The sequence below is a fragment of the Streptomyces sp. NPDC014623 genome (genome assembly GCF_043088245.1).
GTDB lineage: Bacteria > Actinomycetota > Actinomycetes > Streptomycetales > Streptomycetaceae > Streptomyces.
In genome coordinates, this window is sequence record NZ_JBIBZU010000011.1 from 171,902 (window position 1) to 262,947 (window position 91,046).

Below are 91,046 nucleotides of genomic sequence, written 5' to 3' on the forward strand. Positions count from 1 at the left end.
TGGGAGTGGCGATGATGTTGACGAAGGACTTGAGGTTGGTGTCGTAGCCGGTGCCCCAGCGCAGGGCGATGTCGACTCCCAGCTCACGGGTGACCTCGGTGGCCGTCATGTGCCCCCGGTCGTCCAGGACCGGCACGGTCTCCTTGAAACTTCCCGTTCCGGTCAGGCGCTGAACGTCGCAGACGGCCTTGTCCTGCGCCAGGTACTCGCAGAACTCGCTGATCCCGCCGTCGAAACGGAAGGTCTCCTCCGTCTTGCCCTCACCGTCGATGCCCCGCTCGTCGCGTACGACGATGGTCAGGCCGGGCACGAGGAACGCTGTCTGGCGCGCCCGCTGGTACAGCGTCTCCAGGTCGAGCCTGGCGTCCTTGAGGAAGATCTGGCGGTCCGCCCAGTACCGCACCCGGGTACCCGTACGCGTCTTCGGGACGCGCTTGCCCTTGCGGAGGCCGTTGGCCGGGTCGAAGGTGCTGTCCGGTCCCTGGCCGGTGAACATGCCCGGGACACCACGCCGGAAGCTGATGGAGTGGGTCGCGCTGTTGCGGTCGACCTCGACGTCCAGCCGGGCGGAGAGCGCGTTCACGACCGAGGCGCCGACACCGTGCAGGCCGCCCGAGGCCGCGTAGGACCCGCCGCCGAACTTTCCGCCGGCGTGCAGCTTGGTCATGACGACCTCGATGCCGGAGAGCCCTGTCTTGGGCTCCACGTCGACCGGGATGCCCCGGCCGTTGTCACGGACCTCCACGGAGGCGTCGTCGTGGAGGATGACCTCGATGCTGTCGCAGTAACCCCCGAGAGCCTCGTCGACCGAGTTGTCGATGATCTCCCAGAGGCAGTGCATGAGTCCGCGGCTGTCCGTGGACCCGATGTACATCCCGGGACGCTTGCGGACCGCTTCGAGTCCCTCGAGAACGAGCAGGTGCCGCGCGGTGTAGTTGGAGCTGTCCCTGTCTGCGCCGCCTGCTCCGGTCAGCAGCGCAGTGGACGGCACGGAATCGGCGCTCACGCGGTTCGCTCCTCGCTGAATTTCATGTGGGGCCCAGTGGGTAACGGGCTCGGCCTCGGTAGCCGCTGAGAGCCTACCGAGGCCTGGTAGAGCGGTTGTGACGCCACCCGGTGGGGAATCCTTATGCTAGTCCAGCCTCGCATACGCGTTCGATCATTCGTTAGGGTGACATGCACATCACGTTCCCTTCGAGGCATGAACCATTTAGGCTCCGGGCACGTCCTCATGAACAACCGGCAAGCCAGCCGGCGGACCTGCCCCCGCAAGCAACGCGAAACCGTAGCGCTACGCAATACGGCACATTCGCCGCCAACCGGCAACAGACAGCCATCCTGAGAAGAAGTTTCGAAGAAATGCCACGAGCGGGAACGTTTTCGGCCTGGTTGGATGTTGACCCTGGTACGACAGCTCGTCGAGCTAGAGAAGAGGCGACGTGACTACTGTTCTGACCCCCGCGAGCCCGCTGACCGCAGCAGACCGCTGTGACCGTTGCGGCGCCCAGGCTTATCTGCGCGTCGTCCTGATCAGCGGCGGTGAACTGCTCTTCTGTGCCCACCACGGGCGCAAGTTCGAGCCGGAACTCAAGAAGATCGCCGCGGAAATACAGGATGAGACAGATCGGCTCACTGCCGTGCAGGCCAGTGCCGCCGACGAGGAACAACACTGACACCTCGCATCCACGACGAGCCATGGGCACGGTCCAGGACCGGCCGACGGGCGGCCTCCCTTCGGGGAAAGCCGCCCGTTCTCGCATCGTTCGGGCGCGAGGTGGCTCCGGCGGTCAGTCCTGGCCGGCCATCCACCGGATCGCTGCGGACACTCGGGTGTACACCCCTGGGCTGCCCGGGCTCCCGCAGCCGCTCCCCCAGGAGACGATCCCGATGAGGCGCCCACGGGCCACCAGCGGGCCTCCGCTGTCCCCCTGGCACGCATCCCGCCCACCCGTGCTGTCACCGGCGCAGAGCATCGACGAGGCGTCGTAGGCGCCGCGTGTGCCGCCGGGGTACGCCCTGACGCAATCGGTGTCCGGGAGCACCCGTACCGAGGCGGCGCGCAGGCCGGACGCGTAGGCGCCGTACCCCGTGGTGTCCCCCCATCCGTACACCGTCGCCACGGTGCCCGGCTCGTACGCCGCGTTCCCGGCCCCGGCCATCGGAATGACCCCGCCCTCCGGCAACGCCCGGTCCAGGGTGAGGACCGCGAGATCGCCGGCATTCGTGCCCGGGTCGTAACCCGGGTTGACCCACGTCGAACGCACGGGGATCTCCTGACCGCCCGGCCCGTCCAGTTCGTCCCGTCCGGCGATGATCCGAAGATCCGCCGCCTCCGGGCCGGCGGCCCCCAGGACGTCCTCGCTCAAGCAGTGCGCGGCCGTCAGCACCGTGGTGGGCGCGACCGCCACTCCGCCGCAGAACTGGCCCGCACGGGTTCCTCCGAACCGGTCACGGCTCGCCAGGGCCACCGTCCACGGGCTGTCCGCGACGGCCACCGGTTTCCCGCCGATGATGATGCTGTCCGCCGCTGCGGGGGGCGGCGGACCGAGGGGTATGAGCGCAGCGGCGACCGCCACGGTGCAGGCGGCGGGAAGGACACGGACCGGTAGGCGGGGCATGGAGGCTCCTGACGCCGAGGTGAGCAGTGCCCACTCAGCGTTATCCGCCGCGGCGCCGTCCGCATGCGGACACGGGCCGGGGCCCGGAACCCAAGAAGAAGGTTCCGGGCCCCGGCCCGTGTTCTGTCCGCGATCTAGTCGAGGTAGTCGCGCAGGACCTGCGAACGCGACGGGTGGCGCAGCTTCGACATCGTCTTGGACTCGATCTGGCGGATGCGCTCGCGCGTCACCCCGTAGACCTTTCCGATCTCGTCCAGCGTCTTCGGCTGGCCGTCCGTGAGACCGAACCGCATCGAGACCACGCCCGCCTCACGCTCGGAGAGCGTGTCGAGCACGGAGTGCAGTTGCTCCTGGAGCAGCGTGAAGCTCACCGCGTCCGCGGGCACGACCGCCTCGGAGTCCTCGATCAGGTCTCCGAACTCACTGTCCCCGTCCTCACCCAGCGGGGTGTGGAGGGAGATCGGCTCGCGACCGTACTTCTGGACCTCGATGACCTTTTCGGGGGTCATGTCGAGCTCCTTGGCCAGTTCCTCCGGGGTGGGCTCACGGCCCAGGTCCTGGAGCATCTGGCGCTGAACACGAGCGAGCTTGTTGATGACCTCGACCATGTGCACCGGAATGCGGATGGTGCGGGCCTGGTCGGCCATGGCACGGGTGATCGCCTGGCGGATCCACCACGTGGCATAGGTGGAGAACTTGTAACCCTTGGTGTAGTCGAACTTCTCGACCGCACGGATCAGACCGAGGTTGCCCTCCTGGATGAGGTCCAGGAAGAGCATGCCCCGACCGGTGTAACGCTTGGCCAGCGAGACCACGAGACGGAGGTTCGCCTCCAGCAGGTGGTTCTTGGCCCGGCGGCCGTCCTCGGCAATGATCTCCAGCTCGCGCTTGAGCTTCGGGGCGAGCTTGTCGGAGTTCGCCAGCTTGTCCTCGGCGAAGAGCCCGGCCTCGATGCGCTTGGCGAGCTCGACCTCCTGCTCGGCGTTGAGGAGGGGGACCTTGCCGATCTGCTTCAGGTAGTCCTTGACCGGGTCGGCCGTGGCGCCGGCAACGGCGACCTGCTGCGCAGGCGCGTCGTCCTCGTCGTCGTCGGAGAGGACGAAGCCCTTGTTCTCGCCCTCGCCCTCCTCTTCCTCACCCTTGCCGGCCTTTACTTCCTCGACCGCCTCGTCGCCGTCGAGCAGTTCGTCGTCCTGCTTGCCGGACTTCTTCGCCGCGGTCTTCTTGACCGCGGTCTTCTTCACGGCGGTCTTCTTGGCAACCGTCTTCTTGGCGGCCGCCTTCTTCGCAGGAGCGGCAACGGCAGCGTCGTCGGCCGCCGCGTCCGCGCTCCCGGCCGTCGGGGCGGCAGATGCCGCGACGGTCCGCGTCACGGCGGTCTTGGCCGTGACGGTCTTGGTGGCGGTGCGCTTGACCGGGCTCTTCGCTGCGACGCTCTTGCGGGCGCGCTTGGGCGACTCCGCGGCACTGACCATCAGCGTCACACCCTCTTCCTCGAGGATCTGGTTGAGGCTGCGCAGAACATTCTTCCACTGGGTTGGCGGAATCTGGTCAGCCTCGAAGGCCCGACGCACGTCATCGCCGGCGATCTGCCCATCAGCCTTCCCCCGCTCGATGAGCGCCATCACAGACTCGGACTCGGCGATCTCCGGCGGGAGCGTACGGGATGTGCTGGCCGACACGAACAACCTCTCGGAACGATGGAAACGGCTTCCGGCCCGGCCCCGGAGAGGGCTGGAACCGACGACCGCCGACTGGGGATGTCGCCGACGGCGCGGGCTTGGCCTCAGAACTGCACAGCACACTGTGTGGCTGCTGTATTCCTTCCGCGGCGGTCACCTCTTAGGTCATCGCACTGTTTCGAGGAGTGTTACGCCCAATTCACGTGGCCCCAGTCACACCTCATTCGCGACAAACGGAACCAGAGGTACATCACCGTACGAACATGCCACCGAACCGTACGAGCCCGGCGGCACTCGGGTCACATACCCCGGTCCCGGGCGCTCAGTGCTCGCGCGGCGCGGGAACCACCCGTTCCCCGTCGTTGTGGCCGACGAGCAGCTGCCGCATGGCGGCCTCCGCTCCGGCGGAATCACCCGACGCGAGGGCCTCCACGATCCGCGCGTGATGACCGAGGGACGCCTCGACCGGCCGGTCACAGCCCGTGACGGGCCCGCCGGAGACGTGCAGGGCCGCCGAGACGATCCCGGAGAGGTGCTCGAGCATGCGGTTGCCCGCCGCCTGGATCAGGAGGGCGTGGAACTCCGCGTCGGCCCGGGAGAACGTGACGGCGTCCCCCTGCCCCATCGCGTGCCCCATGATCTCGATCATGTCGCCGAGGCGCTGCTGGATGTCCTCCCGCCCGTGTCCGGCGGCCAGCCGCGCAGCCAGCGGCTCGATGGTCCACCGGAGGTCGTCCAGCTCACGGCGCTGGTCATCACGCTGCGGGCCGAAGGCGCGCCATTCGATGATGTCGGGGTCCAGCAGATTCCAGTCGCTCACCGGCCGGACCCGCGTGCCCACGTTGGGCCGGGCGCTCACCAGGCCCTTGGCCTCCAGGACGCGCAGGGACTCCCTCACAACGGTGCGGGAGACCTCGAATCGCTGGCCGATCTCCTCCGGCACGAGCGGCCGGTCAGCCCCGAGGTCACCGGAAACGATCATCTGGCCGAGCTGCTGGACCAGCTGGCCGTGAAGTCCACGGCCGCGACTGGCCGTGCCGCGTCGGCTCGCCCGCCCCAGATCGGATTCGGCACCGCCCCAGGAGCGGAGGGCGGCGCGCTCGCCGGCCGGCGCCTCCGTGCAGGGGTAGCTGTCGAGTTCGCCCGGGCCGGCGAGGCCGGAGTCGGCGGAGCGGGCGGCGGTCATCATGGTGTGCGCAAGGGTACTCACGCATCATTTGTCGGCGCGGCTCACCCGCCCCTTGAGGTCTTTGCTGAAAAGCACACGAAAGGGTGATCGGCACCTGCCTCGCAATTGACGCCTTATCTCCACAAATCCGGTGATTTCAATGGAGTTGCCCCCAAGGGGCTCGCCGCCCTGCCCCAAGCAGGTCACCAACGAGCCCTCCCTCGAAGGCTGGTGAACACATACGCGCAGATCAAGGCAGACAACGACAAGGAAAGCGCCAGTCCCACGGGTTGAGCCACGATCCGCACAACAGCCATCACCCATCGGTCCGCCTCGTAGGGCCACTGCAGCCAGCCGAGTTCACGCAGCCGACCCGGTAGTCCTGTGACCGAACGGGCGGAGGGCCCGGCGAGGATCTTCTGCACCAGCGGTACGACGAGAACCGGAACCGCCAGCACGGCAGCGACTCCGGCGCCCGCCAGCCGGAACACACCGGCCCCCAGCAGCCCCGCCCATGCACATCCGACCGACAGCCCGGCCCAACTGAACGCCAGTTCCGGCGCGTCGGCCGGGACGGTCACCAAGCCACCGCCGTACACGAGGTGCAACGCTTCGACGCCCGCCAGTACGGAGAGCAGCGCGAGCAGCAGCGCGACGCCCGCCGAGACCACCAGCTTGGCCATCAGGAGGCCGAGGCGGCGCGGTACCGTCCCCCGGCCCGCGGCGAGCGCCGGATACCGGAACTCGTCACCGAAGGAGAGGGCGCCCAGCAGGCCGGCGGCGAACGCGGCAGGCGGAAGCGGCAGCAGATCCGGCCAGGCGACCAGCAGATCAGGCAGGGGCGTCCTCCCCGACCGGGCCAGCAACACGGAGAGGCTCGCCGAGACGGCCAGAACGGCCGCCATGATCAAGGTGGTTGTCCTGACGCCGAAGAGGCGTCGCAGCTCGTACCGCACGGGTCTGAGCGGGCCACGGGCCGGGCGTACGGGGATCGGGGGCGGCAGCTCCGAGACCGCCACGGCCGAGGCCGGTCCGGGCGGAACGGTTCTCACCGGCTCGCCGGCCGGGCCTCGGGCCGGAACAGCCGCCGGACCCGCGTCACCCACCTCGTCGGCGAGTTGGTGGACGGGGACGCCGTGCCGGTACGCCGTGTCCCCGATCTCCGCACATGTACTTCCGTACACCGACAGCCGGCTGCCCCCCTCGGGGACCACCTCGACGGAACGCTGGGCGGCCCGGGCCTCACGGCACACCACGGCGGCCAGCCTGGCCGCGTGCGGGGTCCGCACGGCGACCCTGGGACGCAGGCGGGTCCGCGAGAAGTCGACGACGTCCTGGTCCGCGACGAGGCACCCCTGGTCGATGGTGACCACACGGTCGGCCGCGCGGGCGGCTTCCTTGGGGTCGCCGGTCGTGTGCAGGACCGTGCCCCCTTCGGCCGCGTGTGCGCGGAGCAGGCCGTGGAGCCAGCTCCTCTCACGCGGCGAGAGGCCCTTGGTGGGCTCGTCGAGTACGAGCGTATGAGGGTCGCCGAGCAGCGCCGAAGCCACGCCGAGCCGCCGGTCCATGCCGGCCGAGAGGGTACCGATGCGCTGGTCCCCCAGCCCTGCGAGACCGACGACCTCGAGCAGTTCGTCGGCTCGCGAGGCCGGAACTCCTGCTGCGGCGCAGAGCATACGGAGCTGGCCGCGTGCCGTGCGCGCCGGATGCCCCGGCACGTCGCCGAGCAACACCCCGACCTCCCGGGCGGGGTGGCCGATACGGTGCAGCGGCCGGCCCTTGAAGTAGGTGACGCCCCTTCCTGCTTCCAGCTCGAGCATCAGGCGGAGGGCTGTGGTCTTGCCGGAGCCCGGAGCGCCGAGCAGCACGGTGACGCTGCCGGGCCGGGCTTCGAAGGTCAGATCGTTCACGACGGGCGGGCGGTCGCGGCGTGGGGCGCTGGTGAGTCCGATGGCCTGGAGCATCGCTTCTCTCGCGGAGGGTTGAGACCGCTCGGCGGCAGGGTGGATTACCCCAGCAAGATAACGCGACATTTCGGGCTTTTGACGCACCGAGGCTTTTGTGGGCGTTCCGCGAATGCGTGCGGCGTGCGCCTGGGGCCGGGCCAGGTCAGACTTCCGGCCTCAGCATCGGCGGATTGAGTACCGTCGCCGCCCCGGCCCGGAACAGTTGTGCGGGGCGGCCTCCCTGACGCGTGGTCGTCCCTCCGGACGGGACCAGGAAGCCGGGCGTGCCCGTGACCTTGCGGTGGAAGTTCCGGGGGTCCAGGACCACACCCCACACCGCCTCATACACTCTTCGCAGCTCGCCGACCGTGAACTCGGGCGGACAGAAGGCCGTGGCCAGCGAGGAGTACTCGATCTTCGAGCGGGCCCGTTCCACCCCGTCGTCGAGGATCTTCGCGTGGTCGAAGGCCAGTGGCGGGGATCCCTCGCCGTCGCCCTCGATGCCGCTCCCCGGCCCGAGCAGGTCCTCCACCGGTGCCCAGCGGGCGCTGTTCGCGTCACCGCCGGCGCGTGGGGCCGGGAGGTCGGGAGCCAGCGCGAGGTGCGCGACACTGACGACCCTCATCCGGGGATCGCGTCCCGGGTCACCGTAGGTGGCCAGTTGTTCGAGATGGGCACCGTTTCCGATGGCGGGGGCGGCCGGGTCGTGCGCACAGAGCCCTGTCTCCTCGACGAGTTCACGCGCTGCCGCCGCACCGAGGTCCTCATCGGCTCTGACGAATCCGCCCGGCAGCGCCCACCGCCCTTGGAACGGCGATTCGCCGCGGCGTACCACCAACGCGCAGAGGGCATGACGTCGCACCGTGAGGACAACCAGATCGACGGTGACAGCGAAGGGCGGGAAGGTCGACGGGTCGTAGGGCGGCATGCCGAAATCATAGTCGTCTTCCTGACGATAAACACTCCCTTCGAAACACGTGGTTCCGCGCCCGCCCTCTCCGCTCCCTTCCTCCGGGCCGCGGCGCGGCCGCTCCGGCAGGGAGCTTCGTCCGCCCGGGAACACGGAAGGTCAATCGCGGCTCCTGGCGTCACGGGAACCCGGCCGCCGGGTGTCCAGCCGCCGAATATCACGGGCCCGGCTGCGGCTCACAGCCGGGCGGGGACGGGAGACCGCGCCCGGTGCCGGCCGGTCCGCCGCCCTCCGTTTACGCCTCCCGGCCGGGGTGCGTGCGGGCGGCGGCCCGGCCCGCCTCCCGCACGGGTCCTGAGAGGCGACGCCCCCTTCGTGGCCGTCGCGCAGAATGCGCTCTCCCCGGAGACAACGACGCAGCGTTTCCGGGTCGAGGCCTTGGTTGCACGCCTGGTGCAGCAGTTGGGCGAACGTGTAGTGGGGGTCTGCGCTCAGGGCGAGTCCCAGAGCCACCCTGGCTGCCGCCTCGTCGCCCATGGACCACGAGACCCAGCCGGCCAGCGCCAGGGGCGCCGCCGCGTGTTCCACGTACGGGCCGACGCAGCGGCGGGCGAGAGCACGCCACAGCCTCAGCGCCGTCCCGGCCTCGCGGCCCTCCATCCACTCGGCGGCCCGGTCCCTCGTCTCACGGTCCTGAAGGCCGAGAATCACCGCCGCCGCCTCGCCGGATGTGATCAGGCCGTCGTCATCGCCGTCCGCTCCGGCGGGGCCTGCGACCGGTGCGCTCCCGAGGCGTTCCATGAGGTCACGCGCGAGCGCCAGGGTCTCCCGTGCCACCTCACCGCGCCCGTCCACGTCGAGGATGCGGGACACCAGCACGGCACCCGCTGAATCAAGGGCCCTCTCCTGCTCCTGCGCACCTGCGGATACCCACGGCTTGAGCCGTGCCTCCATGTCGCGCAGCGATCCGCGCACCTGGACACCGGCGTACGCGGCTGCGGCCGCCATCACCGTGGTACCCGGAAGCGCCAGCGGATTCCCTTCGGGCGGGCAGCAGCGGTCATCGGGGCAGCAGTAGGACCAGTAACGCCCGTCGGAGATGCAGAGCGCCTCGAGCACGGGAACGTCGAGTGCCCCGCAGGCCGTACGCAGCCGCTGCGCGAGCGGCCTCAGCCGCTCCATGGTCTGCGGGGCGCTCTCCCCCTCGGCCGGGTCCTGGCAGAGGAAGACGACGATCGCGTCAGGACGGGACTCGTGCCTCTCGCTTCCCTCGACCAGGCATTGCGCCAGCTGGTCGGCGACCGGCGCCCATTCCTCCGGCTCACGCGGGATGCCCAGCCGTAGCCTGCCGCCGAAGCGGCCCCGGCCGCCGTGCAGGGCGACCATGACCACGCTGTCGTTCGGATGGAAACCCAGCAGGTACGGGAGGGCATCGGCCAGTTCCGCGGGGCCGCGCAGGGTGATCTGCTGAGCTTCGGACGGACCGGTGTTTTCGTCGTGCTTGTTCATGGAATGACCGTCCCGCGGACCGCCGTTTCCCGCGACCCCTGTGGATAACTTTGTCCACAGGCACCGGCCGCCGTTCGTGGTTTGTCGTAGGCATCGGGTTGCATGGGGGCATGACCAACGCAGACCGCGCAGAGCTCAGGGCCTCGGCCGATTCCGTACTCGCCCGTCTGGTCGGGGACCCCGCCGGCGCCGCCCGGCTGCGCGAGGACCAGTGGAAGGCCATCGAGGCCCTCGTCGCCGACAGGCGCAGGGCCCTGGTCGTCCAGCGGACAGGATGGGGCAAGTCCGCGGTGTATTTCGTGGCGACGTCGCTGCTGCGCGCACGCGGCAGCGGGCCTACGGTGATCGTCTCGCCCCTGCTCGCGCTGATGCGCAACCAGGTGGCGGCGGCGGCCAGGGCCGGCATCAGCGCGCGCACGATCAACTCCTCCAACACCGAGGAGTGGGACGCCGTCCAGGCCGAGGTGGCGGCGGGCGAGGTGGATGTCCTGCTGGTCAGTCCGGAGCGGCTCAACAACCCCGACTTCCGGGACCAGGTCCTGCCGCGCCTTGCCGCCGCCACGGGTCTGCTGGTGGTCGACGAGGCGCACTGCATCTCCGACTGGGGACATGATTTCCGGCCGGACTACCGAAGGCTGCGAACCATGCTCGCCGACCTGCCCGCGGGTGTCCCCGTGCTCGCCACGACGGCCACCGCCAATGCCCGTGTGACCGCGGACGTCGCGGATCAGCTCGGCACGGGGGCGGGCACCGACGCGCTGGTACTGCGGGGTCCGCTCGACCGCGAGAGTCTCAGCCTCGGGGTGCTGCAACTACCCAACGCCGCGCACCGTCTGGCCTGGCTGGGCGATCATCTCGGGGAGCTGCCGGGCTCGGGCATCATCTACACGCTCACGGTCGCGGCCGCCGAGGAGATCACGGCGTATCTCCGCCGGTGCGGGCTCCCGGTCACGTCGTACACGGGCCGGACGGAGAACGCCGACCGGCAGCAGGCGGAGGACGATCTCCTGGCCAACCGGGTCAAGGCCCTGGTGGCCACGTCCGCGCTCGGCATGGGATTCGACAAACCCGACCTCGGCTTCGTCGTGCACGTGGGATCACCGTCCTCGCCCATCGCCTATTACCAGCAGGTCGGCCGAGCGGGACGCGGGGTCGAGCACGCCGAGGTCCTGCTGCTCCCGGGCAAGGAGGACGAAGCCATCTGGCAGTACTTCGCATCGGTCTCCTTTCCCCCGGAGGAACAGGTGCGCCGGACCCTCGACGTCCTCTCCCAGGCCGGCCGCCCTCTGTCGCTGCCCGCCATGGAACCTCTCGTCGACCTGCGGCGCACCCGCCTCGAGACGATGCTCAAGGTGCTGGACGTCGACGGTGCGGTGAAGCGGGTGAAGGGCGGCTGGATCTCCACGGGCGAACCGTGGGTGTACGACTCCGAGCGCTATGCCTGGGTCGCGCGGCAGCGGGCCGCCGAACAGCAGGCCATGCGCGACTACGTCGCCACGACCGGATGCCGGATGGAGTTCCTCCGGCGTCAGCTGGACGACGAGGAGGCCGAGGCGTGCGGGCGCTGTGACAACTGCGCAGGCACCCGTTTCGACGACAAGGTCTCCACGGCCGCCCTCGACGGGGCTCGTGGCGAGCTCGGCCGGCCAGGGGTGGAAGTGGAGCCGCGCAAGATGTGGCCCACCGGGCTCTCCGCGGTGGGGGTCGATCTCAAGGGCCGCATCCCGGCAGGCGAACTGGCTCTTCCAGGCCGGGCGCTCGGCAGGCTCTCGGACATCGGCTGGGGCAACAGGCTCCGTCCGCTGCTCGCGGCGCAGGCGCAGGACGTCCCGGTCCCCGACGACGTGTCGAGTGCGGTGGTCACGGTCATCGCCGACTGGGCGAAGGGTCCCGGCGGCTGGGCCTCCGGAGCCCCGGACGCGGCTCCCAGGCCGGTCGGTGTCGTCACGGTCGCCTCGCGCCACAAGCCGCAGCTGGTCCACTCGCTCGGCAGCCGTATCGCCGAAGTCGGCCGGATGCCCCTGCTGGGTACGGTCACGCACGCGCCGGGCAGCGAGGACCTGCGGATCTCCCGGACCAACAGCGCCCAGCGGGTGAGGGCGCTGCACGAAGCCCTCGTCGTCGAGCCCGCACTGGCGGAGGCGCTCGCCGCCGCGGGAGGGCCCGTCCTGCTCGTGGACGATCTCTCCGACACCGGGTGGACACTGGCCGTCGCGGCAAGGCTGCTGCGGCGAGCGGGAGCGGAGGGTGTGTTTCCGCTGGTCCTCGCAGTCCAAGCCTGACGGATGGCTTCGTTCGCCGCCCAGCGGGCAGGGATATAGGAGTCATTCCGTCAGATACCCGTCAGCCACGTCAATTGCTCGTTGCCGCCTGCCGGTACGACAGGAAGAATTGGAGCCGCTCCCCGCACGGTCTTTTCGCGGGCCCGGAAGGGCTGTGCCGCGGCGCGCCCCCACTCGACCCTGCCCGCACCGTGGGCGCGCAGCGAAGGGAGGACCGTGACCTTCGGATACGCTCCGTCCGCAGCCACTTCACTGTCGGCATCCGCGGGCTCCGCCAACCACGTGGCCAGGATGCTCGAACCGGCCGAGTGGGCTGCGGCGGGCATACCTCTACTGCGTAGCCCGCGTGAGGTCGTCAGCGGCCTCCACGCGCGGCACCGTCCGACTCCGGCCACCGCGGTCGTCGCCGTCCTCGACCATGAGGAACGGCTCATCGCCAGCGCGTCGTTCGCCCGGCGGCCCACCGCGGCCGCGGACGGCTGGGAGTTCCGCAACGCCCTGCTGGCACATCTGCGCCGGGTGATCCCGCACGACCTGCGCCGCCGCACCCCGGTGCGTACCGCGGTCCTGCTCTACTGCCGCGAGGGAGACGAGCGCTGGACGGAGGAGGACGGGGCGTGGATGTGGGGGCTGAGGGACGCCTGCACACTGCACGGCCTCAGGTGCGGGGCCTACATCACCCTCACTCATGGAGGCTGGCAGGTTCTCGGTGAAGGCAGGAGCGGCCGCAGACCGACGCTGCTGTCCAGGCCTTCGGCCCTGGCGGACACCTCAGCCGACCAGGACCCCATGCCGCTGCGTACCGGTGGCGGGGCGGCCGAGGCACTGCGCCGGAGTGCGGCCCGGTGAAACGGGACGTGGGCCCCGGACGTCCTCGTGGACGTCCAGGACCCACGGACGTATGGCTCAGACTCCCGCGCCGAGCGCGGAATTGACGGTCTGCGGGTCTCCGCACACGATCAACAGCACACCGGCGCGCTCCCGGACCTCGGACAGCCCTCGGGCAGCCGTGTCGTCGAGGTCGCCGTTGACCGCGACGACAACCACAGCCCGGGACGCGCAACGGCCGACGCCGGCGGTGGAGGCGAAGAAGACGTCGTCGCCCGCGTCGTGCTGGGACCAGTACGCGGCCTCTCCGAAGGAGAGCTCGTGAGCGGCCCAGGGATGCAGTTCACCGGTGGTGAGCACCAGGATGTCACCAGGGGACCGTCCGGAATCGAGCAGCAGGTCGACGGCCTCTTCGGCAGCGTCGATCGCACCGTCGGCCGGAGCCGGAATCAGCTGGAACTGCGCTGCGGAGTGCTCTTCCGGCGGCTTCCGACCGGCGGGACCCGGAGCGGCAGGGGCCGGAGCAGCAGGGGTGGCGGATGTGGGACGAGGGCGCCGCGCCGGGGGTGCGGGACGCGGGGTGGCCGCGGAACGCGGGCCAGGTACGGGACGGGGGGTCGGCGCGGTGCGGCCGGTGGCCGGAGTAACGCGGGGACCCTGGACGCTCTCGGGAATCTGAGGCTCCTCGGGGATGAGAGGCGTGAATGGTGGTCTGTCACAGCCGACGCGGCATGCGCCGGCGGGTGGGTGGGTGCGCCTGCGCGATCAGAAGTCGAAGCCGAGCTGGCCCCCGCTTTCCGGTGCGGCCGCCTCTGCGGGGAAGCGGACCTTCTTCAGGTGCTGCCACTTGGGCAGCGCGTCGAGGTAGGCCCAGCTGAGGCGATGGTGAGGCGTAGGCCCCCGCTCCTCCAGTGCGGCCCGGTGTACCGGTGACGGATAACCGGCGTTCGCACCGAAGGCGAAGTCTGCGTACTCCCCCGCATCCGAGCCCAGTTCGGCCATCATCGTGTCCCGGCGGACCTTGGCGATCACCGAGGCCGCGGCGACGGCGATGCAGGACTGGTCGCCTTTGACCACGGTGCGGACGTTCCAGGGCGGCCCCAGGTAATCGTGCTTGCCGTCGAGGATCACGGCGTCCGGCCGCACAGGCAGCAACTCGAGTGCCCTGACGGCCGCAAGACGAAGCGCCGCGGTCATGCCGAGATCGTCGATCTCCAGCGGCGACGCGTGCCCCACCCCGTAGGCCGTGACCCACTTCTCGAGCGTCGGGGCGAGTTCCGCCCGGCGCCTGGGGCTGATCAGCTTGGAGTCGGTGAGGCCCTCAGGGGGCCTGCGGAGGCCGGTGACGGCAGCACAGACGGTGACGGGTCCGGCCCACGCTCCGCGTCCGACCTCGTCGACACCGGCGACGGTCCTGGCACCGGTTGTGGCGCGCAGCGAGCGCTCGACGGTGTGCGTGGGTGGTTCGTACGGCATGGCGCCTGCCAGGTTACGCCGATGGGCACGGCAAGAACACCCCGGGGCACCGTCCGGCGGTTCGGCCCCTGCCCGGCCCTGTCCGGGAGACCGCGGGCCGGCACGCGGGGAGGGACGGGGAGGGCCACGAAAAGGGAAGAGCGGCATCACGCCCTTGCCGGGCAGCCGAGAGCACCTCCACCCGGCACTTCGCTTCCGCACACTTGACGTGAAACACCACCGCTGCTCGAACGATGTCCAGAAGTTTCGCGATTCCGCGCACCGAAGAGGGCATCACGCCGCCCGGACAGCTACACAACGATACCCGCAGGAGCGCGGGGCGGCGGCCGACACCCCTCCCCGAAACCGCCCCTCCAGATTCGTATCGCAGAAGCGAACACCCGATCGCCCACCCGGGCCTCCGACACGGGCAGGTGCGCCGAACTCCCCCGCCGGAGCCGGGCGTCGGACGCTCGGGCGCTCCTGGGGACTCACCCCCGTGCACGGAAACGGCGGTGGCTCCGATCCGCGGACCGGGCCGGCCGAAGACCGTCGTCCCGGTTTCCGGGAAGACCCGCTCAGTACGGGTCGTAGGAGCCCTCTTCCTCGTGGCCCTCCCCCCGCTCACCGGCTTCCCGGCCGAAGCCGTGGCACTCGGTCCCCCGGTGCTGTGCGGGGTGCTCCTCGAGGATCTCCCGCGCCCTGATCTCGCCCCAGCTGGAGGAGTACCACGGGGCCTCCCGGAGGGCGAGGTCGCGCTGGAAGTTCTCCAGCGCACAGGACCTCAGCGGTTCCGGCAGTGCGTTCAGAGCCGGTACGGCATCTGCGGAGAGCCCCTTGAGGTAGTCGATGTCGATCGTTTTGTCGCTGCGGTACCTCTGGACGTTCTGCTCGGCGATCAGCCCGTCGGGCGAGAGGAGACCGAAGACCAGCACACCGGCGGCGGCACTCACGGCGATCGCGCGTGGCAGCAGCCTGGCACCGAAGACGCCGGCGGCCAGGATGAGGACGAGCACCACTCCGAGCCAGAGCTCCACGGCGGCCACCGAGATCCGCAGCCGGGTCAGCCCGAAGGCCTCCACGTAGAGGTCCATACGGCGCAGCGCGGAGGCGACCACGACGAGCGTGAGTACGCACAGAGCGCCGAGAACGCTCCGGACCAGGATCCGGTCACGTGGCCCGCCCCGTGGGGCCCAGCGCAGGGCGAGCGCGATGACGAGCAGCGTCAGCAGGGTGGCCCAGAGGAGCTGCCAGAAGCCCTGGCGGGCGTACTCGGCGGGCAGCAGGCCCGTCTCCTTCAGCACCTTGTCGTACCCACCGAGAAGAACGACGAGCTGGAGCCCGACGAAGGCCGCGAAGAGCAGGTCGAGCACGATCAGCGGAAGTGCCCACTCCACCCTGTTCCGGGGTTCGCCCGGCCGAACGGTGATGCCGTCCCAGCGCACCGGCGCCGCGGCGCTGTACGCGGCGGCGAGCGCTCCCAGGAGCCCGAGTGCGAAGAGGAGGACGCGCCAGGGGCTGTCACCGACCGAAACGTCGGGGGTGAGACTGCCCAGGAGGTCGGCGAAGGCGGCGTCCGCGGAGGCGAAGAGCGCACCGAAAACGACGAGCAGTACGACGGCCACCGCCGCGGTGCGCACCACGGTGCGCACCCGGCCCGCGGAACCGTCCGCACGGTCACGCACCCCGCGCCACCCCCAGCGCGCGCCGGCCGCCACCGAGGAGAACAGACCCAGGGACCCGAGCAGCACACCCAGCCAGCTACGGCTTCCGTGAAGAGCGAGCGAACCCAGGGCAAGGGCGGACACCATGGCGAGGAAGACCGGCCACCCTGCTTCTCTGAGCACCGGGATCGCCAGGAGCGCCAGGCCGCCCACCGCCCAGACGGCCGTCCAGGGCCTTGGCCTGCGCCCTGCCGAGCGAGCGGCGAAGAAGGCCCCCAGAGCGGCGGGCACAGCCACGATCAGCAGGTTGGCCCCCAGCCCTTCGCCGAACAGCAGGGCGCTGAGCAGAGCCGTGGCGAAGACCGACCAGAGGGTCTTCGGGCCGATCGCAGGCGGAGACGGAGGACGCAGCCTGGAAAGCACACCGGGAGGCGGTTGCCGGCTCCGGCGCTGCCGGACGTCCGCCCGGGGCGCCGCTCGGAGATGGGCGGGCATCTTCGGAACGTCCGGACCGGCGCTCTGCGGCGGTACCGGGGTGGAAGCCCGCGCCGGTCCCCCTGCCGACGCCTTCACGTGGCCGGGGCCTTCCGGTGCCGGCTCATTCGCCGGCTCGGGCGCGGCACCGGACGCGGCTTCGACCACCGCGCCGGGCTCCGGTGACGTGTCGGGGCGGCTGGACGCTTCGGACGACTGATCGGACATCGGGACCCCTCCCCCACCGGAGTCCGCTCGCACGGCCACATCGCGGCGCGACGGCCCCGGCGTCTCTAGGTGCACGCCCACCAAGATCAATGAGGGCGGCGTGGCCGAAAGGGTAAGCCCCGCCCGGGGCGTTCGGCCGATCGGAGCCGGCGCTGTGGCAGGACCGTGACAGTGAACTCGCCAGGACGTGACCATGCCCCGCTGAGCCGCCGGCCCTGGAGGGGCGGTCGGCGCCCCTTCGGCCTGGGCGAGCGGTCAGCGGCGTGCCGGCGCGGGAGGGACCCAGTCGGGCAGCGCCTCCGTCCGGGCCAGCCAGTCGGCCGGAGGCGCGCCGGCCCGCTCCGCGGCGATGACTCCGCCGACGATGGCGCAGGTGGTGTCCACGTCACCGCCCGCCTGCGCCGTCGCCCAGAAGGCCTGTTCGAAGTCGCCGAGGTTCCGAGCCGCCGACCAGAGTGCGAACGGCACCGTGTCGTGTGCGCTCGTACGACGGCCGTTGCCGAGCACCGCCGCGACCGTACCCGCGTCCCGGTAGTCGAGCATGTCGCGCGCCCTGCGCAGCCCGGCACCGACCGCGCTGCGCGGGACGAGGGCGACGACACCGTCGAGCAGGCCTTCCGGCGTCGGCGGGCCTCCCGGCGCGGCGACGAGGGCGGCCGCCGCTGCGACGGCCATGGCCCCCACGACGGCTTCGCGGTGCTGATGGGTGGTGTACGAAGAGATCTCGGCCTGGTGGGTGGCCTGTTCCGGATCGTGCGCGTACCAGGCGCCCAGCGGTGCGATGCGCATCGCCGAACCGTTCCCCCAGGAACCCTGGCCCTGGAAGAGGGCGGAAGCCAGCTCACGCCAGTCGCCGCCTTCCCGCACCAGCCTGAGCAGCCGGTTCACCGCAGGCCCGTAGCCCCGGTCGAAATCGTGGTGCCGGGCGAAGGACTCGGCGAGCGCGTCCTGGTCGATGCGTTCGTGGGCGGCCAGCACGGCGAGTACGGAGCAGGCCATCTCGGTGTCGTCGGTCCACTGCCAGCCGGCGGGCGGCAGGGCCCGGTTCTTGAGCAGCGGATAATTGGCCGGGACGAAGAACTGGGAGCCGAGGGCGTCTCCCACGGACAGTCCACGCAGGCTGGCCAGAGCGCGTTCGAAGCGGTCGGAAGCGGAGTCAGCGGTCATCGCTCTGCCACTCTATCCGGTGATGCCGTACGGCTCAGGGGTGCGCCACCGCTCGAAGGGCCGGTCGAGCGTATAACGGCCGTCCTCACCGAGCAGCAGCGTCCTGGTTTCGCCGTTCCCGGGGTTGGACAACGACTCGAACTCCGCCACCGACCAGTGGAACCAGCGCATGCAGAAGAGCCTCATGGTCAGTCCGTGGGTGACCAGCAGCACGTTCGGCGGGTGGTCGGCAGCTTCGAAGCTCCGGTAGAGGCTCTCCAGGAACGCGTCGACCCGGTCGTAGACATCGGCGCCGGACTCGCCCTGCGCGAAGCGGTAGAAGAAGTGCCCGTACGCGTCCCGGTAGGCCTTCTGCAGCCTGACGTCGTCACGGTCCTGCCAGTTGCCCCAGTCCTGCTCGCGCAGCCGGGGTTCCTCCCGGACACGCACGCGTTCCGGTGCGAGACCGAACGCCGTGAACGTCTCGTGGGTGCGCCGGTAGGGCGAGACGTAGACGCTGACACGCTCGTCCCCGAACGTCTCACGCAGCCGGGAGCCGGTCGCCTCCGCCTGGCGCAGGCCCTTCGCCGTAAGCCTGAGGGCATGGTCGGGCTCACGTTCGTAGACCGTGTCGTCGGTGTTCCCTTCGGACTCACCGTGACGGACTAGAACGATGCGTTGCGGTCGTGCCATGTACCGACCCTAGATGCCGTCCGGTGCGTTCGAGCAGCTGTACGGGCTTCTCCGGGCGTATGTGACCAAGGAAACGCCGGTACGGGCGTGGGCCGGGACGACCGCCGGGGACTGGCGCCGCCGGACCGTCCGCGCCGGCGGGAGCGCACGTCACACCGTCCACGTCGGCTCGAGCCGCACCACGTCCCCCGTGAGTTCCTCGACGTCCCTCTCGGTGTCCGCCCGCGCCGCGAGCCGGGCGACGCCCCCGGGCCGGTACTTGCCGCGTTCGGCGCTCGACTGCCACATCGACAGCACCAGGAACTCATGTCCCGGGGCCTCCGCGAAGACTCCGCGCAGCATCCCGGGGGAACCCGCCATCGCCGGGTTCCACACCCGTTGCTGCATGAGCGCGAAGTGGTCGGCACGGTCCTCGTGCACCCGGCTGTGTGCGACCCGGACCACGTCGGCGTCGGTGAATTCCGGCACGAAACCGGTCTTCACATCGAAGCGGTACTCGAAGAGATTGACCCGCAGGTCCTTGTACATACCCGACTGCGCGGCGGCCAGCCGGTCATGGCCTCGGGCCATGAAGGAGTCGTAGAAGACCCGGCTCTCCCAGAACGCGAACGTATGAGCGACTCCGGGCTCTCCTCGGCTCCATCCGCCGCCCTGTCCCCGGAATCCCGGCTCGTCGAGCAGCCCCGCCCATGTCCGCTGCCCCCGCTCGAAACCGCGGCGGTCCACCACGGTGCAGCGAATCCACTTGACCAGCACCGCGCCATCGTACGGCGCCCGGCGTGGCGCGGGTCGTGCTCCGGCCGCCCGGCACCGATGGCCTGCGAGGACCCGCGCAGCCCGGGCCATGTGATTGGCCCGAATACGACGTCCGGATCCAACGCGGTTGGATCCACGGACAGTTACGGACATGATCTGAGGATGAAAGAGGTCCGTCGGTCCAGCAGCGAGGAGGCACGTTCGATGAGTACTCCCAACAAGGACATCGAGAAGGTCGAAGTAAGGGTCAAGTGGGATCCCAGCGCCGCCGGCGAGCCCGCCAACGACCTGGACATCATCGCGGCCACGTACGAGAAGGACGCCCCCTACGGCAGTCCCGCCTACCTCGTGCACTTCGACAGCAGGTCACCTGACGGGACGATCACGCTCAACCGGGACAGCCGCACGGGGCAGGGTTACGGTTTCGACGAGGTCATGACACTCGAACTGGACCGGTTGTCGGACGCCTACGCCAGGGTCGTAGTCGGCGTGGCCATCCAGCAGCGCGACGGCCGCAAGACCTTCGGCCAGGTAGAGCACACGGCCGTGCAGATCCGCGAGGGCTACACGAATCTGGCGGAGGACGACTTCTCTTCGGTGGCCGCCGCCACCGCCGCGGTCGTCGCCGAATTCGTCCGTGACCCCTCGGGGTCCTGGGGCTTCCACGGAACCGTCCGCGGATTCGACGGCGATCCTGATTCGTTCACCGCGGCGATGGGAAGCCGATCGCGCTGATGACCGACGGGGCCGCAGCCCCCGACCCTCCACGAGGACGCATGAGAAAGATCGTTCTGATGATGTCGGTCTCTCTCGACGGTTTCTTCGAGGGGCCGGGCCGGGATCTCGGCTGGCATCTCGTCGACGAGGAGGTGCACCGGCATTTCAACGAGCAGATGAGCTCGGTGAGCGCCTTCCTGGACGGGCGGGTCACCTACGAATTGATGGCCGGTTTCTGGCCGACTGCGGACAGCGATCCGTCGAGTACACCCGCGATGGCTGAATTCGCGGAGATCTGGCGGAACATGCCGAAGTTCGTCTTCTCCAGGACGCTGGACCGGGCGGACCGGAACATCACTGTGGTGCGCGACGTGGTCGTCGAGGACATCCGTGCACTCCAGGCCCGGCCCGGCGGGGACATGCTGGTCGGAGGTGCCGATCTCGCCGCGTCCTTCATGCGCCTGAACCTGATCGACGAGTTTCGCCTGTACGTCCATCCGGTCGTCCTCGGCCGGGGCAGGCCGCTGTTCTCCCCCGCCGGGCAAACCCCCACGGCGCTCCGGCTCGTCGGCACCCGCACCTTCGGCAGCGGTGTCGTACTGCTCCACTACCACCGCCCGCACGAGGAATCCTGAAACTCGAAGAGCGTGCCCGTGCCTGCACAGCACCACCCGCACGCCGAAGGGGACCGGCCGGTGGCCGGTCCCCTTCGTGAGCTGCCGGTCAGCTACCCGCGCGGACCGCACCGGAGGTCTCCTCCGATGCGGCTTCGCCCGTCGGTCAGCTGCACCCGCTGGTCGAGCCGCAGCCCTCGCAGATGTAGCAGGACCCGGCGCGCTGCATCTTCGTGCCGCACGAGAAGCACAGCGGCGCGTCCGCACTGATGCCGAGCTGCATCTCGACCAGCTCGGCCGAGGTGTGCGCCGTCTTGGGCGCCGGCTTCTCAGCACTCTCCTCGGGCGAGGCGACCGCCTTCAGCGGCTGGGTCTGCACAGGAGCGGACTGCGCCAGGCTCTCGGTATCGAGCTCGTCGTCCCCGAAGGCGGGCTCGTACGAACCGGTGTCCAGATGACGCTGACGCTCCTCGGCCGAGTGGATGCCGAGCGCGGAACGTGTCTCGAACGGCAGGAAGTCGAGCGCCAGGCGGCGGAAGATGTAGTCGACGATCGACTGCGCCATCCGCACGTCCGGGTCGTCCGTCATACCGGCCGGCTCGAAGCGCATGTTGGTGAACTTGGAGACGTAGGTCTCCAGCGGGACGCCGTACTGCAGGCCGACCGAGACCGCGATCGAGAAGGCGTCCATCATGCCCGCGAGGGTGGAGCCCTGCTTGGACATCTTCAGGAAGACCTCACCGAGACCGTCGTCCGGGTAGGAGTTGGCGGTCATGTAGCCCTCGGCGCCGCCCACCGTGAAGGAGGTGGTGATGCCGGGACGGCCCTTGGGCAGGCGCTTGCGGACCGGACGGTACTCGACGACCTTCTCGACCGCGGCACGGATGGTGTCCTCGGTCTTCGCGGTCACCTCGTCCTTCTTCTCCTCCCACTTCTTGGTGGAGAGGGGCTGGCCGACCTTGCAGTTGTCCCGGTAGATCGCGAGCGCCTTGACGCCCATCTTCCACGCCTCGAAGTAGACCTCCTCGACGTCCTCGACGGTGGCCGTCTCCGGCAGGTTCACCGTCTTGGACAGCGCACCGGAGATCCACGGCTGGATGGCCGCCATCATCCGGACGTGGCCCATGGCCGAGATGGAACGCTCGCCCATGGCGCAGTCGAAGACCTCGTAGTGCTCGGTCCTGAGCCCCGGGGCGTCGATCACATTGCCGTTCTCGGCGATGTGGGCGACGATCGCCTCGATCTGCTCCGGCTGGTAGCCGAGACGGCGCAGGGCCTGCGGCACCGTGCCGTTGACGATCTGCATCGAGCCGCCGCCGACGAGCTTCTTGAACTTGACCAGGGCGAGGTCGGGCTCGAGGCCGGTGGTGTCGCAGGACATCGCGAGACCGATGGTGCCGGTCGGGGCGATGACCGAGGCCTGGGCGTTGCGGAATCCGTTCTTCGCACCGAGACGGATCACGTCCTGCCAGGCCTCCGTGGCGGCGGCCCAGATCGGCGAGTCCAGGTCGTCGACGCGGACGGCCACGGCGTTGGCGTCCGAGTGCTGCTTCATGACGCGCTGGTGCGGCTCGGCGTTGCGGGCGTAGCCGTCGTACGGGCCGACGACCGCGGCGAGTTCGGCGGAGCGGCGGTAAGACGTGCCCGTCATCAACGAGGTGATGGCGCCGGCGAGCGCGCGGCCGCCGTCGCTGTCGTACGCGTGCCCGGTGGCCATCAGCAGAGCGCCGAGGTTGGCGTAGCCGATGCCCAGCTGGCGGTAGGCGCGGGTGTTCTCGCCGATCTTCTGGGTCGGGAAGTCCGCGAAGCAGATCGAGATGTCCATCGCGGTGATGACCAGTTCGACGACCTTGGCGAAGCGCTCGGACTGGAAGGACTGGTGGCCCTCGCCGTCGTCCTTGAGGAACTTCATCAGGTTCAGCGAGGCCAGGTTGCACGAGGTGTTGTCCAGGTGCATGTACTCGCTGCAGGGGTTCGAGCCGTTGATGCGGCCGGACTCCGGGCAGGTGTGCCAGTGGTTGATGGTGTCGTCGTACTGGATACCGGGGTCGGCGCAGGCCCATGCGGCCTCGGCCATCTTGCGGAAGAGGGACTTGGCCTCGACCTCTTCGATGATCTCACCGGTCATCCGGGCACGCAGGCCGAACTTCCCGCCGGACTCCACGGCCTTCATGAACTCGTCGTTCACACGGACCGAGTTGTTGGCGTTCTGGTACTGGACGGACGTGATGTCGTCGCCGCCCAGATCCATGTCGAAGCCCGCGTCGCGCAGGGCGCGGATCTTCTCCTCCTCCTTCACCTTGGTCTCGATGAAGTTCTCGATGTCGGGGTGGTCGACGTCGAGGATGACCATCTTGGCCGCGCGGCGGGTGGCGCCGCCCGACTTGATCGTTCCTGCGGAGGCGTCGGCGCCCCGCATGAAGGAGACCGGGCCGGAGGCGTTGCCACCGGAGGAGAGCAGTTCCTTGGAGGAGCGGATGCGGGACAGGTTCAGGCCGGCACCGGAGCCGCCCTTGAAGATCATGCCCTCTTCCTTGTACCAGTCGAGGATCGACTCCATGGAGTCGTCGACGGCCAGGATGAAGCAGGCCGAGACCTGCTGCGGCTGGGGCGTACCGACGTTGAACCAGACCGGCGAGTTGAAGCTGAAGATCTGGTGCAGGAGGGCGTAGGCCAGCTCGTGCTCGAAGATCTCGGCGTCCGCGGGGGAAGCGAAGTAACCGTAGTCCTCGCCGGCCTTCCGGTACGTCTTCACGATCCGGTCGATCAGCTGTCGCAGACCGGTCTCGCGCTGCGGCGTGCCGACAGCACCCCGGAAGTACTTGCTGGTGACGATGTTGACCGCGTTCACCGACCAGAAGTCGGGGAACTCGACGCCACGCTGCTCGAAGTTGATCGAGCCGTCGCGCCAGTTGGTCATGACGACGTCACGGCGCTCCCACGCGACCTCGTCGTACGGGTGCACGCCGGGAGTGGTGTGGATGCGCTCGATGCGCAGGCCCTGCTTGGTCGCAGTCGACTTGGCTCCCTTGGTGCGGGAACCTCGTGCCGGGCCGCTCGCCGTCTCTGTCATGCCGCCTCCCATATGTGGGCAAAAACGCCCTGAAGTGCCCAGTTCTTCCCAGGGCACAGTGTGTGTCTGATGTTCCGGACGCCGCGCACAGCGTTCCGGAACAGGTCTTGGTGCCGCCTGTCGCCGGCTCGGCCGCCCCTGCGGCCGCCTTCGGTCAATCGGCGGCGACTGTGGCGGGCGCGGGGATCCCAGGGGTTCCACCGCTCCCGTCCCGCTCCGCGCGGGGCCGCCGTTCGCGGAGTTCCGCGATGGCGGTCTCGAAGTCTTCGAGCGAGTCGAACGCCCGGTACACCGAGGCGAAACGCAGGTACGCGACGAGGTCGAGTTCCTGCAAGGGGCCGAGTATGGCCAGCCCCACATCGTGTGTCGTCAGCTCGGCACCCCCCGTGGCCCGCACCGCCTCCTCGACCCGCTGGCCGAGCTTCGCCAAGGCGTCCTCGGTGACGGGGCGGCCCTGGCACGCCTTGCGGACCCCCGAGATGACCTTGGTGCGACTGAAGGGTTCGGTCACGCCGCTGCGCTTGACCACCATCAGTGAGCAGGTCTCCACCGTCGTGAAACGACGGGAGCAGTCGGGGCACTGACGACGCCGCCGGATCGACGTCCCGTCGTCCGTCGTGCGACTGTCCACGACCCGGCTGTCGGGGTGCCTGCAGAAGGGGCAGTGCATGTCTCCGAACCCTCCTTCACAGCACGACTGAATAGCCCTCCGCGCCCTGTTCAGGGCCCCTGAGGACGGTCACAAGCATAGGTGATGCACTCGGCTCCGACGGACCGGGGACCACTACTTATGGGCGGCGAAAGCAGGGCAGCCACTACATCTAGGGTTTTGCCCTGCCTCTGCCCCACGCGCGTGTCGCGCTTCCCCGCAGGCCCGGGGCAGCCTACGGCCCGGCACGAGGGTACGGGAAACGGACGCCGGCCGAGGCCCCGGGGCCGTCCTGCGGGGGCAACCGGGCGCACCCCCGGAGAGGGCCTTTCGCGGCACACATCCCGCATACGCAGGCGGACCGGTGGAGCGCGGGCGCAATTCCGGCCGGCTCCATCGAATCGCGGCCCGGCGCCTCAGCTCATACACCTCTCGGTAAGCCCACGAGAGCCCTTTATTTGTTTTTCACTCGAACGTGTGTTTGGCGCAACCTTTCGAAAGCTACTACCGTTGCCTAACCAGGGAGACCATTCGAGAGGGGCCGACGTGACCACCACCGCAGACAGCGCGACCATCACTGCCCAGGACCACCGCTCCCAGGGCCGACTTGAGCCGGTGCACACCGTGAATGACTCGATGTCGAACGCGGGGGGGCCGGAGCCCGCACGAGCAGCACGCTCTTTGCCCGGCCGGCCTCCAGGGATCCGGGCGGACAGCTCAGGGCTCACGGACAGGCAGCGGCGCGTGATCGAGGTGATCCGGGATTCCGTGCAGCGACGGGGATATCCCCCCTCGATGCGCGAGATCGGCCAGGCGGTGGGACTGTCCAGCACCTCGTCCGTCGCCCATCAGCTGATGGCTCTGGAGCGTAAGGGATTCCTGCGCCGCGACCCTCACCGGCCACGCGCTTACGAGGTGCGGGGCTCGGACCAGCCCAGCACACAACCGACCGACACCGCCGGGAAACCCGCAGCCTCGTATGTGCCGCTGGTCGGCCGGATCGCGGCCGGTGGCCCGATCCTCGCCGAGGAGTCCGTCGAAGACGTCTTCCCTCTGCCCCGCCAGCTCGTCGGTGACGGCGAGCTCTTCGTGCTGAAAGTCGTCGGTGACTCGATGATCGAGGCGGCGATCATGGACGGGGACTGGGTCACCGTCCGGCGCCAGCCCGTCGCGGAGAACGGCGACATCGTGGCAGCCATGCTGGACGGCGAGGCCACGGTCAAGCGGTTCAAGCGCGAGGACGGCCATGTGTGGCTGCTCCCGCACAATTCCGCCTATCAACCGATTCCCGGTGACGAGGCGACGATCCTGGGCAAGGTCGTGGCGGTGCTGCGGCGGGTATGAGTTCCGCCGGTTCGACCGGCCCCGGGACCACTGCGCCGGTCCCGGGGCCCTGATGTCTCCGCGGTCTCCCGGACACATGCCCTGAGAGGTACGAACCGGACATTCACTCCGGCGGACCGCCCCGGGGTGTCCCTGGCGGCCCGCCCTCCTCTCACTGCGCGGTCTTGGCCGCCGCGTCGATGGCCGCCAGCGACCGCCGCGCCTGATTACGGTCCGTGGTGTACCAGAAGTCCGGCAGTGAGGCGCGGAGATAGCTCCCGTACCGCGCATTGGCCAGCCTGGGGTCGAGCACGGCGACCACGCCCTTGTCGCCCATGGCCCGCACGAGCCTGCCGGCACCCTGCGCCATCAGCAGTGCGGCATGGGTCGCCGCCACCGCCATGAAGCCGTTGCCGCCGGCTTCCTCGACCGCTTTCTGGCGGGCGCTCATCAGGGGGTCGTCCGGCCGGGGAAAGGGAATCCGGTCCATGACCACGAGCTGACAGCTCGGACCCGGGACATCGACGCCTTGCCAGAGGGACAGCGTCCCGAACAAACAGGTCTCGGGGTCCGCCGCGAAGTTCTTGATGAGCTCCCCGAGTGTCTCCTCACCCTGCAGCAGAATCGGCTTGTCCTGTCGGCCACGCAACTCCTCGGCGGCCGCTTGGGCCGCCCGCATGGAGGAGAACAGCCCCAGGGTGCGGCCACCCGCCGCCTCCACCAGCTCTGCGAGCTCGTCGAGCATGTCGGTGCGGGAACCTTCCCGTCCAGGCGTGGCCAGGTGCCGGGCGACGTACAGGATGCCCTGCCTCGGGTAGTCGAACGGCGAGCCGACGTCGAGCCCCTTCCACTGCGGGATGTCGTCGCCCGCCGTGCCCTCGGGCGCGAGGCCCAGGGACGCCCCCACTCCGTTGAAATCACCGCCGAGCTTGAGCGTGGCCGACGTCAGCACCACCGAGCGGTCGGCGAACAGCTTCTCGCGCAGCAGCCCGGACACGGACAGCGGCGCGACCCGGACCGACGCACCGAAGCGATCATGGCGCTCGTACCAGACGACGTCGTACTCGGAGCCCTGTGTGATGCGCTCCGCGACGCTGTGGACCGACTCGACGGACGCCATGGCCTGTTTGCGCACCGCGTCCTCGTCCTGGACGGACTTGTCCCGTGTGCCGCCGAGGGCGGAGATCACCGTACGCGCGGCGTCACGCAGGGCCATGAGGGCGTAGCCCAGATCCTCCGGCACCTCTTCCAGGCGCCCGGGCAGGGCCAGTTCCATGACCCGCTCGAACCCCTCCGACGCGGTCAGCAGGGCGTCGGCCGCCTTCTCGTTGACCAGCTTCGCAGCGCGGCGCACCGCCCGGTTCACCTGGCCGGGGGTGAGCTCGCCGGTAGCCACCCCGGTGACCCTGGAGACCAGTTCATGGGCCTCGTCGACGATGAGCACCTCGTGCTTGGGGAGCACGGGCGCGCCCTCGATCGCGTCGATCGCGAGCAGGGCGTGGTTGGTGACGACGACATCGGCGAGCTTGGCCCGCTCCCGGGCAGCCTCCGCGAAGCACTCGGCACCGTACGCGCATTTGGTGGCGCCGAGGCACTCGCGCGAGGAGACGGAGATCTGGGCCCACGCCCGGTCCGATACGCCTGGTGTCAGGTCGTCCCGGTCACCGGTCTCCGTCTCGTCCGACCAGTCACGCAGACGCAGCAGGTCCTGGCCCAGTTTGCTCGACGGCGCCGCCGCTTCGAACTGGTCGAAGAGCCCTTCCTCCTCGTCCTGCGGAGCCCCCTCGTGGAGCCGGTGCAGACAGAGGTAGTTCGAACGGCCCTTGAGCATCGCGAACTCCGGCCGACGGCGCAACAGCGGGTGCAACGCGTCGACCGTGCGCGGAAGGTCCCGCTCCACCAGCTGGCGCTGGAGGGCCAGTGTCGCCGTGGCCACCACGACCCGCTCTCCGTGGGCCAGCGCCGGCACCAGGTAACCGAGGGACTTGCCCGTGCCGGTACCGGCCTGGACGAGCAGATGGGCGTTGTCGTCCACGGCCTCGGCGACGGCCTCGGCCATGGAGACCTGGCCGGGCCGTTCCGTACCGCCGACAGCGGTGACGGCGGCGTGGAGGAGCTCGGGGAGAGATGGCTTCGTCATAGCCCGACCACCCTACGGCGCCCCACCGACAACATCGATCGGTCCCGGACTCACGCGGAGGGGTGGAGCGGATTGGGGACGGTGCCCCGGACTGCGGCGTGAGGGCGCTTCGGCCGGTCACGGTAACCGTCCAGATGCAGGCGGTTGCGGTTGAGGCACAGGCGCTCGATCGTCGGCGTCAGCATGTCGAAGATCTCGAACCGCTCCTTGAGGTCGGGGAAGCGGGCATGGTGCCTCAGGATCTCGGCACGGACGAGTGACCAGAATTCACCCTCCGGTAAGCCCAGTTGCTCCTCACAGAGGGGTGACAGATATCGGAAGACCCCCACGAAGAGCCCGGAGTGGATGAACTGGGTCAGGAAGGAGGGCTCCTCCGTGAGCAGGACGGCGCGGACGTCGGCGGGCATCGTGTCGTGCTCGGGCAGCGGCCGGGCACTGACGTTCACGTCGTCGACGAAGTCCTTGATCGCCAGGCGGACCGGCACGTCGTTCTCGTCGAAGACGACGATGGCGTTCTCACCGTGCGGGGAGAAGACCGTGCCGTAGCGGTACAGGAAATGCAGCAGCGGGGGCAGCAGTGCGGCGAAGAGCCGGGTCAGCCAGGCGGCCGGGGGCAGTCCCGAGCGGGCGACGAGCTCGGCGGTGAAGGAGCGGCCGCCGGGGTCCGTGTGCAGCAGAGCGGCCAGCGTACGGGCGCGTTCGCCGGGTGCGAGGCGCGGTTGGAGGGGTTCCCGCCAGATCGCTCCGAGGATCTCCTTGAACTGGTAGGGAGACTCCGGGAGGTGGTCGTAGAGCGGGTGCTCGACGGCCACCGAGGCGACTTCCCCGAGCAGGATGACCCCGCAGGTGTCACGGAGGAAGGGATCGCCTTCACACAGTCCCTGGACCCACGCCGTGACGGCCGGGGCGGCGAGCGTGCGTTCGGTCGGCAGGCCCCGCCAGACCAGGGTGTTGAGGATCGACAGGGGCAGCTTGACCGTGTGCCGGTCGGGGCGCCCCACATTGGTGAAGGTACGGATGGACTGCTGCGGCAACCGGAGGTCGTCGTCCGCGTGCAGGGGCACGATGTCGCCGTCCGCGATCGCGGGGGCGAAGAGGGGGAGGATCCATTCGTCCCACTGCCACGGATGCACGGGAAGGAACAGGTAGTCCGCGGGGTCGAGGTCCCGCCCACACAGGATCGCGGCGAAGGAGTCCCGGACACAGGGGTCCAGTTCCTGGTCGTAGAGGTCTTCGGGGGTGGCGACACGGCCCACTCCCCGGTAGCCCGCTATACGGGTGCTGACGGCGATCCAGGGCAGCGCGGTGGCCGACCGGGCTTCCGGCGTGAAACGGGCGGCGTCGGCTGCGGAGAACCCGAGACGGCCCTTGTTCGCCACGAGCCAGGGGTGGCCGGTCTGGTGGCCTTCGAGCTCGGCGTACGGAAGCTCGGCGAGCTGCGCGGCACGGAGCGCGGTGTGATCGAGACGCACGTCGGCGGTGAGCGTGGCGGTGATCTCACGGATGAGGTGTCCGAGCGTGGCGCCGTCGAGGCCGAGGAGACGGCGGCCGCGGGCGAGGAAACTCAGCGGGTCGCAAAAGGGTGTGCCCTCGGCGTTCTCGTCTCCGGTGCCTGGGACGGCCGCCTCCCGGACCGTCGCGGGATCGACGCGCCAGCTGCCGTAGGCACCGCGCCGGGCGTGGAAACTCAAGGTCGCCCCGTCGTCGAGCGGCACGGTGTAGCCGTCCCGCCCGGCACCGCCGTCCGCCCTCGGTACGGGCTCGATGACTTCCTCGTAGGCGAACTCACCGAGCATCTTGGCGAGGAGCCTCGCCGCAGCCCGGTCCCAGACGGCCCGGTCGAGTTCCGGGGTGTCGAGCGGCGTATGCGGCTCCGCCGGATGATGGCTCGCAGGATATGTCGGCACGGAGACTCCTCCGGGTGGGACCGATGGGGTTCGAGTGGGCTGTGCGGTGCGGTGAGTTGTTCACAGGTGTTCACGGTGGGCTCGGTCACGGATCATCAGGGCCGCTCGCTTCTCAGGAAGATCCACTTCCGCGCTGAATCGGAAGCCGGCGCTCAGGAAGGCGGCCACGGACGGGGTGTTGCGCAGGTCCGGCTCCGCGACCACGCGCCCGCAGAGGGGGTGGTTGTCGAGGATGAGGTCGGAGACCACCCTGAGCAGAAGGGTGCCGATGCCCCGCCCCCGGTCGCCCACACCGCCGACGAGGAGGTGGACCCCCATGTCGTGGGGTCGTGCCGGATAGTGCCGGGCCAGCGGGTCCAGGTCCGCGCGGTAGATCTCCCAGTAGCTCATGGGCATGCCGCCCAGGGCGCCGAGGCAGGGGACGCTACGACCGTCACCTGCGAGCTGCTGACGGAGGTGGGCGGCGGTCACCGACTCCGGTCCGGCGAGCTCCCAGAAGGCGGCGACCGCGGGGTCGTTCATCCACCGGCTGATCACCGCGAGGTCGCGATCGGGTTCCGCCGGGACGAGCCGGAAGGGACCGGCGGGAGTGGTGACAGGGCTCCACGCGCCGGGATCGCCCACGAGAGCGGAGAGGCCGGCCCCGGCGACGGTGGGCGCAGGGGCATCACCGAACAGGACCAGGAGCTCATCGGTGAGCCGCAGCTCCAGGGTGTCCTCGGTTCCGGTGGCGTCGGGCGGAACGGCACCGGTGCTGATGTGGGCATCGGCATGATGCACCGTGACGTTCTCCTCTCCTGGGTTCAGACGGTCATGCCTTGTCGCTGCGGAGCGGATTGGCGATGGTGACGTACACGGACTGGGTGTCCACCGGCCCGACGAGTTCGTCGAGGCCCTGCATCCGGGTCAGCAGGTTCGCCTTGCAGCGGAGTTCGCCGGTTTCCAGGAGGTAGGCCGGCAGGGAGGAGCCCAGCTCGACGGCACCTTCGAGGAAGCGGCGGAAAGCGGCGAGGAGCAGTTGTTCGTCGGCCAGCCCCTGAGCGCCGAAGGCCCCGATCAGACCGAACACGTTGTTGATGCCGAGGTAGTAGGCGAGCCGCTCGTCGGTGACGGCGTCGGAGACGAAGGTGTCGCTGAGGGCGCCGATGCCCGGGAGCCGGCGCTCGAGAGCGGAGCGGTGGGACTCCCGGAAGTAGTAGCCCTGGTTGTCGCGGTACCTGCCGCCGACGGGCCAGCCGTCCGGGTCGAGGAGGACGAGCGTGTTCTGCTGGTGGGCCTCCAGGGCGACGCCCGCGTGTGCGTCCAGCCAGAGGACGGGCAGGACGACGCGGTCGAGGTAGCGCAGGAACCACTCGGCGCATACCGCTCCTGCCGTCCTGCCCGTGCGGGCGGCGAGCGACGAGACCGTGTCGGCGAGCCGCGAGTGTGTGCCCGGACGGCCGGGCCACGGACGGGGGGCGGTGAGTCCGGCGATGCACACCGCGTCGTCAGCCGGGCCGAACGGATTGTGGCGGAGCATCACGTCGAGACCGGGGACGGGCCTGCCGTCCGGATGGTCGACAGCCAGCCAGGCGGGGTCCCGCACGATGTCGAAGCCCGGGTGCGCCTCCCGCCACCGGTCGGCCAGCCCGGTGCGCAGCAGCCGGTGGACCTCGGCTCCCCGGTGGAGTTCCTTGCGGAGGTTCTCCCGGCGGGAGTTGGTGATGCGTACGCCGAGGGACAGCTTCAGCATGAGGTCGCAACCGGGGCGGTGCACGGTCCGGACGGAGGAGGTGGGGTACCAGCGTTCCCCGTACGGGCCGAGGTCGTGGAGAAGGCCCTTCTCGCACAGCGCGGCCACCTCCGGGCGGCGCAGGACCTCTGCGGCCTGCCAGGGGTGGAGCGGGAGGGCCGTGCTCCCTTCAGGGAGGCTCAGCCCTTCGGCGTGGGGTGCGAGGAGCGCCTCCGCCGGAACAGGTCTGCCGGCTTTCGTCCACGACGACTCCGTAGCCAGGACGGAGCGGTCCACGGCCATCCAGTGGAGCGGGAAGGAGCCGCGCAACTCGGGTGAGTAGAGCAGCGCCTCGGACTCGGAGAGGCCTTCGCGGCTCTTGGGAGTGGGATGCAGGGGGTGGCCGAACACGAGGGACTGCTCGGCGGCGAGGAAGAGATCGGCCTCGGACGACGCGGTGGGTGTGCGGCGCCGGTCCGCGACGAAGACCGCGGTGTGACGTACGGAGTCGGCCACCCTGGCCACCAGATCGGCTCCGGCGTTCCGCCCGCTCTCACGGCTCAGCAGCGCGGCCACCGTGACGGCGTCGACGCCCGGTGCGCCGGCGGGCGCGTTCTCCAGCACCGGCGTCCCGAAGCGGTGACAGCCCGTCGCGGACCAATGCCCGATCGGGACGATCAGGGCGGTGCCGCTCGCGGGGAGGGGAATGCGCAGGGTGTCCCCCTGCGGACGGGGCAGGTCGTTCTCCCTGGCCCAGCAGCGCAGCAGATTCTCCGTGCCCGCCGAATCCGCGGCCCGGACCGGATCCGGATGGTCCAGCGGGTCCTGGTGGGCGTGACCGGGACGTCCCTGGAGGGCGCCGGGAGGGGTGTACGCCCCGGCCCGCGGGTTTCCGTGCGGGCCGGCCTTCTGGCGCGGCACGGTCGTCGTCTCGACGGCGAGGGGGCCTTCCGGCAGGTCGTGCCCTCGCTGGTGGCTGGTGAGGGGGCCGTCGGCCTCGGGCTCAGGGGTGGGGTTCACGGCGGTCTTCCTTGTGAGGGGTCCGGGGTCAGCGGGTCGGCCCGGCAGCGGCCCGGCGGTACGGAGAGCGCTCGGCCGCTCTCAGCGCGTCGGCGAGGCGGTCGACGACCGCCGTCGCCTGTTCGTCGGTGAGAGTGAGGGGAGGAAGCAGTCGGACCACGGCACTGTGGCGTCCGCCGAGTTCGACGATGAGGCCGCGGCGCAGGCATTCCTGCTGTACCACTGCGGCGAGGGCCGGATCGGGGGGCGGGACGGATCCGGCGCCGGCGGTGGCCGGCCCGGCCTCGGGGTCGACGAGCTCGAGGCCGATCATCAGACCGCGGCCCCGGACGTCACCGATGCCCGGATGGTCCGCGCGCAGCGCCCGGAGCCCGGCGAGCATGCGTGCGCCCAGCGTCCCCGCGCGTTCGGCGAGCCCGTTCTCCCGTACGTAAGCGAGAGTCGCGGCCCCGGCCGCCATGGCGAGCTGGTTGCCCCGGAAGGTGCCCGCGTGGGCGCCGGGCTGCCAGAGGTCGAGCTCCGCGCGGTAGACGATCACCGCGAGCGGCAGTGAGCCGCCGATGGCTTTCGAGAGCACCATCACGTCGGGCACGACACCGCTGTGCTCGACCGCCCAGAAGGCGCCGGTCCTGCCGACGCCGGTCTGCACCTCGTCCGCGATCAGGGCGATGGAACGCTCCTGGGTGATCTCCCGCATCCGGCGCATCCAGCCGTCGGGGGCGGGATTCACCCCGCCCTCGCCCTGGACGGGTTCCACGATCATGGCGGCCGGAGCGGGCACACCGCCCTTGGGGTCGTCCAGGAGGTACTCCGTCCAGTGCGTGGCGATGTCCGCACCCCGCTCCCCGCCGACTCCGAAGGGGCAGCGGTAGTCCTGCGGGAAGGGAAGTCTCGTCACCCGTACGTCCGGGGCGCCTCCCGAAGCGGCCAGGGCGCCGGCGGTCATCCCGTGATACGCGCCCGTGAAGGCGAGGAGGCCGCTGCGTCCGCTCGCCGTCCGGGCCAGTTTGAACGCCGCCTCGACGGCGTCCGTGCCCGCCGGACCGCAGAACTGGATCCGGGCGTTGTCGGCCAGCTCCCGGGGCAGGGTGGCGAACAGCTCGGTCGTGAAGGCGTCCTTGACGGGCGTGGCGAGATCGAGCACATGCAGCGGTGCCCCGGAGTCGATGACCTGCCTGACGGCTTCGAGTACCACGGGGTGGTTGTGGCCGAGGGCCAGGGTGCCCGCCCCTGAGAGACAGTCGAGATAGCGCCGGCCGTCCGCACCCTCGATGGTCATGCCCCGTGCGCGCACCGGAACGATCGGCAGGGACCGCGCATAGGTGCGGGCCGCCGATTCACGCAGCGCCTGACGCCGCAGGATCCCTTCGTGCACAGGAGGGAGCGTCACCGGAGCTGGTTCGGTCACGGCCACGGCTTCTCGGTCCTCCTGCTGTAACGGTTACGTTGCGCATCGGGTGGCGCCCGAGGGGGCGAACTGCGCCGATGAACCCCGTCCGGGGCTCCCCCGTACGTACCAACGACGCGGAAGGCGGGAGATCACGGGTAAATCGGAAGATCCTTGCGCACGCGGAACCGTGGCCCTGCCGCACACCGTCCCCATCGGCACCGGCATAGTGGGGGGCCGCACTCGGGACGCAGCCGCCGCTCCGGGGGTGTGCGCCGTGGCCTGCAGCCCCGTGCCACGCACCCCAAGTCCGCAGTGCAGTAACGAAGTCAGTGACGAAGTCCCAGGGGGATCACCAGATGCGACCCATGCGCCCGATCGATACCGCACACCGCGGGGGGAGCGCCCGTCGCACCCCCCGGGTGTTCGCCGCAGCCGCCCTCGCCGCTGTCCTGACGCTCACCGCCACCGCCTGTGGTCCGGAGGAGGACGGGGCGGTCAGCGAGCCGAGCAGCTCCGCCGGCCGGGCCTCCGACGGGAAGGTGGTGATCCCGGACGATCTCAAGGACCGGCTCAAGGAGCACGGGATCGATCTCGACAAGTGGAGGAACGGCGAGTGGAAGAACTGGGACAAGGACACCTGGCTGCGTGAGGCCAAGGACTACGTCAACCCCGTCATCGAGGACCTCTGGAACCCGGACCGGATGCGGGAGGCCGACAAGCCCCCGGAGAACCCGGTCGACAACGACATCTCCGGTGACGAGGGCGTGACGGACCCGACCCCGGCCCCGGTCGAGGCGGCGAACCTGCAGACGCCGTACCACAAGGCCGCACCCGAGTCCGGAAAGCTCCTGTTCGACGGCCCCGACGGTTCGATGGTCTGCTCGGCGACCGTGGTGCAGGACCCGGCCCGCCCGGGCAAGTCCAACATGGTCTGGACGGCCGGGCATTGCGTGCACGCGGGTAAGAACGGCGGCTGGTACCGCAACATCGCCTTCGTCCCCTCGTACAACGACAGCGGCATGTCGACAGCCGAGCTGCAGAACGCGTCCAAGGAGGAAGTCGCTCCGTACGGCGTGTGGTGGGGCCAGTGGGCGCAGACCTCCGAGCAGTGGATCAACCAGGGCGCCGCGACCGGCGGGCAGGGCGCTCCGTACGACTTCGCCGTGCTGCAGGTGACTCCGGAGAAGGGTGCGACGGGCAAGTCCCTGGAGGAAACCGTCGGGTCGGCCCTCCCTGTCGAATTCAACGCCCCGGCCGTTTCTGAGACCGGCAGCATGACGGCGACCGGCTACCCGGCGGCCCCGCCGTTCGACGGCCAGAAGGCACTCCGGTGCACCGACGAACCGGGCCGCCTCACCGTCTTCGCACAGCAGCCGACGATGTACCGCATCGGCTGCACCATGACCGGTGGCTCCTCCGGCGGCGGCTGGGTCACGGACGGCCGGGACGGCAAGCCCGCGCTGGTCTCCAACACCTCGATCGGTCCGGTCACGGCGGGCTGGCTGGCCGGCCCTCGCCTGGGCGAGGAAGCGAAGGGCATCTACGAAGCCGTCAGCAAGAAGTACGCGGGGCAGTAGGACCGCGCCCGTCGGGCCCCGGTACGGCAGCAGCAGGCCGGGGCCCGACGCGTCGTGGGGCCCCGCCCTCGCGCAGGCCCCGCCGGACACCGGAATGACACATTCATGGCAATTCTCGCCGAGCATCCGCGTATTCGGGGGAGCCTCTCTCCACGGCGGTCTGCTCATGCACACCTGTGCGGACCGTCCCGGCCGGCTGTCGATCAGCCCCGCCACCCCCACCAGGTACCGCATCGGCTGCACCATGCCCGGCGGCTCCTCCGGCGGGGGCTGGTTCGCCGAGGGCAAGGCCACGCCGGTCCCCCACACGTCCACCGCCCCGGTCACCGCGGGCCGGCCCCGGGCGCGGTGAGGACGCCCGGGCATCTTCACGATGATGAGTGAGAAGTTCGCGGGCCGGTAACCACGCGGAAGAGGCCGGGCTCCCCTCGTCGAGGGGAGCCCGGCCTCCGCGCGATCACGCGTGCGGTCAGCGCGTCAGTGGGGCACCGGCACGAAGACCGCCAGGTCGGCTCCGAGCTGCTCGTGGACCCGCGCCTTGAGCAGCGTGCCCTCCGGCGTGTGCTCCTCGGAGAGCACCTCGCCCTCGGCGTACACCCGTGAGACGAGCCCGCCCTGGGTGTAGGGCACGAGCGCCTCGATCTCCACGGACGGCCGCGGCAGCTCGGTGTCGATGAGCGCGAGCAGCTCGTCGATGCCTGCGCCGGTCCGCGCCGACACCGCGATCGCGTGCTTCTCCGTGCGCAGCAGACGCTGCAGGACGAGCGGGTCCGCCGCGTCCGCCTTGTTGATCACGACGATCTCGGGCACGTCGACCGCGCCGACCTCCCGGATCACCTGACGCACCGCGGCGAGCTGCTCCTCCGGCACCGGGTGGGAGCCGTCCACCACATGCAGGATCAGGTCGGAGTCACCGACCTCCTCCATGGTGGAGCGGAACGCCTCGACCAGGTGGTGGGGAAGGTGCCGCACGAATCCGACGGTGTCGGCCAGGGTGTAGGTCCGGCCGCTCGGGGTCTCGGCCCGGCGCACGGTCGGGTCGAGGGTCGCGAACAGGGCGTTCTCCACGAGGACGCCCGCGCCGGTGAGCCTGTTGAGCAGCGAGGACTTCCCGGCGTTGGTGTATCCGGCGATCGCCACCGAAGGTACCTTGTTGCGCCTGCGCTCCTGGCGCTTGATCTCGCGGCCGGTCTTCATCTCCGCGATCTCCCGGCGCATCTTCGCCATCTTCTCGCGGATCCGTCGCCGGTCCGTCTCGATCTTGGTCTCGCCGGGTCCACGGGTGGCCATACCGCCACCACCGCTGGAGCCACCACCGCCCATCTGCCGGGACAGCGACTGGCCCCAGCCGCGCAGGCGCGGCAGCATGTACTGCATCTGTGCCAGCGACACCTGCGCCTTGCCTTCACGGGACTTGGCGTGCTGGGCGAAGATGTCGAGGATCAGGGCGGTCCTGTCGACCACCTTGACCTTGACGACGTCTTCCAGGTGGATCAGCTGGCCGGGGCTGAGTTCACCGTCGCAGACGACGGTGTCGGCCCCTGATTCGAGAACGATGTCGCGCAGCTCCAGCGCCTTGCCCGAGCCGATGTAGGTGGCCGGGTCCGGCTTGTCCCGCCGCTGGAAAACGGCGTCGAGCACCTGGGCACCCGCCGTCTCGGCGAGGGCCGCGAGCTCCGCGAGGGAGATCTCCGCGTCGTGGACGGTCCCCGATGTCCAGACACCGACGAGAACCACGCGTTCCAGGCGCAGCTGCCGGTACTCGACCTCGGTGACGTCCTCGAGTTCGGTGGAGAGGCCCGCCACACGTCGCAGCGCGGCACGCTCGGAACGGTCGAGCTGGTCGCCGTCCCGCTCTCCGTCGATCTCGTGGCTCCAGGCGACGTCCTCTTCCATCAGGGCGTCGGCCCGAAGGCTCTCGGTGAGGCTCCCGGAGTTGGCGTCCGTGGCGCTCTGCGCGTCCTGCGCGTCCTGGGGAAGGGAAGAAGAGGAGGTCATTGGATCCTTACGTCGATAGAAGTCCGGTACGTCAGCCACAACGCGTGATCCCGCCGGAAGATTCCCGCGGAGGGGATCCACCGGCCGGCTGCCGTGCCGACACGTCGATAGTGGCATGTCCCCGCCCGGCTCGTCATTCGGGTTTCGGTGCCCGCGCGGGGCTCTGTACACCCGCGGGGTCCCGAGGCGTATCGCTGCGCCAGTCCGGGTGACCCGGCATCGGCGGTGTCTTCTTCCCGTACAGCCACCCGTCGAAGAACTCCGTCAGGTCCCGCTCCGCGATCCTCGACGCGAGGGACGTGAACTGCGCGGTGGTCGCCGATCCGTTCCGGTGGACTCGCACCCACGCCCGCTCCAGGCAGTCGAACGCGGCCTCGCCGATCTCCTCGCGCAGTGCGTACAGGACGAGCGCGCTCCCGTCGTACACGACCGGCCTGAACAGACTGATCTTGTGGTCGGAGGTGGGGACGTCGGGGCGGGCGGGCGGGCCGCCCGCGGTGCGCCAGGTGTCGGAGCGGGCGTAGGCCTCGCGTATCCTCCGCTCCATCGGCTTCTGCGCGTGCTCCTCGGCGTAACGGACCTCGTACCAGGTGGCGTGTCCCTCGCTGAGCCACAGATCGGACCAGGAACGCGGGGAGACGCTGTTGCCGAACCACTGGTGTGCGAGTTCGTGCACCATGACGGAGTCGACGTACCACTCCGGGTAGCCGGCGCCGGTGAACAGGGAGCGTTCGAAGAGCGAGAGTGTCTGGGTCTCCAGTTCGAAACCCGTCTCGGTGTCGGCGACCAGGAGGCCGTACGTCTCGAACGGGTACGGGCCGACCTGCTCCTCCATCCAGGCGAGCTGTGCCGGTGTCTTCCTCAGCCAGGGCTCCAGTTCCTCGCGGCCGGCGGCGGGCACCACGTCGCGTAGCGGCAGGCCGTGCGGTCCGGTGCGGTGCAGGACGGCGGAGCGGCCGATGGACACCTGGGCCAGTGCCGTGGCCATCGGGTGTGCGGTGCGGTAGGTCCAGGTGGTGGTGCCCGCGTGGTCCCGCTTCCCCGCGGGAAGGCCGCCCGCCACGACCGTGAGTTCCTTCGGCGCGGTCACCCGGAAGGTGAAGTACGCCTTGTCGGACGGATGGTCGTTGCCGGGGAAGACCCGGTGCGCGGCGTCGGCCTGGTTCGCCATCGCGAGACCGTCGGCGGTCGGGACCCAGCCTCCGCGGGCCTGGTCCCCGGAGGGGTCACTCGTGTGCCGGACGGTGATCCGCACGGGGGCTCCGGCAGGGAGCCGGGAGGGCACGCCGATGACCAGGTCCTCGCCCGCGTCCGAGAAATCCGAGCGCAGCCCGTTCACTTCGGCCGAGCGGACGGCGCCCCGGGCGAAGTCGAGGTTGATCCGTTCCAGGGGCGCGGTGGTCCGTGCGTCGATCGTGGTGACGGCGTCGAGGGGTTCGGTGCTGCTGCCTCTGTAGGTGAGCGAGATGTCGTAGGAGAGGACGTCGTAGCCCGGGTTGCCGAGGTGAGGGAACAGACGGTCACCGACGCCGAGCGGTTCGGGTGCGGGCAGGGTGGCGGCGACGAGGGTGACCGGCACGGCGGCCAGCAGAGCGGCACGCAGGCGGCGGGAGGTCAGCGGCATGGACTACGGCTACCAGCGCGCGCCGCCCGCACGGGGGTGACGCGCGCCGCACCACCCGAACGGGGCCGCCGGGCGGCGGCAGGGAGAGGCCCTCAGCCCGCGGCGGCAGGCTGCTGGGCGCGGCTCACGTCGTACACGCCGGGTACGTCGCGCATCGCCCGCATCAGGCCCGGCAGCCCTGCCGCGTCCGGCAGCTGCAGCGTGTAGGTGTGCCGGACACGCTGTTCGCTGGGCGGCTCCACGGTCGCCGAGACGATGGCCGCGTCCGCGGTCGCGATGGCCTCGGTGAGGTCGGCGAGGAGCCGGGGCCGGCCGAAGGACTCAGCGACGAGGGTGACCCGGTAGTCGGCGGTGCCGCTCCAGTCGCCCGTGTCGTCCCAGCGTGCTCCGACGGCCGCCCTGCCGAGCTCCCGCATGCGGGCCACCGCCGGGCACTCCTCGCGGTGCACGGTGACGGCTCCGCCGCGCACCGTGAAACCGATGATGCCGTCGGGCGGGACGGGGGTGCAGCAGCCGGCGAGCCGGACCGGCGAGCCCGGGGTGTCGACGACCACGCTCGAAGCCCGGCCGCCCGCCCGCCCCCGGCTGTTCGACGCGTCGTCACCGGGCTGGACCTGCGGCCTCGGCGCGTCGGGCCTGCTTCGGTACGGTCCTTGCGCACCGTCCGGATGGGCATCGAGCCAGGTCGTGATCGCGATCCGGGCGGCAGGGGTCCGCGCGTGGTCGAGCCATTCCGGGGAGGGGCCGGACGAGGCGTCCTCGACGAGGAGCAGCTGCACGGTGTCACCGTCCTTCAGCACGGTGCTGAGGGTGGCCAGCCGGCCGTTGACACGGGCTCCGATGCAGCCGTGCGCCTCCTCACCGTGTTGTGCGTAGGCGGCATCGACGCAGCTGGCACCGGCAGGCAGCCCGAGTGTCCCGCCGTCGGTGCGGAAGACCGTGATCTCCCGGTCCTGGGCGAGGTCTGCGCGCAGCGTGGCCCAGAACGTGTCGGAGTCGGTCGCTGCTTCCTGCCAGTCCAGGAGGCGGGAGAGCCAGCCGGGCCTGGTCGGGTCGGCGCGCTCACCGTCGGCGGGTTCGGCCTGGTGCCCGGCGGCGCTGCCGTCCTGGGCGTACGGGTTGCCGAGCGCGACGACACCCGCCTCGGCGACCTTGTGCATCCGGTGCGTGCGGATGAGGACTTCGGCGACCGCGCCCTCGGGGCCGACGACCGCCGTGTGCAGCGACTGGTAGAGGTTGTACTTCGGGGCCGCGATGAAGTCCTTGAACTCGGAGATCACCGGAGTGAAGCAGGTGTGCAGCTCGCCCAGGACCGCGTAACAGTCGGCGTCCTCCCCGACCAGCACCAGCAGCCGCCCGAAGTCGGTGCCCCGCATCTCACCGCGCTTGACCCTCACCCGGTGTACCGAGACGAAGTGGCGTGGCCTGATCAGCACTTCGGCGCTGATACCGGCTTCCCGCAGAGTCGACCTGACGCTGTCTGCGATCTCGGTGAGAGGGTCCTGCGCACCGCCACGGGCGGAGATCAGGGCCTGGGTGCGCTCGTACTCCTCCGGATGGAGGATCGCGAAGACCAGATCCTCGAGCTCCGTCTTGAGGGCCTGCACACCGAGCCGCTCGGCGAGCGGGATGAGCACGTCCCGGGTGACCTTGGCGATCCTGGCCTGCTTCTCGGGACGCATGACGCCGAGAGTCCGCATGTTGTGCAGCCGGTCGGCCAGTTTGATCGACATCACCCGGACGTCGTTCCCGGTGGCGACGAGCATTTTACGGAAGGTCTCGGGCTCGGCGGCGGCTCCGTAGTCGACCTTCTCGAGCTTGGTGACGCCGTCGACCAGGTAACAGACCTCGTCGCCGAACTCCTCGCGCACCTGGTCGAGGGTCACCTCGGTGTCCTCGACCGTGTCGTGGAGCAGTGAGGCGGTCAGGGTCGTCGTCTCCGCGCCGAGCTCGGCGAGGATCAGGGTGACGGCCAGCGGATGAGTGATGTACGGCTCGCCGCTCTTGCGCATCTGGCCGCGGTGGGAGGACTCGGCGAGGACGTAGGCGTTGCGCAGAATGGTGAGGTCGGCGTCCGGGTGGTGCGCGCGATGAGCCTCCGCGACATGCCCGATGGCATCGGGCAGCCGGTCGCGGGAGGCCGTTCCGAGCAAGGCGACACGGCCCAGCCTGCGCAGATCGATCCGTGGACGACCGCGCTTGCGAAGGGGAGCACCTGGATCGGTGGCCTCTGCGCTCATGGGGCACCTCCGGCAACGTCGACCGGCGGTGGAGGGGTGCGGATGCACCCCCGGCCGGTGCTTGATGCTATCGACCCCACCACGCGGCGCAGACCCGCTCTCGCCCAGCGTGAAACGGATCACCCATTCGAGCGAAGTTCTAACCGATCACCGTTTCGAGCCAGGCGGTGTCGAGCACGCCCTCCGCGACGATCACGGCGGGCCCCGTCATGTCGATCCCGCCGTCCGGATATTCGGTGATCACCAGGGTGCCACCGGGCAGGTCCACGGTGTACGTGACCGGGACCCCCGTCTTCGCCGGGTCCACACCGTCCCTGCGGGCGGCGGCGACGGCCACCGCGCAGGCACCGGTGCCGCAGGAGCGGGTCTCACCGGAACCGCGCTCGTGGACGCGCATCGCGACGTGCCGGGGTCCGCGGTCCGCGACGAACTCGATGTTGACCCCGTCCGGGTAGACGGACCGGGGGCTGAACGGCGGTACCGAGTGGAGTTTTCCGGCGTGGGCCAGGTCCTCGACGAACGCGACGGCATGCGGATTGCCCATGCCGACGTTGCGGGCCTCCCAGCTGCGGCCGTCCACCGTGACCGTCACACCGCTCCCGGACAGGACGGCCCGCCCCATGGAGACCGTGATGTCGCCGTCCTCGGCGATGTGCACCCGCTTGACACCGCCCCGGGTCGCCACGGCCAGATCGCCCTCCGCGACGCATCCGGCACGCTGCAGGAAGCGAGCGAAGACACGCACTCCGTTGCCGCACATCTCGGCGACCGAACCGTCCGCGTTGCGGTAGTCCATGAACCACTCGGCCTGCTCGGCCATGTCCCGCGCCTCGGGGTGCGCCGCGGACCGCACGACGTGCAGCAGCCCGTCGCCACCGATGCCCGCCCGACGGTCGCAGATCCGGGCGACGACGGGAACCGGCAGGTCGAGGGCGTTGTCCGGGTCGGGAACGATCACGAAGTCGTTCTCGGTGCCGTGGCCCTTGAGGAAGGTGATCTGCGAAGTACTCACGAAGCAACTGTACGAGGCCGTACCCGTGCCCCGTGGGGCCGACCCCGTCAGCGGAGCCGGGCCACGCGCCAGACGGCCAGGACCACCAGCGCGGCGCCGAGGGCCACGTACAGCGCGATCACCCGCCAGTCGGGCCTGTCGTCCGATCCCCTGGCCGGCAGACCGGGCCAGGTGTGCCCCACACGGCGCGCGGCCATCATGCCCCAGCCCGCGGCGCAGCAGCTGATCAGCAGACCCAGCATCGCCACGACGGCACCACCGCCGCCGAACTCGAAGGCGAGCGGGAAGGCGAACATCAGGGAGCCGGCCGCCGCCAGCCCCACGATCGGTGCGAGCTGCCAGATCCGCAGCCGGCGGGCGGGACGGAGCTCGACCTCGACCTCGGGGGCCACATCGGCCTCGTCCGGCCCGTCAGGGCTCAGACGTCCTGCGTCGTGCTGCACATCCGGTGATTCTCGGTCTGTGTCGCGAGGGCCGGCCTCCATCGCCACGCGCCCTCCCAACTCGGACTCCACTGGTCGATCGATGCTCGATGATGGCACGGTCCCGGCTGCCGGAATGACGGGCGGAGCTTCCCGATGCCATCACGTGATCAGGCTGTAACCGCTCGTTCGACCAACGCCAGAGCCCGGTGCGGAAGTTCCCCGCGCTGTTCCTCGGCACCACTCAGCCACCGGACGCGCGGGTCACGCCGGAACCATGAGTCCTGTCGGCGTGCGAAGCGTTTGGTGGCGCGTACGGTCTCCGCGCGCGCCTCGTCCTCGGTGCACTCCCCCGCCAGTGCCGCGAGCACCTGCTGGTAGCCGAGCGCCCGCGAGGCGGTGCGCCCCTGGCGCAGGCCCCGGGCCCCGAGGTCACGCACTTCGTCGACGAGCCCGGCCTCCCACATCCGGTCCACGCGGGCACGGATCCGTTCGTTGAGTTCGGGCCGTTCGACGTCCACACCGATCTGAAGGGCGTCGTAGACCGCTTCGTCGCCCGGGAGATTGGCCGTGAAGGGTCTGCCCGTGATCTCGATGACCTCCAGGGCACGGACGATGCGGCGCCCGTTGCCGGCCAGGATGGCACGGGCGGCCTCGGGGTCCGCGGCGGCGAGCCTGGCGTGCAGGGCGCCCGAGCCGCGCTCCGCCAGTTCCCGTTCGAGTCCGGCGCGTACCTCCGGGTCCGTTCCCGGGAATTCGAGGGCGTCGATCGCGCCCTTCACATAGAGGCCTGAACCACCCACCAGGACGGGAGTGCGCCCTTCGGCCAGCAGCCGGTCGATCTCGATGCGGGCGAGCCGCTGGTATTCGGCGACGCTCGCGGCCTCGGTGACGTCCCAGACGTCCAGCAGGTGATGAGGAACGCCGCCACGCTCGGGGAGCGCCAGTTTCGCGGTGCCGATGTCCATGCCCCGGTAGAGCTGCATGGAGTCGGCGTTGACCACCTCACCACCGAGCTGCTGGGCGAGGAATACTCCCAAATCGGACTTTCCGGCCGCGGTAGGACCGACGACCGTGATGACGCGGGGGGTGGGAGCTGGTCTTCTCACCGGAACAGTCTCCCAAACTCCGGGACCCGCCCCGACCGCGAGGGGCCGGGCGGCCTTCCGTCCCGCCCGGCACTCCCTGACCCGCCCGGCACGAAAGAGCACAGTGAGTGACGCACGTTTGCCCTCGGACGGGTAAAATGTGATCACAGTCCCCCAGCACGGAAGGTGACCCATGGGTTTCCTGGACAACCTGAAGACCAAGCTGGCCCCGGCCAAGGAAAAGGTCGGCGACCTCGCGCAGCAGCACGGGGACAAGATCGACCAGGGCCTCGACAAGGCTGCCCGCACGGTCGACCAGAGGACCAAGGGGAAGTACAGCGACAAGATCGTGTCCGGTACGCAGAAGGCCAAGGACGCGGTCGACCGCCTGGGCCAGAAGAACGAAGGCGGTACACCGCCGCCGCCTCCCGCATCCTGATCAGGGTCTCAGCGGGAACGGGGGCCGTGGAGCGGTGTCGCTCCACGGCCCTCGTCCGTACGGGGGAGGAACCGGGACCGGGTCACGACCAGGCCGCGACGGTGTACCCCACGCCGTAGGGTGCGTCCTCGTACAGCAGCTGTCCGCCGAGCCCCGCTCCCCGGGCCGCGCCCGCGAGCACCTGCCAGGGCGCCCGGCCGGCCGCCTTCAGTTCGTACGCGAGCGACTCGTCCAGAGCGCTCAGCGCGGCCAGGTCCGCACTGCCCAGCGCCCGGGCCGCCGCCGCGTCGAAATCCGCTGCCCGCTCGTCCAGGTAACCGGGCGCCTTGACCGTACGGCAGGCGCTGCCGTCGCCCATGACCAGCAGGGCCACCCGCTCCGCCCTGGCGGCAAGGTCCGCTCCGGTCCGCAGACAGCGGCCGGTGGCGAGCGGTTCGCCCACGCCGAGACCCTCGGCCGGGGCAGCGTCCCACCGGGCACGGCCCAGCAGCCAGGCGCCGACGGCGAGGGAGGCGGGGAGCGGGCGTTCCGGTGCGGGGGACCCGGCGGCCGCCTCGCCCAGCCGCACGGTCAGGCCGACGCCGAAAGCGGCGAAGGAGCCGGCCGAACCCGGAGGGAAGGGTCCCTCGCCGCCCGGTCCGGCCGGCCCCGTCACCACCAGCAGATCCGGTTTCGCGGCGGTGAGGACGCCCATCGCGTCCAGGCACGCCTTCCTGGCGACGTCGAGTTCGGGCGCGGCCCCCGCGGCCACCTCGGGAACCAGGAGCGGCGGACAGGGACACACGGCGGCGGCGACAAGCATGCCGGTCAGCGTACTCAGTCGCAGCCGCACCCCGGGGTGGCGGCCGCGGGCAGCGGGGCGGGTGCGCCGATGCCCGGCAGGCCGAGCATGACTCCGGCAGGACGGCCGGAGGGAGCCGCGGTGCGCTTCTCCCAGGCGTCCCCCGACCGGGTGTGCCGGACGTCCAGGGGCGCGCCCTCCGCGAGCAGGTGGTGCGGAGCGGCGTACGTGATCCCGACCGTCACCACGTCCCCGGGGCGCACGTCCTGGGACGGCTTGGTGAAGTGGACCAGGCGGTTGTCGGGCGCACGGCCGGAGAGCCGGTGCGTGGCACCGTCCTTGCGGCCCTCCCCCTCCGCGACCATGACTTCCAGGGTGCGGCCGACCTGCTTCTTGTTCTCCTCCCAGGAGATCGCCTCCTGGAGGGCGGACAGGCGCATGTAGCGCTCCTGGACGACCTCCTTGGGGACCTGCCCCTCCATGTCGGCGGCGGGGGTCCCGGGGCGCTTGGAGTACTGGAAGGTGAAGGCGTTCGCGAAGCGGGCCTCACGCACGGCGTGCAGCGTCTGCTCGAAGTCCTCCTCGGTCTCCCCGGGGAAGCCGACGATGATGTCGGTGGAGATGGCGGCGTCCGGCATGGCGGCACGCACCTTCTCGATGATCCCGAGGAAGCGCTCCTGGCGGTACGAGCGGCGCATGGCCTTGAGGATCGTGTCCGAACCCGACTGCATCGGCATGTGCAGCTGGGGCATCACGTTCGGTGTCTCGGCCATCGCCGCGATCACGTCGTCGGTGAAGTCGCGCGGGTGCGGCGAGGTGAAGCGGACGCGCTCCAGGCCGTCGATGGTGCCGCACGCCCGCAGCAGCTTGGAGAAGGCCTCACGGTCGCCGATGTCGGAACCGTAGGCGTTCACGTTCTGGCCGAGCAGCGTGATCTCGCTGACGCCTTCGGCGACGAGGGCCTCGATCTCGGCCAGGATGTCGCCGGTGCGGCGGTCCTTCTCCTTGCCCCGCAGGGCCGGGACGATGCAGAAGGTGCAGGTGTTGTTGCAGCCCACGGAGATCGACACCCACGCGGCGTACGCGGACTCGCGGCGGGTGGGCAGCGTCGAGGGGAACGCCTCCAGGGACTCGGCGATCTCGACCTGCGCCTCTTCCTGGACCCGGGCGCGCTCCAGCAGTACGGGCAGCTTGCCGATGTTGTGCGTGCCGAAGACGACATCCACCCAGGGGGCGCGCCGCACGATGGTGTCGCGGTCCTTCTGCGCCAGACAGCCACCGACGGCGATCTGCATACCGGGGCGCTTCGTCTTCATCGGGGCGAGGCGGCCGAGGTTGCCGTAGAGCTTGTTGTCGGCGTTCTCACGGACCGCGCAGGTGTTGAAGACGACGACATCGGCGTCACCGTCGGAGCCCTCGGGTGCGCGCACGTATCCGGCACCCTCCAGCAGCCCCGACAAGCGTTCGGAGTCATGGACGTTCATCTGGCACCCGTAAGTGCGTACCTCGTAGCTCTTCTGGACGTCCACTGCATCGCTCCGGTTGCCGCTGGTCATGGGACAAGGGTAGGCGGTGGCCGGAGCCCGGCCGAACGCCGGAGCCGCCGCAGGGGGCGGGCGGAAACCGTCCGGGGCGGACAGGGAGGCCAGGGGGCGTTGAACGACTCGTTCCGGCCGGTTTCTATGCTTGTCCTTCCACGCTCGAAAGGTGTATGTGATGGTCCTCTCTCTCCTCCGTGGCAGGCGATCCAGGACGGCCTCCGGTGGTGGTGCGAGATTCACCTTTCCCGTGCCTCCCGGGGCCGGAACCGTCACCTGCGAGGTCGTCGATCCCATGGGCCAGCCGCTCGGCGGCGCCGAGATCACGGTCACCTCCCAGGAGTCGTCCCGGACGGCGGCGAAGGGGACCACCGACCTGTTCGGCATGTTCGTCGCGGCTCTGCCCCCGGGCGACTACCGCCTGCTCATGACGGCCGAAGGCATGCAGCCGGCCAGCTGGACCTTCGGTATCGCCGCGGACGAGACCCTGTCGATGGGCCGCGTGCAGTTGGACGTCGCCCGGCAGCTGGAGCCCCCGGCCCCCGGGACCTGGCTCTTCGATCCGCCGCACACCGCGATCCGCTTCATCGCCAGGCACGTCGGCATGGCCAATGTGCACGGCCGCTTCACCGCCTTCGAGGGCGGCGTCCGGGTCGCACCCTCCGTCGAGGACTCCCAGGCCGAGATACGCATCGATGCCGCGAGCATCACCACCGGCAACAAGACCAGGGACAACCACCTGCGGTCGGCCGACTTCCTCGACGTGGAGAACTACCCGTACATCCATTTCGCCAGCAGGCGGTTCGTCTACCGGGGCGGGAACAACTGGACCGTCCAAGGAGGGCTGACGATGCACGGGGTCAGCCGCTCCGTCTCCCTGGACACGCAGTACCTGGGCGCCGTCAACGGCGGATACGGCGAGGAACTGCGCTGCGCGGCGCGTGCCACCGCCGAACTGCACCGTGAGGACTACACCCTGAACTGGCGCAACATGCTCGCCCGGGGCATCGCCATCGTCGGCCCCACCGTCCAGCTGGAGCTGGACATCCAGACCATGTTCCAGGGCCCCGACACTCCGACGCCTCCGGAGTGACGGGCGGGGAGGGCGAGCTGCCCTCGGCGTGGACGGCCTGATCCGCGCGGCGGGAGGGGCCCGGCAAGGCGTGCGGGCCCCTCCGCTCTGGCCGTCACGGCCAGGAGAATGGCAGGATCGCGCCATGCTGCACGCACTGTCCCGTTTCGGCCGGCGCCGCACCCTGCAAGGGGGCGTCGCCGGCGTGGTCGTGCTCGGACTGCTGCTGTGGTGGGTGCTCCCGATCGGGGAGGAGGAACCGGGCGGTTCGCTCACGTTCTCCACCGGTGTGCGCAGCGGGGTCTACCAGCGCTACGGGCAGCGGCTGGAAGGTGCACTGGCCAAGGACATGCCCAAGGTGTCGATACAGCTGCGGACCAGCGAGGGCTCCCAGCAGAACATCGAGCGGGTCGCGACGGGGAAGGCCGACTTCACCATCGCCACCGCCGACGCCGTCGCCACCTACCTGCAGAGCGGGAAACCGGGCGCCGGGCGACTACGGGGCTGCGTCCGGCTCTACGACGACTACGTCCAGCTGATCGTGCCCCGGGACTCCGGCATCCGCACGGTCGCCGATCTGCGGGGCAAGCGGGTGGGTGTGGGACAGAAGGGGTCCGGGGTCCTCCTCGTCGCGGACCGGCTGATGGAGGCGGCGGGCCTCGATCCGGCGGCGGACATCACTCCCGTACAGGCGGGGATCGACACGATGCCCGCCCGGCTGACGGACGGCCGGCTGGACGCCTTCTTCTGGTCCGGCGGGCTGCCGACCGGAGCGGTGCAAAAGCTCTCGGAGAAGTTCTCGATCCGGCTGGTCCCGCTGGAGGGAGCACTGGTCGCGGAGCTCCAGGCGGCCGGCGGATCCACGCGCTACTACCGCGCGGCCGCGATGCCGGCGGACGCCTATCCGGGCGCCCAGCAGGGCCAGGCCGTGCAGACGGTCGCGGTTCCCAATCTGCTGATCACCACGGACCGTACGGATCCGCTGATGACCGAGGCGTTCACCCGGACCGTGATCGACAGCCGGGACCGGATCGGCCGCGAGGTGCACTCGGCGCAGCTGGTCGATCTGCGCACGGCGATCTACACCGGTCCGCTGCCGCTGCACGAAGGCGCCAGGCGCTACTACCGGTCGGCCAAGCCCTGAGCGCAGGGCTCACACGTGCGGGGGATTGCGCGGCACGGTGACCGTCACCCGCAGGCCGTGGGGCTCGTGCGCGTCGTAGCGGATCGATGCGCCGCCCGCCGCGAGCAGGGCCTGCGAGATGGAGAGCCCCAGCCCCGATCCCTTGATGTTCTGGTGCCGCCCGCTGCGCCAGAAGCGGTCACCGACGCGCTCCAGCTCCTGCTCGGTCAGGCCGGGGCCACGGTCCGCGACGACGACCGTGGCGCCCTCGCCGTCGGCTCCCGCCGTGACCCGGACCTCCTCACCCGCGGGGGTGAATTTCAGCGCGTTGTCGATGACGGCGTCCAGCGCGCTGGAGAGGGCGATGGGATCCGCCCAGCCTGTTACGGCGGGCGCCCCGTCCAGCGTCAGTCCTACGCCTTTGTCCTCGGCCAGCGGACGCCATGACGCGACCCGCTCCCCCGTGAGGGCGGCGATGTCGGTGAGCTGGAGGTCCGCCGCGGTGTGCTCGGCCAGGGCCAGATCCAGCAGGTCGTCGAGGACCTGGGCGAGGCGCTTGCCCTCCGTGCGGACCGAGGCGATCTCCTCGTTGCCCTCGGGGAGTTCGAGCGCGAGGAGCTCGATCCGGAGCAGCAGCGCGGCCAGCGGGTTGCGCAACTGGTGCGAGGCGTCGGCGACGAAGGCGCGCTGCTGCTCCAGCACGTCCTCGACGTTGTCGGCCATCTCGTTGAACGACCGGGCCAGCCGCCGGAGTTCCGGAGGCCCGCCGGAGGTGACGACCCGGGACCTCATCCTGCCGCTCGCGATGTCGTGGGCGGCCGCGTCCAGGGTCCTGACGGGCAGGAGCACCCAGCCGGTGAGGCGGAAGGCGGCGCCGACCGCCACCAGCATGGCCGCGGCCTCCCCGAGGGCGATGAGCAGCCAGCCGTGCAGGGTCCGGGACCGCATGGCGTCGGTGGGCGAGTCGGTCACGACGACGGCGACCACGTCTCCGTCGCGTACGACCGGGGAGGCGACGACGATCCTGCCGTCCTGCCACGGCCAGACCTGGGGCGGGTCGTGGGAGCGGCGGCCCAGGAGTGCCTCGTCGAAGGCCTCCCGGCCTTCCCCCTCGGCGGGCAGGGTCCAGGAGGCGGGAGCCTTGGCGAGGGCCCTGTCGTCCCGGTAGAAGACCCCGGCCCGGATCCCGTACACCGAGTCGTAGGCCTCGAGCTCGGTCTGCAGGATCCGCTGCCTCTCATCGGCTGCCCGTACGGGTTCGCTGACGAACTGGGCCAGCGCGCCGAAGCGCGCCGTGTCGTCGATCCGGTCGATGACGACCCGCTGCTGTTCGGCGGCGGCGACCCGCACGGCCAGCGGGAAACCGAAGGCGAGCAGCACGGCGGCCATCAGGACGATGAGCAGGGGGAGCAGGCGGGTGCGCAGCGTACGTCCTCAGGCCGGCGGCGGGACGAGCCGGTAGCCGACTCCTCGTACGGTCTCTATCAGAGCGGGAAGCCGCAGCTTGGAACGGAGCGACGCGACGTGCACCTCCAGGGTGCGTCCCGTTCCCTCCCAGCTCGTCCGCCACACCTCACTGATGATCTGTTCCCGCCGGAAGACCACACCGGGACGCTGGGCGAGCAGGGCGAGCAGGTCGAACTCCTTGCGGGTGAGCTGCACCTCCTGACCGCCGACACTGACCCTGCGGGTGGGCAGCTCGATGCGGACCGAGCCGATCCGCAGGGCCGCGAGCGGGGTCGGGCCGGTGTCCTCCCCGGCCGTACGGCGCCGGGCGACGGCATGGATCCGGGCGAGGAGCTCACCGGTGTCGTACGGCTTCACCACGTAGTCGTCGGCGCCGAGGTTGAGGCCGTGGATCCTCGACCGGACATCGGAACGCGCGGTCACCATGATCACCGGGATCGCCGAGCGCTTGCGGATCTTCCCGCACACCTCGTAGCCGTCCTGGTCGGGCAGCCCGAGGTCGAGGAGCACGACCCCGAAGGGCTCCTTCTCGGCCGGCAGCAGCGCCTGCAGCGCCTCGTCGCCGCTACGCGCGTGCACGACCTGGAAACCGTGCCGTGAGAGCACCGCGGACAGGGCGGCCGCGACGTGGTCGTCGTCCTCGACGAGCAGCAGTCTCATGGCCCCCCTCTCCGCCTCATGTCTGTCTTCATTGTCCTTCGCGATGCCCGGGAACCGTGCGTGACAGCCCGCCTGCGTTCCGCCCGGCGGACCTCGCCGTACGGCAGCGATTCATGTCGTCCCTGTACCAGGGCATCCACGCCGATGACGGGTACGTCAGTCAAGTCCCTGCCCGTCACCACCGGGTTCCGTTATCCACCCGGTACGCCGCCGAGCACTCCGTGGCGCCCCGTTCACACGATGCGTCCGCCTGAGGCCGGATCGTTATGCTCAATTTCCGCTCAGATGTAATGACGCTGGTAGCACTGCGTCACTAGGGTCCTTGCCTAACCGAGGAGGACGGAGCAAGAAGCCGATGAGCGGAGTTTCAGTGAACAAGGCCGCCGAGGATGCCGCACCTGCGGGGGACGACCTTGTCGTACTGAGCAACGTCAACAAGCACTTCGGCGCGCTGCATGTGCTCCAGGACATCGATCTGACCATCGCCAGCGGCGAGGTCGTCGTAGTCATCGGGCCCTCCGGGTCCGGGAAGTCCACGCTGTGCCGCACGATCAACCGCTTGGAGACGATCGACTCGGGCGCGATCACGATCGACGGCAAGCCGCTGCCCCAGGAGGGCAAGGAGCTCGCCAGGCTGCGTGCCGATGTCGGCATGGTCTTCCAGTCGTTCAATCTCTTCGCGCACAAGACGGTGCTCGAGAACGTGATGCTGGGCCAGGTCAAGGTTCGCGGGACGGACAAGAAGGCCGCCGAGACGAAGGCCAGGAGCCTGCTCGACCGGGTGGGGGTCGGCGTACAGGCCGACAAGTACCCGGCGCAGCTCTCCGGCGGTCAGCAGCAGCGCGTCGCGATCGCACGTGCGCTGGCGATGGATCCCAAGGTCATGCTCTTCGACGAGCCCACGTCGGCGCTCGACCCGGAGATGATCAACGAGGTGCTCGAAGTCATGCAGCAGCTGGCCCGGGAGGGGATGACCATGGTCGTCGTCACCCACGAGATGGGCTTCGCCCGCTCGGCAGCGAACCGTGTGGTCTTCATGGCTGACGGAAAGATCGTCGAAGAGGCGACCCCCGACCAGTTCTTCAGCAATCCGCGCAGCGACCGGGCCAAGGACTTCCTGTCGAAGATCCTTCACCACTGATACCGACGACCTACGACACGAGGATTGTTCACATGAAGCTCCGCAAGTCGGCCGCCGTCGCGGCCATCGCCGTGCTCGCCCTGACCGCGACCGCGTGCGGCGGCAAGGAGGGCTCCGCCGGCGACAAGCCGTCGGGCGTCAAGCCCGGTTCGTCGGAGGCCCCGAAGCTGCCGACGTACACCGTCGCCACCGGTGTCGACCTGGACTCGCCGGCCTTCAAGGAGGCGAAGAAGCGCGGCAAGCTGGTCATCGGCGCGAAGGCCGACCAGCCGTACCTCGGCTTCGAGGACCAGTCGACCAAGGAGCGCTCCGGCTTCGACGTCGAGATCGCCAAGATGATCGCGGCCGACCTCGGCTTCTCCGAGAAGCAGATCGAGTGGAAGACCGTCGACTCCGGTATCCGTGAGACGGCCATCTCCAAGGGCCAGGTCGACTACTTCGTGGGCACCTACACGATCAACGACGAGCGCAAGAAGCAGGTCGGCTTCGCGGGCCCGTACTACAAGGCCGGCGCGGACCTGCTGGTACGCAAGGACGAGACCTCCATCACCGGCAAGGAGTCGGTGAAGGACAAGAAGGTCTGCTCGATCGTGGGTTCCACCCCGCTCCAGGAGATCAAGAAGCCTGAGTACGGCGCGCAGGTCGTCGAGCTGGCGAAGTACTCGGACTGCGTGCAGCAGCTCCTGACCAAGCAGGTCGACGCCGTCACCACCGACGACTCGATCCTCAAGGGTTACGCCGCCGCCAACTCCGGCAAGCTCAAGGTCGTCGGCAAGCCGTTCACCAACGAGCCCTACGGTGTCGGCCTGGCCAAGGACGACAAGGTGCTCCGCGAGGCGATCAACAAGTCGCTGGAGACCCACGTCAAGGACGGCACGTACAAGAAGATCTACGAGGCGACCCTCGGCCTGTCGGGTTCGGACTACACCGAGCCGCCGGCCATCGAGCGCTACTGACGCAGCGTCTGCTGACGTCCCGCCACTGACGCCACCCGCGTGAGTGAAGCGTCCCGTACGCCGCCGTGGCTGAACACGGCGGGCGTACGGGGCGCCCCTTCCCCTGCCCTGATGCCGCTGACCGCCGACGCGGAGACCCCATGAACGTATTGCTCGACAATTTTCCGGAATTCCGCGACGGCTTCATAGGCACCGTGTCGATCACCGCCGTCAGCTCGGTCATCGCACTGGTCCTTGGTGTCGCCGTCGCCGGTTTCCGGGTGTCACCCGTGCCACCGCTGCGCTTCTTCGGCACCGCCTGGGTGACCCTGCTGCGCAACACCCCGCTGACCCTTCTCTTCCTGATCTTCTTCTTCGTCGTACCGGAGATCCTCTTCCCGGGCATGAGCCCCTTCCTGCTCGGATCGCTGGCTCTCGGCTTCTACACCTCCTCCTTCGTGTGCGAGGCGGTCCGTTCGGGCATCAACACCGTTCCGCTGGGGCAGGCCGAGGCCGCGCGCTCCATCGGCATGACGTTCGCCCAGACTCTGCGGATCGTGGTTCTCCCCCAGGCCACCAGGTCCGTCATCCCGCCGCTGAGCAGCATCTTCATCGCGCTCACGAAGAACTCGGCGATCGCCGGCGCCTTCAGCGTCACCGAACTCTTCGGGTGGCAGAAGCTGATGAGTGACCGGGGTTACGAGATCACGCCCGTCTTCATCTGGGTGGCCCTCGGCTACCTGGTCGTCACGTTTGCCATCAGCGGTCTCTTCCGGCTGCTCGAGCGTCGTATGGAGGTCGCCCGATGAGCGCCAGCGTTCTCTACGACGCACCGGGTCCCAAGGCCGCTGTCCGCAACCGGATCTACGCCGTGTCCGGCAGTCTCGCCATCCTGGCTCTGATCGCCGTCAGCGTGATAAGGCTGTCCGACAAGGGGCACCTCGCCCCCGAGATGTGGGACATCTTCAACTACGCGGGCATCCGGCAGAACATCGCCGACGCCGTGCTCGCCACCCTCAAGGCGTTCGGTCTGGCGGCGGTCGGCTCGCTGGTCCTCGGGGTCCTGCTCGCCGTCGGCCGGCTCTCCGACCACAAACCGGTCCGCTGGGCCGCCACCACCTTCATCGAACTCTTCCGTTCGATCCCGCTGCTGATCACCATCTACGCCATCTGGGTCGGCTTCCTCACCGACTACTCGATGTGGGCCCTCGCTCTCGGGCTCTCCGTCTACAACGGCTGTGTCCAGGCCGAGGTGCTGCGCGCGGGTGTCAACTCCGTGCCCAAGGGGCAGAGCGAAGCGGCGTACGCCCTCGGGATGAGCAAGACCCAGGTCATGGTCAGCGTGCTGATACCGCAGGCGGTCCGCGCGATGCTGCCGACGATCATCAGCCAGCTGGTGGTGACCCTCAAGGACACCTCGCTCGGCTTCATCATCCTGTACCCGGAGCTGCTCAACACGGCGCGTCTGATCGCCTCCAACACACAGGTCAACGGCCAGTACCCGTACGTGTCGACCATCGCCGTCATCGGCACGATCTATGTGGCGATGTGTCTGCTCCTGTCGGCGCTCGCCACCTGGATCGAGAAGCGCGGCAGGCGGGCCAAGACCGGCATCGCGGTGGCCGCGGCCGCCGGGACGCCGGAAGTCCTCCCCGCCGACAGCCTTGCCGGACCTCACGCCGAGGACGGCCCGCCGCAGGGCCCCGGCACGAACGAGGGAATCAGCAAGACGGACTGACGCGTCAGGCGCCGCGTCTCCCGGAGCGGGTGACGCGGCGTTCATCTCCTTCCGTTCACGGCAGCCCGTCGGTACACCGGCGGGCTGTCCGGTTTTCCTGAACCACGCGCATGGGCAGCGGGCCATGGGCGGCACCCTGCTCTTCCCGGGGCGGCCGGAGCCCCGGGAGCCGCATGGGTCACGTGGGGTGGTCACGCGGGCGCCCCGTCCCACTGCGGCTTGACGCAAGCACCGGCAGTGGGTTGCATTCGTTCTGTGATCGCGTCCCGAACCACCGCCGCCGCGCCCCCTTCCTCCTCTCCGGCCGCTTCAGTCTCCGCCTCCGCCCCCGCGACCTCGCCGATCAGCGCCGGAGGGCCCACCTCGTGGACCCGGTGATCGTCGTCGGCGCCGGTCCTGTGGGGCTGGCGCTGTCCCTCGCCCTCGCGGCTCAGGGCGTCCCCTCCGTGCTGCTCGACGAAGGACCCGGCAAGGACGAACCGCGCCCCGCGCGCACCGTCGTGCTGCGGGAGGACACCGCGGACCTGGTGGAACGGCTCGGCTGCTCAGCGCTCCGCGACGAAGGGCTCCGGTGGGCCGGCTGGCGGTCGGTACGGCGCAAGCAACTGGTGCGGGCGGTACCGCTGGGCGACGAGGACGGCGTCGTTCCGCTGCCCTCGCCCGTCCACCTGCCCCAGCACGCGCTCACCGGAGGGCTGCGGGCCGCCGCTGCCGCGCAGGACCTGGTCACCATGGCGCCGTTCAGCAGGATCGACACCCTGGAGCAGGACGCGCACGGCGTCACGGTGCACACCCGGGAGCCGGGATCGACCTGGTGGCGTGGGAGCTATCTGGTGGGCTGCGACGGCGCGCGGTCCACCGTGCGCAAGCTCCTGGACATCAGGTTCCCCGGCCGTACGGCGGTGGAACGGCACGCCGTCGCGGCGCTCCGTGCCCCATTGCCCTGGCCCGGCGAAGCCGTGCTGCACCGGGCCCCGCCGTGGCGTACCGGAGGTGCCGAAGTCACCGCGCGGCCGCTGCCCGACGGGGTGTGGAGGCTTGACTGGCTCCTTCCACCGCGCGGCGAACTCGTCACCCCTGACGCCCTGATCACCCGGATCCGCGACACCCTCGAAGGCTGGTGCGGTGAGACGCCGGCCTACGATCTGCTGGACACGGGCGTGTACACGCTGCACCACCGGCTCGCGAGGCGGTGGCGGTCCGGGCGGGCCTTCCTCGCCGGGGACGCCGCACACCTGCTGGGCGCGCTCGGCACCCAGGGTCTGGACGAAGGACTGCGGGACGCCGAGAACCTGGCGTGGAAGCTGGCGCAGGCCTGGCACCACAGTTCCTCCGATCTCCTGCTCGACAGCTACCAGGCCGAGCGCAGGGCCGCGGTCGCCTCACGGCTGCGGGCCGCCGACCAGTCGCTGCCGATACTGCGGAGTGGCGCGGGCCTCCGGACGCTCATGCCCGGCGCCGCGCGCGGGCAGGACACCTTGCTGGCCGACGGTCATCTGGGATGCGGGCCACTGGGCGCGCCCCCGTCGTACAGGCACTCCCCTCTTTCGCCTCGACCCGCCGATGCCCACGCGTCGGTGGGCACGGCCCCCGGTGCGCCGGTCACCGATGTACGGGTGACCGCGCCCGACGGGAAGACGGTGCGGCTGCGGGACCGGCTGGGCCTGGGACACCTGCTGGTGATCCTGGTCGCGCCGGGCACCGGGGTGTGGGACCGGCGGCACTGGCTGACGGCAGGTGTCATGCCACGGCTGGTCGAAGCAGTGGACGCCCTCCCCGTGAAGGCCGAGCTGCTGGTGACCGAGAGCTACCCCGGAGCCACGGCCCATACGGTGCTGCTGGTCAGGCCGGACGGGCACCTCGTCGCGGCCTTCAGCGGGGTGCGGCCCGCAGAACTCTTCGAGGCGGCCGACGCGGCGCGCGGGGGCGGCTCGGACACGGCGCACGACGCCCGGGCGCGCACCGCCGCGAGTTCCGACCGGACCGCGGACATCGATTGACCGTTGTCGGCGCACATGGTGTACTCCGGTTCATGACCGACACCGATGTGCGCCTGTGGCGGAGGGTCCATATGGACCTCGTCCGCTACGCGGGCTGCGTGTGTCGCTCGTCCTGCTGAATCGCCCCTCACCCGGCACACCGTGCTGTTCCGCGCGCGGCTGTGCTTCCGAGCGAACTTCCCAGGACGGTCCCTGTGTCTGCACCCTCCCCTTCCCTGCCTACGTCCGCGTCCGCCGTCGGCACCGGCTCGCCTGCCCCGGCTCCCGCCCCCGGCAGCATGAACACCCCGGTCGCCACCAGCACGGATACTGCGGCCCCGACCGCTGCGGAACTGTTCGGCTTCGTCCGCCGGGTCGCGGAGGACACCGCGCTCGTCACCTCGCTTCCGCTCGATCCCGAGGGGCGCACCTGGCTCCGGCTCGACGGCCCCGGAGGCAGCGAGGCATGGCTCATCAGCTGGCCGCCGGGTTCCGGCACCGGCTGGCACGACCACGCCGAATCCACGGGGGCGTTCACCGTTGCCGCGGGTAGCCTCCGGGAGCACTCGCTGGCCGCCCGGCTGCCCACCGACGGCTGGAGGACCCTCGAGCTGAGCCAGGGCATCGACCGGACCCGGCTCCTGGCGACGGGCCAGGGAAGGGCTTTCGGCCGGCATCATGTCCATGAGGTGCTCAACGGGTCCAGCCACGAACATGCCGTGTCGGTGCACGCGTACTACCCGCCTCTGCCGCGGATCCGCCGTTACAGCCGCACAGGGGCGGTGCTGCGCCTGGAACGGACCGAGCGCCCGGCGGACTGGCGGTGAGCGGCGGGCGTGACCGCCGGGACCCGGTGGGCATCGACGAACTGCTCGACCGGGTACGGGGCGGTTATGAGCGGATCGGCCCCGAAGAAGCAGCAGTTGCGGCTGCCGGAGGTGCGCTGCTGGTCGACATCCGTTACGCGTCGCTCCGCGAGAAGGACGGTCTGATCCCCGGGGCTCTGGTCGTCGAACGCAACGAGCTGGAATGGCGCCTCGATCCGCAGGGCAGCCACCGTGTCCCGCAGGCCGTGAGCCACGATCTGCGGGTCGTGGTGATCTGCAACGAGGGATATGCGTCGAGTCTCGCGGTCGCTTCCCTGCGTCAGCTGGGACTGCACCGGGCCACGGACCTGACCGGCGGCTTCCAGGCGTGGCGCGCTGCCGGGCTCCCGGTCGCTCTCTGACCGGACACACCCGGCTCGCAGAGCCGCCCGGGCCGGCGGCCGGGCGAGCCGTGCCGGTAGCCGAACGGCCGGTGACGGTACCCCGGCCGTTCGGCTACCGGTACGGCCGAATGACGCTCCATCCCACTCGAACGCCGCTCTCCGGTGGAGCGGTCGCCGCGCACGACGGACATTCGCCTCATCATCGAGGACGGAACGTACGGAGATGTCGCGCCGATGGAGACCGCTCAGCTCACCCCGGACCAGCTCGACGCACAAGCCTCCCGGCTCCACGACACGGACGCGTGGCAGCGCATCGTCTCAGGCTGGGAACGCACCGCCCTGGAGCCCGCACCCCCGGCATGCGTGCCGGCCGATGGGGCACCGCCCGCGCACCCGGCCGGCTGGCGGGATCTGCTGTCCGTGCCCGTCGACCGGCTGATCGAGGAATCACTGCGGACCATGTCCGCGCCCCGGCCCCGCGAACGCCCGCTACCCGGACGCCTCGGCGCTGTGCTGCCCGAGTGTCTGCACGCGTGGCGCCGCATCGGACAACCCGATGTGCGTCCGTCCGTCCATCTCGGCTACGCCCGGCAGATCCTGACCGAGTGGGGCTGGCAGAACACCCCCTGCCGCCTGCGCAACGCTCGTGGTGCGCGCTGTCTCTGCGGAGCCATGCTGACCGCCCACCGGCTCGGCTACGGCTCGCTCGGCACCGTCGACCGCGCCGGCGCCTGGCTCATCACCGAACTGCGCTCGCAGGGCTGGACCGGACTGATCGGCCCTTGGAACCGGCATCCCGGCCGCACGGCCGCACACGCACTGTCCCTGATCGACGCCACGATCCGCCGGGCGTCCCGGGCAGGGCACTGAGCGCGGCCGTCGCACAGGCCTGACCGGCACCCGGCGCCATCCGTCGGCGGTGGCCCCCTCCGCCACCGCCGCATACCCGCTCACGCGGCCTGTACGTCCGCCCTCCGGCCCCCGTGCCCGCCGGTGTGCCCCGTTTTCCCCCGGGCTGCGGTCAGAAGGGCTCGTCCAGCCCTTCCGTGTCCTCCCCCTCCGCATCGAGCGCCTGGCGCACCACGCGCAGCGCCATCCCCTCCCCGTATCCCTTGCGCGCGAGCATGCCCGCGAGCCGGCGCAGGCGTTTGTCCCGGTCCAGCCCTCGGGTGGACCGGAGCTTCCGTGCGACGAGTTCCCTGGCGGTCTCCTCTTCCTGCTCGGGGGCGAGCTGCTCCAACGCCTCGTCGATCACCGCCGGGTCCACCCCCTTGGTACGAAGCTCCCGCACGAGGGCACGACGGGCCAGCCCTCTGCCGTGGTGCCGGGACTCGACCCAGGCATCAGCGAACGCCGCGTCGTCGATCAGGCCCACGTCCTCGAAACGTGAGAGCACCTCCTCCGCCGCCTCGTCGGGGATCTCCCGCTTGCGCAGCGCGTCAGCCAGCTGTTTACGGGTGCGCGGGGTGCCGGTCAGCAGTCTGAGACAGATGTTGCGCGCCTGCTCGACCGGATCTCGCGGCTCCCCCTCCTCGGCCCTCGACGAGGAAGGGGAACCGCTGCTTCTGGAGCGGGAGCGACGGCCCGCCCCCTCGCCGGACCCGGCCCCCGGGCCGGGCCCCGAGGGGCCCCCGGGCGGCCCAGCGGCATACTCAGGACCGGCGGCGTCGGCGCCCGGCCACTCCGTGCGACGCGTCACGGCCTAGCTCTTGGCCGCCGCGGCCTTGGCGGGCTTGGCCTTGGTCGCGGCGGCCGACACCGGCTTGGCCGCGCCGTCGGCCGGGGCTCCTGCGGCGGCCACCGCATCGGCCGCGGGCTCCGCTGCGGCATCCTCCGGACGGACTCCCACGCCGAGCTTGTCGAGAATCTTCTTCTCGATCTCGTTGGCCAGGTCGGGGTTGTCCTTGAGGAAGTTCCGGGAGTTCTCCTTGCCCTGGCCGAGCTGGTCGCCCTCGTACGTGTACCAGGCGCCGGCCTTGCGGACGAAGCCGTGCTCCACGCCCATGTCGATCAGACCGCCCTCACGGCTGATGCCCTGGCCGTAGAGGATGTCGAATTCGGCCTGCTTGAACGGTGGCGCCACCTTGTTCTTGACGACCTTGACGCGGGTGCGGTTACCCACGGCGTCGGTGCCGTCCTTCAGCGTCTCGATACGGCGGATGTCCAGACGCACCGAGGCGTAGAACTTCAGCGCCCGGCCACCGGTCGTGGTCTCCGGGGAGCCGAACATCACTCCGATCTTCTCGCGGAGCTGGTTGATGAAGATCGCAGTGGTCTTGGACTGGTTGAGCGCGCTGGTGATCTTACGGAGTGCCTGGCTCATCAGACGGGCCTGCAGGCCCACGTGCGAGTCGCCCATCTCGCCCTCGATCTCCGCACGGGGCACCAGGGCCGCGACGGAGTCGATGACGATCAGGTCGAGCGCGCCGGAGCGGACGAGCATGTCCACGATCTCCAGCGCCTGCTCGCCGTTGTCCGGCTGCGACAGGATGAGGCTGTCGATGTCCACGCCCAGCTTCTTCGCGTACTCCGGGTCCAGAGCGTGCTCCGCGTCGATGAACGCCACCGAGCCACCGAGCTTCTGCGCGTTCGCCACGGCGTGCAGCGTCAGCGTCGTCTTACCGGAGGACTCCGGCCCGTACACCTCCACCACGCGGCCGCGCGGCAGACCGCCGACGCCGAGCGCGACGTCGAGTGCGGTGGACCCCGTGGGGATCACCTCGATCGGCTCGTTCGGCCGCTCACCGAGGCGCATCACCGCGCCCTTGCCGAATTGCCGTTCAATCTGTGCGAGTGCGGCGTCCAGCGCCTTCTCGCGGTCGGTTCCTGCCATGGGTTCCACCCGATTTGCTTGAGTCGATCGCTTCACGTCACAGACGCTAACCCCTGCCACTGACAACGGGCCTCGACGTCCTCCCGGCCTGTGGACAACCTCACGGCCGGGCCCGGCAGACCTGGCCGGAGCTTCATGAGAATAGATGTTCGATTTCAGTGTCAAGCATCTCACGTCGGGCCGACACGAAAGAGAACAGTCGCTATTACCAGAGACGCAAGAACAAGTCAATGAAACGTGTCGTACATCATACCGAGTCCAGGCCATTGAGCTCACCGGAGCGGGCGGAGAGGAACCGGGACCGGCCTGTCGGCCGATGTCACCGGCTGTCGTCGGCCGGGCCCGTGCCCTCCCCGCCGCGCCGCACCACGCGGCGGATCCTCGACAGCGCCGGCGCGCCGTGGCGCTGTCGGTGGCCGCCTTGCACCCTCGGGTCGTCCATCACGTCGTAGCGCTTCACATACGCGCCCAGGAACGCCTGAAGCGTCGCCACGGCCGGAATGGCGATCAGGGCCCCGACAGCCCCCATCAGCGCGGTGCCCGCGACCACCGAGCCGAAGGCGACCGCAGGGTGGATGTCGACCGTCTTGGACGTGAGTTTCGGCTGCACCACGTAGTTCTCGAACTGCTGGTAGACCACGACGAAACCGAGGACCCACAGAGCGAACCAGGGGTCGACGGTGAACGCGATCAGCATGGGCAGCGCGCCGGCCAGATACGTACCGATCGTGGGGATGAACTGTGAGACGAGGCCGACCCAGACCGCGAGTGCGGGCGCGTAGGGCACTCCGAGGGCCACCAGCAGGATGTAGTGCGAGACGCCGGAGATCAGCGCCATCAGCCCGCGCGAGTAGATGTAGCCACCGGTCTTGTCGACCGCGATCTCCCAGGCGCGCAGCACCTCGGTCTGCCGGGAGGGCGGCAGCACGGAGCACAGCGCTCTCCGGAGCCGGGGCCCGTCCGCGGCGAAGTAGAACGAGAACAGGAAGATCATCAGCAGCCGGAACAGCCCGCCGAGCACGGTGGTGGAGACGTCGAGTACACCGGTGGCGCTGTTCTGCACGTACTTCTGGAGCCAGTCGGAGTGCAGCAGGCTGTCCTGCACCTCCACCCGGGAGAGCTCGGTGCGGAAGGTCTGGTTGACCCAGTTGATCACCGAGTCGAGGTACTTGGGGAACTCCTCGACCATGTCGACGATCTGACCGGCGAGCATCGAGCCGAGCAGGACGACGAAGCCGAGTCCGGCGATCAGCACCGCGAGGAAGACCAGGAAGGTGGCGAGTCCCCGGCGCATCCCGCGTCCGGCCATGCGACTGACGGCCGGCTCGATGGCCAGCGCAAGGAAGAAGGCGATGAGGACGTTGGTCAGCAGCCCGATGAGCTGGTAGAAGGCCCAGCTGCCGAGCTGGAAGCACCCGTAGAGCGCCAGCGCCATGACGATTGCACGCGGCAGCCAGCCGGGCATGCGGACAGGGCCTGTGCCGGGCGGCGGATTCGGTGGTGCGGCCGGCGGGACGGGCGGCGAGGCGGGCGGCTGGGTCTGGGCTGTCTCGTCTGTCGGTGCCACGGGACAAGTCTCGCTCACCGAAGTGACAGCCGGATCCTCAGCCCGGAGGTGGTGCAGGCCGCGCAGTCGTGCCGGGGCGGACCGCCTCGCTCAGCGCTTCTCCGGCGGCACACCGACCGCCGCGCAGACCCCGCGCCAGACGTCCTTGGCTTCCCAGCCCGCGGCCAGAGCCTCGTGCACCGTACGGCCACCGAGTTCCGCCATGACGTGATCGCGCGCGAAGGAGTCGGCGTACGTCTCCCCGAAGTGGTCCGCCATCCGTTCCCAGAAAATCGTCAACCGCATGCCCCCAGTATCCCGCTCCTGAGAGTGCAGCCGGGCCGGGACCGCCCCGTCGACGGCCTGATCCCCTCTACGGTCGGAACCATGGCCGGAAACGGAGCAAACCCCCTCGCCCACGCCGAGCAGTTCATCTGGCTCACCGCGCGCGTTCTCGAACAACGGCGGTTCGCCCACCTCTTCCTGGGAGGAAGCGCGGACGCCGTCGAAACCGCGCTCGACGCCTATCGGAACGAGGACGGCGGCTACGGTCACGCGCTCGAACCCGATCTTCGCGGACCTGTGAGCCAGCCCCTCCACACCGCTCGTGCGCTGAGCGTCCTCGACTCGATCGGCCGCTGCGGTGGTCTGCGCGTGGAGCGGATCTGCCGCTACCTCACGGCCGTGTCGACCAAGGAAGGCGCGTTGCCCGCGCTCCACCCCTCCCAGCGCGGTTATCCTGCGGCACCCTTCATCCCCGTGGTCGAGGACCCGCCTGCCGAACTCCTGGCGACGGGTCCGGTGGTGGGGCTGCTGCACCGTAATCAGGTGTGGCACGCCTGGCTGTTCCGGGCCACCGACTTCTGCTGGGCCGCCGTGGACGCCCTGGAACAGTCCCATCCGTACGAGATCGAGGCAGCCGTCGCCTTCCTGGACGGCGTACCCGACCGCACGCGGGCGGAACCGGCAGCAGACCGGCTGGGTCAACTGGTGCGTGAACAGGGGCTGGTGGTGTTCGATCCGCGGAGCCGCGCGGACCACCCGGTGGCCCCTGGTCACGCCTCGGGAGCACACCACTTCCCTCACGACTACGCCCGCACACCCGGGTCACTCGCACGCCGGTGGTTCAGCGACAGCGAACTGGAGAGTTCCCTGGATCATCTGGCGGCCGGACAGCAGGAAGACGGGGGCTGGCCGGTCGACCGGAGGCAGTGGGCCCCCGGGACGGCCCTGGAGAGCCGCCCGATCGTGACGCTCAACGCCCTGCAGACCCTCCGGGCGTACGGCCGCGGCCCGCGCTGATCCGTCCCTCCTCAGAGCATGGCGCGTCCGAGTGCGGTGACCACGACGGCGACACCGACGACGGCCAGGAAGGGAGCACGCAGGACGAGGCGAGCGCCGCCGCGGCGAGCCCCGCCGTCCGGGCGTCCAGCACCAGTTGCTGCCCGCCGTCGAAGGTCTGCTGGGCGGTGAGAGCTGCGAGCAGCGCCACCGGCATGAGCGCTGCCAGCTTCTGCACAAGGGGGCGTTCCAGGGCTCCGGCGGGGACCAGGAGCCCCAGGAGCTTGGCGAGGTAGCAGCCCACGGCGGTGAGCCCGATGGCGATCCAGGCGTTCATCGGCCCTCCCCGGGCGTCGTGCCTCCGGTGGAGGTCTCGTCCTGAGTGTGCTTCCCCCGGCCCTTCAGGAACCCGTCCCCGGTGCTCTTGCCGCGGCCCTTCAGGAAGAGGACGACCGGAGCTGCCAGTGCGGACACGAGTACGGGCGCGCCCGCAGGCAGTACCGGCAGGAGACCCAGCACCAGCAGGACGGCGAGCCCGGCTGTCACGCGCTCCGTGGTGCTCTTCAGCATCGGCGCGAGCAGGGCGAGGAACACGGCGGGGCCGGCCGCTTCCAGCCCCCAGGCGCCGGTGTCGCCGAGCGCCTTCGCCCCGAGCGCTCCGACCGGTGTGGTCAGGTTCCACAGGGTGTAGAGCGTGAATCCGGTGACGGTGAACCCGATGCGCGCTGCGCGCCTGGTGGGCTGGGGCAGGGTGACGGCGGTCGTCTCGTCGATGACCCAGTGGGCGGCGAGGGGGCGCAGTACGGCCGGCAGGGCGAGGAGCTGTGACAGGCGTAGTCCGTAGAAGGCGTTGCGGGTGCCCAGGAAGAACGCTCCGGCCGCGGCGGTGCAGGGGTTGCCTCCGGCCGCGAGCGCGCCCACCAGGGCGAACTGGGAAGCGCCGGTGAAGACGAGGAGACTCAACGCACAGGTCTGGAGGAGGGCCAGTCCGGAGCCTGCCGAGGTCACGCCGAAGGCGAATCCGGAAAGGCCCACGGCTATGCCACGCCGAGTGCGTCCCGGACCACGGCGGAGTCCGGTTTCTCCGGACCCGCGCCGTGCGCGTCGGGGACACCGGTGCTCTGAGGGGGTGCTGTCTGTTCTGCCACGTCCCGGACGCTACGGGGAAAGCTTCCTGCCGGTCTTGTACGTTATTGCACGCTCGCGCTGGTAGGCGCCCGGAGGTACTCCGACGATCCGGGTGAAGTGACGGTTGAGATGGGGCTGGTCGGTGAAGCCGACGGCAGCGGCAGCATCGGCGGGCGCGGTCCCCGCGTCGAGCATGCGCCGGACGCGGCGCACCCGGGCATCGGTGAGCCAGGTGTGCGGGGGCATGCCGTACTGCTTCTTGAAGGCCCGCAGCAGCGCGAAGGGGCCGGTGCCCAGCTCGGTGGCGAGCGCCTGCAGGGTGGGCGGCCGTTCCATCCGCTCCTCCAGCGCCGCCCGCGCGCGGGCGGCGTCACGGGCGCCGGCGAAGTGTGAGGCCCTGGCCGCCAGCACGCTGCCGTGGCGGTCGAGCAGCCTGGCGACCAGGACACGCAGGAGGCTGTCGGCGGCCGGGGCGTTGCCCTCCTCGGCCGCCCGGTGGACCTCGGTGATCAGCCGGGCGGCACGCGGATCCCTCGCACCGCTCTCGGCGAAGCCGGCCGTGCCGCGCAGGCTCGTCAGGTCGGCCGCGATGTCGTTGATCACCCGGGCGGCTGGGTAGAGGGTGGCGTACACCCATCCTCCGGGCACCCCGGCGCGAGCGGTGTGCGGCACTTCCGAGTTGATCATGACTACGGTGCCGGGCCCTGCGTGCACGGTGCCGCCGGGGAGACCGACGTCCTCGACACCGCTGGTGAGGGTGCCGAGGACGTAGCCCTCATGACTGTGGCGCGGAAAGGTGTGACGGACGTACCGGGCACGCAGCAGACCGAGGTGGGGCAGCTCCGCGTACTGCCAGTGCCTCGCCCGTTCCCGTGTCGGACCCGCCTCCGCCATGTCCGTGTTCTCGCAGGTCCGGACGAGGGACCGAGGCCCGGTGAGGTGAGTTCGGGCCCGTCCACCGGCTGTTGTCAGTGGCGGGGTGCACGATGGTGACATGGCCGGTTCCGCACTCGATTCGTTCTCTCCCGCGACCCGCGGCTGGTTCGCGGGAGCCTTCGACGCGCCCACCGCGGCGCAGGAGGGTGCCTGGCGGGCCATCGGTGAGGGTTCGGACGTGCTGGTCGTGGCACCGACCGGATCGGGTAAGACGCTCGCCGCCTTCCTCGCCTCTCTGGACAGACTGGCAGCCGTCCCGCCTCCGGCCGAGGCGAAGAAGCGCTGCCGCGTGCTGTACGTGTCTCCGATGAAGGCGCTCGCCGTCGACGTGGAGCGGAACCTGCGTTCGCCGCTGACCGGGATCCGTCAGGAATCGGTGCGGCTCGGCCTGCCCGAACCGGAGGTGCGGGTGGGCGTCCGTTCCGGAGACACCCCTCCGGCCGAGCGGCGTTCGATGGCGACGAGACCGCCGGACATCCTGATCACCACCCCCGAATCGCTGTTCCTGATGCTCACCTCGTCGGCGCGGGACGCGCTGTCCGGGGTGGAGACGGTGATCGTGGACGAGGTGCACGCCGTCGCGGGCACCAAGCGCGGTGCCCACCTCGCCGTCTCCCTGGAGCGTCTGGACGAGTTGCTGCCCCGGCCCGCGCGACGTATCGGGCTGTCGGCGACGGTCCGCCCGGTCGACGAGGTCGCGCGGTTCCTGTCACCGCAGCGGAGGGTGGAGATCGTCCAGCCTCCTTCCGCCAAGGAGTTCGACCTCTCCGTCGTGGTCCCGGTGGAGGACCTCGGCGACCTGGGCGGCTCCCCCGCCACCGGCGACGAGGGCGGCCAGGCGGAGAAACCGTCGATCTGGCCCCATGTCGAGGAGCGGATCGCCGATCTCGTGCAGTCGCACCGCTCCACGATCGTCTTCGCCAACTCCCGGCGGCTGGCGGAGCGCCTGTGCAACCGGCTGAACGAGATCGCCTGCGAACGGGCGGCCGGCGCCGCGCCCGAGGAGGAGCGGGAGGCCGACGGACACCTCCCCGAGGCCCACTCCCCCGCCGAGATCATGGCCCGGTCCGGGGCTGCGAAGGGAGCGCCTGCCGTCCTTGCCCGTGCGCACCACGGCTCGGTGTCCAAGGAGCAGCGCTCACAGGTCGAGGAGGATCTCAAGGCGGGACGGCTGCCCGCCGTGGTGGCCACCTCCAGCCTGGAGCTGGGGATCGACATGGGTGCGGTCGACCTGGTGATCCAGGTCGAGTCTCCGCCGTCCGTGGCGTCGGGGCTGCAGCGGGTGGGACGTGCCGGGCACCAGGTCGGCGCCGTGTCCACCGGGGTGGTCTTCCCCAAGTACCGCGGTGATCTCGTGCAGGCGGCCGTCGTCACCGAACGGATGCGGGAGGGCGCCATCGAGGCACTGCGGATCCCGTCCAACCCCCTGGACGTGCTCGCCCAGCAGATCGTCGCCACGGTCGCGCTCGACAGCTGGCAGGCCGACGACCTGCTCGCTCTCGCCCGCCGGGCGGCCCCTTTCTCCTCCCTCCCCGAATCCGCGTTCACCGCGGTGCTCGACATGCTCGCCGGACGCTATCCGTCCGACGCCTTCGCGGAGTTGCGGCCCCGTGTGGTGTGGGACCGCGTCACCGGTACGGTCACGGGCCGTCCCGGTGCCCAGCGGCTCGCCGTCACCTCGGGCGGCACCATCCCCGACCGGGGGCTCTTCGGCGTCTTCCTGGCCGGCGCGGACCCGAAGAAGGGCGGCGGGCGCGTCGGCGAGCTGGACGAGGAGATGGTCTACGAGTCCCGGGTCGGTGACGTCTTCACGCTGGGCACCACGTCCTGGCGGATCGAGGACATCACCAGGGACAGGGTTCTGGTCTCTCCCGCCCCCGGCGTCCCCGGCCGGCTGCCGTTCTGGAAGGGCGACCAACTGGGCCGTCCACTGGAGCTGGGCCGCGCGCTGGGCGCCTTCCTCCGGGAGCTCGGCGGGCTGTCGGCCGAGGACGCCAGGCTCCGGCTGCTCGCCGCCGGGCTCGACGCCTGGGCGGCTGACAACGTCCTGTCCTACCTCGACGAGCAGCGCCGTGCCTGCGGTCATGTGCCGGACGACCGGACGGTCCTCGTCGAGAGGTTCCGGGACGAGCTGGGCGACTGGCGCGTCGTGGTGCATTCGCCCTTCGGCGCCCAGGTGCACGCCCCGTGGGCGCTCGCCCTGTCCGCCCGGCTCGGGGAGCGGTACGGCATGGACGCACAGGTCATGCACGCGGACGACGGCATCGTGCTGCGGCTGCCGGACGCCGATCTGATGGGTCTCGACCTCCTCGATTTCGACCCGGACCAGGTGGATGCGGGCCACAGGGCCGGTGGCGCCCCGGCACACGGCGGTGCAGGCCCGGCCTCCCCCGCCGTCGGTCACGACAGCGAGCAGCCCCCCGTCGGAGCCACCGACGTGGTGTTCGACAAGGGCGAGATCAGCCAGGTCGTCACCGAACAGGTCGGAGGCTCGGCCCTGTTCGCCTCCCGGTTCCGTGAATGTGCCGCGCGCGCTCTGCTGTTGCCCCGGCGCAGCCCCGGAAAGCGCACCCCTCTGTGGCAGCAGCGTCAGCGCGCGTCCCAGTTGCTCCAGGTCGCCTCCGAGTTCGGTTCGTTCCCGATCGTCCTCGAAGCCGTTCGCGAATGCCTCCAGGACGTTTTCGACGTCCCCGGTCTCACCGAGCTGATGGGTGACCTGGAGGCGCGCCGTATCCGTCTGGTCGAGGTCACCACACCCGAGCCGTCGCCGTTCGCCCGCTCCCTCCTCTTCGGCTATGTCGCGCAGTTCCTGTACGAGGGCGACTCACCCCTCGCCGAGCGGCGGGCGGCAGCCCTCTCGCTCGATTCACATCTCCTGGCCGAGCTGCTGGGCCAGGCGGAACTGCGCGAGCTGCTCGACGCAGAGGTCCTCGGCGAACTGGAGCGGGAACTCCAGTGGCTGACCGACGACAGGAAGGCCAAGGACGTCGAGGGGGCCGCCGATCTGCTGCGCGTCCTCGGCCCCCTCACGGACTCCGAGCTCGCCGAGCGGGGCTCGGAGCCCGCGTGGGCGCCGGAACTGGCGACGTCCCGGCGTGCGATCCAGGTCCGTATCGGCGGAACCGCCCACTGGGCAGCCGTCGAAGACGCGGGCCGGCTGCGTGACGCGCTCGGTACCGCACTTCCGGTGGGGGTCCCCGAGGCGTTCACCGAGCCGGTCAAGGACCCTCTCGGCGACCTTCTCGCCCGGTACGCCCGTACGCACGGCCCGTTCACCACCACGCAGGCGGCAAGCCGTTTCGGCCTCGGCCCGGCGGTCACCGACGGGGCGCTGCGACGGCTCACCGCGTCGGGCCGCGTCGTGCAGGGTGAGTTCCACCCCGCGGGCATCGGCCAGGAGTGGTGCGACGCCACGATCCTCCGGCGGCTGCGCCGCCGTTCACTCGCCGCCCTCCGCCAGGAGCTGGAGCCGGTTCCGCCCGCCGCCCTCGCCGGCTTCCTCCCCCGATGGCAGCACCTCGGCGACAACAGCCTGCGTGGCATCGACGGGCTGGCCCGCGCCATCGAGCAGTTGCAGGGCGCCCCGGTGCCCGCGTCCGCCCTGGAGAAGCTGATCCTGCCGAGCCGTGTCGTGGGCTACACCCCCGCCATGCTCGACGAGCTCACCACCACCGGCGAAGTCGTCTGGGCAGGCGCGGGTGCCCTTCCCGGAAAGGACGGCTGGCTCTCCCTCCACCTGGCCGACAGCGCGCCCCTGCTCCTCCCGCCGCCCCGCCCGCTGGAGGAGACCGCGTTGCACGAGTCGGTTCTCGCCGTCCTCTCCGGTGGGTACGGGCTCTTCTTCCGGCAGATCGCCGATCAGGTCCGGGCGACCACCCACCCGGACTGCGCCGATCCCCAGCTGGCCGACGCGCTCTGGGACCTGGTCTGGTCCGGACGTCTCACCAACGACACGCTCGCCCCCTTGCGTGCGCTCCTCGGCTCGGGGCGCACGGCCGGCTCGACCGCGCACCGCGCAAGGCGCAATGTGCCGCGAGGCCGGTACGGGTCGCTGACCGCGGCAGCCCGTCCCGCGTCCCGCACCGGTCCGCCGACCGTGTCGGGACGCTGGTCGCTGCTGCCCCCGGCCGAACCCGAGCCGACCCATCGCGCGCATGCCCTGGCCCGGACCCTCCTCGACCGTCACGGCGTGGTGACCCGCGGGGCGGTACAGGCCGAGGGTGTCGAGGGTGGTTTCTCAGCGGTCTACCGTGTCCTCGCCGCGTTCGAGGACAGCGGGCAGGCCCGCCGGGGTTACGTCGTCGAGGGGTTGGGCGCGGCCCAGTTCGCCATGGACGGTGCCGTGGACCGGCTCAGGGCTGCCTCCACCGCACGCGACCGCGCGGACCCCGGTTCGGCTCCCCGTGCGCTGGTCCTCGCAGCGGCCGATCCCGCCAACGCGTACGGTGCCGCCCTGCCCTGGCCCGAGTCGCCGGACGGCGCGGGACACAAGCCGGGCCGTAAGGCGGGGGCACTGGTGGTCCTCGTGGACGGCGAGGTCACCCTCTACATGGAGCGCGGAGGCAAGTCTCTTCTCGCGTGGCCCACCGACCCGGCCGGCCCGGTGCTCCGTGCCGCGGCCGAAGCGCTCGCGTCGGCCGCCCGCGCGGGGATGCTCGGCACGGTCACGGTGGAGCGCGTCAACGGCGTCTCCTCGCTCACGTCCTCGCTGGGCCCCGCCCTGGAGGCCGCCGGTTTCCTCGCCACGCCACGCGGCCTGCGGCTGCGTGCTTGAGGGCCGCTCCGGGACGGCCGGGGACCACGCTTGGCCCTGTCCGCGCATCATGGATACATGCCTGAAGGTGACACCGTCCTGCAGACCGCCCGACGTCTCGATGCGGCCCTCGCCGGCCAGGTCCTGACGGTCTTCGACCTGCGGGTCCCCCGGTTCGCCACAGCCGACCTGACCGGCCGGAGCGTGGTGGACGTCACGGCGCGCGGTAAGCACCTGCTCACCCGTTTCCAGAACGGCCTCACCCTCCACAGCCACCTGCGCATGGAGGGCGCCTGGCGTGTGTACGACCATGGCGAGCACTGGCGAGGCGGCCCTGAGCACCAGATCCGTGCCGTGCTCGCCACTGCGGAACACACCGCTGTCGGCTACCGGCTGCCCGTCCTCGAACTGATCCGTACCGAGGAAGAGGATCAGGCCGTCGGCCATCTCGGTCCCGATCTGCTGGGCTCGGACTGGGACCCGGACGCAGCCCTGCGCAATCTGCTCGCCGACCCCGGCCGCCGTGTCGGGGACGCTCTCCTGGATCAGCGCAATCTCGCCGGTATCGGCAACGTCTACATGTGTGAGCTCTGCTTCATGGCTCGTGCGACCCCCTGGCTCCCGACGGGCGAGCTGCCCCTGCCCGTCGCCACCCGTCTGGTCAGCACCGCCAAGCAGCTCCTGGAGGCCAACCGCGACCGTCCGGTACGGACCACGACCGCCGCGACCGCAGCGATGTCCCGCAGGCGCCCACGAGAACGCCTCTTCGTCTACGGGCGGGCCGGGCGCCCCTGTCTGCGCTGTCGCACACCCATCCGTAAGGCGGTCCGCGACGACCGCCCCGCCTACTGGTGTCCGCGCTGCCAGGCAGGTCCCACAAGCTAGGTCCATGGTGGTGGTCGCGGGCTGAGAGGCCCGCGGGCGCTCGCTGAAAGGCTAGGAGGGTATGTCCGGCTGGTCCGCCCGGGGTTCATCGGCAGGCTGCTCAGGCCGCGCCACGGCTGCCGCATGCACCGGCAGCAGGCTCAGCCCCCACCCTCCCGCCACCACCGCTCCCTCGACCACCCCGGTGTGTTCCGGCTCCAGAAGCAGCCGAAGCACCGCCCACCACCACACGCCGCCGAGGACGAACGCCGGCATCCATCGCCGTACCATGGCTGCCTCCTCCGGCCGACGCTAGTACGGCATGATCCGCGACGGGAGGGCGCACCGGCACGCTACCGGCGTGCACGACGCGAGCTGAGCGACAGCGCGCGCCCTCTCCGGAAGGCCGTTGCCGGGAGAGGTGAACCCGGCCCTCCCCCGCAGTTTCCCCCGGGTCGGCGCCGACTGCATCCCGCGGCCCTGGGCTGTACCCGCGCCCCGCGGCCCCGGACACGTCGGCGCGCTCTCTGCCCCCGGACATGCCGGCGCCCCCGGGGTCAGAATCCGCGGGGGCACGCCGGTGGGTGGTTCTCTACTTGTCGTCGGTGAGGGAGTCCTTCACTCCCTTGGCGCGGTCTCCGGTGGCGCCGAGGGCATCTTCGGCCTTGGCCCTGGTCTGGTCGGACTTGCCTTCGGCCTCCTTGCGGCGGTCTCCGGTGACCTTGCCGGTCGCTTCCTTGGCCTTGCCCTTGAGCTTGTCCATGGCCTTCTTGTCCGTCACGGCAATTCCCTCCTCGATTTCGAGCTCAGGCGCTCTCCGCCTGGGACATCTTGAGGTGTTGTTCCAGTGGTCGGAGCCGGTTTCCGGTTCCGGAATCCTTCCGGCCGGGGCCTGGATTCCGGAACTCTTCCGTATGACCACGAGATGCCATGGGATACGTAGGGATATGCGTTTCCCCAGGTCATCCCACGATTACACCCTTGATCTGCTCACGCGGATTCCGCCTGGAACATCCATGCGTGCTTCTCGAGATCCGCGGTGAGTGTGATCAGGATGTCCTGACTGATGGGGTCCGGTTCGTCCGTCGCCTCGATCCGCTCCCGCATGCGGTCGATGACCACGCGAAGGGCGTCGACGAGCACACGCACCGCGTCCACGTCCTTGATCCAGCCCTCGGGCACGGAATCGATGGCCGTGGTCTTCGCGAGCGTCCGGGACCGGCCGTCCGGGTTGACCCCGAGCGCGGAAGCCCTCTCCGCGACCGTGTCCGAGTGCTGGCGCGCTGTGTCGACGACCTCGTCGAGCTGGAGGTGCACGGATCGGAAGCGGGGGCCGACCACGTTCCAGTGGACCTGCTTGGCCACCAGCGAGAGGTCGACCAGGTCGACCAGCGCGCCTTGCAGCGCGTCCCCCACAACCTTACGGTCGCCGTCGGACAGGGCGCTCTTCACGACAGACATGCACTTCTCCGTTCAGATAGCTTTTCGACCAACCATCTGTCCACAATGCCACATATGGAACGAAACGGTCATTCGGGTGGCTGTTCCGAAGAATCGCCACTCCGGCCTCACCCAGCGCCTGCCCCATGAACGGCCCTGCACACACGCGGCACACAAAAGCCCCGGCCGGCCCTGGAAGGGCCGGCCGGGGCTTCGCGCCACGAACCGTGCGGTCAGGCGGCGACGACATCCACCGCTTCGGCGGGTGCCTTGATGGTCACCCGCCCCGTCGGTACGCCGGCGACCGACGCAACAGAGACGGAATTGAGCATCGGGCGTACCGGTACAGGTACCGCATCACTGGCTGCTGCCGACTCGGCCAGTTCGGCCAGCGACAGTTCATCGCTCACTTCACGCATGAGCTCGGACATCCGTACGTCCAACGCGTCGCAAATGGCGGAGAGCAGTTCGGAGGATGCCTCCTTCTGCCCCCGCTCCACCTCGGAGAGATAGCCGAGCGAGACTCGGGCGGACGAGGAGACTTCGCGCAGAGTACGGCCTTGGCGCTGGCGCTGCCGACGCAGCACGTCACCAAGCAGGCGACGGAGCAGAATCATCGGTGGCTCCCTCCTCGGACCGCGTAGCCGCATCCTTCACGCCCCACCGTACCGCCTCGCGCTGCGGCCGTGCGGGGAGCGATGTCGTGTTCACTCAGGGCTGCAAACATCAAGTCCCCCCGTTCTGTTCCGTATCCTGTGCCCTCGCATTTTCGCCGAGTTCGCCCGAGAGCAGTTCGAGCAGGCTCCGTACAGTCTCCTTACGGATGTCCGCCCGCCCGCCGTTCAACCTCAGCTCGGCGACTTTCCGCACGCCGTCCGGCCCGGAAACGGCCACGAAGACCGTCCCCACAGGCTTGCCGTCCTGCGGCTCGGGCCCCGCGACCCCGGTGGTCGAGACACCCCAGTCCGCGCCGAGAACCCGGCGTACGCCGACGGCCATCGCCTGCGCGACGTCCGGATCCACCGCTCCGCGCTCGTCCAGGAGTGCGCCGTCGACGCCCAGAACGTCCCGCTTCAAGGGCGTTGCATACGCCGTGACGGACCCACGGAAGCACCGCGAGGCTCCGGGTACGGAGGTGAGTTCGGCGGCCACCAGTCCGCCGGTGAGGGACTCGGCGGCCGCGAGCGACTCACCGCGCTCCTCAAGCCGCCGCAGCAGCACCTGAGCCGCCGACGACGTCACCGCTCCGCCTCCGCGGCCTTCCGGCTGACCACCGCGCGGTCCCCTACCGGTTCCCCGATGGACTTCACCGCAGGCTCCACCACTCCTTCAGCCGCCCCGCCCGCCTCCTGCGCCGAGCACCGCACACCGGAGGAGGTGTTCTCCGCGTCCGCCACCGCCGCGACCGCCTCCAGCGCAGCGGCCAGCCCGCGGCGGCGCAACACGACGGCCTGGCGCACGTAGTCGAGGCCGGTGACGACCGTCAGCACGACGGCGGCCATCATCACCCAGAACCGCAGGGTCGCCAGGGGGCCCGTCAGCGCGAGGACGTACATGCCCACGGCGATGCCCTGGGCCAGGGTCTTCGCCTTCCCGCCGCGACTGGCCGGGATCACCGAGTGCCGGATGACCCAGAAACGCATGAGCGTGATGCCGAGCTCACGGAAGAGGATCACGCCGGTGATCCACCACGGCAGGTCCCCGAGCGTCGACAGGCAGATCAGCGCCGCACCCATGATCGCCTTGTCCGCGATCGGGTCGGCGATCTTCCCGAAATCCGTGACCAGGTTGTACGCGCGTGCCAGATGGCCGTCAAAGACATCAGTGATCATCGCGACGGCGAAGGCCGCCCAGGCGAACGACCGCCAGACCGGGTCGTAGCCGCCGTCGTGCAGGAGCAGCATGACGAACCCCGGGACGAGCAGCAGCCGCACCATCGTGAGGATGTTCGCGATGTTCCACAGACCGGCCTGATTGACAGCCGCCGCACCCAGCTTGCCGCCGCGGTGCGCCGGCGTCGCGCCGGAGCCGCCTGCCGCGGTCGCCGGGGCTCCTGTCATCTGGCTGCCTCCGCAAGCTCGTGGTGTTCGGCCACGAGGTCCACTCCCTCGGTGCCCACTGCCTTCGCTTCGACCATAAGGCCCGGCACAAGGCCTTCGCGTGCGGTGAAGACGACCTGGCCGTCCGTTTCCGGCGCCTGGTGGGCTGCTCGGCCCACCGCTACGGGCCCGTCCTCCTCCGATTCCACGGACTCGACGAGGACCTGGAGCGTCTCGCCCACCCGCTCCTCGGCGCGCTGGGAGGTGAGTTCCTCGGCGAGCTGCGAGATGTGCGCGAGCCTTTCGGCGATGACGTCGGCATCCAGCTTGTTCTCGTAGCCGACGGCCTCGGTCCCCTCCTCGTCGGAGTAGCCGAAAACCCCGATGGCATCCAGGCGGGCGCCCGTGAGGAAGCGTTCCAGCTCGGCGAGGTCGGCTTCCGTCTCACCGGGGAAGCCCACGATGAAGTTCGAACGCGCACCGGCCTGCGGCGCCTTCGTCCGAATGGTGTCCAGAAGTTCGAGGAAACGGTCCGTGTCGCCGAACCGCCGCATCGCGCGCAGGACCCCGGGGGCGGAGTGCTGGAAGGAGAGATCGAAATAGGGGGCGACCTTGGGGGTCGAGGTGAGTACGTCGATCAGCCCCGGCCGCATCTCGGCGGGCTGCAGATAGCTGACGCGGATCCGCTCGATCCCCTCGACGTCGGCCAGCTCAGGCAGCAGGGTCTCCAGGAGCCTGATGTCTCCGAGGTCCTTGCCGTACGAGGTGTTGTTCTCCGAGACGAGCATGACCTCCTTGACGCCCTGCTCGGCGAGCCAGCGGGTCTCTCCCAGGACGTCGGAGGGACGCCGCGAGATGAACGAGCCGCGGAACGAGGGAATGGCGCAGAACGAGCAGCGCCGGTCACAGCCCGATGCGAGCTTCACCGAGGCGACCGGGCTGGTCCCCAGCCTGCGGCGCAGTGGTGCCCGCGGCCCGGAGACCGGCGCGACACCTTCCGGCAGGTCCGCGGGAGCGGGCGCGATCTCCTGGGCGTGTCCGGGCAGCGCGACGGCGGCGTCCTGGCGCTCGGCCGGACTGATCGGCAGCAGCTTGCGCCGGTCGCGGGGGGTGTGGGAGGCGTGGATACCGCCGTTGAGGATGGTCTGCAGACGGTCGGAGATGTCGGCGTAGTCGTCGAATCCGAGGACTCCGTCGGCTTCCGGCAACGCCTCGGCGAGGTCCTTGCCGTAGCGCTCGGCCATACAGCCGACGGCCACGACGGCCTGGGTTCTGCCGTGATCCTTCAGATCGTTGGCTTCGAGCAGGGCATCGACGGAGTCCTTCTTGGCGGCTTCGACGAACCCACAGGTGTTGACGACGGCGACGTCCGCGTCCGTGGCGTTCTCGACGAGCTCCCAGCCGTCCGCTGCCAAGCGGCCTGCGAGCTCCTCCGAGTCCACCTCGTTACGGGCGCAGCCAAGAGTGACAAGGGCGACGGTACGGCGTTCGGGCATGGGCTCAAGACTACTTCGTCCTGGCACTCACCCTGCCGAGCAGGGTTCGCCGCTACGGAGAGTGAGCGAGCGGCCCGTGAGGCGGAAAGAACACGGGAACCACACGGGCGGTGTGTGCCAGGCAGTACTGCCTGGCACACACCGCCCGGAAGTACGGATGAAGGTCAGCCGACCTCGGGGTCGCCCTTGGTGTACGAAAGCCGCTCGACCTGACCGGACTCGAACTGATCGTCGACCTTCTTGCCGTTCACGAAGAGATCGATCACTCCGGCATCCCCCAGGACCAGGTCGATCCGTTCCTCGTCCTGGAAGGTCTTGGACTCACCCTCGGCCAGCAGACCGTCGAAGAGCAGCCGCCCGTTGTGATCCTTGGCGGAAATCCAGCTCTTGTTCTCGGTGACGCTCAGCCTGACCGTCACCTTGTCCAGCGGAGCTGCGGCGATGGCACTTTCGGAGGGGACGGGTTTGGGGTCGGCGGGCTTGGCCGTGGTGGGCTCGGGACCGGTCCTGTCGGGTGTCGAGCCTTCGGCGACCTGCGTCGAGCCCGAACCCTCGTCCTCGCCGTTGAAGAGCGTGAAGCCCACGAACCCGACCACGGCGACGATCGCGGCGACCATGGCCGCGGTCCAGTTGGGCCGACGAGGGTCGGAACGGATCCGCTCCGCCTCGAACAGCGGAGCCGCGGGCGTGGGCGCGGGACCACCACCGTGCTCGGCGTCGAATTCCGCGATCAGTGGGTCGGGGTCGAGTTCGACGGCGCGGGCGAGCATGCGGATATGGCCACGGGCGTACACGTCGCCGCCGCAGCGGGAGAAGTCGTCCTCCTCGATCGCGTGCACGATGAGCGTGCGCACCCGGGTGGAGCTGCTGACTTCCTCGACCGTCAGACCTGCGGCGATACGAGCCTGCTGAAGCGCGCGACCGATCGAAGGCCGGTCGTCTTCGGGGGAGTTGCCGATGGACACGGGAGCGCCTTTCGAGCGTGAGCCACCTGCTGGATGTTCAGTCTAGGGGTGGTACGAAAGGGTGGGGCAACCGGGAGCGATGGCTTTGTACGCCATCGGGTTCGCCGGACAGCCCCTCGGGCAGGGCACAGGGCGGAGAGCGGGACGAACCATCCCGCTGCTCCTCTCTTCAACTTGACGTACGGCCGGGCGAAACGGTTGCCCGCATAACTCCTACGGAGCGGTTTCCCCACGGATGACGGCCAGCACACCGTCGAGTTCGTCCGGTTTCACCATGACATCGCGAGCCTTGGAACCCTCGCTGGGACCCACGATGTTGCGTGACTCCATCAGGTCCATCAGCCGGCCGGCCTTCGCGAAGCCGACCCGTAGCTTGCGCTGGAGCATCGATGTCGAGCCGAATTGCGTGGACACGACCAGTTCGGCCGCCTGACAGAGCAGATCGAGATCGTCGCCGATGTCCTCATCGATCTCCTTCTTCTGCTTCGTGCCGGCCACCACGTCCTCACGGAAGACCGGCGCCATCTGATCCTTGCAGTGCTGGACGACGGCCGCGACCTCGGCCTCGGTGACGAAGGCCCCCTGCATGCGGGTCGGCTTGTTCGCCCCCATCGGCAGGAACAGACCGTCACCCTTTCCGATGAGCTTTTCGGCGCCGGGCTGGTCGAGGATGACCCGGCTGTCGGCGAGCGAGGAGGTCGCGAAGGCGAGCCGGGAGGGCACATTGGCCTTGATCAGACCGGTGACGACGTCGACCGACGGGCGCTGCGTGGCGAGCACCAGATGGATACCGGCGGCGCGCGCCAGCTGGGTGATGCGCACGATGGAGTCCTCGACGTCCCGCGGGGCCACCATCATGAGGTCCGCCAGCTCGTCGACGATGACCAGCAGGTACGGGTAGGGCGAGAGCTCCCGCTCGCTCCCCTCGGGTGCCTGGACCTTGCCGGCGCGTACCGCGTGGTTGAAGTCGTCGATGTGCCGGAAGCCGTAGGCCGCGAGGTCGTCGTAGCGGAGGTCCATCTCGCGCACCACCCACTGGAGTGCCTCGGCGGCCTTCTTCGGGTTGGTGATGATGGGCGTGATCAGGTGCGGGATGCCTTCGTAGGCGGTGAGCTCCACCCGCTTCGGGTCGACGAGCACCATCCGCACGTCCTCAGGAGTCGCCCGCACCATGACCGACGTGATCAGGCAGTTGATGCAGGAGGACTTGCCGGAGCCCGTCGCACCGGCGACCAGGACGTGCGGCATGTTCGCCAGGTTGGCCATCTCGTATCCGCCCTCGACGTTCTTGCCGAGTGCGACCAGCATGGGGTGGTCGTCCTCGGCCGCGTCCGCGAGGCGCAGGACGTCTCCGAGGTTCACCATCTCCCGGTCGGAGTTGGGGATCTCGATGCCGACGGCGGACTTGCCGGGGATCGGGGAGATGATCCGGACGTCCGGGCTGGCGACGGCGTAGGCGATGTTCTTGGTGAGGGCGGTGATCCTCTCGACCTTGACGGCGGGGCCGAGTTCCACTTCGTACCGGGTGACGGTCGGGCCGCGGGTGAAGCCGGTGACGGACGCGTCGACCTTGAACTCCGTGAAGACGTTGGTCAGCGAGGCGACGACGGCGTCGTTGGCGGCGCTGCGTGTCTTGCCGGGGCCGCCACGCTCCAGCAGGTCCAGCGAGGGCAGCGCGTAGGTGATGTCACCGGAGAGCTGAAGCTGCTCGGCACGCGCGGGCAGCGCCTCGGACCGCTCGGGGACGGGTTTCGTCAGATCGGGGACGGCGCCGGTGGGCGGGGCGGCGTTCACCGTGCCCCCGTTACCGGACGGAGTCCTCTCGGCCGACCGCGCACCGGGGACCGGGGTCCCGGTCCGTTCGCCTCCCCTGTCCGTGGAGACGCCCTGGGTCAGATCGGCGACGACCGGCGACGGGGGCATCCCGTTGAGCACGGCCCCGTCGAGCGCGGCAGCCGCGGCGGCCGCGACGTCCACGGCGTCCATGGAGCGGTTCATCGCCGGCTGGGCGGAAAGCCTGCGGGACCTGCGCCGCTTGGCCGGCGCCTCGCCCTCGGTGTGATCCGGGTCGTATACGCCGTCCGGCTCCGGGCGTCGCGCCGGGGAACGCCGCGAACGCTCGGGCAGCGCGTCGCGCCACTGCTCGTCGTACCGCTCGTCGTCACTCCCGTACTCCTCACCCGGCACGTACACCGGGTCGACGACGCCCAGCCTGACGCCGAGCTGCCGCAGCCGCCGGGGAATCGCGTTGACCGGGGTCGCGGTGACGACCAGCAGCCCGAAGACGGTGAGCAACAGGAGCAACGGGACGGCGAGGACATCGCCCATCATGAAGACGAGGGGCTGGGAAGCGCCCCATCCGATCAGCCCGCCCGCGTCCTGCATGGCGTCGGTGCCGTCTTCGCGACCGGGCGAGCCGCAGGCGATGTGGACCTGGCCGAGCACGCCGAGGACGAGGGCGGAGAGCCCGATGACGATACGCCCGTTGGCCTCGGGCTTCTCCGGATAGAGGATCAGCCGCACGGCGACGGCACCCAGCAGTATCGGCACCAGTAGATCGAGCCGGCCGAACGCACCCGTCACGAGCATCTCGACGAGATCACCCACGGGGCCCTGCAGACGTGACCAGGTGCCCGCCGCCACGACCAGCGCGAGGCCGAGGAGCAGCAGGGCGAGCCCGTCCTTGCGGTGTGCCGGGTCAAGTCCCTTCGCGCCGCGCCCTATGGAGCGGAACACCGCCCCGACGCCGTGCGCGGTACCGAGCCAGAGCGCGCGGACGAGCCTGTACACACCCCCCGTGGGGGACGGTGCGGGCTTGGGCGCAGCTTTCCTCGCCACCGCCTTCTTGGCAGGTGCCCTTTTGGCGGCTGTCTTCTTGACGGGCGCCGTCTTCTTCGCCGCGGCCTTCTTGACGGGCGCGGATTTCTTCACCGGTCCCTGGGTACGGCCGGCACCCTTCGCGGTGCCCGCCGTGCCCAGGGAACCCTTGCCGGACGTACGTGAGGCCATGTGACTGAGGTTACCGGTGCCGACGACTGTGGACACGTGTGCCTACCGCTTCACCCTTCCGTGTCGCCCCGCACAGGCGACGAACTGACGCGGCCTCAGCTGTCGCAGGTCAGCCCTGCGAGGGCAGCGTGGCCCCGGAACCGCTCGCGCCGGGCCCCAGGGCGTCGAGCGCGCGGCGCAGTCCGGTGAGCTTGCGCTCCAGATGGGCGGCGGTGGCCACGGCGGCGGCATCAGCCGATTCGTCGTCCAACTGCTTGGAAAGGGCCTCCGCCTGCTCCTCGACCGCGGCGAGCCGCGCCGAGAGCTCGGCGAGCAGGCCGGCCGGCTCTTTCTCGTCGGTGCTCTGGTGGGCGCCGCCTTCGAGCTGGAGCCGCAGGAGCGCCGCCTGTTCGCGCAGCTGACAGTTCTTCATGTACAGCTCGACGAAGACCGAGACCTTGGCGCGCAGCACCCAGGGGTCGAAGGGCTTCGAGATGTAGTCCACCGCACCCGCTGCATAACCCCGGAAGGTGTGATGCGGGCCGTGGTTGATCGCGGTCAGGAAGATGATCGGAATGTCCCGGGTCCGCTCCCGCCGCTTGATGTGCGCGGCGGTCTCGAAACCGTCCATGCCGGGCATCTGTACGTCCAGCAGAATGACCGCGAAATCGTCCGTGAGCAGCGCCTTGAGCGCTTCCTCCCCTGACGATGCCCGTACCAGTGTCTGATCGAGCGCAGAGAGGATGGCCTCCAGCGCCAGCAGATTCTCCGGCCGGTCATCGACCAGGAGGATCTTGGCCTTCTGCACCATGGCCCGTCCTCCTCGCCCCGGAATCGCACCGGGTGCCGCCCCAGGGGACGACTCCCTTACGCCGTCCGTCCTTGTGCCGGTCATGGTAGCCGCACCCTGCCCGTCACCACACCCTGTCACCGCGATGTCACTGTGCACATAACGAAAACGCGGCCGGAGACCAGAAGGTTCCCCGGAATCGGCACACTCACACCCTACGGACACAGCCGCCCGACGAAGTCCGGCGGCCCTCCCGCCGCGCGGTCACTCTCCGCGCATCCAATTCTCCATCACCGACAGCAGGTGGTCGGAATCGACCGGCTTGGTCACGTAGTCAGAGGCTCCGCAGTCGATCGCCTTCTCACGGTCGCCCTTCATCGCCTTGGCGGTCAGTGCGACGATCGGCAGCCCCGAGAACTGCGGCATCCGGCGAATCGCCGTCGTGGTCGCGTACCCATCCATCTCGGGCATCATGATGTCCATCAGGACGATCGTCACATCATCGTGCTGTTCCAGGACTTCGATACCCTCACGTCCGTTCTCCGCGTACAGCACCGAAAGTCCATGCTGCTCCAGCACGCTGGTAAGGGCGAAGACATTGCGGATGTCGTCGTCGACGATCAGTACCTTCTCCCCGTGGAAGCGGAACGTCCGGCGCGCTTCCGGCTCCTCCTGGACGCTCTGCACCCACTCCTCCGGCGCCGCGGCCTCCTCCCCGGACCTGCCGTTCGGCAGGGCGGGGCGCTGCGCGGTCCCGCCCAGGGCCTTGCGCCGGCGCCGGAAGGCCCCGGCGGAGTCACCGGAACCGCCCAGGGACTGCTCGGTCCCGGTGCTCTGCGGTGCCTCCAGGCGCAGGGCGCCCTCGGCGGAACTCGCGTGGACCTCGATGGGCCCGGGCCCCGTCTGCGGATAGCCCTGCGGAGGCAGCTCGCTCGGGTGCAGGGGCAGGTACAACGTGAAGGTCGAGCCACGTCCCGGTTCGCTCGCCGCGTGGATCTCCCCGCCCAGCAGACGGGCGATCTCGCGGCTGATGGAGAGACCGAGACCGGTTCCACCGTACTTACGGCTGGTCGTACCGTCCGCCTGCTTGAACGCCTCGAAGATCACCAGCATCTTGCTGGACGCGATGCCGATACCGGTGTCGGTGACCGAGAAGGCGATCAGGTCACCGTCGGCGTCACGCAGTGAGCCGGCCTCCAGCAGGTGTTCCCTGATGGCGTTCGGCACGTCGGGCCCGGCCGGCCGGATGACCAGCTCGACGGCGCCGCTGTCGGTGAACTTCACCGCGTTGGACAGGAGGTTGCGCAGGACCTGCAGCAGCCGCTGTTCGTCCGTGTGCAGCGTGGCGGGCAGCTCCGGAGACACCCGTACGGAGAAGTCGAGTCCCTTCTCCGCAGTGAGCGGGCGGAACGTCGCCTCCACGTAGTCGACCAACTGCACCAGGGCGATCCTGGTCGGGCTGACGTCCATCTTGCCCGCCTCGACCTTGGACAGGTCGAGGATGTCGTTGATCAGCTGGAGCAGGTCGGAGCCCGCTCCGTGGATCGTCTCGGCGAACTCCACCTGCTTCGGCGAGAGATTGCTCTCGGCGTTGTCCGCGAGCAGCTTGGCCAGGATGAGCAGCGAGTTGAGCGGCGTGCGCAGCTCGTGCGACATGTTGGCCAGGAACTCGGACTTGTAGCGCATCGAGACGGCGAGCTGCTCGGCGCGCTCCTCCAGGACCTGCCGGGCCTCCTCGATCTCGGTGTTCTTCACCTCGATGTCGCGGTTCTGCTGCGCGAGCAGTTCCGCCTTCTCCTCCAGCTCGGCGTTGGAGGCCTGCAACGCCTTCTGCCGGTTCTCCAGCTCCTGCGAACGGTCGCGCAGCTGCTCGGTGAGTTCCTGGGACTGTTCGAGGAGCTTCTCGGTCTTCGTGTTGACGCTGATGGTGTTGACGCTCGTGGCGATCATCTCGGCGAGCTGGTTGAGAAAGTCCCGCTGGATGTGTGTGAACGGCTGGAAGGACGCCAGTTCGATGACACCGAGCACCTGGCCCTCGAAGAGCACGGGCAGCACGATCACGTGTGCGGGCGGCGCCTCACCCAGCCCGGAGGAGATCTTCAGATAACCCGGCGGCACGTTGTCCACCTGGATCGTCCGCTTCTCCACGGCCGCCGTGCCGATGAGGGTCTCACCGGGCCGGAAGGAAGTCGGCATGGACCCCGCCGAGTAGCCGTAACTGCCGCGCATGCGCAACTCGTACGCGTGCTCGCTGCCGGCGTCCGACCCGACCTCGTCCCCCTCGCCGGTGGCCATGGCCAGGAAGAACGCACCGTGCTGGGCGGAGACGACCGGTGTCAGCTCGCTCATGATCAGCGACGCCACGTCGTCCAGGTCCCGGCGTCCCTGCATCAGACCGGAGATCCGGGCGAGGTTGCCCTTGAGCCAGTCCTGCTCCTTGTTGGCCAGCGTGGTGTCGCGCAGATTGGCGATCATCGTATTGATGTTGTCCTGCAGCACCTGGATCTCGCCGGCCGCGTCCACGTCGATCTTGAGATTGAGATCGCCGCGGGTCACCGCGGTGGCGACGGCCGCGATGGCGCGCACCTGGCGGGTCAGGTTCCCCGCCATCTCGTTCACCGACTCGGTGAGGTCACGCCAGGTACCGTCGACGTCCCTGACCCTGGCCTGACCGCCCAGCTGCCCCTCGGTGCCCACCTCGCGGGCCACCCGGGTCACCTGCTCGGCGAAGGAGGAGAGCTGGTCGACCATCGTGTTGATGGTGTTCTTCAGCTCAAGGATCTCACCACGCGCGTCGATGTCGATCTTCTTGGTGAGGTCGCCCTTGGCGATGGCCGTGGTCACCGTGGCGATCTGCCGCACCTGGCCTGTCAGGTTGGACGCCATCGAGTTCACCGACTCCGTGAGGTCCTTCCAGGTGCCCGAGACACCCGGGACACGTGCCTGGCCGCCCAGCTCTCCCTCGGTGCCCACCTCGCGGGCCACCCGGGTCACCTCGTCGGCGAACGAGGACAGGGTCGTCACCATCGTGTTGACGGTGTCGGCCAGTTCGGCGACCTCGCCGCGTGCCTCGACCGTCACCTTCTTCGTCAGGTCGCCGTTGGCGACCGCGGAGGAGACCCTGGAGATGTTCCGTACCTGGCTGGTCAGGTTGTTCGCCATCAGGTTGACGTTCTCGCTGAGGTCCTTCCAGATGCCTGTGGCACCGCGCACCCGGGCCTGGCCGCCGAGGATGCCCTCGGTCCCCACCTCCCGGGCGACCCTCGTCACCTCGTCACCGAAGTTCATCAGCTGGTCGACCATGGTGTTGACCGTCGTCACCAGTTCGAGGATCTCGCCCTTGGCGTCGACGGTGATCTTCTTGGAGAGGTCGCCCTTCGCGACCGCGGTGGTCACCTCGGCGATGTTGCGCACCTGGAGGGTCAGGTTGTTCGCCATGCCGTTGACGGACTGGGTGAGGTCCTTCCACGTGCCGGAGACACCCTGTACTTCCGCCTGGCCGCCCAGGATGCCCTCCGTGCCCACCTCACGGGCGACCCGGGTCACCTGCTCCGCGAAGTTCGACAGCTGGTCGACCATGGTGTTGAGGGTGTTCTTCAGCTCAAGGATCTCTCCCCGGGCGTCCACATCGATCTTCTGCGACAGGTCACCCCGCGCCACCGCCGTGGCGACCTGCGCGATGTTGCGGACCTGGGCGGTGAGGTTCCCGGCCATGCCGTTCACCGAGTCGGTCAGGTCACGCCACACGCCTGCCACACCGGGTACCTGTGCCTGGCCGCCGAGGCGGCCGTCCGTGCCCACCTCGCGGGCCACCCGGGTCACCTGGTCGGCGAAGGCGGACAGCTGGTCGACCATCGTGTTGATGGTGTTCTTCAGCTCAAGGATCTCTCCCCGGGCGTCCACATCGATCTTCTGCGACAGGTCACCCCGCGCCACCGCCGTGGTCACCTGGGCGATCTGGCGTACCTGGGAGGTCAGGTTCCCGGCCATGAAGTTGACGGAGTCGGTGAGCTCCTTCCACGTGCCGGAGACACCGTCGACACGTGCCTGACCACCCAGGCGGCCCTCCGTGCCCACGTCCCGCGCCATCCGCGTCACCTGGTCGGCGAAGTTGGACAGCTGCGCCACCATCGTGTTGACGGTGTTCTTCAGCTCCAGCATCTCGCCGGCCACGTCGACGGTGACCTTCTGCGACAGATCGCCGTTGGCGACGGCCGTGGTCACCTGCGCGATGTCACGCACCTGGCCCGTGAGGTTGCGGAAGGCGGTGTTCACCGAGTCGGTGAGGTCCTTCCACGTCCCTGCCGCGCCCGGCACCTCCGCCTGGCCGCCGAGACGGCCTTCGACGCCGACCTCCCGCGCCACCCGGGTCACTTCCGAACCGAAGGCCTGGAGCTGGTCCACCATCGTGTTGACGGTGTTCTTCAGCTCCAGCATCTCACCGGCCACATCGACGGTGACCTTCTGCGTCATGTCACCACTGGCCACAGCGGTGGTCACCTGCGCGATGTCACGCACCTGTGTCGTCAGGTTCCGGAAGACCGTGTTCACCGAATCGGTGAGGTCCTTCCAGGTGCCCGCGGCACCCGGCACCTGGGCCTGGCCGCCGAGCAGCCCCTCGCCACCGACCTCGCTCGCCACTCGCGTCACCTCGTCGGCGAAAGTACGCAGCGTCTCGGTCATCTGGTTGATCGTCTCGGCGAGCTGCGCGACCTCGCCCCGGGCGCTCACCGTGACCTTCTGGGACAGATCGCCGTTGGCGACCGCCGTCGTCACCTCGGCGATGCCGCGCACCTGCGACGTGAGGTTCCCGGCCATCGTGTTGACGGAGTCGGTGAGGTCCTTCCAGACCCCGGCCACCCCTGGAACCGTCGCCTGTCCGCCCAGCTCTCCCTCGGTACCCACCTCACGGGCGACCCGGGTCACCTCGGAGGAGAACGACGACAGCTGGTCCACCATCGTGTTGACGGTGTTCTTCAGCTGGAGCATCTCACCGGCCACATGGACGGTGACCTTCCGCGAGAGGTCGCCCTTGGCCACGGCCGTCGTCACCAGGGCGATGTCGCGCACCTGTGCGGTCAGCCGGTAGGCCATGGTGTTCACGGAGTCCGTGAGGTCCTTCCACGACCCGGACATGCCACGCACCTGGGCCTGTCCGCCCAGCTTGCCCTCGGTACCCACCTCGACCGCGACCCGCGTCACCTGTTCGGTGAACGCGGACAGCTGATCGACCAGATTGTTGACGGTGCGGGCGACCTTCAGGAACTCCCCGCGCAGCGGGCGTACCGTCTCGTCCGCCGTATGGGTGCGCAGCTCCATCCGCTGCTCGAGGTCACCGTCGGCGACCGCGGAGAGTACTCGTCCGACTTCGGACACGGGTCGCGCCAGGTCGTCGACGAGCTCGTTGGAGGCGTCGATCGCAGCCGCCCAGGACCCCTCGCAGGCGCCGGTCTCCAGGCGCTCGGTGAGCTTTCCCTCGCGTCCGACCACGCGCCGCACCCGGGCGAGCTCGCCCGTCAGGTGCAGATTCCGGTCAGCGACCTCGTTGAAGACCGCAGCGATCTCGGTGAGCACGCCGTCGCCGGAGACGGTGAGCCGCCTGCGGAAGTTTCCGTCACGCATCGCCACGAGGGCCGCGAGCAGTCTGTTGAGAGCTGCCGCATCCACATCGATCGTCCCGTTGCGCTGCTTTTTCACGGACTGCCCGCCTTTTGTGCGCGTTCCTGAACCCCGCGCCGCCACGCCAGACTCCACCGTGTCCCTCCCGCAGGGGTTGACCGTATCGCTAGGGCCGTTGTCGGAAGCTTGCCCACTTCCACTTTCGCTCACCGCCACAGCACACCGTCGACGGGTGACTATGCGGTCGTCAAATCGTTGAAACGTACCAGGCCGGCGCGGGAGGGCGGGGAAGGTCGCATGGTTGTCCCATTTCCCTCACCGGGCGACCCAAGTTGTGCGCCCGGCGCACGACCGCCGGAGGCCCCGGGCATCCAAGTCCGCCCTCGTGTACCCGGGACACCCGGCGAGCGTCTAGCCTGGCAGTCGAATCGAAGCGGCGACATACGGGCACAGGACTCGGGGAGCGACGAGACACCAAATGGGGAGTGCTGTGATCACCGCGCGCGCGGCTGCCACCTTCGATCCGGTCGGCCGTTCGGTCGCGACCGCCCGCGCTTTCGTCCGCGACACCCTTCAGGGGTGGGGTTACACGGATGTCGTCGACGACGCCGTCGTCCTTACCAGCGAACTCGTGACCAATGCGGTCGTGCATGCCGGCACGGCAGCCGATGTGCTCTGTCTGCGCACCGAGGACGGCGTCCGCGTCGAGGTGTCCGACCACTACCCGGAGCGGGAGGTCCCGCTCCAGGGCTCAGGCCTCGATTTCGGCAGCCCTGACCGGGAGGGCGGCCGTGGCCTGCTGCTCTGCGCCGCTCTCGCCTCCCGCTGGGGCGTCGAGTACACCCCGGCGCACAAGCACGTCTGGTTCCAGCTGGATCTTCCCGAGCGCCCCGTGGGCATCCGCTCGGCGAGCCCGGTCCTGCCGACCGCGCTCCTGCCGGTGGCGGAACAGCGCGTGCGGGTGGCCGTCGTGCAGATCGACGGCTCCGGATCCATCGCCTCGTGGAACGACGACGCCGCCTTCCTCTTCGGATACGCCGCGGAGAAGGTCGACGGCAGGCAGTTCACCGACTTCGTGGCGTGGCCGCACACCCCGGGCACCAACACCGGTATCGCCGAAGCGCTGCGGCTCTCCCGGTGGGAGGGCAGCTACGGCATCCGCGGCGCCGACGGCCGCGTCATTCCGGTGTACGCCTCGCACCTCAGGGTCCGCGACGCCGACGGAGAGCCCTCCACCGTCTGCCTCCTCGTACGCGATTACGAACGCGCCGTGCTCCAGACACCGGCCCGTGCGCCCGTCTCCGACGCGTCGGCCGAAAACCGCACCACGGACCCGTTCGAAATCTTCATCGGCTCCCCCGCCCCCGACGACCTCGACGGGCTGCTGCAGCGCACGGTCGAGCGGGCACGCGACATGCTGGACGCCGACGCCGCGTTCCTGCTGCTGGCCACCGATGACGAGACCGAGCTGGAGGTCCGTGCGACCACCGGCCTCCCTTCGGCCCGCCAGCGCTTCGCCCGGGTTCCCGTCGAGGCCGGGACGGGCCGTTACGGCTCCGCCCGCATGCCCGCCGTCCACGAGGACCTCTCCGTCGTACCGGGCGCTGTGCCGCTGCTCGTTGACACCGGCATGCGTTCGGTCGTCACGGTCCCGCTCAAGGTCGAGGGCCGCCTCACGGGCTCCCTCGGGGTCGCGGCCGAAGCTGCTGGGCGTTACTCCAACGAGGAGGCCCTGCGCCTGCAGTTCGCAGCGGACCGCATCGCGCTGGCCGTCGAGTCGGCCAGGCTCGGCGAACTGGAGCGTCTGCGCCGCGGCTCGCTGTCCTTCCTCGTCGAGGCGTCGGACCTGCTCGCCGGAACACTGGACAGGGACCAGACCCTGGCACTGATGGCACAGATGACCGTGCCCACACTGGCTACGTGGTGCGCCGTCTACACCATCGCGGACCAGTCCTCGGAGCCCTTCCTCTCCTACGTCCTCCACGAGGACGAGGAACGCATCGACGGCCTGAAGGACCTGCTCTCCTCCATCGCCCCACCGGACCCCGTCCCGGCTCCGGGCGCCCGGATCTGGCCGGCGCCTACGGAAGCCGGTCACCAGGCAGCCCTGCGCACGTCCAAGCGCACCCTGGGCAGGGACGCCCCCCTGAGCATGGGAGCGGCCACCCGCACCATTCTGGCCACGGCGGCTGCGGTGGGAGGCGAGACCGTGGTCCTGCCACTGGTGGCAAGGAACCGCGTGATCGGCATGCTCACGCTCGGCAAGCCCTCCGACGAGCACTTCCGCCAGGAGATTCTGGAGCTGGCCGAGGACCTTTCCCGGCGGGCCGCTCTGGCCCTGGACAACGCCCGTCTGTACTCGGAGCGCATGGCCATCAGCCAGTCGCTCCAGCGCAGCCTGCTGCCGCCCGGCCTGCCCGATGTACCCAACGTCGAGATCGAGGTCATCTACCGTGCGGCGGGTGAGGGCAACGAGGTCGGCGGCGACTTCTACGACGTCTTCCCCATCCGCGACGGTGCCTACGGCTTCGCCATCGGCGACGTCTGCGGTACGGGCCCGGAGGCTGCGGCAGTCACGGGTCTCGCCCGGCACGCCCTGCGTCTTCTGGCCCGCGAGGGGTTCGGCGGCCCTGCGGTACTGGAGCGGCTCAATGCCGCCATCCTGGACGAGGGCGCACGCAGCCGCTTCCTCACGCTGCTCTACGGGGAGTTGTGGCCCCAGGAGGACGGCAGCGCCCTTCTGAAGGTGGTCTGCGCCGGCCATCCGCTCCCCCTGCGTCTACGCCAGGACGGCACCGTGGAAGCCGCTGCCGAGCCCCAGCCGCTGCTGGGAGTCATCGAGGACCTCGAGCTGTACGAGCAGGAGGTCACTCTGGAGCCCGGCGATGTGCTCCTGTGCGTGACCGACGGGGTCACCGAGCGCCGCGAGGGCGCCCGCATGCTGGGCGACGACGGGCTGGCCGACGTCCTCGCCGTGTGCACGGGCCTGACAGCCGGCGCGGTCGCGGGGCGCATCCTGCGGGCCGTCGAACGCTTCGCCGCGGAGCCCGCATCCGATGACATGGCGATCCTGGCCATGCGCGTACCGGAGCCGCAGAGCGTCTGAGGCAGTGTCTCCTCCGGCTCTGACGCCTGTCGTCCCGGCCGAGCCGGCACCGGCTGCCGGAAGCGTGGCTGCCTGAGCAACGGCACACTCCGGAGCGCCCGCACCGGACCGGCAGGCGGCCCCGGCGCCCACCGGTGTGACAAGCGGAGAGCAGCCACCGTTCCCCCGGCCGGCCTCTACTCGCTGTGCACGATCTGGATCAGGTTGCCGCAGGTGTCGTCCAGTACCGCAGTGGTGACCTGCCCCATCCGCAGCGGCTTCTGGGTGAACCGCACGCCGAGTCCACGCAGCCGGTCGAACTCCGCGGGTACGTCGTCCACGGCGAAGGACGTGGCCGGGATGCCGTCCTTGACCAGCGCCTCCTTGTACGGCTTCACCGCGGGGTGGCCGTCGGGCTCCAGCAGCAGTTCGGTTCCGTCGGGAGCCTCGGGTGAGACCACGGTCAGCCACCGGTCCTCCCCTAGCGGGACCTCGGTCTTCTTCACGAAGCCCAGTACGTCCGTGTAGAAGCGGAGCGCCTTGTCCTGGTCGTCGACGAAGACGCTGGAAAGGTGGATCTTCATGGGGTGCTCTCCGGTGAATCAGGCCTGAGCCATCGGGTCACGATGCGCTCAAGGGGCTCGGTGTTCAGGTCGTGGAACTTGTAGCGGCCCTGCCGCCGTGAACGGACCAGGCCTGCGGACTCCAGGACGGCCAGGTGCTGGCTGATCGCCTGGCGGGACAGCCCCAGACCGTGCTTGGTCACCAGCCGTGCGCAGATCTCGAACAGCGTCTGGCCGTCCCGGTCCACCAGCTCATCCAGAATTCGCCGACGGGTGGGGTCGGCCAGGGCCTTGTAGACATCATCCGCCATGGACGACACCATAGGTAAGTAGATGCTTGCCTATCAAGTGGGACTGTCCTGGCTGCACCTGTGTGAGCCCGCGGCAGACGTGCCCCGAACGCAAAGAAGGGCCCCCGCCATTGGCGGGGGCCCTTCTTTGCGTTGAGCCCCAATGCGGAATCGAACCGCAGACCTTCTCCTTACCATGGAGACGCTCTACCGACTGAGCTATTGGGGCCTGCTGCCTTGCGGCAACGAGGTAAAGCATACCCCGAACTCAGGGGTGCTCAGAACCATCAGTTCCAGGACTCCGTCGAGACGGCTCAGCCGGCTTCGACCCGGCCGAACACCGGGCTGCCGGTCTTCCCCAAGCCGGTAATCGTGCCCTGACAGGCAGGGGCGCTCAGAACGCAGAAAAGCCCCGTGCCACAAGGGCACGGGGCTTTCCCGGAATAATTGTTCGGCGGCGTCCTACTCTCCCACAGGGTCCCC

The 91,046-nt window shown here is 69.9% G+C and carries 72 protein-coding genes, 1 tRNA gene and 2 pseudogenes (1 of these 75 cut by a window edge); 24 read left to right on the plus strand and 51 right to left on the minus strand.

What is annotated here, in order from left to right:
- Nucleotides 1–1,006: the beginning of a type IIA DNA topoisomerase subunit B gene (locus ACF1FZ_RS19510; protein WP_391774629.1), read on the minus strand. The gene continues 1,121 nt to the left of window position 1, outside the view; only the first 1,006 of its 2,127 coding nucleotides appear in the window; the start codon lies at nt 1,004–1,006; the stop codon falls past the left edge of the window.
- 433 nt (nt 1,007–1,439) lie between these two features.
- On the opposite strand from ACF1FZ_RS19510, the gene ACF1FZ_RS19515 reads away from it, so the two are divergent.
- Nucleotides 1,440–1,673 carry a hypothetical protein gene (locus tag ACF1FZ_RS19515; RefSeq protein ID WP_014153643.1) on the plus strand — a complete coding sequence of 78 codons (234 nt, stop codon included), beginning with the start codon at nt 1,440–1,442 and terminating at the stop codon, nt 1,671–1,673.
- 114 nt (nt 1,674–1,787) lie between these two features.
- Here the strand turns inward: ACF1FZ_RS19515 and ACF1FZ_RS19520 are convergent, their stop codons facing one another.
- From ACF1FZ_RS19520 to ACF1FZ_RS19545, 6 genes are all read right to left on the minus strand, one after another.
- Nucleotides 1,788–2,618, minus strand: coding sequence for a S1 family peptidase (locus tag ACF1FZ_RS19520; RefSeq protein ID WP_391774630.1), 831 nt, complete (start codon nt 2,616–2,618; stop codon nt 1,788–1,790).
- A gap of 134 nt (nt 2,619–2,752) precedes the next feature.
- The gene (locus tag ACF1FZ_RS19525; RefSeq protein WP_391774631.1) at nt 2,753–4,300 is read right to left on the minus strand and encodes an RNA polymerase sigma factor; all 1,548 of its coding nucleotides are present in this window, start codon (nt 4,298–4,300) and stop codon (nt 2,753–2,755) included.
- A 322-nt stretch (nt 4,301–4,622) separates the two neighbouring features.
- Nucleotides 4,623–5,489: a FadR/GntR family transcriptional regulator gene (locus ACF1FZ_RS19530; protein WP_391774698.1), complete on the minus strand. Its 867-nt coding sequence runs from the start codon at nt 5,487–5,489 to the stop codon at nt 4,623–4,625.
- 182 nt (nt 5,490–5,671) lie between these two features.
- Nucleotides 5,672–7,432 (minus strand): ATP-binding cassette domain-containing protein, encoded by a 1,761-nt coding sequence (locus ACF1FZ_RS19535; protein ID WP_391774632.1) that lies wholly within the window; start codon nt 7,430–7,432, stop codon nt 5,672–5,674.
- Nucleotides 7,433–7,577: 145 nt separating this feature from the next.
- The gene (locus ACF1FZ_RS19540) at nt 7,578–8,342 is read right to left on the minus strand and encodes an NUDIX domain-containing protein (protein WP_391774633.1); all 765 of its coding nucleotides are present in this window, start codon (nt 8,340–8,342) and stop codon (nt 7,578–7,580) included.
- Nucleotides 8,343–8,483: 141 nt separating this feature from the next.
- Nucleotides 8,484–9,833, minus strand: a complete 1,350-nt coding sequence (locus ACF1FZ_RS19545; RefSeq protein ID WP_391774634.1) for a DUF4192 domain-containing protein — start codon at nt 9,831–9,833, stop codon at nt 8,484–8,486.
- A gap of 110 nt (nt 9,834–9,943) precedes the next feature.
- On the opposite strand from ACF1FZ_RS19545, the gene ACF1FZ_RS19550 reads away from it, so the two are divergent.
- Nucleotides 9,944–12,115 (plus strand): RecQ family ATP-dependent DNA helicase, encoded by a 2,172-nt coding sequence (locus tag ACF1FZ_RS19550; protein WP_391774635.1) that lies wholly within the window; start codon nt 9,944–9,946, stop codon nt 12,113–12,115.
- 216 nt (nt 12,116–12,331) lie between these two features.
- Entirely contained in the window at nt 12,332–12,964 is a 633-nt protein-coding gene (locus ACF1FZ_RS19555) for a hypothetical protein (RefSeq protein WP_391774636.1), read from the plus strand.
- A 57-nt stretch (nt 12,965–13,021) separates the two neighbouring features.
- Here the strand turns inward: ACF1FZ_RS19555 and ACF1FZ_RS19560 are convergent, their stop codons facing one another.
- From ACF1FZ_RS19560 to ACF1FZ_RS19585, 6 genes are all read right to left on the minus strand, one after another.
- Nucleotides 13,022–13,636, minus strand: a complete 615-nt coding sequence (locus tag ACF1FZ_RS19560) for a hypothetical protein (RefSeq protein WP_391774699.1) — start codon at nt 13,634–13,636, stop codon at nt 13,022–13,024.
- 72 nt (nt 13,637–13,708) lie between these two features.
- On the minus strand, nt 13,709–14,419 hold the full coding sequence (locus ACF1FZ_RS19565) for a ribonuclease HII (protein WP_391774637.1): 711 nt from the start codon (nt 14,417–14,419) through the stop codon (nt 13,709–13,711).
- A gap of 557 nt (nt 14,420–14,976) precedes the next feature.
- Nucleotides 14,977–16,764: a DUF4153 domain-containing protein gene (locus ACF1FZ_RS19570; RefSeq protein ID WP_391774638.1), complete on the minus strand. Its 1,788-nt coding sequence runs from the start codon at nt 16,762–16,764 to the stop codon at nt 14,977–14,979.
- Nucleotides 16,765–17,019: 255 nt separating this feature from the next.
- Complete coding sequence (locus tag ACF1FZ_RS19575; protein WP_391774639.1) at nt 17,020–17,931, minus strand: ADP-ribosylglycohydrolase family protein; 912 nt, start codon at nt 17,929–17,931, stop codon at nt 17,020–17,022.
- 12 nt (nt 17,932–17,943) lie between these two features.
- A complete protein-coding gene (locus tag ACF1FZ_RS19580; protein WP_391774640.1) occupies nt 17,944–18,603 on the minus strand; it encodes a histidine phosphatase family protein in 660 nt (219 codons plus the stop codon).
- A gap of 150 nt (nt 18,604–18,753) precedes the next feature.
- Nucleotides 18,754–19,359, minus strand: coding sequence for a YdbC family protein (locus tag ACF1FZ_RS19585; RefSeq protein WP_391774641.1), 606 nt, complete (start codon nt 19,357–19,359; stop codon nt 18,754–18,756).
- 204 nt (nt 19,360–19,563) lie between these two features.
- On the opposite strand from ACF1FZ_RS19585, the gene ACF1FZ_RS19590 reads away from it, so the two are divergent.
- The gene (locus tag ACF1FZ_RS19590; RefSeq protein ID WP_391774642.1) at nt 19,564–20,094 is read left to right on the plus strand and encodes a TerD family protein; all 531 of its coding nucleotides are present in this window, start codon (nt 19,564–19,566) and stop codon (nt 20,092–20,094) included.
- Between the two features lie 41 nt (nt 20,095–20,135).
- On the plus strand, nt 20,136–20,711 hold the full coding sequence (locus ACF1FZ_RS19595; RefSeq protein WP_391774643.1) for a dihydrofolate reductase family protein: 576 nt from the start codon (nt 20,136–20,138) through the stop codon (nt 20,709–20,711).
- A gap of 145 nt (nt 20,712–20,856) precedes the next feature.
- Here ACF1FZ_RS19595 and ACF1FZ_RS19600 read toward each other — a convergent pair whose 3' ends face one another.
- Both ACF1FZ_RS19600 and nrdR read right to left on the minus strand, forming a co-directional pair.
- The gene (locus ACF1FZ_RS19600; RefSeq protein ID WP_391774644.1) at nt 20,857–23,763 is read right to left on the minus strand and encodes a vitamin B12-dependent ribonucleotide reductase; all 2,907 of its coding nucleotides are present in this window, start codon (nt 23,761–23,763) and stop codon (nt 20,857–20,859) included.
- A 154-nt stretch (nt 23,764–23,917) separates the two neighbouring features.
- The gene (nrdR, locus tag ACF1FZ_RS19605; RefSeq protein WP_391774645.1) at nt 23,918–24,433 is read right to left on the minus strand and encodes a transcriptional regulator NrdR; all 516 of its coding nucleotides are present in this window, start codon (nt 24,431–24,433) and stop codon (nt 23,918–23,920) included.
- Between the two features lie 525 nt (nt 24,434–24,958).
- Here nrdR and lexA point away from each other — a divergent pair.
- The gene (gene lexA / locus ACF1FZ_RS19610; protein WP_391774646.1) at nt 24,959–25,756 is read left to right on the plus strand and encodes a transcriptional repressor LexA; all 798 of its coding nucleotides are present in this window, start codon (nt 24,959–24,961) and stop codon (nt 25,754–25,756) included.
- A gap of 151 nt (nt 25,757–25,907) precedes the next feature.
- Here the strand turns inward: lexA and ACF1FZ_RS19615 are convergent, their stop codons facing one another.
- Genes ACF1FZ_RS19615 through ACF1FZ_RS19635 form a run of 5 tightly spaced genes read right to left on the minus strand, consistent with a single transcriptional unit; the run spans nt 25,908 to nt 33,927 of the window.
- The gene (locus ACF1FZ_RS19615; protein ID WP_391774647.1) at nt 25,908–27,875 is read right to left on the minus strand and encodes an ATP-dependent DNA helicase; all 1,968 of its coding nucleotides are present in this window, start codon (nt 27,873–27,875) and stop codon (nt 25,908–25,910) included.
- 50 nt (nt 27,876–27,925) lie between these two features.
- Nucleotides 27,926–29,782: an IucA/IucC family protein gene (locus tag ACF1FZ_RS19620; RefSeq protein ID WP_391774648.1), complete on the minus strand. Its 1,857-nt coding sequence runs from the start codon at nt 29,780–29,782 to the stop codon at nt 27,926–27,928.
- Nucleotides 29,783–29,842: 60 nt separating this feature from the next.
- Nucleotides 29,843–30,562, minus strand: coding sequence for a GNAT family N-acetyltransferase (locus ACF1FZ_RS19625; protein ID WP_391774649.1), 720 nt, complete (start codon nt 30,560–30,562; stop codon nt 29,843–29,845).
- Nucleotides 30,563–30,593: 31 nt separating this feature from the next.
- Complete coding sequence (locus ACF1FZ_RS19630) at nt 30,594–32,513, minus strand: IucA/IucC family protein (protein WP_391774650.1); 1,920 nt, start codon at nt 32,511–32,513, stop codon at nt 30,594–30,596.
- Between the two features lie 28 nt (nt 32,514–32,541).
- Entirely contained in the window at nt 32,542–33,927 is a 1,386-nt protein-coding gene (locus ACF1FZ_RS19635; protein WP_391774651.1) for a diaminobutyrate--2-oxoglutarate transaminase family protein, read from the minus strand.
- Between the two features lie 341 nt (nt 33,928–34,268).
- Here ACF1FZ_RS19635 and ACF1FZ_RS19640 point away from each other — a divergent pair, with 341 nt between their 5' ends.
- Both ACF1FZ_RS19640 and ACF1FZ_RS19645 read left to right on the plus strand, forming a co-directional pair.
- Nucleotides 34,269–35,480 (plus strand): trypsin-like serine peptidase, encoded by a 1,212-nt coding sequence (locus tag ACF1FZ_RS19640; protein ID WP_391774652.1) that lies wholly within the window; start codon nt 34,269–34,271, stop codon nt 35,478–35,480.
- Between the two features lie 166 nt (nt 35,481–35,646).
- A complete protein-coding gene (locus ACF1FZ_RS19645; RefSeq protein WP_391774653.1) occupies nt 35,647–35,832 on the plus strand; it encodes a hypothetical protein in 186 nt (61 codons plus the stop codon).
- A gap of 125 nt (nt 35,833–35,957) precedes the next feature.
- Here ACF1FZ_RS19645 and hflX read toward each other — a convergent pair whose 3' ends face one another.
- The 6 genes from hflX to miaA form a co-directional block, all read right to left on the minus strand.
- Nucleotides 35,958–37,478, minus strand: a complete 1,521-nt coding sequence (gene hflX, locus ACF1FZ_RS19650; protein WP_391774654.1) for a GTPase HflX — start codon at nt 37,476–37,478, stop codon at nt 35,958–35,960.
- Between the two features lie 133 nt (nt 37,479–37,611).
- Nucleotides 37,612–39,102: a M1 family metallopeptidase gene (locus ACF1FZ_RS19655; protein ID WP_391774655.1), complete on the minus strand. Its 1,491-nt coding sequence runs from the start codon at nt 39,100–39,102 to the stop codon at nt 37,612–37,614.
- Nucleotides 39,103–39,194: 92 nt separating this feature from the next.
- Complete coding sequence (locus ACF1FZ_RS19660; protein ID WP_391774656.1) at nt 39,195–41,342, minus strand: RelA/SpoT family protein; 2,148 nt, start codon at nt 41,340–41,342, stop codon at nt 39,195–39,197.
- Nucleotides 41,343–41,481: 139 nt separating this feature from the next.
- A complete protein-coding gene (gene dapF / locus ACF1FZ_RS19665) occupies nt 41,482–42,354 on the minus strand; it encodes a diaminopimelate epimerase (protein WP_391774657.1) in 873 nt (290 codons plus the stop codon).
- Between the two features lie 47 nt (nt 42,355–42,401).
- Nucleotides 42,402–42,839, minus strand: a complete 438-nt coding sequence (locus ACF1FZ_RS19670) for a hypothetical protein (RefSeq protein WP_391774700.1) — start codon at nt 42,837–42,839, stop codon at nt 42,402–42,404.
- Between the two features lie 107 nt (nt 42,840–42,946).
- On the minus strand, nt 42,947–43,885 hold the full coding sequence (miaA, locus tag ACF1FZ_RS19675; RefSeq protein WP_391774658.1) for a tRNA (adenosine(37)-N6)-dimethylallyltransferase MiaA: 939 nt from the start codon (nt 43,883–43,885) through the stop codon (nt 42,947–42,949).
- Nucleotides 43,886–44,057: 172 nt separating this feature from the next.
- Here miaA and ACF1FZ_RS19680 point away from each other — a divergent pair, with 172 nt between their 5' ends.
- Nucleotides 44,058–44,303 (plus strand): antitoxin, encoded by a 246-nt coding sequence (locus ACF1FZ_RS19680; protein WP_391774659.1) that lies wholly within the window; start codon nt 44,058–44,060, stop codon nt 44,301–44,303.
- An 82-nt stretch (nt 44,304–44,385) separates the two neighbouring features.
- Here the strand turns inward: ACF1FZ_RS19680 and ACF1FZ_RS19685 are convergent, their stop codons facing one another.
- Both ACF1FZ_RS19685 and miaB read right to left on the minus strand, forming a co-directional pair.
- A complete protein-coding gene (locus ACF1FZ_RS19685; RefSeq protein WP_391774660.1) occupies nt 44,386–45,105 on the minus strand; it encodes a class III extradiol dioxygenase subunit B-like domain-containing protein in 720 nt (239 codons plus the stop codon).
- 14 nt (nt 45,106–45,119) lie between these two features.
- Nucleotides 45,120–46,640, minus strand: a complete 1,521-nt coding sequence (gene miaB, locus ACF1FZ_RS19690; RefSeq protein WP_391774661.1) for a tRNA (N6-isopentenyl adenosine(37)-C2)-methylthiotransferase MiaB — start codon at nt 46,638–46,640, stop codon at nt 45,120–45,122.
- A 160-nt stretch (nt 46,641–46,800) separates the two neighbouring features.
- Between miaB and ACF1FZ_RS19695 the strand changes: the two genes are divergently transcribed.
- Both ACF1FZ_RS19695 and ACF1FZ_RS19700 read left to right on the plus strand, forming a co-directional pair.
- On the plus strand, nt 46,801–47,715 hold the full coding sequence (locus ACF1FZ_RS19695; protein ID WP_391774662.1) for a YceI family protein: 915 nt from the start codon (nt 46,801–46,803) through the stop codon (nt 47,713–47,715).
- A gap of 124 nt (nt 47,716–47,839) precedes the next feature.
- A complete protein-coding gene (locus ACF1FZ_RS19700; RefSeq protein WP_391774663.1) occupies nt 47,840–48,838 on the plus strand; it encodes a TAXI family TRAP transporter solute-binding subunit in 999 nt (332 codons plus the stop codon).
- Nucleotides 48,839–48,847: 9 nt separating this feature from the next.
- Here the strand turns inward: ACF1FZ_RS19700 and ACF1FZ_RS19705 are convergent, their stop codons facing one another.
- A complete protein-coding gene (locus tag ACF1FZ_RS19705) occupies nt 48,848–50,242 on the minus strand; it encodes an ATP-binding protein (RefSeq protein WP_391774701.1) in 1,395 nt (464 codons plus the stop codon).
- Nucleotides 50,243–50,251: 9 nt separating this feature from the next.
- A complete protein-coding gene (locus tag ACF1FZ_RS19710) occupies nt 50,252–50,944 on the minus strand; it encodes a response regulator transcription factor (RefSeq protein ID WP_391774664.1) in 693 nt (230 codons plus the stop codon).
- 355 nt (nt 50,945–51,299) lie between these two features.
- On the opposite strand from ACF1FZ_RS19710, the gene ACF1FZ_RS19715 reads away from it, so the two are divergent.
- From ACF1FZ_RS19715 to ACF1FZ_RS19755, 9 genes are all read left to right on the plus strand, one after another.
- The gene (locus ACF1FZ_RS19715; protein ID WP_391774665.1) at nt 51,300–52,085 is read left to right on the plus strand and encodes an amino acid ABC transporter ATP-binding protein; all 786 of its coding nucleotides are present in this window, start codon (nt 51,300–51,302) and stop codon (nt 52,083–52,085) included.
- 32 nt (nt 52,086–52,117) lie between these two features.
- Nucleotides 52,118–53,041 carry a glutamate ABC transporter substrate-binding protein gene (locus ACF1FZ_RS19720; RefSeq protein ID WP_391774666.1) on the plus strand — a complete coding sequence of 308 codons (924 nt, stop codon included), beginning with the start codon at nt 52,118–52,120 and terminating at the stop codon, nt 53,039–53,041.
- Nucleotides 53,042–53,181: 140 nt separating this feature from the next.
- Nucleotides 53,182–53,829: an amino acid ABC transporter permease gene (locus ACF1FZ_RS19725; protein ID WP_391774667.1), complete on the plus strand. Its 648-nt coding sequence runs from the start codon at nt 53,182–53,184 to the stop codon at nt 53,827–53,829.
- Complete coding sequence (locus tag ACF1FZ_RS19730) at nt 53,826–54,758, plus strand: amino acid ABC transporter permease (RefSeq protein ID WP_391774668.1); 933 nt, start codon at nt 53,826–53,828, stop codon at nt 54,756–54,758. Before ACF1FZ_RS19725 ends, ACF1FZ_RS19730 begins: the two co-directional genes overlap by 4 nt.
- A 365-nt stretch (nt 54,759–55,123) precedes the next feature.
- Complete coding sequence (locus ACF1FZ_RS19735; protein ID WP_391774669.1) at nt 55,124–56,758, plus strand: FAD-dependent monooxygenase; 1,635 nt, start codon at nt 55,124–55,126, stop codon at nt 56,756–56,758.
- A 32-nt stretch (nt 56,759–56,790) separates the two neighbouring features.
- Complete coding sequence (locus tag ACF1FZ_RS19740) at nt 56,791–56,877, plus strand: putative leader peptide (RefSeq protein ID WP_318198091.1); 87 nt, start codon at nt 56,791–56,793, stop codon at nt 56,875–56,877.
- Between the two features lie 75 nt (nt 56,878–56,952).
- A complete protein-coding gene (locus ACF1FZ_RS19745) occupies nt 56,953–57,564 on the plus strand; it encodes a cysteine dioxygenase (protein ID WP_391774670.1) in 612 nt (203 codons plus the stop codon).
- Nucleotides 57,561–57,965 carry a rhodanese-like domain-containing protein gene (locus ACF1FZ_RS19750; protein WP_391774671.1) on the plus strand — a complete coding sequence of 135 codons (405 nt, stop codon included), beginning with the start codon at nt 57,561–57,563 and terminating at the stop codon, nt 57,963–57,965. Before ACF1FZ_RS19745 ends, ACF1FZ_RS19750 begins: the two co-directional genes overlap by 4 nt.
- A 216-nt stretch (nt 57,966–58,181) precedes the next feature.
- Nucleotides 58,182–58,817 carry a hypothetical protein gene (locus ACF1FZ_RS19755; protein ID WP_391774672.1) on the plus strand — a complete coding sequence of 212 codons (636 nt, stop codon included), beginning with the start codon at nt 58,182–58,184 and terminating at the stop codon, nt 58,815–58,817.
- A gap of 151 nt (nt 58,818–58,968) precedes the next feature.
- On the opposite strand, the gene recX is transcribed toward ACF1FZ_RS19755, so the two are convergent.
- The 4 genes from recX to ACF1FZ_RS19775 all read right to left on the minus strand — a co-directional run bounded on the left by recX (nt 58,969) and on the right by ACF1FZ_RS19775 (nt 62,632).
- Complete coding sequence (recX, locus tag ACF1FZ_RS19760; RefSeq protein ID WP_391774673.1) at nt 58,969–59,646, minus strand: recombination regulator RecX; 678 nt, start codon at nt 59,644–59,646, stop codon at nt 58,969–58,971.
- Between the two features lie 3 nt (nt 59,647–59,649).
- Complete coding sequence (recA, locus tag ACF1FZ_RS19765; RefSeq protein WP_391774674.1) at nt 59,650–60,780, minus strand: recombinase RecA; 1,131 nt, start codon at nt 60,778–60,780, stop codon at nt 59,650–59,652.
- A 319-nt stretch (nt 60,781–61,099) separates the two neighbouring features.
- Nucleotides 61,100–62,245: an AI-2E family transporter gene (locus ACF1FZ_RS19770; protein ID WP_391774702.1), complete on the minus strand. Its 1,146-nt coding sequence runs from the start codon at nt 62,243–62,245 to the stop codon at nt 61,100–61,102.
- A 192-nt stretch (nt 62,246–62,437) separates the two neighbouring features.
- A complete protein-coding gene (locus tag ACF1FZ_RS19775) occupies nt 62,438–62,632 on the minus strand; it encodes a DUF3046 domain-containing protein (protein ID WP_391774675.1) in 195 nt (64 codons plus the stop codon).
- An 81-nt stretch (nt 62,633–62,713) separates the two neighbouring features.
- On the opposite strand from ACF1FZ_RS19775, the gene ACF1FZ_RS19780 reads away from it, so the two are divergent.
- Nucleotides 62,714–63,628: a hypothetical protein gene (locus ACF1FZ_RS19780; protein ID WP_391774676.1), complete on the plus strand. Its 915-nt coding sequence runs from the start codon at nt 62,714–62,716 to the stop codon at nt 63,626–63,628.
- Nucleotides 63,629–63,639: 11 nt separating this feature from the next.
- Here ACF1FZ_RS19780 and ACF1FZ_RS19785 read toward each other — a convergent pair.
- The 3 genes and pseudogenes from ACF1FZ_RS19785 to ACF1FZ_RS19795 form a co-directional block, all read right to left on the minus strand.
- Nucleotides 63,640–63,944 (minus strand): annotated as a pseudogene (locus ACF1FZ_RS19785) (AzlD domain-containing protein).
- Nucleotides 63,941–64,755: pseudogene (locus ACF1FZ_RS19790) on the minus strand (AzlC family ABC transporter permease). The pseudogenes ACF1FZ_RS19785 and ACF1FZ_RS19790 overlap by 4 nt, the downstream one beginning before the upstream one ends.
- 10 nt (nt 64,756–64,765) lie before the next feature.
- Nucleotides 64,766–65,629 (minus strand): AraC family transcriptional regulator, encoded by an 864-nt coding sequence (locus ACF1FZ_RS19795; RefSeq protein WP_391774677.1) that lies wholly within the window; start codon nt 65,627–65,629, stop codon nt 64,766–64,768.
- A 100-nt stretch (nt 65,630–65,729) separates the two neighbouring features.
- Here ACF1FZ_RS19795 and ACF1FZ_RS19800 point away from each other — a divergent pair, with 100 nt between their 5' ends.
- Together ACF1FZ_RS19800 and ACF1FZ_RS19805 are read left to right on the plus strand one after the other, a co-directional pair.
- Nucleotides 65,730–70,445 (plus strand): DEAD/DEAH box helicase, encoded by a 4,716-nt coding sequence (locus ACF1FZ_RS19800; protein WP_391774678.1) that lies wholly within the window; start codon nt 65,730–65,732, stop codon nt 70,443–70,445.
- Between the two features lie 57 nt (nt 70,446–70,502).
- Nucleotides 70,503–71,309, plus strand: coding sequence for an Fpg/Nei family DNA glycosylase (locus ACF1FZ_RS19805; protein WP_391774679.1), 807 nt, complete (start codon nt 70,503–70,505; stop codon nt 71,307–71,309).
- A 51-nt stretch (nt 71,310–71,360) separates the two neighbouring features.
- Here ACF1FZ_RS19805 and ACF1FZ_RS19810 read toward each other — a convergent pair whose 3' ends face one another.
- The 11 genes from ACF1FZ_RS19810 to ACF1FZ_RS19860 all read right to left on the minus strand — a co-directional run bounded on the left by ACF1FZ_RS19810 (nt 71,361) and on the right by ACF1FZ_RS19860 (nt 86,703).
- On the minus strand, nt 71,361–71,579 hold the full coding sequence (locus tag ACF1FZ_RS19810) for a hypothetical protein (RefSeq protein WP_391774680.1): 219 nt from the start codon (nt 71,577–71,579) through the stop codon (nt 71,361–71,363).
- A gap of 301 nt (nt 71,580–71,880) precedes the next feature.
- Nucleotides 71,881–72,069 (minus strand): CsbD family protein, encoded by a 189-nt coding sequence (locus ACF1FZ_RS19815; protein ID WP_391774681.1) that lies wholly within the window; start codon nt 72,067–72,069, stop codon nt 71,881–71,883.
- Nucleotides 72,070–72,278: 209 nt separating this feature from the next.
- Nucleotides 72,279–72,749, minus strand: coding sequence for a Dps family protein (locus tag ACF1FZ_RS19820; RefSeq protein ID WP_391774682.1), 471 nt, complete (start codon nt 72,747–72,749; stop codon nt 72,279–72,281).
- A gap of 212 nt (nt 72,750–72,961) precedes the next feature.
- Nucleotides 72,962–73,345: a helix-turn-helix domain-containing protein gene (locus tag ACF1FZ_RS19825; protein ID WP_014153702.1), complete on the minus strand. Its 384-nt coding sequence runs from the start codon at nt 73,343–73,345 to the stop codon at nt 72,962–72,964.
- Between the two features lie 109 nt (nt 73,346–73,454).
- A complete protein-coding gene (locus tag ACF1FZ_RS19830; protein ID WP_391774683.1) occupies nt 73,455–73,970 on the minus strand; it encodes a CinA family protein in 516 nt (171 codons plus the stop codon).
- On the minus strand, nt 73,967–74,788 hold the full coding sequence (gene pgsA / locus ACF1FZ_RS19835; RefSeq protein WP_391774684.1) for a CDP-diacylglycerol--glycerol-3-phosphate 3-phosphatidyltransferase: 822 nt from the start codon (nt 74,786–74,788) through the stop codon (nt 73,967–73,969). The genes ACF1FZ_RS19830 and pgsA overlap by 4 nt, the downstream gene beginning before the upstream one ends.
- A complete protein-coding gene (gene rimO / locus ACF1FZ_RS19840) occupies nt 74,785–76,263 on the minus strand; it encodes a 30S ribosomal protein S12 methylthiotransferase RimO (RefSeq protein WP_391774685.1) in 1,479 nt (492 codons plus the stop codon). The genes pgsA and rimO overlap by 4 nt, the downstream gene beginning before the upstream one ends.
- A gap of 164 nt (nt 76,264–76,427) precedes the next feature.
- A complete protein-coding gene (locus tag ACF1FZ_RS19845; protein ID WP_391774686.1) occupies nt 76,428–77,228 on the minus strand; it encodes a helix-turn-helix domain-containing protein in 801 nt (266 codons plus the stop codon).
- Between the two features lie 213 nt (nt 77,229–77,441).
- Nucleotides 77,442–80,237 carry a DNA translocase FtsK gene (locus ACF1FZ_RS19850; RefSeq protein WP_391774687.1) on the minus strand — a complete coding sequence of 932 codons (2,796 nt, stop codon included), beginning with the start codon at nt 80,235–80,237 and terminating at the stop codon, nt 77,442–77,444.
- 109 nt (nt 80,238–80,346) lie between these two features.
- Nucleotides 80,347–81,027, minus strand: a complete 681-nt coding sequence (locus tag ACF1FZ_RS19855; protein WP_391774688.1) for a two-component system response regulator — start codon at nt 81,025–81,027, stop codon at nt 80,347–80,349.
- A gap of 243 nt (nt 81,028–81,270) precedes the next feature.
- Nucleotides 81,271–86,703 carry a HAMP domain-containing protein gene (locus ACF1FZ_RS19860; RefSeq protein ID WP_391774689.1) on the minus strand — a complete coding sequence of 1,811 codons (5,433 nt, stop codon included), beginning with the start codon at nt 86,701–86,703 and terminating at the stop codon, nt 81,271–81,273.
- Between the two features lie 400 nt (nt 86,704–87,103).
- On the opposite strand from ACF1FZ_RS19860, the gene ACF1FZ_RS19865 reads away from it, so the two are divergent.
- A complete protein-coding gene (locus ACF1FZ_RS19865; protein WP_391774690.1) occupies nt 87,104–89,731 on the plus strand; it encodes a SpoIIE family protein phosphatase in 2,628 nt (875 codons plus the stop codon).
- Between the two features lie 176 nt (nt 89,732–89,907).
- Here ACF1FZ_RS19865 and ACF1FZ_RS19870 read toward each other — a convergent pair whose 3' ends face one another.
- From ACF1FZ_RS19870 to ACF1FZ_RS19880, 3 genes are all read right to left on the minus strand, one after another.
- A complete protein-coding gene (locus tag ACF1FZ_RS19870; protein WP_391774691.1) occupies nt 89,908–90,294 on the minus strand; it encodes a VOC family protein in 387 nt (128 codons plus the stop codon).
- Nucleotides 90,291–90,584 (minus strand): ArsR/SmtB family transcription factor, encoded by a 294-nt coding sequence (locus ACF1FZ_RS19875; protein WP_391774692.1) that lies wholly within the window; start codon nt 90,582–90,584, stop codon nt 90,291–90,293. Before ACF1FZ_RS19875 ends, ACF1FZ_RS19870 begins: the two co-directional genes overlap by 4 nt.
- Before the next feature lie 135 nt (nt 90,585–90,719).
- A tRNA-Thr gene (locus tag ACF1FZ_RS19880) sits at nt 90,720–90,792 on the minus strand.
- Nucleotides 90,793–91,046 lie beyond the last annotated feature (254 nt).

Excerpts from the sequence above, each read along its gene's own strand:
- ACF1FZ_RS19520 (WP_391774630.1), bottom strand. The coding sequence starts at position 2,618 with ATGCCCCGCCTACCGGTCCGTGTCCTTCCCGCCGCCTGCACCGTGGCG.
- ACF1FZ_RS19530 (WP_391774698.1), bottom strand. The coding sequence starts at position 5,489 with ATGATGACCGCCGCCCGCTCCGCCGACTCCGGCCTCGCCGGCCCGGGC.
- ACF1FZ_RS19535 (WP_391774632.1), bottom strand. The coding sequence starts at position 7,432 with ATGCTCCAGGCCATCGGACTCACCAGCGCCCCACGCCGCGACCGCCCG.
- ACF1FZ_RS19540 (WP_391774633.1), bottom strand. The coding sequence starts at position 8,342 with ATGCCGCCCTACGACCCGTCGACCTTCCCGCCCTTCGCTGTCACCGTC.
- ACF1FZ_RS19545 (WP_391774634.1), bottom strand. The coding sequence starts at position 9,833 with ATGAACAAGCACGACGAAAACACCGGTCCGTCCGAAGCTCAGCAGATC.
- ACF1FZ_RS19550 (WP_391774635.1), top strand. The coding sequence starts at position 9,944 with ATGACCAACGCAGACCGCGCAGAGCTCAGGGCCTCGGCCGATTCCGTA.
- ACF1FZ_RS19565 (WP_391774637.1), bottom strand. The coding sequence starts at position 14,419 with ATGCCGTACGAACCACCCACGCACACCGTCGAGCGCTCGCTGCGCGCC.
- ACF1FZ_RS19570 (WP_391774638.1), bottom strand. The coding sequence starts at position 16,764 with ATGTCCGATCAGTCGTCCGAAGCGTCCAGCCGCCCCGACACGTCACCG.
- ACF1FZ_RS19575 (WP_391774639.1), bottom strand. The coding sequence starts at position 17,931 with ATGACCGCTGACTCCGCTTCCGACCGCTTCGAACGCGCTCTGGCCAGC.
- ACF1FZ_RS19580 (WP_391774640.1), bottom strand. The coding sequence starts at position 18,603 with ATGGCACGACCGCAACGCATCGTTCTAGTCCGTCACGGTGAGTCCGAA.
- ACF1FZ_RS19590 (WP_391774642.1), top strand. The coding sequence starts at position 19,564 with ATGAGTACTCCCAACAAGGACATCGAGAAGGTCGAAGTAAGGGTCAAG.
- ACF1FZ_RS19595 (WP_391774643.1), top strand. The coding sequence starts at position 20,136 with ATGAGAAAGATCGTTCTGATGATGTCGGTCTCTCTCGACGGTTTCTTC.
- ACF1FZ_RS19600 (WP_391774644.1), bottom strand. The coding sequence starts at position 23,763 with ATGACAGAGACGGCGAGCGGCCCGGCACGAGGTTCCCGCACCAAGGGA.
- nrdR (WP_391774645.1), bottom strand. The coding sequence starts at position 24,433 with ATGCACTGCCCCTTCTGCAGGCACCCCGACAGCCGGGTCGTGGACAGT.
- ACF1FZ_RS19615 (WP_391774647.1), bottom strand. The coding sequence starts at position 27,875 with ATGACGAAGCCATCTCTCCCCGAGCTCCTCCACGCCGCCGTCACCGCT.
- ACF1FZ_RS19640 (WP_391774652.1), top strand. The coding sequence starts at position 34,269 with ATGCGCCCGATCGATACCGCACACCGCGGGGGGAGCGCCCGTCGCACC.
- ACF1FZ_RS19645 (WP_391774653.1), top strand. The coding sequence starts at position 35,647 with ATGCACACCTGTGCGGACCGTCCCGGCCGGCTGTCGATCAGCCCCGCC.
- hflX (WP_391774654.1), bottom strand. The coding sequence starts at position 37,478 with ATGACCTCCTCTTCTTCCCTTCCCCAGGACGCGCAGGACGCGCAGAGC.
- ACF1FZ_RS19655 (WP_391774655.1), bottom strand. The coding sequence starts at position 39,102 with ATGCCGCTGACCTCCCGCCGCCTGCGTGCCGCTCTGCTGGCCGCCGTG.
- ACF1FZ_RS19660 (WP_391774656.1), bottom strand. The coding sequence starts at position 41,342 with ATGAGCGCAGAGGCCACCGATCCAGGTGCTCCCCTTCGCAAGCGCGGT.
- ACF1FZ_RS19670 (WP_391774700.1), bottom strand. The coding sequence starts at position 42,839 with ATGGAGGCCGGCCCTCGCGACACAGACCGAGAATCACCGGATGTGCAG.
- ACF1FZ_RS19680 (WP_391774659.1), top strand. The coding sequence starts at position 44,058 with ATGGGTTTCCTGGACAACCTGAAGACCAAGCTGGCCCCGGCCAAGGAA.
- ACF1FZ_RS19685 (WP_391774660.1), bottom strand. The coding sequence starts at position 45,105 with ATGCTTGTCGCCGCCGCCGTGTGTCCCTGTCCGCCGCTCCTGGTTCCC.
- miaB (WP_391774661.1), bottom strand. The coding sequence starts at position 46,640 with ATGACCAGCGGCAACCGGAGCGATGCAGTGGACGTCCAGAAGAGCTAC.
- ACF1FZ_RS19695 (WP_391774662.1), top strand. The coding sequence starts at position 46,801 with ATGGTCCTCTCTCTCCTCCGTGGCAGGCGATCCAGGACGGCCTCCGGT.
- ACF1FZ_RS19700 (WP_391774663.1), top strand. The coding sequence starts at position 47,840 with ATGCTGCACGCACTGTCCCGTTTCGGCCGGCGCCGCACCCTGCAAGGG.
- ACF1FZ_RS19710 (WP_391774664.1), bottom strand. The coding sequence starts at position 50,944 with ATGAGACTGCTGCTCGTCGAGGACGACGACCACGTCGCGGCCGCCCTG.
- ACF1FZ_RS19715 (WP_391774665.1), top strand. The coding sequence starts at position 51,300 with ATGAGCGGAGTTTCAGTGAACAAGGCCGCCGAGGATGCCGCACCTGCG.
- ACF1FZ_RS19720 (WP_391774666.1), top strand. The coding sequence starts at position 52,118 with ATGAAGCTCCGCAAGTCGGCCGCCGTCGCGGCCATCGCCGTGCTCGCC.
- ACF1FZ_RS19725 (WP_391774667.1), top strand. The coding sequence starts at position 53,182 with ATGAACGTATTGCTCGACAATTTTCCGGAATTCCGCGACGGCTTCATA.
- ACF1FZ_RS19730 (WP_391774668.1), top strand. The coding sequence starts at position 53,826 with ATGAGCGCCAGCGTTCTCTACGACGCACCGGGTCCCAAGGCCGCTGTC.
- ACF1FZ_RS19740 (WP_318198091.1), top strand. The coding sequence starts at position 56,791 with ATGACCGACACCGATGTGCGCCTGTGGCGGAGGGTCCATATGGACCTC.
- ACF1FZ_RS19755 (WP_391774672.1), top strand. The coding sequence starts at position 58,182 with ATGGAGACCGCTCAGCTCACCCCGGACCAGCTCGACGCACAAGCCTCC.
- recA (WP_391774674.1), bottom strand. The coding sequence starts at position 60,780 with ATGGCAGGAACCGACCGCGAGAAGGCGCTGGACGCCGCACTCGCACAG.
- ACF1FZ_RS19770 (WP_391774702.1), bottom strand. The coding sequence starts at position 62,245 with ATGCCCGGCTGGCTGCCGCGTGCAATCGTCATGGCGCTGGCGCTCTAC.
- ACF1FZ_RS19775 (WP_391774675.1), bottom strand. The coding sequence starts at position 62,632 with ATGCGGTTGACGATTTTCTGGGAACGGATGGCGGACCACTTCGGGGAG.
- ACF1FZ_RS19780 (WP_391774676.1), top strand. The coding sequence starts at position 62,714 with ATGGCCGGAAACGGAGCAAACCCCCTCGCCCACGCCGAGCAGTTCATC.
- ACF1FZ_RS19795 (WP_391774677.1), bottom strand. The coding sequence starts at position 65,629 with ATGGCGGAGGCGGGTCCGACACGGGAACGGGCGAGGCACTGGCAGTAC.
- ACF1FZ_RS19800 (WP_391774678.1), top strand. The coding sequence starts at position 65,730 with ATGGCCGGTTCCGCACTCGATTCGTTCTCTCCCGCGACCCGCGGCTGG.
- ACF1FZ_RS19805 (WP_391774679.1), top strand. The coding sequence starts at position 70,503 with ATGCCTGAAGGTGACACCGTCCTGCAGACCGCCCGACGTCTCGATGCG.
- ACF1FZ_RS19810 (WP_391774680.1), bottom strand. The coding sequence starts at position 71,579 with ATGGTACGGCGATGGATGCCGGCGTTCGTCCTCGGCGGCGTGTGGTGG.
- ACF1FZ_RS19820 (WP_391774682.1), bottom strand. The coding sequence starts at position 72,749 with ATGTCTGTCGTGAAGAGCGCCCTGTCCGACGGCGACCGTAAGGTTGTG.
- ACF1FZ_RS19825 (WP_014153702.1), bottom strand. The coding sequence starts at position 73,345 with ATGATTCTGCTCCGTCGCCTGCTTGGTGACGTGCTGCGTCGGCAGCGC.
- pgsA (WP_391774684.1), bottom strand. The coding sequence starts at position 74,788 with ATGACAGGAGCCCCGGCGACCGCGGCAGGCGGCTCCGGCGCGACGCCG.
- rimO (WP_391774685.1), bottom strand. The coding sequence starts at position 76,263 with ATGCCCGAACGCCGTACCGTCGCCCTTGTCACTCTTGGCTGCGCCCGT.
- ACF1FZ_RS19850 (WP_391774687.1), bottom strand. The coding sequence starts at position 80,237 with ATGGCCTCACGTACGTCCGGCAAGGGTTCCCTGGGCACGGCGGGCACC.
- ACF1FZ_RS19855 (WP_391774688.1), bottom strand. The coding sequence starts at position 81,027 with ATGGTGCAGAAGGCCAAGATCCTCCTGGTCGATGACCGGCCGGAGAAT.
- ACF1FZ_RS19865 (WP_391774690.1), top strand. The coding sequence starts at position 87,104 with ATGGGGAGTGCTGTGATCACCGCGCGCGCGGCTGCCACCTTCGATCCG.
- ACF1FZ_RS19870 (WP_391774691.1), bottom strand. The coding sequence starts at position 90,294 with ATGAAGATCCACCTTTCCAGCGTCTTCGTCGACGACCAGGACAAGGCG.
- ACF1FZ_RS19875 (WP_391774692.1), bottom strand. The coding sequence starts at position 90,584 with ATGGCGGATGATGTCTACAAGGCCCTGGCCGACCCCACCCGTCGGCGA.